The organism is Roseobacter sp. HKCC-CH-9351 (assembly GCF_037830295.1).
In the GTDB taxonomy this organism is placed as follows: domain Bacteria; phylum Pseudomonadota; class Alphaproteobacteria; order Rhodobacterales; family Rhodobacteraceae; genus M30B80.
This window is the reverse complement of the sequence record NZ_JBBLYM010000002.1, coordinates 113,129-203,183: the sequence shown is the minus strand read 5'-3', so window position 1 is coordinate 203,183 and position 90,055 is coordinate 113,129. Positions and strand designations below refer to the sequence as shown.

The 90,055-nt window shown below is 53.2% G+C and carries 93 protein-coding genes and 1 tRNA gene (1 of these 94 only partly in view); 52 read left to right on the top strand and 42 right to left on the bottom strand.

Going from position 1 to position 90,055, the window contains the following annotated elements; genetic code table 11:
- Positions 1 to 260: 260 nt before the first annotated feature.
- The gene (locus AAC632_RS11205; RefSeq protein ID WP_340298932.1) at positions 261 to 1,250 is read right to left on the bottom strand and encodes a nuclear transport factor 2 family protein; all 990 of its coding nucleotides are present in this window, start codon (positions 1,248 to 1,250) and stop codon (positions 261 to 263) included.
- Positions 1,251 to 1,410: 160 nt separating this feature from the next.
- Here AAC632_RS11205 and AAC632_RS11200 point away from each other — a divergent pair, with 160 nt between their 5' ends.
- The 13 genes from AAC632_RS11200 to AAC632_RS11140 all read left to right on the top strand — a co-directional run bounded on the left by AAC632_RS11200 (position 1,411) and on the right by AAC632_RS11140 (position 14,541).
- Positions 1,411 to 2,460 (top strand): ABC transporter ATP-binding protein, encoded by a 1,050-nt coding sequence (locus AAC632_RS11200; protein ID WP_340255150.1) that lies wholly within the window; start codon positions 1,411 to 1,413, stop codon positions 2,458 to 2,460.
- 89 nt (positions 2,461 to 2,549) lie between these two features.
- On the top strand, positions 2,550 to 3,791 hold the full coding sequence (locus AAC632_RS11195) for an ABC transporter substrate-binding protein (protein ID WP_340256458.1): 1,242 nt from the start codon (positions 2,550 to 2,552) through the stop codon (positions 3,789 to 3,791).
- A gap of 63 nt (positions 3,792 to 3,854) precedes the next feature.
- A complete protein-coding gene (locus AAC632_RS11190; protein WP_340298931.1) occupies positions 3,855 to 4,880 on the top strand; it encodes a carbohydrate ABC transporter permease in 1,026 nt (341 codons plus the stop codon).
- Positions 4,880 to 5,761: a carbohydrate ABC transporter permease gene (locus AAC632_RS11185; protein ID WP_340298930.1), complete on the top strand. Its 882-nt coding sequence runs from the start codon at positions 4,880 to 4,882 to the stop codon at positions 5,759 to 5,761. Before AAC632_RS11190 ends, AAC632_RS11185 begins: the two co-directional genes overlap by 1 nt.
- A gap of 58 nt (positions 5,762 to 5,819) precedes the next feature.
- A complete protein-coding gene (gene hisD, locus AAC632_RS11180) occupies positions 5,820 to 7,148 on the top strand; it encodes a histidinol dehydrogenase (protein ID WP_340298929.1) in 1,329 nt (442 codons plus the stop codon).
- A 39-nt stretch (positions 7,149 to 7,187) separates the two neighbouring features.
- Positions 7,188 to 8,231, top strand: a complete 1,044-nt coding sequence (locus AAC632_RS11175) for an ester cyclase (protein WP_445322676.1) — start codon at positions 7,188 to 7,190, stop codon at positions 8,229 to 8,231.
- The gene (locus AAC632_RS11170) at positions 8,228 to 8,992 is read left to right on the top strand and encodes an SDR family NAD(P)-dependent oxidoreductase (RefSeq protein WP_340298928.1); all 765 of its coding nucleotides are present in this window, start codon (positions 8,228 to 8,230) and stop codon (positions 8,990 to 8,992) included. Before AAC632_RS11175 ends, AAC632_RS11170 begins: the two co-directional genes overlap by 4 nt.
- The gene (locus AAC632_RS11165; RefSeq protein ID WP_340298927.1) at positions 8,992 to 10,011 is read left to right on the top strand and encodes a LacI family DNA-binding transcriptional regulator; all 1,020 of its coding nucleotides are present in this window, start codon (positions 8,992 to 8,994) and stop codon (positions 10,009 to 10,011) included. The genes AAC632_RS11170 and AAC632_RS11165 overlap by 1 nt, the downstream gene beginning before the upstream one ends.
- Entirely contained in the window at positions 10,008 to 10,985 is a 978-nt protein-coding gene (locus AAC632_RS11160) for a nuclear transport factor 2 family protein (RefSeq protein WP_340298926.1), read from the top strand. Before AAC632_RS11165 ends, AAC632_RS11160 begins: the two co-directional genes overlap by 4 nt.
- Before the next feature lie 48 nt (positions 10,986 to 11,033).
- Positions 11,034 to 11,999, top strand: a complete 966-nt coding sequence (locus AAC632_RS11155; protein ID WP_340298925.1) for a cupin domain-containing protein — start codon at positions 11,034 to 11,036, stop codon at positions 11,997 to 11,999.
- A gap of 27 nt (positions 12,000 to 12,026) precedes the next feature.
- Positions 12,027 to 13,157, top strand: coding sequence for a cobalamin-independent methionine synthase II family protein (locus AAC632_RS11150; RefSeq protein WP_340298924.1), 1,131 nt, complete (start codon positions 12,027 to 12,029; stop codon positions 13,155 to 13,157).
- Entirely contained in the window at positions 13,157 to 13,849 is a 693-nt protein-coding gene (locus tag AAC632_RS11145) for an alpha/beta fold hydrolase (RefSeq protein ID WP_340298923.1), read from the top strand. The genes AAC632_RS11150 and AAC632_RS11145 overlap by 1 nt, the downstream gene beginning before the upstream one ends.
- Entirely contained in the window at positions 13,849 to 14,541 is a 693-nt protein-coding gene (locus tag AAC632_RS11140) for an RraA family protein (RefSeq protein WP_340298922.1), read from the top strand. Before AAC632_RS11145 ends, AAC632_RS11140 begins: the two co-directional genes overlap by 1 nt.
- Before the next feature lie 349 nt (positions 14,542 to 14,890).
- On the opposite strand, the gene AAC632_RS11135 is transcribed toward AAC632_RS11140, so the two are convergent.
- A complete protein-coding gene (locus tag AAC632_RS11135; RefSeq protein WP_340243521.1) occupies positions 14,891 to 15,145 on the bottom strand; it encodes a DUF3303 domain-containing protein in 255 nt (84 codons plus the stop codon).
- Between the two features lie 103 nt (positions 15,146 to 15,248).
- The gene (locus AAC632_RS11130) at positions 15,249 to 15,878 is read right to left on the bottom strand and encodes a DUF6854 domain-containing protein (RefSeq protein ID WP_340298921.1); all 630 of its coding nucleotides are present in this window, start codon (positions 15,876 to 15,878) and stop codon (positions 15,249 to 15,251) included.
- A 111-nt stretch (positions 15,879 to 15,989) separates the two neighbouring features.
- Here AAC632_RS11130 and AAC632_RS11125 point away from each other — a divergent pair, with 111 nt between their 5' ends.
- A complete protein-coding gene (locus tag AAC632_RS11125; RefSeq protein ID WP_340252843.1) occupies positions 15,990 to 16,478 on the top strand; it encodes a winged helix-turn-helix transcriptional regulator in 489 nt (162 codons plus the stop codon).
- A 240-nt stretch (positions 16,479 to 16,718) separates the two neighbouring features.
- Here the strand turns inward: AAC632_RS11125 and AAC632_RS11120 are convergent, their stop codons facing one another.
- The 7 genes from AAC632_RS11120 to AAC632_RS11090 all read right to left on the bottom strand — a co-directional run bounded on the left by AAC632_RS11120 (position 16,719) and on the right by AAC632_RS11090 (position 19,757).
- The gene (locus AAC632_RS11120; RefSeq protein WP_340298920.1) at positions 16,719 to 17,288 is read right to left on the bottom strand and encodes a pyridoxamine 5'-phosphate oxidase family protein; all 570 of its coding nucleotides are present in this window, start codon (positions 17,286 to 17,288) and stop codon (positions 16,719 to 16,721) included.
- On the bottom strand, positions 17,285 to 17,497 hold the full coding sequence (locus tag AAC632_RS11115) for a DUF2805 domain-containing protein (RefSeq protein ID WP_340298919.1): 213 nt from the start codon (positions 17,495 to 17,497) through the stop codon (positions 17,285 to 17,287). Before AAC632_RS11115 ends, AAC632_RS11120 begins: the two co-directional genes overlap by 4 nt.
- Positions 17,498 to 17,725: 228 nt before the next feature.
- Positions 17,726 to 18,052, bottom strand: coding sequence for a hypothetical protein (locus tag AAC632_RS11110; protein ID WP_340298918.1), 327 nt, complete (start codon positions 18,050 to 18,052; stop codon positions 17,726 to 17,728).
- Positions 18,052 to 18,402, bottom strand: a complete 351-nt coding sequence (locus tag AAC632_RS11105) for a cupin domain-containing protein (RefSeq protein WP_340252837.1) — start codon at positions 18,400 to 18,402, stop codon at positions 18,052 to 18,054. Before AAC632_RS11105 ends, AAC632_RS11110 begins: the two co-directional genes overlap by 1 nt.
- A gap of 90 nt (positions 18,403 to 18,492) precedes the next feature.
- Positions 18,493 to 18,777: a hypothetical protein gene (locus AAC632_RS11100; RefSeq protein ID WP_340298917.1), complete on the bottom strand. Its 285-nt coding sequence runs from the start codon at positions 18,775 to 18,777 to the stop codon at positions 18,493 to 18,495.
- A 76-nt stretch (positions 18,778 to 18,853) separates the two neighbouring features.
- The gene (locus AAC632_RS11095) at positions 18,854 to 19,342 is read right to left on the bottom strand and encodes a hypothetical protein (RefSeq protein WP_340260091.1); all 489 of its coding nucleotides are present in this window, start codon (positions 19,340 to 19,342) and stop codon (positions 18,854 to 18,856) included.
- Between the two features lie 40 nt (positions 19,343 to 19,382).
- Complete coding sequence (locus tag AAC632_RS11090) at positions 19,383 to 19,757, bottom strand: hypothetical protein (RefSeq protein ID WP_340252831.1); 375 nt, start codon at positions 19,755 to 19,757, stop codon at positions 19,383 to 19,385.
- A 179-nt stretch (positions 19,758 to 19,936) separates the two neighbouring features.
- Here AAC632_RS11090 and AAC632_RS11085 point away from each other — a divergent pair, with 179 nt between their 5' ends.
- On the top strand, positions 19,937 to 20,410 hold the full coding sequence (locus tag AAC632_RS11085; protein ID WP_340252829.1) for a winged helix-turn-helix transcriptional regulator: 474 nt from the start codon (positions 19,937 to 19,939) through the stop codon (positions 20,408 to 20,410).
- Between the two features lie 449 nt (positions 20,411 to 20,859).
- Here the strand turns inward: AAC632_RS11085 and pobA are convergent, their stop codons facing one another.
- The 7 genes from pobA to pcaC are packed head-to-tail and all read right to left on the bottom strand — an operon-like array spanning position 20,860 to position 26,480.
- Positions 20,860 to 22,044 (bottom strand): 4-hydroxybenzoate 3-monooxygenase, encoded by a 1,185-nt coding sequence (gene pobA / locus AAC632_RS11080; RefSeq protein ID WP_340298943.1) that lies wholly within the window; start codon positions 22,042 to 22,044, stop codon positions 20,860 to 20,862.
- 54 nt (positions 22,045 to 22,098) lie between these two features.
- Entirely contained in the window at positions 22,099 to 23,154 is a 1,056-nt protein-coding gene (locus AAC632_RS11075) for a 3-carboxy-cis,cis-muconate cycloisomerase (protein WP_340298916.1), read from the bottom strand.
- On the bottom strand, positions 23,151 to 23,936 hold the full coding sequence (gene pcaD, locus AAC632_RS11070) for a 3-oxoadipate enol-lactonase (protein WP_340298915.1): 786 nt from the start codon (positions 23,934 to 23,936) through the stop codon (positions 23,151 to 23,153). The genes AAC632_RS11075 and pcaD overlap by 4 nt, the downstream gene beginning before the upstream one ends.
- Positions 23,929 to 24,780 carry a BKACE family enzyme gene (locus AAC632_RS11065; protein WP_317657379.1) on the bottom strand — a complete coding sequence of 284 codons (852 nt, stop codon included), beginning with the start codon at positions 24,778 to 24,780 and terminating at the stop codon, positions 23,929 to 23,931. The genes pcaD and AAC632_RS11065 overlap by 8 nt, the downstream gene beginning before the upstream one ends.
- Positions 24,773 to 25,327, bottom strand: coding sequence for a protocatechuate 3,4-dioxygenase subunit alpha (pcaG, locus tag AAC632_RS11060; protein WP_340298914.1), 555 nt, complete (start codon positions 25,325 to 25,327; stop codon positions 24,773 to 24,775). Before pcaG ends, AAC632_RS11065 begins: the two co-directional genes overlap by 8 nt.
- Positions 25,327 to 26,049 (bottom strand): protocatechuate 3,4-dioxygenase subunit beta, encoded by a 723-nt coding sequence (gene pcaH, locus AAC632_RS11055; protein ID WP_340298913.1) that lies wholly within the window; start codon positions 26,047 to 26,049, stop codon positions 25,327 to 25,329. The genes pcaG and pcaH overlap by 1 nt, the downstream gene beginning before the upstream one ends.
- Before the next feature lie 50 nt (positions 26,050 to 26,099).
- On the bottom strand, positions 26,100 to 26,480 hold the full coding sequence (gene pcaC, locus AAC632_RS11050) for a 4-carboxymuconolactone decarboxylase (RefSeq protein WP_445322559.1): 381 nt from the start codon (positions 26,478 to 26,480) through the stop codon (positions 26,100 to 26,102).
- 66 nt (positions 26,481 to 26,546) lie between these two features.
- Between pcaC and AAC632_RS11045 the strand changes: the two genes are divergently transcribed.
- Positions 26,547 to 27,488 (top strand): LysR substrate-binding domain-containing protein, encoded by a 942-nt coding sequence (locus AAC632_RS11045; RefSeq protein WP_340298912.1) that lies wholly within the window; start codon positions 26,547 to 26,549, stop codon positions 27,486 to 27,488.
- A 152-nt stretch (positions 27,489 to 27,640) separates the two neighbouring features.
- On the opposite strand, the gene AAC632_RS11040 is transcribed toward AAC632_RS11045, so the two are convergent.
- The 3 genes from AAC632_RS11040 to AAC632_RS11030 all read right to left on the bottom strand — a co-directional run bounded on the left by AAC632_RS11040 (position 27,641) and on the right by AAC632_RS11030 (position 30,798).
- Positions 27,641 to 29,530 (bottom strand): bifunctional sugar phosphate isomerase/epimerase/4-hydroxyphenylpyruvate dioxygenase family protein, encoded by a 1,890-nt coding sequence (locus AAC632_RS11040; RefSeq protein ID WP_340298911.1) that lies wholly within the window; start codon positions 29,528 to 29,530, stop codon positions 27,641 to 27,643.
- A complete protein-coding gene (locus AAC632_RS11035; RefSeq protein WP_340260085.1) occupies positions 29,527 to 29,757 on the bottom strand; it encodes a hypothetical protein in 231 nt (76 codons plus the stop codon). Before AAC632_RS11035 ends, AAC632_RS11040 begins: the two co-directional genes overlap by 4 nt.
- Positions 29,758 to 29,877: 120 nt before the next feature.
- Complete coding sequence (locus tag AAC632_RS11030) at positions 29,878 to 30,798, bottom strand: LysR family transcriptional regulator (RefSeq protein WP_340298910.1); 921 nt, start codon at positions 30,796 to 30,798, stop codon at positions 29,878 to 29,880.
- Positions 30,799 to 31,216: 418 nt separating this feature from the next.
- On the opposite strand from AAC632_RS11030, the gene AAC632_RS11025 reads away from it, so the two are divergent.
- The 6 genes from AAC632_RS11025 (at position 31,217) to AAC632_RS11000 (ending at position 37,408) form a co-directional block, all read left to right on the top strand.
- Complete coding sequence (locus AAC632_RS11025; RefSeq protein WP_340298942.1) at positions 31,217 to 32,782, top strand: ABC transporter substrate-binding protein; 1,566 nt, start codon at positions 31,217 to 31,219, stop codon at positions 32,780 to 32,782.
- A 72-nt stretch (positions 32,783 to 32,854) separates the two neighbouring features.
- Positions 32,855 to 33,838 carry an ABC transporter permease gene (locus tag AAC632_RS11020; RefSeq protein ID WP_340298909.1) on the top strand — a complete coding sequence of 328 codons (984 nt, stop codon included), beginning with the start codon at positions 32,855 to 32,857 and terminating at the stop codon, positions 33,836 to 33,838.
- A complete protein-coding gene (locus AAC632_RS11015; protein ID WP_445322677.1) occupies positions 33,834 to 34,772 on the top strand; it encodes an ABC transporter permease in 939 nt (312 codons plus the stop codon). Before AAC632_RS11020 ends, AAC632_RS11015 begins: the two co-directional genes overlap by 5 nt.
- Positions 34,772 to 35,761, top strand: coding sequence for an ABC transporter ATP-binding protein (locus AAC632_RS11010; RefSeq protein WP_340255186.1), 990 nt, complete (start codon positions 34,772 to 34,774; stop codon positions 35,759 to 35,761). The genes AAC632_RS11015 and AAC632_RS11010 overlap by 1 nt, the downstream gene beginning before the upstream one ends.
- The gene (locus tag AAC632_RS11005; RefSeq protein ID WP_340298907.1) at positions 35,758 to 36,720 is read left to right on the top strand and encodes an ABC transporter ATP-binding protein; all 963 of its coding nucleotides are present in this window, start codon (positions 35,758 to 35,760) and stop codon (positions 36,718 to 36,720) included. The genes AAC632_RS11010 and AAC632_RS11005 overlap by 4 nt, the downstream gene beginning before the upstream one ends.
- A gap of 265 nt (positions 36,721 to 36,985) precedes the next feature.
- A complete protein-coding gene (locus AAC632_RS11000; RefSeq protein ID WP_340255191.1) occupies positions 36,986 to 37,408 on the top strand; it encodes a CBS domain-containing protein in 423 nt (140 codons plus the stop codon).
- A gap of 10 nt (positions 37,409 to 37,418) precedes the next feature.
- Here AAC632_RS11000 and AAC632_RS10995 read toward each other — a convergent pair whose 3' ends face one another.
- Complete coding sequence (locus AAC632_RS10995) at positions 37,419 to 37,985, bottom strand: hypothetical protein (RefSeq protein WP_340298906.1); 567 nt, start codon at positions 37,983 to 37,985, stop codon at positions 37,419 to 37,421.
- 341 nt (positions 37,986 to 38,326) lie between these two features.
- Here AAC632_RS10995 and AAC632_RS10990 point away from each other — a divergent pair, with 341 nt between their 5' ends.
- The 4 genes from AAC632_RS10990 (at position 38,327) to AAC632_RS10975 (ending at position 42,454) form a co-directional block, all read left to right on the top strand.
- Positions 38,327 to 38,533 carry a hypothetical protein gene (locus AAC632_RS10990; RefSeq protein ID WP_340245311.1) on the top strand — a complete coding sequence of 69 codons (207 nt, stop codon included), beginning with the start codon at positions 38,327 to 38,329 and terminating at the stop codon, positions 38,531 to 38,533.
- A 133-nt stretch (positions 38,534 to 38,666) separates the two neighbouring features.
- The gene (locus AAC632_RS10985) at positions 38,667 to 40,178 is read left to right on the top strand and encodes an AMP-binding protein (protein WP_340298905.1); all 1,512 of its coding nucleotides are present in this window, start codon (positions 38,667 to 38,669) and stop codon (positions 40,176 to 40,178) included.
- Between the two features lie 10 nt (positions 40,179 to 40,188).
- Positions 40,189 to 41,166 carry a 2-dehydropantoate 2-reductase gene (locus AAC632_RS10980; RefSeq protein WP_340298904.1) on the top strand — a complete coding sequence of 326 codons (978 nt, stop codon included), beginning with the start codon at positions 40,189 to 40,191 and terminating at the stop codon, positions 41,164 to 41,166.
- 124 nt (positions 41,167 to 41,290) lie between these two features.
- Positions 41,291 to 42,454, top strand: a complete 1,164-nt coding sequence (locus AAC632_RS10975; protein WP_340298903.1) for an NADH:flavin oxidoreductase/NADH oxidase — start codon at positions 41,291 to 41,293, stop codon at positions 42,452 to 42,454.
- 2 nt (positions 42,455 to 42,456) lie between these two features.
- Here the strand turns inward: AAC632_RS10975 and AAC632_RS10970 are convergent, their stop codons facing one another.
- Positions 42,457 to 43,341 carry a DMT family transporter gene (locus tag AAC632_RS10970; RefSeq protein ID WP_340298902.1) on the bottom strand — a complete coding sequence of 295 codons (885 nt, stop codon included), beginning with the start codon at positions 43,339 to 43,341 and terminating at the stop codon, positions 42,457 to 42,459.
- Between the two features lie 371 nt (positions 43,342 to 43,712).
- On the opposite strand from AAC632_RS10970, the gene AAC632_RS10965 reads away from it, so the two are divergent.
- Positions 43,713 to 44,996 (top strand): DEAD/DEAH box helicase, encoded by a 1,284-nt coding sequence (locus AAC632_RS10965; protein WP_340298901.1) that lies wholly within the window; start codon positions 43,713 to 43,715, stop codon positions 44,994 to 44,996.
- A gap of 98 nt (positions 44,997 to 45,094) precedes the next feature.
- On the top strand, positions 45,095 to 46,099 hold the full coding sequence (locus tag AAC632_RS10960; RefSeq protein WP_340298900.1) for a Gfo/Idh/MocA family oxidoreductase: 1,005 nt from the start codon (positions 45,095 to 45,097) through the stop codon (positions 46,097 to 46,099).
- Here the strand turns inward: AAC632_RS10960 and AAC632_RS10955 are convergent.
- Complete coding sequence (locus AAC632_RS10955) at positions 46,096 to 47,472, bottom strand: 8-oxoguanine deaminase (protein ID WP_340298899.1); 1,377 nt, start codon at positions 47,470 to 47,472, stop codon at positions 46,096 to 46,098. The genes AAC632_RS10960 and AAC632_RS10955 overlap by 4 nt on opposite strands.
- Positions 47,473 to 47,690: 218 nt before the next feature.
- Between AAC632_RS10955 and xdhA the strand changes: the two genes are divergently transcribed.
- From xdhA to AAC632_RS10920, 7 genes are read left to right on the top strand one after another with little or no spacing between them, the layout of a single operon-like run.
- Positions 47,691 to 49,049, top strand: coding sequence for a xanthine dehydrogenase small subunit (gene xdhA / locus AAC632_RS10950; protein WP_340298941.1), 1,359 nt, complete (start codon positions 47,691 to 47,693; stop codon positions 49,047 to 49,049).
- Positions 49,046 to 51,328, top strand: a complete 2,283-nt coding sequence (gene xdhB / locus AAC632_RS10945) for a xanthine dehydrogenase molybdopterin binding subunit (RefSeq protein WP_340298898.1) — start codon at positions 49,046 to 49,048, stop codon at positions 51,326 to 51,328. The genes xdhA and xdhB overlap by 4 nt, the downstream gene beginning before the upstream one ends.
- Positions 51,325 to 52,248 carry a xanthine dehydrogenase accessory protein XdhC gene (gene xdhC, locus AAC632_RS10940; protein ID WP_340298897.1) on the top strand — a complete coding sequence of 308 codons (924 nt, stop codon included), beginning with the start codon at positions 51,325 to 51,327 and terminating at the stop codon, positions 52,246 to 52,248. Before xdhB ends, xdhC begins: the two co-directional genes overlap by 4 nt.
- Positions 52,245 to 53,756 (top strand): ABC transporter ATP-binding protein, encoded by a 1,512-nt coding sequence (locus AAC632_RS10935; protein WP_340298896.1) that lies wholly within the window; start codon positions 52,245 to 52,247, stop codon positions 53,754 to 53,756. Before xdhC ends, AAC632_RS10935 begins: the two co-directional genes overlap by 4 nt.
- Positions 53,749 to 54,834, top strand: coding sequence for an ABC transporter permease (locus AAC632_RS10930; RefSeq protein ID WP_340298895.1), 1,086 nt, complete (start codon positions 53,749 to 53,751; stop codon positions 54,832 to 54,834). Before AAC632_RS10935 ends, AAC632_RS10930 begins: the two co-directional genes overlap by 8 nt.
- The gene (locus AAC632_RS10925; RefSeq protein WP_317655310.1) at positions 54,834 to 55,739 is read left to right on the top strand and encodes an ABC transporter permease; all 906 of its coding nucleotides are present in this window, start codon (positions 54,834 to 54,836) and stop codon (positions 55,737 to 55,739) included. The genes AAC632_RS10930 and AAC632_RS10925 overlap by 1 nt, the downstream gene beginning before the upstream one ends.
- A gap of 51 nt (positions 55,740 to 55,790) precedes the next feature.
- Entirely contained in the window at positions 55,791 to 56,873 is a 1,083-nt protein-coding gene (locus tag AAC632_RS10920; RefSeq protein WP_340255257.1) for a BMP family ABC transporter substrate-binding protein, read from the top strand.
- A gap of 61 nt (positions 56,874 to 56,934) precedes the next feature.
- Here AAC632_RS10920 and AAC632_RS10915 read toward each other — a convergent pair whose 3' ends face one another.
- From AAC632_RS10915 to AAC632_RS10905, 3 genes are all read right to left on the bottom strand, one after another.
- Positions 56,935 to 57,858 (bottom strand): 3-hydroxyacyl-CoA dehydrogenase NAD-binding domain-containing protein, encoded by a 924-nt coding sequence (locus AAC632_RS10915; RefSeq protein ID WP_340260127.1) that lies wholly within the window; start codon positions 57,856 to 57,858, stop codon positions 56,935 to 56,937.
- A gap of 342 nt (positions 57,859 to 58,200) precedes the next feature.
- Positions 58,201 to 59,322 (bottom strand): Gfo/Idh/MocA family protein, encoded by a 1,122-nt coding sequence (locus AAC632_RS10910; RefSeq protein WP_340298894.1) that lies wholly within the window; start codon positions 59,320 to 59,322, stop codon positions 58,201 to 58,203.
- 9 nt (positions 59,323 to 59,331) lie between these two features.
- Positions 59,332 to 60,051: a GntR family transcriptional regulator gene (locus tag AAC632_RS10905; protein WP_340298893.1), complete on the bottom strand. Its 720-nt coding sequence runs from the start codon at positions 60,049 to 60,051 to the stop codon at positions 59,332 to 59,334.
- 125 nt (positions 60,052 to 60,176) lie between these two features.
- On the opposite strand from AAC632_RS10905, the gene AAC632_RS10900 reads away from it, so the two are divergent.
- The 8 genes from AAC632_RS10900 (at position 60,177) to AAC632_RS10865 (ending at position 68,708) form a co-directional block, all read left to right on the top strand.
- Positions 60,177 to 61,331: an LLM class flavin-dependent oxidoreductase gene (locus AAC632_RS10900; protein ID WP_340298892.1), complete on the top strand. Its 1,155-nt coding sequence runs from the start codon at positions 60,177 to 60,179 to the stop codon at positions 61,329 to 61,331.
- 17 nt (positions 61,332 to 61,348) lie between these two features.
- Positions 61,349 to 62,242, top strand: coding sequence for an aldo/keto reductase (locus tag AAC632_RS10895; protein WP_340298940.1), 894 nt, complete (start codon positions 61,349 to 61,351; stop codon positions 62,240 to 62,242).
- Positions 62,242 to 62,778 carry a flavin reductase family protein gene (locus AAC632_RS10890; RefSeq protein ID WP_340298891.1) on the top strand — a complete coding sequence of 179 codons (537 nt, stop codon included), beginning with the start codon at positions 62,242 to 62,244 and terminating at the stop codon, positions 62,776 to 62,778. The genes AAC632_RS10895 and AAC632_RS10890 overlap by 1 nt, the downstream gene beginning before the upstream one ends.
- Before the next feature lie 72 nt (positions 62,779 to 62,850).
- Entirely contained in the window at positions 62,851 to 64,116 is a 1,266-nt protein-coding gene (locus tag AAC632_RS10885; protein WP_340255274.1) for an ABC transporter substrate-binding protein, read from the top strand.
- A gap of 23 nt (positions 64,117 to 64,139) precedes the next feature.
- The gene (locus tag AAC632_RS10880) at positions 64,140 to 65,204 is read left to right on the top strand and encodes a carbohydrate ABC transporter permease (RefSeq protein ID WP_340298890.1); all 1,065 of its coding nucleotides are present in this window, start codon (positions 64,140 to 64,142) and stop codon (positions 65,202 to 65,204) included.
- Positions 65,201 to 66,637, top strand: coding sequence for a carbohydrate ABC transporter permease (locus AAC632_RS10875; protein WP_340298889.1), 1,437 nt, complete (start codon positions 65,201 to 65,203; stop codon positions 66,635 to 66,637). The genes AAC632_RS10880 and AAC632_RS10875 overlap by 4 nt, the downstream gene beginning before the upstream one ends.
- Positions 66,637 to 67,698: an ABC transporter ATP-binding protein gene (locus AAC632_RS10870; RefSeq protein WP_340298888.1), complete on the top strand. Its 1,062-nt coding sequence runs from the start codon at positions 66,637 to 66,639 to the stop codon at positions 67,696 to 67,698. The genes AAC632_RS10875 and AAC632_RS10870 overlap by 1 nt, the downstream gene beginning before the upstream one ends.
- Positions 67,695 to 68,708, top strand: a complete 1,014-nt coding sequence (locus tag AAC632_RS10865; RefSeq protein ID WP_340298887.1) for a YeiH family protein — start codon at positions 67,695 to 67,697, stop codon at positions 68,706 to 68,708. Before AAC632_RS10870 ends, AAC632_RS10865 begins: the two co-directional genes overlap by 4 nt.
- 81 nt (positions 68,709 to 68,789) lie before the next feature.
- On the opposite strand, the gene modC is transcribed toward AAC632_RS10865, so the two are convergent.
- Genes modC through modA form a run of 3 tightly spaced genes read right to left on the bottom strand, consistent with a single transcriptional unit; the run spans position 68,790 to position 71,336 of the window.
- On the bottom strand, positions 68,790 to 69,863 hold the full coding sequence (gene modC / locus AAC632_RS10860; RefSeq protein ID WP_340298886.1) for a molybdenum ABC transporter ATP-binding protein: 1,074 nt from the start codon (positions 69,861 to 69,863) through the stop codon (positions 68,790 to 68,792).
- On the bottom strand, positions 69,856 to 70,557 hold the full coding sequence (gene modB / locus AAC632_RS10855; protein WP_340298885.1) for a molybdate ABC transporter permease subunit: 702 nt from the start codon (positions 70,555 to 70,557) through the stop codon (positions 69,856 to 69,858). The genes modC and modB overlap by 8 nt, the downstream gene beginning before the upstream one ends.
- Positions 70,554 to 71,336 carry a molybdate ABC transporter substrate-binding protein gene (modA, locus tag AAC632_RS10850; protein WP_340298884.1) on the bottom strand — a complete coding sequence of 261 codons (783 nt, stop codon included), beginning with the start codon at positions 71,334 to 71,336 and terminating at the stop codon, positions 70,554 to 70,556. Before modA ends, modB begins: the two co-directional genes overlap by 4 nt.
- 328 nt (positions 71,337 to 71,664) lie before the next feature.
- Here modA and AAC632_RS10845 point away from each other — a divergent pair, with 328 nt between their 5' ends.
- Positions 71,665 to 73,818, top strand: a complete 2,154-nt coding sequence (locus tag AAC632_RS10845) for an esterase-like activity of phytase family protein (RefSeq protein ID WP_340298883.1) — start codon at positions 71,665 to 71,667, stop codon at positions 73,816 to 73,818.
- A 60-nt stretch (positions 73,819 to 73,878) separates the two neighbouring features.
- Here the strand turns inward: AAC632_RS10845 and AAC632_RS10840 are convergent, their stop codons facing one another.
- The 6 genes from AAC632_RS10840 to AAC632_RS10815 all read right to left on the bottom strand — a co-directional run bounded on the left by AAC632_RS10840 (position 73,879) and on the right by AAC632_RS10815 (position 79,406).
- Positions 73,879 to 74,562 (bottom strand): DUF1045 domain-containing protein, encoded by a 684-nt coding sequence (locus tag AAC632_RS10840; protein ID WP_340255300.1) that lies wholly within the window; start codon positions 74,560 to 74,562, stop codon positions 73,879 to 73,881.
- A 203-nt stretch (positions 74,563 to 74,765) separates the two neighbouring features.
- On the bottom strand, positions 74,766 to 76,058 hold the full coding sequence (locus tag AAC632_RS10835) for an NAD(P)/FAD-dependent oxidoreductase (protein WP_340298882.1): 1,293 nt from the start codon (positions 76,056 to 76,058) through the stop codon (positions 74,766 to 74,768).
- Positions 76,059 to 76,076: 18 nt separating this feature from the next.
- Complete coding sequence (locus AAC632_RS10830) at positions 76,077 to 77,291, bottom strand: acyl-CoA dehydrogenase (RefSeq protein ID WP_340298881.1); 1,215 nt, start codon at positions 77,289 to 77,291, stop codon at positions 76,077 to 76,079.
- A gap of 59 nt (positions 77,292 to 77,350) precedes the next feature.
- Positions 77,351 to 78,142, bottom strand: a complete 792-nt coding sequence (locus tag AAC632_RS10825; RefSeq protein WP_340260145.1) for a metal ABC transporter permease — start codon at positions 78,140 to 78,142, stop codon at positions 77,351 to 77,353.
- Positions 78,142 to 78,927, bottom strand: coding sequence for a metal ABC transporter ATP-binding protein (locus AAC632_RS10820; RefSeq protein ID WP_340298880.1), 786 nt, complete (start codon positions 78,925 to 78,927; stop codon positions 78,142 to 78,144). Before AAC632_RS10820 ends, AAC632_RS10825 begins: the two co-directional genes overlap by 1 nt.
- Positions 78,924 to 79,406: a Fur family transcriptional regulator gene (locus AAC632_RS10815; RefSeq protein ID WP_340255312.1), complete on the bottom strand. Its 483-nt coding sequence runs from the start codon at positions 79,404 to 79,406 to the stop codon at positions 78,924 to 78,926. Before AAC632_RS10815 ends, AAC632_RS10820 begins: the two co-directional genes overlap by 4 nt.
- A 96-nt stretch (positions 79,407 to 79,502) precedes the next feature.
- Here AAC632_RS10815 and AAC632_RS10810 point away from each other — a divergent pair, with 96 nt between their 5' ends.
- Complete coding sequence (locus tag AAC632_RS10810; RefSeq protein WP_340298879.1) at positions 79,503 to 80,525, top strand: zinc ABC transporter substrate-binding protein; 1,023 nt, start codon at positions 79,503 to 79,505, stop codon at positions 80,523 to 80,525.
- A gap of 4 nt (positions 80,526 to 80,529) precedes the next feature.
- Here AAC632_RS10810 and AAC632_RS10805 read toward each other — a convergent pair whose 3' ends face one another.
- Complete coding sequence (locus AAC632_RS10805; protein ID WP_340260148.1) at positions 80,530 to 81,186, bottom strand: class I SAM-dependent methyltransferase; 657 nt, start codon at positions 81,184 to 81,186, stop codon at positions 80,530 to 80,532.
- Between the two features lie 160 nt (positions 81,187 to 81,346).
- Here AAC632_RS10805 and AAC632_RS10800 point away from each other — a divergent pair, with 160 nt between their 5' ends.
- The 3 genes from AAC632_RS10800 (at position 81,347) to gph (ending at position 84,257) form a co-directional block, all read left to right on the top strand.
- Positions 81,347 to 81,979 (top strand): ATP-dependent Clp protease proteolytic subunit, encoded by a 633-nt coding sequence (locus AAC632_RS10800; protein WP_340260149.1) that lies wholly within the window; start codon positions 81,347 to 81,349, stop codon positions 81,977 to 81,979.
- Between the two features lie 147 nt (positions 81,980 to 82,126).
- A complete protein-coding gene (gene clpX / locus AAC632_RS10795) occupies positions 82,127 to 83,395 on the top strand; it encodes an ATP-dependent Clp protease ATP-binding subunit ClpX (RefSeq protein ID WP_317655252.1) in 1,269 nt (422 codons plus the stop codon).
- Positions 83,396 to 83,600: 205 nt separating this feature from the next.
- Positions 83,601 to 84,257: a phosphoglycolate phosphatase gene (gene gph / locus AAC632_RS10790; protein WP_340255324.1), complete on the top strand. Its 657-nt coding sequence runs from the start codon at positions 83,601 to 83,603 to the stop codon at positions 84,255 to 84,257.
- A gap of 30 nt (positions 84,258 to 84,287) precedes the next feature.
- Here the strand turns inward: gph and AAC632_RS10785 are convergent.
- Positions 84,288 to 84,371, bottom strand: a tRNA-Tyr gene (locus AAC632_RS10785).
- Between the two features lie 97 nt (positions 84,372 to 84,468).
- Between AAC632_RS10785 and rlmB the strand changes: the two genes are divergently transcribed.
- A complete protein-coding gene (gene rlmB, locus AAC632_RS10780) occupies positions 84,469 to 85,254 on the top strand; it encodes a 23S rRNA (guanosine(2251)-2'-O)-methyltransferase RlmB (RefSeq protein ID WP_340255327.1) in 786 nt (261 codons plus the stop codon).
- Between the two features lie 127 nt (positions 85,255 to 85,381).
- A complete protein-coding gene (locus AAC632_RS10775) occupies positions 85,382 to 85,561 on the top strand; it encodes a hypothetical protein (protein WP_340255330.1) in 180 nt (59 codons plus the stop codon).
- 153 nt (positions 85,562 to 85,714) lie between these two features.
- On the opposite strand, the gene AAC632_RS10770 is transcribed toward AAC632_RS10775, so the two are convergent.
- Genes AAC632_RS10770 through hisB form a run of 5 tightly spaced genes read right to left on the bottom strand, consistent with a single transcriptional unit; the run spans position 85,715 to position 88,767 of the window.
- Positions 85,715 to 86,026, bottom strand: coding sequence for a phosphoribosyl-ATP diphosphatase (locus AAC632_RS10770; protein ID WP_340255333.1), 312 nt, complete (start codon positions 86,024 to 86,026; stop codon positions 85,715 to 85,717).
- Entirely contained in the window at positions 86,023 to 86,784 is a 762-nt protein-coding gene (gene hisF, locus AAC632_RS10765; RefSeq protein WP_340255336.1) for an imidazole glycerol phosphate synthase subunit HisF, read from the bottom strand. The genes AAC632_RS10770 and hisF overlap by 4 nt, the downstream gene beginning before the upstream one ends.
- Positions 86,784 to 87,509: a 1-(5-phosphoribosyl)-5-[(5-phosphoribosylamino)methylideneamino]imidazole-4-carboxamide isomerase gene (gene hisA, locus AAC632_RS10760; RefSeq protein WP_340255339.1), complete on the bottom strand. Its 726-nt coding sequence runs from the start codon at positions 87,507 to 87,509 to the stop codon at positions 86,784 to 86,786. Before hisA ends, hisF begins: the two co-directional genes overlap by 1 nt.
- A 26-nt stretch (positions 87,510 to 87,535) precedes the next feature.
- Complete coding sequence (gene hisH, locus AAC632_RS10755; RefSeq protein ID WP_340255342.1) at positions 87,536 to 88,174, bottom strand: imidazole glycerol phosphate synthase subunit HisH; 639 nt, start codon at positions 88,172 to 88,174, stop codon at positions 87,536 to 87,538.
- Positions 88,175 to 88,179: 5 nt separating this feature from the next.
- Positions 88,180 to 88,767, bottom strand: a complete 588-nt coding sequence (hisB, locus tag AAC632_RS10750) for an imidazoleglycerol-phosphate dehydratase HisB (RefSeq protein WP_317655243.1) — start codon at positions 88,765 to 88,767, stop codon at positions 88,180 to 88,182.
- Between the two features lie 255 nt (positions 88,768 to 89,022).
- Here hisB and AAC632_RS10745 point away from each other — a divergent pair, with 255 nt between their 5' ends.
- Positions 89,023 to 89,982: a TAXI family TRAP transporter solute-binding subunit gene (locus tag AAC632_RS10745; RefSeq protein ID WP_340260155.1), complete on the top strand. Its 960-nt coding sequence runs from the start codon at positions 89,023 to 89,025 to the stop codon at positions 89,980 to 89,982.
- Positions 89,982 to 90,055, top strand: partial view of a DUF1850 domain-containing protein gene (locus tag AAC632_RS10740; RefSeq protein ID WP_340298877.1) — the 5' end (the start) only. Its footprint extends 424 nt past the window's final position; the window shows 74 of its 498 coding nt (coding positions 1-74); the start codon lies at positions 89,982 to 89,984; its stop codon lies beyond the right edge, outside the window. The genes AAC632_RS10745 and AAC632_RS10740 overlap by 1 nt, the downstream gene beginning before the upstream one ends.

Sequence of the window (90,055 nt, the reverse complement as noted above, 5' to 3'; positions counted from 1 at the left end):
GGGCTTTTACAGCACGCTTGGTTTTATCCTTAACTCCTTCCCCCCACCGCTGGATGAGGCGGTCGCGCGCGAGCTGCGCGAAACGCCGTTTTTACAGCTTAAGGTGTAATTTTATTGTTCGTATGAGTTTTTGTTTGCACAAATGCCAGCGTTATTCGAGAGCAATCGTGGCTCCGCGACTGCCTTTTGGCACTAGCAATGGTGATCAATAGCTCTCAGCTTTTGAGAGAGGTACAATAGTTAAACAAATTCTTTGATTTTTATGATTTTAGGCGCTGTAAAACGTCAAGCCCCTGAGTTTTAAGATAATGTAGAAGGTCGATGAACACCCAGTTCTCGATCAGTTTGTCATCCCGTCTGCGGTAAATATCGACGACCCGGAATTCTCCTGCTGTGTGTGATGCAGGCATTCCAAGAAAACCGCCGGTTGGTTTAGCAGTGAAATTTGGCCACCCGAAAAAGCCCCCGTAATGTCCCTCGGCAAAGCGGCAGATGTGGCCTGTACCGCTACGTTCGGTAAAGCTAGCACGAAATGGCCCAGAATGCTGTTTAGCGTAACGTTCAATCGTGTATGTGGCACCAATTCCAGCTGGCCCCCACCAAACCATGTCACTGTGCCACGATCTGGAAAGTTCTTCCTCCAGTGGTAGTCCTAATTTCCATTGGCCGAGATCCGAGATCATTCGGTTTATAGCTTCCAGTGTTTTTGCGCCTTCACTGGCAGGCTGTGACACCGTCATTATTCCGTCATGGGGAAGTGGGCCAGGTTGAACAAACTGCGCTGCTGTTTGGTCTGGGAAGGGCCGTAAGCCCACCTGCATCATCAGCGCGGGGATATCCAGAAACAAAGCGGTTTCTACAATTTTGCCTGCTTCTACCCGATGAAATTCTGCGTAGCGCAGCATAACTAATTTATGTGTCGGTTTGATGCCGAGCCAAGGGTTGTCAAAAAGGCCCATAAAATGGCCCATGCTTGTGACCCAGATTTCCTTAGTATCGGATAATGAATTTTTGCCTGCCATGAACACATCCATGCGACGCTGCAAGCTAGAGAATGCGTGTGTAAAACCTGACCAAAAAATGGTGTTAACTGCGTCAGGACCCGTTTGGACGTCAAAGGGATGCACGCCGCGCCAAAGCCAATTTGCAGAGCAATAGTTTTCGAACACTGCACTCGATTCGTTCTGAGCTGTGTTTTCGAGAGCTTTATAAAAGCCGAGTACGACTTCTTTCTCAGTTTGGAAATCCATTTAGAAATTGGCCCTTTATCAGCGTGTTAGCGTGTAAATGTTTGTTTCATGATGGCTTAAGAGCACAAGTATTGCATACGTTTGCAAAAAAACCTTGCCAAGTTGTCGCACTATTGTCTAGCCTTCGCAAACGTATGCAAAACGCGCCTTGGGAGGGGTCATGGCAGAAGTCCAGTTGCGCAACATCTCGAAGAGATGGGGCAGTTTCATCGGCGTCGATCAGTTTGATCTCACTATTGCTGATGAGGAGTTCTTGGTTCTGCTCGGTCCATCCGGCTGTGGTAAGACGACCACCATGCGGATGATTGCGGGTCTAGAAGACCCAACGGATGGAGAAATCTTAATCGGGGATAAAGTGGTAAACGGTCTAGAGCCGAAAGACCGTGACGTGGCTATGGTTTTTCAAAGCTATGGTCTGTACCCAAACATGAATGTTTATGAAAATATCCGGTTCCCCTTAAAAGTCCGTAAAATCGATCAAAAGCTCCATGATGAAAAAGTCATGAAGGCTGCGCGTATGGTAGAGTTGGAGCCCTTTTTGCACCGTAGACCTGCTGAGCTCTCGGGCGGGCAACGCCAACGCGTTGCACTGGCGCGGGCCATTGTGCGCGAACCAAATGTATTTCTGATGGACGAGCCCCTCTCGAACTTGGATGCGAAGTTGCGTGTTTCTACGCGAGCTCAGATCAAGAATTTATCTCATGAGCTGAAAGTTACGACTGTCTACGTGACACACGATCAAATTGAAGCCATGACGTTAGCTGACCGTGTGGTTGTGATGAACCATGGTGTTGTTCAACAAGTCGGCACGCCAACGGAGATCTATGACCGCCCGGCTAACACCTTTGTAGCCAGTTTCATCGGTAACCCTGCAATGAACCTTATAGAGGGCGAGTTGCAGAGTGGTGTGTTCACTGCACCCAATACAAAGATTTCTGGCCTAAAGGGCCCCAATGGCCCGGTTACCCTCGGTTTTAGAGCAGAGGACGCCTCTGTTGTTTCGCGTGGCGGGCAAATCAAAGGGCCAATCTACACACTCGAATTGTTGGGTGAGGCAACCATGGTCAGTCTCAAGATTGGCGGCGCACTGGTCAGCGCCAAAACAGACAAGAGTTTCCGTGCGAAAATTGGCGATGCGGTATCGATCAAGGTTTCAGCGGATCAATGCCATCTGTTTGATGCACAAACAGGTGCAAACACAGGGGAGTAATCCTCAATCATGCCCGTGGCAGAAGCGCGGGAGTATATGATGGGAATGGCATCTTGCTAGTTTTCATCATCACCAACGGGAGAAGCAAAATGTATCTCAAGACTCTATCCACTGCCGGGTCGTTGGCTGTACTGATGTCAACCGCGTCTTTTGCAGGCGGTCACGGCTGTTCAATCGAAGCACGTGTGTCGATTGTTGGGAACGAATTTCCTGCGATCCAGTCTGTTGGCGCGGGTGCACAAGAGTGTTCTGGAGCAGAAGTGACGACAAACCTCACGGCGGACCATCAGCAAATCAATGTTGCCGGCATGTCGGGAAATCCAGCAGAATATACATCTGCGATTATTGCCAATTCTTCAATTGTGGCATTGATGAACGAGGATGTGATCCGTCCTCTAGATGATCTTGTTGCTGAATATGGCGAAGGCTTGGCACCGAACCAGTTGGTAACCATCAACGGTCAGGTGATGGCAATTGCATTTATGGCAAATGCACAACATTTAGTTTACCGCTCTGATGTCTTGGAACAAGTGGGCCTAGATGTACCAGCGACCTACGAAGAGATGCTTGAAGCCGCTGAAGCTATTCGGGCTGCTGGCATCATGGAAAACCCAGTGGGCGGTGCCTACGCGGCAGGTTGGAACCTGGCACAAGAATTTAACAACATGTTCCTTGGTTACGGGGGACAATTCTTCGTGGAAGGTTCCGCTGAACCAACTGTGAACAGCGAAGCTGGTGTTAAAACGCTGGAAATGATGAAGGCGCTCTCCGAGTATATGAATCCGGATTTCCTGACACACGATAGCAATGCAACAAATGCCGAATATCGTGCAGGAAACGTAGCGCTGATGAACATGTGGGGTAGCCGAGCTGCCACCTTGGTTGAAGCAGATGGTGTACCACAAGAAGTTGTAGATGGTTTTGCGATTGCCGCGCCAATGACAGTCGGTGGTGGTGACATCCCTGCATCAACTCTTTGGTGGGACGGTTGGACCGTTGCTAAAAATATCTCTGACGCCGAAGCCGAAGCAACTTTCATTGCGATGATGAATGGCATCAGCCCTGCACGAATGGAAAATGAAGATATTCGGACCCTAGCCGTTTGGTTGATCCCTGGTTATGAGCCTACTCCTGCAGCCGTTGGCGTATTTGCTGCGGCAGAGATGGGCACAATCCCTTACCCAATGTTGCCATATATGGGCTTGATGCACACGGCCCTTGGCAACGAGTTGTCTGATTTCATGCAAGGCAACGAAAGCGCTGAGCAAGCTCTCGCTGACGTTGAAGCTGCTTACACCGCAGCTGCGCGTGAGCAGGGCTATTTGCAATAAATTTGTCAGTTTTCGTGGGGCGGTGATCGCCCCACGAAGCTTCTTTGTGCTTAGGCCTTTTAGATGAAACATCGCACTTTCTTTTGGTTCTTTTTGCCCACAGGCTTGGCGATGCTGCTTTTTATCGCAGCGCCGATTGTATCCGTCGTTTTGCAGTCAGTGTTTGCGCCGCATGAGCCCGTTTTAATTACTGCTCAGACATGCACGCCGTTCAGTTGCACTGAAGAAACAACGATTGATCAGGAAGCTACGCGTGCCCTGCGCGAGGCCAAACCGCTGGGGCGATTTGTTGGCTTGGACATCTACTTCAATCGCGGTCATTTTGCCACCGCAGAAGTAGCAGAAGCCTGGCGCACAAGTAATGGTCTAACTGCGTTCTTCCGCGAGTTAGGTGATTTGCCATTTTATCGCGCAATGGCTTTCACGTTGACCTACACATTCACTGTTACCCCATTGCTGATCATCCTTGGCATGGCGATTGCGTTGGCAGTCAACACCTTGGCGCAGACGCTGAAGGGCGTTGTTATATTTTTCTCCCTTTTGCCAATGATTGTGACTCCTTTGGTGGGTTCGTTGATCATGTTTTGGATGATCGACAATCGTGGCGTTTTAGGCAATTTTCTGAGCTGGTTGGTCAGTGACCCAGATTTATCTGTGAAAGCCTCCACCGGGCTAATGTGGATTTCTCTCATCGTATATGGCATTTGGCATTCTGCACCTTTTGCATTTGTAGTGTTTTACGCGGGCCTCCAGACGTTGCCCGAGGATCAAATCGAAGCTGCGCAAATCGATGGCGCTTCTCGATGGCAGCAGGTGCGTTACATTGTTGTTCCACATCTCATGCCATTAGCGACGTTTGTCGCCCTCATTCAATTGATGGATAATTTTAGAGTGTTTGAGCCGATTGTTGGGTTCAACGCCTCAGCTCATGCGACAAGTTTAAGCTGGATTATTTTTAATGATCTTGGAGGCGAAACGCGCCAACTTTCTGCGGCTGCGGCCACGTCTGTCATGACTATTCTTGGTGTTGCGATTTTGCTCTCTCCTGTTTTGGTTCGCACCTGGCGCGACTTTAAGGGGAAAATGTAATGGCCTCAAAAACGTTACGCGCACCATTTTCACTACGTTTGTTGACCAACGGGTTTATTGTGTTTTGGCTCATACTAGCCGCATTTCCGTTTGTTTGGACGCTATGGGGCTCATTTAAAGTTGAGCTTGATTTCTTTTCTATTGCTGATTGGACGAACGCGCTAACCGGTTACAACACCGGGCGGACATATGGATCACCGTTTACTGGCGTGGGTTATCATGGTGCTTGGGTGCAAGAAGAATTTTGGCGTGCCGTAATAAACACAGGTATTGTCTGCTTCTTTGTTGTTTGCACATCTCTCACGATCGGCACTTTAGGTGGATATGCACTTTCACGTTCAGCTTTCCGCTATACGTTTTGGCTTTTGATTATTGCGCTGATCTTTCGCGCAATGCCTCCGATTACACTTGTTTCTGGATATTTGCTTCCATTTTTTGAGTGGAACGTCTGGGGTATTCTGCCAACCACGATCATTGTTTTGGTTGCTATCAACCAGCCGTTTACGTTGTGGATGCTCCATTCATTTTTTCAAAATATCCCTAAAGAACTGGACGAAAGTGCCAAAGTTGATGGCTGCACGCAGTTTCAAGCTTTCCGTTGGGTGATCGTGCCTGTCATGTGGCCGGGAGTGATCACAACTGGGTTATTCAGCTTTTTGCTTGCATACAATGACTTTGCAGTAACCTCGATGTTGTTGAGTGAGAGCAATCGAACAATGGTTCCAGAAATTGCCGCTTTTTTGGGGACCACTTACACTGAGGGAAATGTAATGTTTGCGGTTGCTGCCGTGGTGTCAGCGACTGCCCCATTGTTCATTCTCGTGATGTTTTTCCAGCGTCAGATTGTGTCTGGTTTGACTGCTGGGGCGGTCAAAGGATGACCACAATATTGATTTTGCAACAAGAAAGTAGCCGCAGAAGCGAACAAAGGAAAAGAAGATGACGATTGAATATCTCAAATCAGGCAAGCCGGCCACTGAGCGTGCGGATGATGATGCAAAGACGCGCGCAGCTGTCGAAGCGATCCTCGCTGATATCGAGGCGCGCGGTGATGCAGCTGTCAGGGAACTGTCAGAAAAGTTTGATGGCTATTCGCCCGCAAGCTATCGTTTGTCTCTGGCCGAGATTGAGAGCTTAATCGCAGAGCTGTCTCCACGGGAACTAGCTGATATCAAATTCGCACAAGAGCAGGTTGTGAAATTTGCCGAGGCTCAGCGGGCCTCAATGCAAGATATCGAAGTTGAAACTCTGCCTGGTGTAATTCTCGGTCACAAGAATATTCCCGTTCAGTCAGTCGGTTGCTATGTGCCTGGCGGAAAATTCCCAATGGTGGCTTCCGCGCATATGTCGGTCGCAACCGCAAAAGTTGCAGGTGTGCCGCGGATTGTTGCTTGCACCCCACCATGGCAAGGAAAACCGAACCCCGCCGTTATTGCTGCAATGCATCTTGGGGGTGCCCATGAAATCTATGTTCTGGGAGGTATCCAGGCGGTTGGCGCAATGGCGCTTGGGACAGAGACAATTGAGCCTGTCCACATGTTGGTTGGCCCCGGCAATGCATATGTAGCAGAGGCGAAACGTCAGCTCTACGGTCGCGTGGGCATTGACCTGTTTGCGGGCCCCACAGAGACCATGGTGATTGCTGATAATACTGTAGATGGAGAACTATGCGCGACTGATTTGTTGGGGCAGGCCGAACATGGTTACAACTCGCCTGCAGTTCTTTTGACGAACTCACGTAAGCTCGCACAAGACACATTATCAGAAATTGATCGCCTTCTCTCTATCCTTCCTACCGCGGACACAGCCCGAACGAGTTGGGAGGATTACGGTGAGGTCATCCTTTGCGATACCTACGAGGAAATGCTCACTGTAGCGGATGACATTGCCTCAGAACATGTGCAGGTCATGACGGACAGGGATGACTGGTTTCTTGAAAACATGACATGCTATGGTGCCTTGTTTCTGGGCGCCCGCACTAATGTTGCAAATGGCGATAAGGTGATTGGCACTAACCACACATTGCCTACGAAGAAAGCGGGTCGTTATACGGGTGGCCTTTGGGTTGGAAAGTTTCTCAAAACGCACAGTTATCAACGGGTTTTGACGGACGAAGCGGCCACTATGATAGGTGAATATGGCTCACGTCTCTGTATGTTAGAGGGTTTTGTTGGTCATGCGGAGCAATGTAATGTGCGTGTGCGCCGTTATGGTGGCCTAAACGTACCTTATGGCGAAGGTGCGCCTCACCGCGAGGCTGCTGAGTGATATCCAACCGACATAAAGCCCGGCATGCGAGGCTAGGCTATGTCTGAGCGTGCGACCCAGATAAAGGAGGCATTTGCCCACTTTATTGCCGCGCAGCGGGATTGCTCGCGTGATGGGCTTAGAACCGCTTTGGTGGATTTTGCCCCCAAAGCACGATTCCTGATGTGCTATCCATTTGGTGAGATCCATGGCGGCACGGAGTTTTTTGATCAGGCCTATACCCCATTATTACGGGCTTTGCCCGACCTTGAGCGGCGAGACATGATTGTTATGGCGGGCACGACGCCCGAAGGCCAAAACTGGCTTGGCGCAATGGGTAATTATTCGGGCACTTTTTCAGCCCCTTTTTTGGACATTCCGCCAACAGGCCACATAGTCCACATGCGATATCATGAGTTTTATCGCTTTAGTGGCGATGAAATCATTGAAGTTCAGGCAATCTGGGACATTCCGGAGTTGATGATGCAAGCGCGGGCTTGGCCGATGGCACCACAATTGGGGTCACTCATCACAACACCTGCTCCTATGTCAGGCGATGGATTGACAATTTCTGGGGACGGGCAGGCGGCGTTAGATCACGTGATTGCAATGCTCACAGATCTTTGTCGCTACCCCAGTAATCCAGACCCTGCAATAATGCGGCTGCATGACTATTGGCACCCAAAAATGAATTGGTATGGCCCGGCAGGCATTGGCACTGCGCGTGGCATTGCAGGTTTCAGAAACTGGCACCAAGGGCCGTTTTTGCGCGGAATGCCTGATCGTAAGCTCGATGCTTTAGGTGATTTAATGTCTCACTGGATCGGTGAGGGTGAATATGTCTGCGAAACCGGGTGGCCCAACATGCGGTTGAGTGTAACTGGTGATGGATGGATGGGTATTGCTCCTACAGGTCAAGAAATTCTTCTGCGAAGTCTCGACTTTTGGCGTTTAGAGGAGGGATTGATCCGCGAAAACTGGGTACTGGTTGATTTGTTAGACGCCTATCAACAGCTTGGCGTCGATGTTCTCGCAAGAATGCGCGAATTCAACAAGACGAGAGCTTTGCAGAGGTTACCACAATTAGATTGGAGGCATGCATGATCTTACCTCAGACACCTTCGTTTCGGTTGGATGGTAAGCGTGCGCTGGTGACTGGGGCGTCATCCGGTATTGGTTTGGCGGCTGCGGTTGCTCTGGCTGAGGCGGGAGCAGAGGTGACCGTTGCAGCAAGAAGTGGTGACAAACTGCAAGTACTTGTTGAACAAATGGCGACGAAAGGCTGGGCTGCCAAAGCGATGGTGATGGATGTGGCAGATATCGAACGCACTGGGCGTGATATTGCATCCTCTGGTCCTTTTGAAATCTTAGTCAACTCTGCAGGCCTCGCGCGACATGGGGCTGCGTTGGAAACTACGGCGGCTGATTTCGACGCAGTGAGCTCATTGAATATCAAAGGCGCCTATTTTCTGACCCGCGCTGTGGCGCAAGGCTTGATTGACGCCGGCAAGCCAGGTTCACTTATGAACATTTCTAGCCAGATGGCGCATGTGGGTGGTGTGGATCGTGCGGCTTATTGTGCGACGAAACACGCAGTCGAAGGCTTTACGAAAGCAATGGCGATCGAATGGGGCCCAAAGCAAATTCGAGTTAATACAATTTGTCCGACATTTATTCTCACCCCACTTACGCAAAGCACATTCGACAACCCAGAACGTGCAGCTTGGATCAAAGAGAAGATAAAATTAGGCCGCCCGGGGCAAGTCGAGGATGTGATGGGAGCGGTTGTGTTTCTCGCATCTGAAGCAGCTGCTTTGATTACCGGAAGCTCGTTGATGGTAGATGGAGGTTGGACGGCTGACTGATGGTGGATAAAGTCACATCCCTTCAAGTTGCCGCGCGAGCTGGTGTGTCCCAAAGTGCGGTATCACGGGTGTTCACACCTGGAGCCTCCGTTTCTGAGAAAACGGCAGCTAAAGTCCGCAAGGCAGCGTCTGATTTGGGATATCGCCCAAACATTCTAGCACGTGCGATGATCACGGGGCGCTCGCGGATCATTGGCCTAGTGGTCGCTTATCTCGAAAATCAGTTTTATCCAGAAGCCTTGGAAAAACTCTCGAATGCCCTTCAGGCAAAAGGGTATCACGTTCTTATTTTTATGGCATCCAACAGTGCGGATAATATCAACAGCGTCATGGATGAGCTGCTTGATTACCAAGTTGATGGGATCATTCTGGCCTCAGTTGCAATGTCTTCAGACTTGACGGCGCGTTGCGAGGCCATCGGTGTGCCGGTGGTTTTGTTCAACCGTTTGCAGGACGATGAGATGTTATCGGGGGTCGCCTCTGACAATGCTGCAGGTGGTCGAAAGCTTGCAGAGTTCTTGGTCGCTGGGGGGCACAAGAAGATTGCGCATATTGCTGGATGGGATGGTGCGTCTACGCAGCGAGATCGTGAAGCAGGCTTTATGCAAGGATTGGCAGAAGCAAATATGACCCTGCATTCACGAGCTGCGGGTAACTTCCATGCCGACCAAGCTCAAGCGGCTGCGCGCTCTTTGTTTGACAAAGAAGACCGCCCGGATGCCGTATTCGTTGCCAATGATCATATGGCCTTTGCTGTGATGGACGTGCTTCGCTATGAATTGGGGCTTCGTATCCCTGATGATGTGTCTGTAGTGGGTTATGACGACGTCATGATTTCCGCTTGGCCCAGCTATAACCTGACGACTGTACGCCAACCTGCCAACCGAATGGTGGAAGAGACAGTCAAGATGATGCTGTCGCGTATAGAGCTTCCAACTACACCCGCGCGTAAAGTGGCCATTGATGGCCCGCTTGTTGTGCGGGGTTCTGCCCGCCTTCCTCTAGGAGATGAAAAATGAAGGGCTTTGATCCAAAGTTTGTAGATTTCCCCGACTATATCTTGGGAATAACCAAAGAAATTTGGGAAGACCGAGGTGTTGCTACCCTTCACGAATACTACGCTGAGGATATCGTTGTGCGTAGTCCTGCGTCAGTCGTGGTAGGCAATCAGGGTGTGATTGGGGCCACGATGGCCACTTTGGCAGAATTTCCAGATCGTCAATTGCTTGGCGAAGATGTCATTTGGTCTGGTGCACCAGAAACGGGAATGCTTTCTTCGCATCGCATTCTGTCGACCGCCACGCATCTTGGTAGTGGCATCTACGGCAAGGCATCTGGCACCAAGCTCACCTACCGCATCATTGCAGACTGTCATGCTATCAATAATAAAATTAACGATGAGTGGCTGATCCGCGATCAGGGCGCAATTGTTCGTCAAATGGGATGGGACCCTAGAGACTATGCCCGTGATCAAATTTCTCGCGAAGGCGGTGTGATAAAGGCTGCGTTGCCTTTTGTGCCGAAAATAGATGTCGCGGGCCCGTATCAAGGGCGGGGTAATGACAATGAATGGGGTGAGCGCTATGCAGATGTGCTCAATAAAATTATGTTCGCTGACATGGCGGTCATTCCACGAGAGTATGACCGGGCTGTTCAAACAGAGTATCCAGGTGGCGTAACAGGTCATTCCTATCCTGCCGTGGATGAGTTTTGGATGGGTCTTCGCGCTGCTTTTCCAAACGCTAAGTTTACGATCGAGCATCAAATCGGCCGCGATGATCCATTGATGCCACCGCGTGCTGCTATTCGTTGGAGCCTGCACGGAAAACATGACGGTTGGGGTGCATTCGGCGCACCAACTGGGACTGATGTCTATGTGATGGGGATCAGTCATGCGGAATTTGGGCCGCGCGGCATTCGCCGTGAATTTACTCTGTTCGATGAGACCGCGATTTGGAAACAGATTTTGATTGGAGCAGGTGCGGCTGAATAGCGTTGCAACTGGCATCAATCGTTAACGACCATGTGAAGGATAGTTTCTATGACACCCCAGGAAATGGAAAATCGGATTGTCCGTTACGGCGATCTAAAGCCCTGTAAAACAGCATTTATTGATGCGCATACGCCAGGCAGTGATCAAAAGGAAAACTTCACAATCATTGGGGGCGGTGTCTCTGAAAGTCCTGACCAACATGTCCATATTAGCCTTCCTCACGGATTTAATATTGGGGCGGCGGGGCAACCTCCGAAATGTCGCAATTCTTTACATGACCATCGCACTGCGGAAGCGTTTTTTGTGCTGTCTGGTCGCTGGCGGTTTTTTTGGGGCCGTTATGGCACGGCAGGCGAAGTAACTTTGGAGGAGGGGGATATTTTCAACATCCCAACAGGTATTTTTCGTGGATTTGAGAATATTGGCACTGATTATGGCATGATCATGGCTATCCTTGGGGGGGATGACGCTGGGGGCGGTGTCATGTGGGCACCACAGGTCATTGAAGATGCGGCTGCTCATGGGTTGATTTTAGCTGAAACTGGCAAGCTATATGACACCAAAAGAGGTGAGCAACTCCCCGAAGGTGTCAAAGCTATGCCGCTCATGAGTGCAGAGGAGCTTGCTAAACGTCCCGAACCCACAACGGCAGAAGTGCTGCCGAACCATGTGGCGCGATACTGGGATATGGTTGCCTACGCTGATCGCAAGCCATGCAAAGTAATTGGCCAGACTGGATTGTTAAAAGACAAACCCGGTTTTGAAGTAGATTTTGTGACACGTGCATCGGCGACCGCCAATAAACATACGCATGATCGTCCATCAGTTTTGATGCCGGTCAAAGGGCATTGGCGGGTGGATTGGGATGGTGGAAGCAGCGTTTTGGCACCTGGCGATACAATGTCGGTTCCCGAAAACCTTGCCCATAGTGCTGTGCCTTCCATGACGGGTGAAGCAGCCCTGTATCACATTGTAGCGACTGACGATCCCGCGGGGCTTACTTGGAAAGCTTGAAGTCTGATGACTGTGAAAGGATAGCAAATGGCACGTATTCTCACCACTCATGTTGGCAGTCTGCCACGCACTCAAGAAGTAGTTGATTTCATTTTCGCACGTGAACGAGAAGAAGCTTACGATGCGGAGGCTTTCGATGCCGCTATGAAAAAAGCGGTAGCTGAGACGGTTGCTAAGCAAAAAGCCGCGAGTGTTGATATTGTATCAGATGGCGAAACCTCAAAGATTTCTTATGCCACCTATGTGAAGGATCGTTACACGGGCTTCTCAGGTGATAGCCCTCGAAACGCTCCTGCTGATCTTAAGATGTTTCCTAGTTTCCTTGAGAGATTGGCCAACGAAGGTGGTACGCCAAAATACGCGCGCCCTATGTGTACCGGGGAAGTGCGTTCAAAAGGGCAGGGTGAGCTGGAAAAGGATATCGCCAATTTAAAAGCAGCAATGGCTGAGGCTGGCGTAGAGCGTGGTTTCATGAACGCAGCAAGCCCGGGGGTAATCTCGCTTTTTTTGCAAAATTCGTTTTACAAAAGCCGTGAAGCTTATTTGTCGGCTTTGGCAGATGCAATGAAAGCGGAATACGAGACAATTGTGGCTTCGGGTCTTGATCTGCAGCTTGATTGTCCCGATTTGGCCTTAAGCCGTCACATGTTGTTCAACGACCTCTCAGATGAGGAGTTTATAAAGATTGCCCATATGCACGTTGAAGCGTTGAACCATGCGCTTGCAGATATCCCGCAAGAGAAAGTGCGTGTTCATATTTGTTGGGGGAATTATGAAGGCCCGCATTGCTGTGACATACCAATGTCAAAGATGTTTGACATATTAATGAGCACCAAAGCGGGTTACGTTCTGTTTGAAACTTCAAACCCACGTCACGGCCATGAATGGGCTGTGTTCAAAGAGCGCAAGGCAGATATTCCTGATGATAAGATCCTAGTGCCAGGTGTCGTTGATACGACCACGAATTTTGTAGAGCATCCTGAACTCGTTGCGCAACGGATCCAGAAATTTGTTGATATCGTCGGTCACGACCGAGTGATTGCAGGAAGTGATTGTGGTTTCGGCACGTTTGCGGGGTTTGGCGCAGTTGATCCGGCAATTGCCTATGCCAAACTTGCCTCTCTTGCGGAAGGCGCGGCGCGCGTTGGAGGCGCTTAGTGACGCCCCTTTTGTTTCTGCCTGGCATGATGTGTGATGCGCGGCTATTTGCACCCCAAATTGCATCTCTCTCTGCGTATCTTCCCGTCATGGTCAGCCCGTTGATTGGGGCGGATACAATAGAAAAATTAGCGTCAAACGTCTTGTGCGCTGCTCCATCACGTTTTGCATTAGCCGGGCTCTCTATGGGTGGCATTGTCGCGATGGAGGTCGTTCGCCAAGCGCCAGAAAGGGTCACGCATTTAGCGCTGCTCGATACCAACCCATTCGCAGAGATCGAGAGCGTCAAATTGCGTCGGGCGCCACAAATGCAAAAGGCGCGTTCTGGTCACCTCGAGGCGGTCATGCGAAACGAGATGAAGCCGAATTACCTATATGATGCACCAGAAAAATCTGGGTTGATGGACCTTTGCATGGATATGGCATTGGCCTTAGGGCCTGATGTCTTTTGCGATCAATCTATCGCATTGCGTGACCGTATCGATCAGTCGTGGACATTAAGTCACTATAAAGGTCGGTCGCTTGTATTGTGCGGTCGACATGATGTGCTTTGTCCTCTGGAACGCCATCAGGCTATGCATGATATGTTGTCAAACAGTACGTTTTCGATAATCGAGCAGGCTGGGCATTTACCAAGTTTAGAAAAACCTGAGGAAACAACAGCCGCTTTGCGACGCTGGTTGGAGGTATAATGGATCAAGATCTTTTTACTCTTTTGCGCTCTGTCGACACCCCAACTGTATGCAACGCGATAGAAGTGGCGCAGGGGAGACGGGGCTTCAACGCATTTACCCGTGGCACAATGAGCGCAAGTGATCCTAAGGGCGTAATTGTTGGTTATGCGGTGACCGCTCAAATTGCGGCATTAGAGCCGCCAAAAGAAAGCCCCGAAATTATTCGCGCACGGCGCATGGCCTATTACAAAGCGATGTCAGAAGCCCCAAAGCCATCGATCGCGGTTGTGGAAGATTTAGACTATCCTCAATCGATCGGTGCGTACTGGGGAGAAGTTAACACGACTATTCACAAAGGCTTTGGCATGTCGGGGGCCTTGACGAATGGCGTGATTAGAGACTTGGGCGATTTAGCGCCTGATTTCCCCGTCATAGCGGGTAGCATTGGACCCAGCCATGGTTTCGTCCATGTCCGCAGTGTGAATGCGCCTGTATGCGTAATGGGCTTATCAGTGTCCCCTGGTGATCTGGTGCATGCTGATCGCCACGGTGCAGTGGTTATTCCAACCGATGTGATCAATTTACTCAGCGCTGCCATCAAAAAAATGCAGGAGACGGAACAATTAATATTAGGCCCAGCACGCGGTGAAAATTTTGACTTTGCTGCTTTTGAAGAAGCATGGGCAGCATTTGAAAAATCGCGCGTTTGAATGCGTCAAAGGTCTCGTGGGTGAATTTGAGTTCGACATAGGCTTAATCCTGCCCCCGCAACCACTTTGGTCGAACCAATAAACAAGGCTCATCCGTAACAGGGTGAGCCTGTTTTTTATCTGATAGGGCGACATTGAACAAAGTCACCAACTGACCGTGCAGTACGACTTTCCATCCCTTAGAGGTGTGGCCCAGATCAACTTGGCTATTTCAAAACGCTGTTGCCAGTTGGTGACTTGCGGTTTTAATAAAATCTCATGGCAGAGCCTTTTTGCGGTCAACGGTTAAAACTTTGATCGCTATCTTCAGCTGAAGGTTAATTTGACGGTGTTAACGCGTTCTGCTTCCTTATCTTTGGATAACCGGTGTAATCTCGAAATGGCCCATCTCAAGAATTGGATCAAATGCCGCATCAAGCTGTTCGAAAGTCTCGGCCTCAAGGATCATGTAGTTGGTATGTTCCAGACGATTTGAATAGTGACCGTGGACTTTGATCCCATGATCTTTCACGTTTGCTAGCGTATCTCGAAACAGTGGAAATTTTTCGGGGTGATGGGCCTGACACGTGGAGTAGTCGTGCGTTAGTTTTACAACAAATAGCATTGCGCGCTCCTTTATGCGTTGATTTTGATAAGGGAAATGTGTTCAAGGAAGCATTTTTTCCATTGCTTCCTCGCCACCCTATGTTGGTCTGTCTGATCGGCGCCTAAAGAATGCCAGCTATCTTCGTGATTGAACGCATGTCGACGTCGACGCCGCTGATTAACTGCGCATAATCCGTGTTGCCCGCTAGTGCATCATAGGTTCGCTCAATGGCAGACATGTCAGGATATGTCACGCCAAGCATATATGTCCCGAGATCAGATCCAGTGAGGACCTGGCCCATGCGCATAGTTTGAGCTCCTGATGCTTTGAAAACTGATGCTGTCTTATTTAGCAATCCAAGCATATCAGCCTCGTCCAAAGCTCCGAGACGAGCGCGGGTCAGCATCAAGTACTTGGGCATCGGCTCTAGCTTTGGTTCAAACTCAATCGGCTTTCCCCGGAACAAGTTTCGTGAAAACGGAGCCACCGCGTGGTTGTTAATCATTCGTGAGTATGCAGATGATTTTGGGATCATGTTCATAACCCCTTCAAACCCAGTGAGGTCATCAAAGAACTGGACGAACACTAACGCTCCGGGATGACGGCCTGAAATTACGCTGCCGTATGTGACACGCACTGCGCCATTTTCTCGGCACTCTTGAGCGAAGTGCGCCATTTCTTCTAGCGCGCCCTGCCTGCTAACAGTGGGGCAACTAGCAGCTGTGATGGCAATAAATTTGGGTATCGACATGATGGATCCTCCAGGTCTTGAAATGCGTTATATCGGCACGGCACAATTTCAAGTTGACCACAGACCGCCCAGCAATCTAGTCTTTAGGTTAAACTGGTTTGGGGGCTTGTAATGTTGGACATGAATATCGTTGAAAAAGAAATGTGTCCGATAGGGCTCGCCGGTCACCTACTCGTTGATAAATGGGTTCCCATCATACTCAGGGATATTGCTCTGTTTGATCGACGTGGCTTCAACGAAATATTAAAAAAAAATCGCGAAGGAATTTCGTCTGCATCTCTTGCAGCTCGACTTCAATACATGGTGCAGTTGGAGTTGCTACATGTGAAAAAATCAAAGGAGCATGCGCAGAAGAAACTTTACTTTCTGTCTGAAGCAGGGATCGCTTTCGTACCCATTCTATTCCACCTAGCCAGCTGGACATCCGAATTTCGTGATCCTGCGCCTGAGGTTGTAGAGCTAACCCACCCATTTCACAGCGGTCGAAAAGATTTACAGGAGAAATTGATCCAGAAATTGCGCAAAATTCATATTCACAAGAGTGTTGATCCTGACCCTATGTGGTGGTTAGCAGATGAGTTGGAAAAATTAGAAATTTAAGTTTTGTCAAAAATATGGCTCTCAGTAAACGTCTTGGAATTGTGTGTGGTTGACGTTTGATCTTACCCACATAGTCACTCTCGTGGTTTTAGCCCCGGCGATGATTAGTCTTCGGCTTTTTTGTAATAACTGGATCAATTGATAGTGGCACTCATTCAGAGTGCGGTGTGAGGCCGTTTTGCGAACTGCGTCCAGTGAGTAATCGGGACATCCTGAACTATCTCTTCAAATAGTCAAAGCTCAGGGTGCGACCCAAGTCCCTGACCAGTTGTCGCCACGGCTAAAGCGCGCTCGACGATGGTTTTGACCAAGATGCAACGCATCAATGCATGATAGTTCTAACCGCAACACGGCAAAAGATGCTGGGTCGGCATTTTTCAAATAATCCAGTGCTGTTGGAATAGGTTTGCCCGGTGGTGGGCTTATTCCGTATGATAAGCGTGATACTTCAGGGACCTTCTCCCATATCTCTTCTGCCTCATCGCCCGTCAGGACGTTTACTTTTGCCTCGAGCCGCATCTGCAAATGGGCTGATGGATCCCATATGTGGAGTGCCGCATACGGTGTGATGGTCAAGTCTGTGACCTTTCTGGATTGTAAATCGGTATGTATATCCAGAGTGGCCGAAAGTTGATCAGCTGCTCGTAACACGACCGTCCGCGCTTGTGGCTTTCCCTCGCTATTTACTGTTGCCAAGGTGGGGTGCCGCGCTGGGGCATGGCGGTCGTCGACACCGCGCATCAGGCGCCTCCAAGTTTCAGCGTATAACTGAGACAGATCATGCGCCCATGAATTGGGATCTGAGTTCATTTATAGATCTCGCGACGATCAGAAAATGTACGTACGCGTTTCCGCCAAGTAAGGTAACTGCCACGCTTCAAATGTTTACGCATCAATGCCTTTACCTGATCTGGTTCAAGTCCATGTAAGCTGCGGATCTGATCGAAGGTCGTATGATCACTCAGCGCCATTTCGATAATTTCGCTGACCAATTCAGGGTTAATATTTTTATTTTTCATAGGAGTGGAGGTGTTTTTCTTGAGCAGTAAGTCAAGTCACGAACAAAGTTCATTATAGCGCAGAAAGCATAGCGTAATGGGAGACTTCGGTAAGTTGGCGCCTAATTTTTTTCTTGTGGCTGATAAAATTGGGCCGCTTCATAAGTGCTAAAACGCCAATACTCAAAAGGCGAGGCTGCCTTGGCTGGGCCTCGCCTTCTTTTAATCATTGGTTGCATCATGCATTTATTAAAGAGGGGTCGCCCCTGTTTCCATGCGAATAATTTTTCCGTCTTTAAGCATGCAAACCAGCATAACCGCTTCTTTTGTGTCGTCGGGATACGAATTGAAATTATGTGAGACCATAATTTCATTATTTTCGTAAACACATCGAGACGAATTGGTTACGAAATTTGGGTTTTCCATCATCGTAGAAAACATCGGCCCCCATTCACTTTTGGTGAGTTTTCTACCCGTTTTGTGAAATACAATTTCTGCGTCTTCATGAATGAGCTCAATATAACCCTCGAAATCTCGGGCCTCGATGACTTTTTTTAGTTTTTGGTATAGAGACATTACTGTTCCCCCCACATTCCTGCGAATTCGTATACAACTGCACGCTTTCCACCGACACACCAAGCATCATGATTGGGTGAAATGGCATATGCGTCACCCGCAGTGTAGGTGGCTTCGGAGCCGTCGTCGCAAACACAATGAATAGTACCTTCAACTATGACACCAGTATGCGTGGCTTTGCAGCTAGGCGTACCAACAAGTGGCTTAATGTCCTTTGACCATTTCCACTCTGGTGCAAGCGTCAACTTCATCACTCGCTGACCGAGTACGTTCACGGCCTCCATACGCGCATTGGGCATGTCCTTGGCTTCGTCTGCCTGTGACGCAAAACTTTTCACTTCGATGGGCATATTTTTGGTCCTTATTTTGTAGTTAGGTGAGATATTTGGGATAAACTGAGGACAATCAGTACTGTCATATTTGCTTCAATTATCTCTGCGTCACTTAGTGAAAGACTCTCCACTCATGGGTGTCACCACGGTTGTTTCCAAGATAGCGCCTGCGGCGGCTCTTTTGGCTTTAAGTTCCTCGTGGCCGCCAAAAGCCTTCAGGGCTTCGGGGGAGTCAAAATCGATTATAACGGTTAACTTATTGTCGTTATCTTTTTCGGTGCCTGCGAAAACGAGCTTTCCCCCAAGGGCATTTAGTGTGGCCTCATTCTCATGAAACATGTCTTTCCATGGTTTAAAGCCACGAGCCAAATCCTGCGTAAGTTTTACTATCATAATGGGCTTCCTTGCTCTGGGAGTTATTCACCGTGACCTCTGTGGGGGCAGGGCGTTAATTTATTGAGGTAAGATTTTAGTCGGCCGGGACTACGTGGTACATTTGCTGCCCTGTGCTCAGCATACCGGTGACTGTCCCAATGAATTTTTGGCCAACATAAGGTTCATACTTCCCGCTGCCAGCAGTCAGTGACCCAATGTATTCCATATTCGGGGTGATCTCGCCAAAGTATATGGCTAAATCTCCGTCGGGATCCATCATGCTGCAAACGCCCACACCACCAACTGGCTGTCCATTGGTTGTGAGTGCAACAGATTGAGTGCACTCCGCAGTGACAAGTGATGGAAATCCCTCAGGTGCGGCAGACCAATCCCACAGGTCGGTAGAAGATGCCATCATGATTGAACCGGTGGTGCCTTCGATCATTGCCATCGTTGATGGCGTATTTGCAAGGCCAACCATGTTCCACAGACCTGCATGTCCGTCTGCTAACAAAGGGCTGGTGCTGCATGCCAAAAAAAGTGCCGTCCATTTTGATAAATTACGCATATTTTGAATTTCCATAATTGAAGGTTTAAGTCGACTTTCTGTTGATATGCCGAGGTCAGAGCGTCTCAATGACCTCACCATTGGCAATCAGAACACTCCCAAATTCAGTGATTGTGCCGACAAACGATTGGAAGTTTTTCCAGCTTTGTCCTGCGACAAGGTGCTGGTCTAAGCCTTCGTCCATTACGTAGACTTCGTTGATAGAATAGAGAACCTGATTGGTCGTGCCCTGACTGGGGTCAGCGATGTTTACAAGCTCATGTGCTTTTGACACGTAATAGTGAACGAGCTGTATTTTGCTATCGTCGTAGCTATGTGTTTCTCGCATCCAAGTGGCATGATCTGATATTGCGGTTTCAACTTTATCTGCCGCATCTAACGGTACTGACAGGGCGAAATTGAAAGTTCGTTGTTTCAGTTTCACGCTCATGTTTTCTCCTATCTTAGCTTGGCTATTCGTAGATATTATCCACTGGTGAAACCTTCACTTCAGCGGTTGAGCTTGCACTAGCAGGGTAGCTTTTCCCGATGATGCCCGATCAGGCTTGCACCCACTCACCCGGCAATCTAGTCTAAAGGTTGAAGTGGTTTTTGCAGGGGTACGTTGCAATGCTGGATTTAAGTGAAGAGGAAGATCTGTGTCCCATCGCTTTGGGATCGTACTTGTTTGGCGATAAATGGATCCCGGTAATTATAAGAGACATCGCTCTTTTTGACCGTCGGACATTTAATGATTTATTGAAAAATAATAATGAAAAAATATCATCAGGCGCCCTGTCTTCTCGTTTGCAGAGAATGTGTCAATTAGGAATGCTTGAGGTTTCTGATGATGCATCCCACGCCCAAAAAAAGCTCTATAGTTTGACCGAGGCCGGCATAGCTTTTGTGCCAATTATTTTCAAAATGGCAGCTTGGACAGCGCAATTTAGGAATCCGTCAAAACAGGTTGTCGCGATGACGCGGCCATATATTGATAATGACCAGGTCGCCATCAACTCGGTTTTGGAAAATCTTGAGAAAATACATATCTCGAAAACAGTAAAACCAGAGCCGTTTTGGTGGGCGTCAAAAGTTAAAATTTGAATAGGTTTGGTCTATAGCTTCGAAACTCTAGGGCGGGGACTGCTCCCGTTTACACGGCACTTATACCGTGGACAAAGCTTCGCGACCTTGGGTTGGAGGGCTATTCAGGTGGGTAATCCTGTTGGTCAGCAGTGGGATACAAGTTTAATAGACGCAAGGGTGGCGCCCGTCCCAAACCCCGCACACCAGCCGCCAGAATATCTCTCGTAACCGCGCATAAAGACGCAACAATTAATATTAGGCCCCGCGCGCGGTGAAAATTTTGACTTTAATGCCTTTGAAGAAGCATGGGCAGCATTTGAAAAATCGCGCGTGTGAAAGCGTCAAACTTCTTGTCCTTGCCCCATCAAAACCTCAACTTGCCGTAACTTCGAGACAATCTCTTCCGGCTTCGGTCGCTTGTCCATAATCCTTAGTCCTCCAATTCCTAAACATAGTGATGGACCAGTTCAGATGGGGAAGCTCAAGAAGGGCAGCCCGACATAGTTCTCCGCAAGATCTTTCCGAGCTGTGTCTGATTGCGCCAGATGTAACATCGTTGCTTTGCGCATCTGGCCCGCAAAACTGTCTTCACCATTGAATTGGTGCAGCATTGTGGTAAGTTGCCATGAGAACCGCATTGACCTCCAAATGCGGGTCAGTGCGCGATCGGAGTAGGCGTCGATGCCGCTGTCGTCGCCTTTTTTAACAGCATCTATCAAAGCTTGATATAGGTAGAAAACGTCGGATACTGCAAGGTTCAGACCCTTTGCGCCTGTCGGAGGTACGATATGTGCTGCATCACCTACAAGGAATAGACGTCCCCATCGCAGTGGCTCAGAAACAAATGATCTTAGAGGGGCTATTGATTTTTCGATTGAGGGACCAGTTTCCATCGTTTTCACAACATCACTGGGCAGGCATGTAGACAAGCGTGTCCAAAAAGCATCATCGCTCCAATCCTCGACCTTGTCGGTCAAAGGCACCTGAACATAATAGCGACTGAGGTTCTCGTTTCGCATTGAGGCTAGTGCAAAACCGGAGGATGAGTTTGCGTAGATCAGTTCCTCGTGGGCAGGGCGAGTTCGAGACAGTATACCAAGCCAGCCAAAGGGGTATACACGCTCAAACTCTTTACGTTTGGCATCGGGGATTGTACGGCGGCTGACGCCATGGAAACCATCACAGCCGGCGATATAACCGCAAGAAAGCTGCTTAGTCTGGCCATCATGCATGAATGTGATTTTGGGCGCAGCGCTGTCAGCATTATTAATCACAACGTCTGACACCTCATGCAGGATTGTAGTGCCCATCACGTGCTGTGCGTCATACAGATCACGGGTGACCTCGGTCTGACCGTATACGGTCACCGTCTTGCCTGTCAGCTCGGCAAAATTGATCCGCACCATCAAGTCATCATCGCTGAACCAGCATCCTTCATGGGGATGGCCTTCGCAGTGTAGGCGGTCGGCAACGCCGGCTTCTTCCAACATTGTCACAGTGCCGCTTTCCAGCACACCTGCGCGGATGCGAGCCAGTACCCGTTCGCGGCTGGTGCGTTCAAGAATGATGGTGTCTACACCTGAGCGGTTCAGCAACTGCGACAACAAAAGACCCGATGGCCCGCCGCCAATGATCGCAACTTGAGTTTTCAGCGATAAAGTTTCCATATTTTGCCCTCTTAGTTTCAGGCTTCTTAAATGTGGTCTCTAACCATCGTCGCCTATTTGTCTGATCTTTTTACATAAGTCTTTGGCTGCCAAAGTCGCGCTTCCAGCTGCCGTCGCCATCTGCGGTAACACCATCCATTCTAGCATCCATGCAGCGCCGGATCGTTCCTGTTCATGGACAAGGCTATGATGCATGGCGGAAAGCTGTGTAGCGTTGAAACGTGCAAGGGTGATAAGCAATTCGGCGAGCACTGGATTTGATTTGTGTGGCATCGCAGATGATCCACCACCGCCAGACAATGCGATCGCGTCTACGCCTTGCTGCGCCATCAGCGCGATGTCCTGTCCCATCTTGCCCAGTGCACCAGTAATCTGCGAAAGAAGAGATGCAAAACCGGCAATTTGGCTACGGTCACTGTGCCAAACTCCATTTTCAGTGAGCTTGAGCGCTTTGGCCACTTCTTTAGCAATGGCGTCCCCTTTGCCCTCAAAGGCATCGCGAGTGCCCACCGCGCCACCAAGTTGCAGGCGGGCAATCTGCAAACTTGTATGATTGAGATTGGCTAGCGCCGACTGAAGGGGAGAACGCCAAGTAGCAATTCGTTCAGCTGCTGTTACGGGCAATGCCGCCTGCATTCGTGTCCGAGCTACCAGTCGATTGCAGCCATAATCTTCTACAAGTCTGTCGAGCTGGTTAAGCAACTTGCTGATGCGGTCCGTCAAAAGGTTAGTTGTCGCAGCAAGGGTAATAGATAGGGCTGTGTCCAGCACGTCCTGCGATGTGGCTCCTGCGTGGATCGCCTCTGCACAGTCTGGGGCAGCCGCATGCATTTGTTTTACGAAGTTGGGGATTGGTAGCCCGTCAATAGCGGTCGCTTGGGCCAATTGTGGGATATCGAGCGGTGCTTGCTCGATGCGAATGGCGGCTTTTTGGCCTAAACCGGCTGCTACCAACCCATGTGCTTCGAGCGCATGCGCCAAAGCTATTTCGAACTTACGGTAATGCATGATCTGAACTTCGGCCGACCAGAGCGCTTGAAGATCTGGGTCAGAAAAGAGGCCGCCAAGCCAGGGATGGTCAAAGATTGATGTCATTCCAAGAGAGCCATCTGCTCACTTATAAGCCGCGCGACGGTGTCAGGTGCTTCGATCGCCGGGATGTGCCCAACACCATCGATTACATGGTAAATTGCTCCTGTAATCTTGTCGGCTAAGGCTGCGACAACCTCTGGCGTTGTTGCCTTATCTTCGGATCCTGCAAGGCAAACCGTCCTACAACTGATAGACGCAGCTTCGGGCGCTAGATCGGCATCCCGAATTGCAGCGCAGACACATGCATAGCCCTGCACAGGCGTGCGCGACAGCATCATCCTATAACCAGCAATCTGAACCGTTTCCTTTTGCCGGAACTTACTGGAGAACCACCGATCAAGCACACCATCAGCCATTGCATCAAGTCCTAGTTCGTTAACCGCACTGATCCTGTCGGTCCACATTTCTGATGTACCAATTTTGTATCCTGTGTTGCTAAGCAGAAGTCCTGCAGTCAAGTCAGGGCGGGCGGCGGACAGTGCCATCGCAATCATTCCACCCACTGACACACCACAGACCAATGCTGGTGTCAGACCCAAGGAATCCATCAAAGTGGAAAGGTCCGCAGCATGGTCAAAAATTGTGACTGCACCCTTTTCACTCAGGCCGTGGCCGGATTTGTCATATTGCAAGGTTGATGTGCCTTCCGGAAGGCGCGCAATAACATCATCCCAAATGCGGAAGTCGGTCCCAAGTGAATTTGCGAAAACGACGGGTATGCCGCCATTGCCGGATCTAAAACGAAAGTGTAACACGCGTCCGTTTACGTTAGTGAACTTAGCCATTGGCTTGCGCGACCTCCTTTTTTAGTCCAAGAATTGCCCGAGCTTGCTGCCAAGTGGCGACTGGACGTTCGTAGGTCTGGCAAAGATCAACAACGCGTTTCACCAATGCTGCATTTGACGGGGCAAGTTTTTCGCGATCGAGGCGGACGTTGTCCTCCAAGCCTGTTCGCGCATGACCACCTGATGAGACGGCCCATTCGTTCAGGGTAAGCTGATGTGCACCAATTCCCGCAGCACACCATGGAGCGTCGTCACCAAACAACCGCTTTACTGTCTTCACATAGTAATCAAAGACATCGCGGTCCACCGGCATAGCATTCTTAACGCCCATCACGAATTGCACATAGGGTGTGTCTATGATCTGGCCCTCAGCGTGCATCATAGCCGCTTGATGGATGTGGCTAAGGTCAAAGGCTTCAACCTCAGGCTTGATGCCGTAAGTTCGCATTTCCGACGCCAGCCAATCGACTAGATCGGGAGGGTTCTCGTACACTCGAGTGGGAAAGTTGTTTGATCCTACCGACAGTGAGGCCATGTCAGGTGACAGTGGGAGCATTCCACCGCGTGTTTTGCCGGCGCCAGATCTTCCACCAGTAGACAGCTGGATGATCATACCGGGGCAGTGTTTCTCAACCCCTTCTTTTAGAGCCGCAAATTTCTCGGGGTCTGAAGAAGGGGTTTGGTCATCATTACGTACATGGGCATGCATAATCGCTGCACCTGCCTCGAAGGCTTCATGCGTACTTTCAATTTGCTCTGCCACTGTAATCGGCACAGCGGGGTTGTTTGCTTTAGTCGGTAGAGACCCGGTGATTGCGACACAGATAATGCAAGGTTTAGACATCGAAAAACACCGTTTCATGATCACCCTGTAGGTGGATTGAATGAACATAACCGTTGTCGGTTTTTTCGGCTACAAGTGTTGCAGCACGCTCCCCGGCAATAGCAAACACTGGATCAGCCGCGTTGTCGTTTTCAGGAAAGTAAACTCGCGTAATCAGCGCCATATTTATTCCGCGAGCAGCAATCCAGAGAAGAATATGTGGTGTTTGGCCGGTAGGTGCGCCTGGCATAAGCGTTTTGAAGATTGCCTCACCGGTTTCGGCATGGGTCGGCTGGCGCCCCCAATGGTTAAAGCCTTCGGTCGGGCCGAATGAGCCTTCTGGACCGGGCTGCCAGGCTTCGATCATCGCATCAGTCATTGGTTCTCCAGCAGCGTCAATGACACGCAGACATAGGGTGATCCGCTCGCCGGCGGGGTTGCCGGCAATCATCGTGTTGCCGAGGTCTTTGCCGCCATACATGCCTTCAAGTCCAGCAAAAGTGGGCACGCAGCCTATATGCACGTAAGGTCCAGCGGTCTGCGACGGAGATTCTTTGAAGTTTGCCATCACGATCCCTCCATCTTGTTTTCAAAGAGTGTCTGATTGCGGCCACGAAGCACTATGTCAAAACGGTAAGCTCGAATGTCCATCGGGATCGTGTTCGACATATCCAATCGTGCAATCAGTGTGTTGATGGCTTGGGTTGAAGGTATCGACTGAACAATTGGACAGAGCGCGATGTGAGGGTCGCCTTCGAAATACATTTGGGTGATCAAGCGCTGTGCAAATCCATCGCCGAAAACCGAAAAATGGATGTGCGCTGGACGCCAGTCATTGCCACCATTGGGCCAGGGGTAGGGGCCTGGCTGAATGGTTTGGAAGCTATAGCTCCCATCCTCCCCAGAGATGCAACGCCCACAGCCCCCAAAGTTTGGATCAAGCGGCGCAGTGTAGCCATCTTTTTTGTGCCGATAGCGACCGCCTGCGTTAGCTTGCCAGACTTCGATCAATTTTCCAGGTAACGGGCGGCGATCTTCGTCTATCAGCTTGCCATGCACGATGATGCGCGGGCCGATGGCAGCTTCGCCAGGATTTGCGTAGTTCAGGATCAAATTGTCATCCAACGCTCCCAGCATGTTATGGCCAAATGTCGGTCCAGTCATCTCAGTTTCAGTCGGATCATAGTGGAGACGCGCATGGGCTGGCGAACGCAAGATTGAGCTACGATAGTCGGGTGCTAGTGGTGGGGGGTGCCAGTCCAAATCACGAGCAGAAATTAGTCCTGTCATATCACTTCCCCTTTAATGCGGATGATCTTTGTCGCAGTGGCATCTGGTGGTCATGGATGCTCTTCCATTTCGCTGAAGGTCTGTTTTGCGAGTTTGATGGCATGGTTTGCCTTCGGCACTCCTGCATAGATCGCCACATGCAGAAATGCTTGCATTATATCTTCTTTGGAAGCGCCAGTGCGCGCCGTAGCGCGGATATGCATTGGTATTTCCTCGAAGTTGCCGGTTGCAGCCAGAAGGGCAAGCGTTAGCAACGAGCGCTCACGGTAGCTGATTGTGTTATCAGCCCAGACTGTGCCCCATGCACTTTCGGTGATTAACGTTTGAAATGGTTCGTCAAAGGCTGTTTTTGCCGCTTCGGCACGGTCGACATGAGCGTCGCCCAGAACTGAGCGACGTACCTGCATGCCTTTTTGGTGACGCTCGGACAACATTATTCTCCATAATTAGGCTAAGCTTGCCCCATTATATATCATTATTTCGCTTTTTATATTGATTTGATCGGCAAATTATATACCAAATATGTTATGAATTGGTATCAGCATCTAAATCTTCGGCACGTTCGAACCTTCCTAGAAATTGCGCGTGCGGAAAGCGTGTCGCTTGCAGCGGACAGGTTAGGGATCACTCAGCCAGCGGTGTCACGCAGTCTGAAAGAGTTGGAGCAGATGCTCGGTGTGCGACTATTCGATCGCGTCGGCCGGCGGCTTAGACTAAATGAGGCCGGGCGTGTATTTCAGGGGCACGCAAGCTCGTCGCTCACCGAGCTCATACGAGGAGCAGAACGCCTTACAGCTGATGGCGAACTAACGACACGTTTATCAATTGGGGTTTTACCGACGGCTGCGACGGATCTGCTTCCTCGAGCAGCTCTGGCATTCCGAAAGGAAATGCCGCATGTCCGCTTGCAAATTCAATCTGGGCCAAACTGGCTTCTTTTCAATCAGTTGCGAGACGGGCAAGTTGATCTGGTGGTTGGAAGAATGCCAGAGCGAGACACTCGAACGGGTGTTACCTTCCAGCAACTTTACATAGAGGATGTGGTCCTCGTCTGCCGTCCTGGCCATCCCATATTACTTGAGCCAGTACCGGAGCAGAAGGTCGAGGGCTATACGTTAATTTTACCTCCGCAGGGTGCGGTCATTTCTCAAACGGTCGAGCGCTACCTCTCCAGTATTGGTTTGCCGGAGATACGTGCAGCCTATGAGACGGTTGCACTTCCAGTGGGGCGTAAGCTTGTGCGTCTCTCGGATGCGCTGTGGTTCATCTCACATGGAGTGGTTGCCGACGAATTGAAAGAAGGAACGCTGGTTGCTGTTGCACTGTCTTCGCCTTTGCTTTCCGGCCCTGTTGGCTTCAGCGTAGCAAGAGGAGCGCCAATCAATGTTGAGCGCAGTGTCTTTGCTGAATGCCTGCAATTTGCGGCATCTAAGCAATAGTCAACAAGTGCCCACAATTAGCTGTGCGCTAAAAAAGTGATCAATCTTCTCGGTTGGAACAAAGCGTACGACACATGGCGTCTCAGACATTAATATTTGGAGTGGTTCCCGAGAGCTCTAAGATAAATTGTGGAAGTAACCTATTTTAGCAGTCATTTGCTTGGCATTCCCTTTGGCCGCATGAGCCGTTTTTGCGCAACAATTCTAAAGGGTGCATTTGCTGCGCCATAGCCGTCGTATTGATCGATACGTTGAACAATTTCAAAGAATAAAGCACCCGCAAAAGGCTTGCCATAAAGCTGGTAGAATGCGCCATCTTGATCCTCGTCGTAAAGAATGTTGAGCGCTTTCATTCGCGTTAAATTTTCATCGTTAATTGAAAAACGAGCCTGTAGATCGTGATAGTAATTCTCGGTCATTTCTAGCGGTTCAAAGCCACGCTCTTGCATGCCTACTGCAGTTTTAAAAATGTCTTCTGTTCTGAAGGCCACATGTTGCACAGCACCTGTAAAGCGCTCTGCCAAAAATCTACCCGCGACAGTTCTATGAGTCTCTGCACCATTAAGAGTTATTCTAATCGAGCCATTTTTTGCTTTAATTGCTTGGCTCCTGACAAGTCCGTCAGGATCGATAACATCCACCATGGGCGTGCGATCCATGTCAAAAATTGAAGTGTAGAACAATGACCAGCTGAGCATTTCATCATAGCTCATAGTTTCTGCCAAGTGATCAATTTGGGTCAGCCCGACCTGATTTTCGATGTTGTTTTCAACTGGGACAAATTCTACATCCCACACATTTGATAATCCGCTATCTTTATCAATGAAATGCATGACGCTGCCCGCAACATTATGAATTGCAGGGATGTCCAGCTCACCCGAAGCGACCTGTTGTGTGAAAGGTTTTGCCGCCAGCGCTTGAGCTCGTTTTACAGTGTCGGATGCGTTGTTCACCAATACGCCAATGTCGCAAATGCTCGTACCATTTGCTACGAAAGATGAATGGCTAAAGCCGGTTTTTTCAGTATTTAACAGAATGCGGATTTCACCTTGCTGCCAGAGCTTAAGTTTTTTTGAAACGTGGTTTCCTACATGTAAAAAGCCCATTGACTTTAATTGTTGGCCTAGCGCCTCAGCTTCATTTTCATCAGTTCCGAATTCAATGAATGCGACCCCTTGTACCTCTATCCTCGGCGGTAAATTGGGCATTGGAACAGTGATGTCGGGTTCGCTTTTGCGAACATCATCCATGAGTGCCACTAAAGAACGGTAGCCATCTCTTGCTAATCCTTTCGGTAGCCCTCCGCGGAATTGGTCATTAAATATTTCCAAACTTATGGGTCCGGTATACCCAGTTGCCATGACGGCTCGCATGAAGTCAGTTACAGCAAGGTCTCCTTCGCCTGGCATGTTTCTAAAATGCCGAGACCAATAAAAAAGGTCCATTTCAATTGAAGGCGCATCTGCTAATTGAACAAAAAATATTTTATCGCCGGGAATACTGCGGATCGTATTAGGGTCGATTTTTCTTGCCAAGGAATGAAAGCTGTCAAGGATCACGCCGATATTAGGATGGTCTGCGCGTCTCACAATCTCCCAAGCATCACGATGATCGTAAACGTGCCTACCCCATGCCAAGGCTTCATAACCCACGCGAATGTTGTACGTTGCAGCTATTTCCCCAAGATCTTGGAAATCTGCGGCGGCGCGGTCAATTCCACCTAGCCCATCTGGGCGGGTTGAGGAGCAGAACAAAATCAAATCCGTGCCTAATTCTTGCATCGTGTCGAATTTGTACCGCGCTCTATCAAACGCTTTTTGGCGTGCTACTCCAGTCAGTCCCTCAAAATCTCTAAATGGCTGAAAGAGCGTTATTTCAAGACCATGATCACGGATCATGTCCCCAATCTCGCGGGGCGTCCCACTATCTGCAATAAAATCTTGTTCGAAAATCTCTATGCCCTTGAAGCCTGCTGAGGCGATAGCTTCAAGCTTTTCTCTTAGGTTTCCAGATATAGAAACTGTCGCGATAGAAGTCTTCATGCCACGTCTCCATTGGATATGAGGTCTGATCGCACGCGATTTTCAGCAGGGGGAAGATTAACAAAGTGTGCCCACGCATGTACTCCTTGATAGAAGAACAATTCATATCCAGAAATAACGTCCAATCCCTTCGTTTCTGCATTTTGAAGGAACTCAGTATTTATAGGGGTGTAATGAGCGATATTGTCACCAATAAGGCCAAGATGAAGATTGCTTTTGTTGACCATGAACACTTCCCCAGTGAGCTGTGAGCCGCACTTGGTACCTCCCGCTTTGTGTTCATTGTTTATATTCCATCACTTAACGTCAAATATTTATATGATCATATCATTAACATGATGTTACTTTTATGAGCGGTACCAAGGCCCGTCTTTTACTGCACGTTCCAACTGTCGTTGAAAATGACCTATTGTGTCTTCTGCGAAACGCGAGAGCACCCGGCCTTTTTTGCGAGCGACATATGATTTGATAGGGATATCGTGCACCAGTGGCCGTCGCACCAATCCGGGCATATACACTTCAGCTACCGAAAACTCATCAATAACCGCCACCCCCAAACCGTGTCTGACCAGGCTAACAACGGTTTGAGCAAAGCGTCCACGCATTGCATGATTAATCTCAATACCAGCCTGTAGAAAAGGTTTAGCCAATAGCGCTCCATAAGGATCATTGGGATCGACGCCGATCACAGGCTCCTTAGCAAGATCCAAGGCTGAAATATTCTTATTCTTGGACAGCCTGTGGCCTTCGGGCATAATGGCGACTAACCGCCCCTCTGCGATCTCTTCATTATCAATTGCTGCATTTTCTACAGGGGAGCTCATAATGACAAATTCACCTCTTTCAAGAAGAAGGTAATCAACTGTCTCCTCAATTTTTAGAACATTCATGTCTACAAATAAGTCGCCATACACGCCCCTAATGTTCTGCAAAACTCGTGCAGCGATAAATTGTGCGATTGAAGGTGCAGTAGCGAACGATAGCCTTACATCTTCGCCACACTTAAGTGAGCTGACTGCAGCATTTAAGCTTTCAACTTGCCGGTATACTTCTCGCACCTGATCAAATACGCGACTTGCTTCAACTGATGGTATGAACACGCCAGCTTTTCGCTCAAATAATCGTATTCCAAGCGTTTCTTCAGTATGCTTTACAAGCCGACTAATCCCTGGGGCGGAAACATTTAAGAGCCCTGCTGCTCCTGAAATCGTGCCCGTTAGCATAACAGCACGTATCACTTCAATTTGTCGTAAGGTCATGTCGTGCATTCGCAAAAGCTCCCTACCTTTACGACCACTATAAGATCTTTGTTAAACGGAAGTCAGCATAGTTTCACCATTCAAAATGTATAAGAATTTCGGGATCAAAGTGGGAGGGTTGGATCTTTAAAAACAACACGGAATATAAAAATTTTTATAAAAAACCATGTCTCGGCACAGGCTTAATCCTGCCCCTGCAGCCACTTTTTCCGAATGTCTAAAACTACAGCTTCACTCATGTCTTCTGCTCTTTACCTTAGCTGTAAGTTTGAATGAGGAAAAACAAATTGGCAGATGAGGTTTCTGATGAAATCCTTTGAGCGAAATCTCTTTTCATTGCATGTTGTCGTCCTAAAATCCTCTACGAGTGCTTTATAACAGGGAGAACAAAATGAAACTTACCCACTCTAAGAAAACGTTGCGAACTATGCTTCTTACTGCTGCAGTGTCAGCAGTAGCCATTTCGTCAGTCAGCGCGGAAACATTGCGTTGGGCGCGGGCAGGGGATTCATTGACGTTGGATCCGCATGCACAAAACGAGGGCCCGACTCATACTCTCGCCCATCAAATTTACGAACCACTTATAATACGCGATATGTCGGGGCAGTTTCAGGCTGCATTGGCTACTGACTGGGCGCCGTCCCCCGATGATCCAAATGTATGGGTGTTCAATTTGCGTGAAGGTGTAACTTATCACGATGGCGCTGCATTTACCGCTGAAGATGTTGTGTTCTCAATTGGACGAGCGCAGTCAGAAAATTCCAATATGAAAGAACTATTGAACTCAATTGTTGAAGTTCGTGCGGTTGACGACTTAACTGTTGAGATGGTTACGGATGGTCCAAATCCAATCCTACCATCGAACCTTACAAATCTTTTTATGATGGATAGTGGTTGGGCTGAATCAAATGGCGTTGTAGAAGTGCAGGACGTCGAAGGTGGAGAGACGACTTTTGCGGCTACGAACGCAAATGGCACTGGGGCTTACAAGCTTGTTAGCCGTGAACCCGATGTACGGACAGTTCTAACCCAAAACGAAAACTATTGGGGTATTGGGCAGTTCCCACTTGAAGTTACGGAAATCATTTACACACCTATTCAGAATGCTGCGACACGAGTAGCAGCGCTGTTGTCTGGGGAAGTCGATTTCATCCAAGATGTCCCAGTGCAAGACTTGGACCGTGTTGCAAACACGGATGGTCTTATCGTTAAGACAGCCCCACAAAACCGCGTAATTTTCTTTGGAATGAATATGGGGGCAGCGGACATTGCAAATGACAATGTTGATGGTGCCAACCCTCTTGCGGATATCCGTGTTAGACGCGCAATGAATATGGCGATTAACCGTGATGCAATTCAACAAGTAGTTATGCGGGGTCAGTCGCAACCCGCTGGTATGATTGCTCCGCCATTTGTAAACGGCTGGACAGCAGAGATGGATGGTTCTGTCTCAACTGATATTGATGCTGCACGCGCTTTGATGGCCGAAGCGGGTTATGGCGACGGGTTTTCCATCCAGTTGGACTGCCCAAATGATCGCTACATCAATGATGAAGCGATTTGCCAAGCAGCCGTCGGCATGATGGCACAAATTGGCATCACCGTTAACTTGGACGCTAAGCCAAAGGCACAACACTTCCCACTCATTACAAATGGTGAAACCGATTTCTACATGTTGGGTTGGGGCGTTCCTACATATGACTCCGAGTATATCTTTAACTTCTTGACGCACACTCGTGGAGAAGACCGAGGCAGCTGGAACGGGACTGGCTATTCAAACCCTGAGATGGATGCCATGATCCAGAGCTTAGCGTCTGAAACTGACCTAAGCGCCCGAAATGCTACGATCCAAGCGATTTGGGACGATGTTCAAGAACAGCAGTTGTACCTACCAATACATCACCAGGTTCTTAACTGGGGTATGAGTGATGCAGTTGGTATTGACGTTAGCCCTGAAGATGATCCGAAGTTCAAATTCTTCACGATGAACTGATTGTGAATTACTGCCCCTCAATTAGAGGGGCAGTAACCCTTTTATCAATTTGTTCCATTGGGAAATTTTTTCATGCTGGCATACATCCTACGCCGGATATTTCAGTCTTTAATAGTGTTACTCGCTGTTGGCTTTGTTGCTTTTGCGATGTTCAGTTTCGTGGGAGACCCCGTGGATAACATGTTGGGTCAAGAACGCACGCAGGCTGATATTGAGCGCTTGCGCGAACAGCTTGGACTAGATCAGCCATTTATAGTGCAATATTGGCGCTTTTTGGAGCAAGCTGCTCAAGGAAATTTTGGCTTAAGTTATCGCCAAGGGCGGCCTGTTTCAGAAATTATCGCTGAAAGATTGCCTGCTACAGTGGAATTGGCGCTCGTGTCAGGCTTATTAGCCTTTATTGGTGGGGTTGGATTGGGAGTGTTCACTGCAATACGGAGACACGGTGTACTGCCGAGTTTTATTATGACAGCGTCGCTTGTCGGAGTGTCACTACCAACGTTCCTGATTGGAATTTTATTGATTTATATATTTTCTGTTGAGCTTGGTTGGCTTCCAAGTTTTGGCCGTGGTGAGGTCGTTGACCTCGGGGGATGGACCACAGGTTTCCTAACAGCCAGTGGTTTAAAAGCATTAATTCTTCCTGCCATTACGCTTGGTCTCTATCAAATGACGTTAATCATGCGTCTAGTTCGCACTGAGATGTTAGAAGTATTGCGCATGGACTATATACGCTTTGCACGAGCGCGTGGGTTGACCGAAAAAACAATTAATTTTCGGCACGCTCTGAAAAATACACTTGTGCCAGTCATCACAATAACTGGTCTCCAGCTAGGTAGTATCATCGCTTTTGCGATCATCACGGAAACTGTTTTTCAATGGCCGGGCGTGGGGCTGCTGTTCATCAACGCTGTTCAGTTTGTCGATATTCCTGTCATGGCTGCTTATTTGATGATGATTTCCGTAATGTTTGTGGGAATTAATCTGATAGTCGATGTCCTTTATTTTGCTATTGATCCTCGTTTGCGGATTGAACGAAGCGTAGGGGGGCATTGAGTTGAGGCGCACCAGGATTTTTGTAAAATTTTCTCAGGCTTTAAACAGTGATTTAGGTTGGTCATTCAGAAAAAATCCGGTGGCGATCATGTCATTTTTTGTGGTTGTGTCTTTAATAATGGGAGCGATATTTGCCCCATTATTAGCGCCTTACGATCCTTTTGACCCAGCCACCCTAAACTTGATGAATGGGTTTACGGGACCACTGACGCCTAACCAATTCACACAAGATGTTTTTGTTTTGGGGACTGATGATCAGGGTCGTGATGTCTTGTCCACCATTCTCTTTGGGATGCGAATATCTCTGTTTGTTGGGTTCTCGGCTGTTTTTCTGGCGATGATTTTGGGTGTAATTCTTGGTCTTTTAGCGGGTTACATCGGCGGATGGCTGGATGCTGTTATCATGCGGGTTGCTGACGTGCAGCTCACCTTTCCGTCTATTTTGGTTGCGATGTTGATTTTTGGTATCGCGAAAGGCGTGACGCCGGCGGAATTCCGTGATCAGGTAGCTATTTGGGTCCTCATTCTTGCCATTGGTCTGAGCGACTGGGTTCAATTTGCACGCGTGGTCCGCGGTGCTACTTTGGTTGAAAGGCAGAAGGAGTACGTTCAAGCGGCACAGCTCATCGGGCGAGCTAACTTAGCGGTGATGCTCAAACATATCCTGCCCAATGTTCTCAACCCCGTTTTGGTAATTGCCACAATTAGTTTGGCTTTGGCTATCATTGCCGAAGCTACTTTGAGTTTTTTGGGTGTGGGTGCTCCGCCTACTAAGCCGAGTTTGGGAACACTAATTCGTATCGGGCAAGAATATATGTTCTCTGGAGAATGGTGGATCTTGTTTTTCCCTGCGATCACTCTTTTGGCTCTCGCGCTATCGATAAATCTAATCGGTGATTGGTTGCGTGACGCTTTGAATCCGAGGCTACGCTGATGGTGCAACCTGTCCTCTCAATAAAGAGCCTGGTTGTGGAAATTCCCACTCGGAAAGGTATCCTCAGGCCAGTAGATCGAGTGAGTTATGACATTTTCCCAGGTGAAATTCTTGGTATCGTTGGCGAGTCCGGTGCAGGAAAGTCAATGACAGGGAACGCTGTAATTGGGTTGTTAGAGCGGCCGGCGCGAATTGTGTCAGGTGATGTGCTATTATCAGGGAACCCGATCCACAACTTATCAGCCTCTGAATTCCGTAAAATCAGGGGTAAAAAAATTGGTATGATCTTTCAGGATCCTTTGACTTCGTTAAACCCACTTTTAACTGTCCGAGAGCAACTGGTCGAAACCATCATTGAACATCTTGCGGTTTCGAAGAAAGAAGCGCAGGAGCGCGCCATCGCAGCCCTGGAAGAAGTCGGTATCCCTGCAGCGCGAGAGCGGATAGGTAGCTATCCCCACGAGTTCTCCGGCGGTATGAGGCAACGAGTGGTGATAGCTTTAGCATTATGCGCTGAGCCTGACTTAGTAATCGCAGATGAGCCGACTACGGCACTTGACGTGTCAGTTCAGGCTCAGATCATCGCACTTTTAAAGCGGTTGTGCCGAGAGCGTGGCGTCGGGGTTATGTTGGTTACTCATGACATGGGCGTAATTGCTGAGGCGGCAGATCGTGTAGCTGTCATGTATGCTGGAAGGTTGGCCGAGCTTGGCGCGGTGCAAGATGTGCTCACTGAGCCAAAGCATCCTTATACGTATGGGCTTATGGGCTCTACTCCGTTGGCAAGTAGAGGATTGAAACGATTGAAGCAGATCCCTGGTTCAATGCCGCGGTTAGGAGCTTTACCAGAAGGCTGTGCCTTTTCACCAAGATGCGATTTTGCTCAGGAAGTTTGTAAAACCGGATCTTCGCCATTTATCGCAGACGAGGATGCTCAAGCCGCATGTTGGTTCCCATTGCAGCACACTAAATTACGGTCGTCAAAATGAGTGTGATTGTCCGAGCAAAAGCGTTAAGACGCCTCTTTGATGTCTCTAAGCCCTGGTTGAACCGTGTTGTCGAAAGGGAGCCAAAGGCTTTTTTGACGGCTGTTGCAGATGTAGATTTTGAAATTGAGGAAGGCTCAGTTTACGCGTTAGTTGGTGAGAGTGGTTCTGGGAAATCAACTATCGGCAAAATGGTTGTAGGGTTAACTAGTGCAACTGATGGGACCATTGAAATTGATGGCATCGCGATAACTGGCAATGATCAGAAAGCAAAAATTTCTGAGGCTCGACAAAAACTGCAGATGATTTTTCAAGATCCATACGCATCCTTGAATCCGCGTTGGAAAGTACGTGACATTATAGCAGAGCCTGCAAAATTGAGAGGCTTTGAGACTAAAGGTTTGCCCGAAAGGTTGCTGCAACAAGTCGGTTTATCACCAGAGGATGCAGATAAGTATCCACATGAGTTTTCGGGTGGACAGCGGCAACGCATTTGCATTGCACGTGCTCTTTCGTCTGAGCCTAAGGTGATCGTGTGTGATGAGCCTACTTCTGCGCTGGATGTATCAGTGCAAAGCCAAGTTTTGAACTTGATGTCGGATTTGCAAGAGCAACTGGGTCTTACATATTTATTTATTAGCCATGATCTTACTGTTGTGGAGCACATGGCCGATAAGATTGGTGTGTTATATTTGGGAGCTTTGGTTGAAGAGGCCCCAAAGGAAACGCTTTTCGCTTCACCTTTGCATCCTTACACGCGTATGCTGTTTGATGCTGCGCCAAGATTGGATGGGTTTGGGCGAGAAATTGATGTGCCCAAAGGCGAAATACCTGACCCGATTAATCCTCCGCCTGGCTGCTCCTTTCATCCACGGTGTCCACTTGCTACAAGCTTGTGTAAAACGGTTCGCCCTCAGATGCGTTTGATTGGAGATACGCGCGTTTCTTGCCATCATGTTTAGACTATGCTTACACCCACTTTATTCCAGGTGTTTGGTGCTTAACTGTGGTTCGACATAGGCTTAATCCCGCCCCCGCAACCACTTTTTCCGAATGTCTCAAATCTAAGCTTAGCTGAGGTTTCTTACTTCATAATTACTGCCTTCATGGTGGGTGAGAGGCAACTATGGAGCTACTGCTGGAATGGTTTAGTCATGACTATTGCGTTCCTACGCGCCCAAGATACAATTTTAAGGCGAGTCGATTGTAATTCTTGGGAGGGATGACATGACGCCGTTTATGAAAAGCCTTATCGCACGCCCATGCTATACAGTGGGCCCTAAGGCTACACTGTCGGAAATCATCACGTTATTGGCAGAGCATAATATTGGTGCCGTTGTCGTCGAAAATGGCTCTGGTAAAGTGCAGGGCATCATTTCCGAGCGTGACATTGTGAGACACCTTGCAACTGAGCAAGACCTTAGTGGTTGGATTGCGCAGGACATCATGACCAAAAAAGTCGCTACGGTGACCACAAAGGCTCTGTCATCAGAGATGATGCAAGTGATGGCAGATCATAATTGCCGCCACCTGCCAATTCTAGACGACGGGAAGCTGGTGGGTGTAGTCTCAAATAAAGATGTGATGAACCGTACGCTTGAGAAGTATCAGGATGAGGCTGAAGCTATGAGGGCGTTCATCAATTCTTGATCATAGCAGATCAATTCATCATCCGTTCATGCACAGCTTGCATCCCACGATCCACCATGTCGCTTACCTCAGCGGCATGGCGATGTAACGCCGATACCAGCTCTGGATCGTTTGATGTTTGGGTCACTGCAACGCCGTTTTCGATGACTTCAATTTCAGTATCTATGTGCTCACCGCGCATGAAGAAAACATCCAGCGTTGGGCTTTGAATAATGACTTGTGGGTCATCCTTCGCTTCAACACGTGCAATCATGCCCGTCACATGGCTCACCAGAGCGTTGAATGTATCAGGGTCACGGGTTGTTGTTACCGTATATATGCCGTTTTCCAGATTGCTCACCTCACGCTCAATTAATGTGAAGTTACGAAATAAGGTTTGCATTTCGGCAGTCTCACCCGCTGTCGTATTAGCCCCTCGAAGTCCTGGCATGGTATGTTCGTCATGCCCCATGCCATGGCCACCGTGCTGCGCATGAAGCCGCTCATGCCGGGTCATCATCTGTGCTTCAACGATATACGCACCTGCCGTGAGTGTGTTGAGAACTGCTATGCCTGCGAAAAGGTAACGTTTATTCATGGGATAGGTCTTTCTATAATTATCAAGCACTAAATCAGCGGGGCATACTGCGTACAAGTCCACGGATTGCCGCATGAGAACTAGCTATTCCAGTGTTGAGGGGTCAAATTATGCAATGAGAATTTCATTCAGTATCAGGCAACCCACACATTGCGCTTGTCGCCTTTAAGGCGATTGAGCTAGCCATGGGTATATATAATTTTCTGCTTTATCACTGATCAGATTTGACCCACTTCATGGCGCATTATTTTAAGCCCTACAGTATACAAAAGTATATGAAAGTATTCATTTTACCAAATTAAAACAATGCAATACATTCTCAGTACGGGGAGGTATTTCGCATGTTTTCTAATGATGAAGCAGCTTTAGTTTTGCAGTTCTGTAGTCAGCTCACATCTGGAAAAGAAATGGATCCAGAGGTCTTTGGTATAAGTAAGCAGTGGCTTGAGCGACAGGGTAATCAGATCAGTGTGACCGAAACTGGTCGGGCACTGTATGCATCTTTGAAAGGTCAATCTTTGACGCGTTCTGCATGGAATGGTTTCTAATGTAGTTCTTAAACTTTATCATCAATGATGGTGCCATATCCCAGACCCATTGGCTCTATCCTAAGGCTTTGTCTTCACAGCTTTCGACAATCGTCGCAGCATGGGCATAAGTATCAAGCAAGGGAAGAGTAATATGAAGACGTTATCGGATCTGATATCGGGTCATTCTGGAACCTCACGCGCAATAGGTGCGCCAGGCCGTGGATGGATGACATATGACGGTCTCAGAAAATTATCACGAGATGTGAATAGTTCGCTGAGAAAAGCGGGCATCGGAGCGTCTGATCGTGTGGCTATTGTGCTTCCTAATGGGCCAGAAATGGCAGCGGCGTTTGTGACCATAGCTCAATCCGCTACTACAGCTCCTTTGAACCCTGCGTATCGCGAGGAAGAATTTGCGTTCTATCTCGAAGATTTAAAAGCGCGCGCGCTTGTTGTTGCAGCTGGATATGATGGTCCCGTGCTTGCCGTGGCAGAACGGTTTGGCATGATCGTTTTTGAGTTAACATCATTAGAACCTGCGGGTAATTTCACGCTCTCAGCGAATTTGACGGGCGAAGCCACAGCGGCCGTTCCAGGCGCTGATGACATTGCTCTCATACTTCACACATCCGGAACGACATCACGACCTAAAATTGTGCCGTTACTTCAATCAAATGTTGTCGCATCTGCTCAAAACATCATGAAGTCTTTGGCGCTGACCGAAGATGACTGCTGTCTAAATGTTATGCCGCTATTTCACATTCACGGCCTGGTCGCTGCTGTTAGCGCGTCTCTCGCCGCTGGATCGTCAATAAGCTGTTCGCCAGGGTTTGATGCATTAAAATTTTATGGTTGGCTCGAAGAGGTCGACCCGTCTTGGTACACGGCGGTGCCAACGATGCACCAAGCAATTCTAGCACGAGCTCCCCGCAACCAGGCCATTATTGAGAAGTCTCGCCTGCGTTTCTTGCGTTCCTCGTCGTCATCGTTGCCAGGTCCAGTAATGATACAGCTTGCGGAAACGTTTGGTGCGCCAGTTGTAGAGGCTTACGGCATGACCGAGGCTGCTCACCAAATGTGCTGTAACCCGATTGAACCAGGTCGACAAAAGCCAGGCGCTGTCGGGTTGCCGGCTGGGCCAGAGGTCCGCATTGCACACGAAACAGAAAATCGTTTGATTGATGGTCTTGGTGAAGTGAGCATATCGGGGCAAAATGTAACGCCTGGTTACGAGGCAAACCCAGAAGCTAATGAAAAGAACTTTTTTGAAGCAGAAGGAAAGCGTTGGTTTCGTACAGGTGATCAAGGCATGTTCGATGAAGACGGTTATTTGAGCCTCACTGGCCGTTTGAAGGAAATCATCAACCGAGGTGGCGAGAAAATCAGTCCATTAGAAGTAGACGGCATATTGTCGGATCATCCCAGCGTAGCCCAATGCGTTACATTTGCTATCCCGCACGAAAAGTTGGGTGAGGAGGTTGGCGCAGCTGTCGTGTTGAAGGAAGGGCAAGTTGCCACCGATGCTGAGATCCGTGAGTTTTTAGCTGCGCGCTTAGCAGCATTTAAGGTCCCGCGCACAGTTCTTATCTTGGATGAAATCCCAAAAGGTGCCACCGGTAAACTTCAACGTATCGGGTTGGCTGAAAAACTGGGTCTTGCATAGAGGTATTTCTTTGAAAATTTGTATTTTTGGTGCAGGCGCAATTGGTGGCTATATGGCGGTAAAGTTAGCTCGAGTTGGAGCTAACGTCAGCCTGGTAGCGCGTGGTCCACATTTGAAAGCCATGCAACAGAACGGGCTAACTCTGATCGAGGAGAGCGGCAAAACAACCGTAGAGGTTAACGCGTCTGAAAACCCCGAGGAGCTAGGGGTCCAAGATTATGTTGTTGTCACGCTTAAAGCACATTCTGTACCTCCAGTCGTATCCAAGATGGCCCCGCTTATTGGGGATGGAACTACGGTTGTATCAGGCGTTAATGGTGTGCCGTGGTGGTACTTTCACAAGATTGGTGGGCCTCTAGAAGGCACGCGGCTTGCGTCCGTGGATCCTGGAGATGCCCAATGGGATGCGTTTGGGCCAGATAGCGTGTTGGGGTGCGTTGTTTACCCTGCCGCTGAAGTTGTTGAGCCAGGTGTGATTAAACACATTGAGGGTAACCGATTTTCCTTAGGAGAACCTGACGGGTCTAAGTCAGAGCGCGCCATGGCATTATCGGCTGCTTTGTCCGAGGCGGGGTTAAAGGCTCCGGTACGCCCAAAGTTGCGAGACGAGATTTGGGTTAAGCTTTGGGGTAATCTGTCATTTAACCCCATTTCAGCGCTCACTCATGCTACTTTGGATGTGTTATGCACGGACGCAGGGACTAGAGAGGTTGCCCGAAACATGATGCTCGAGGCGCAACAAATCGCAGAGGCGCTTGGTGTAAAGTTTCCAATTGATGTTGATCGTCGTATCGATGGCGGCGCCGCAGTAGGCGCACACAGGACCTCCATGTTGCAAGACTTAGACCTGGGCCGTCCTATGGAAATCGATGCCTTAGTTTCATCGGTGCAAGAACTGGGAAAGGTTACCGGTATACCCACCCCAACCATCGATACGGTGCTGGCTCTGATCCGACTAAGAGCCCGCAGTGCTGGGCTTTACAACTGACCTTTCAGTCGGGCGCAGATTTTCTTTTAATTTCGATTGTTGGATATCCAACGAGTAGGTAGATACGATAGAAGTTCGTTTTAGTGCTGACAATTTCATTCATTTTTATCATAGGCGGTCTGCTATGCCCTTTGAGAGCAAATTATTTTCACCCGTGACTGTGCGCGGCCTCACCTTGCGCAATCGTATTGTGCTCTCGCCGCTGTGTATGTACTCCGCAAAGAAAGGCTTGGCCTCTGATTTTCACGCGTCCCACCTGTCTGCGTTTGCGCGTGGCGGGGTGGGATTGGTCTTTACTGAGGCGACCGCGGTCGAGCCGCGCGGACGGATCACGGCCAAATGTTTAGGAATTTGGAACGATGCGCAGGTGGAGGCGTTCAAACCTATCACTCGGTTCATCACTGAGATGGGCGCGGTGCCTGCGATCCAGTTGGCCCATGCAGGGCGAAAAGCCAGTAGTACCCCTCCATGGGGCGGCGGTAAGCCTGTTGCCCCTGATGACACAATATGGGGCGAGGGGGGGTGGCAAACTGTTGCGCCTTCTGGGCTGCCTTTGGCTGATGGGTGGCCAAGCCCCAAAGCGTTGAGTGTGGATGAGATCGTGGGCCTGATCGCGGCCTTTGCCGATGCCGCAAAACGCGCGCTTGCCGCAGGGTTCAAGGTGATCGAAATTCATGGCGCACATGGGTATTTGATCCATAGCTTTTTGTCGCCCACCACCAATCAGCGCAATGATGCCTATGGTGGGGATCTTGAGGGGCGGATGCGCTTTGCCTTGGAGGTCAGCCGCGCGGTGCGCGCGGTTTGGCCTGAGGATCTTCCCCTGTTTTTCCGTATCTCCGCAGTGGATACAGGGGGGTGGTCGCTTGAGGATTCCGTCACGCTGGCCAAGGCGCTTAAGGCGATTGGGGTTGATGTGATTGATTGCTCATCAGGTGGGATTGCGGGCGCGCCTGCCTTCCGCGCCAGTGATGATGGGCGGCCTTTACCTGCAGGCGGACAGCGACCTTTGGGATTTCAGGTGCCCTATGCCGAGGCGATGGAGCGCGAAGCAGGTATTGCTGCCATGGCGGTTGGACGGATTGTGGATGGGCAGCAGGCCGAGGATATCCTGCAAGAGGGGCGCGCCAGTTTCATCGCCTTGGGGCGGGAATTGATGCATGATCCGTTTTGGCCCCTTCACGCCGCCGAGGCACTTGGCGAGGCGGATACGTTTTCGCTCTGGCCTGAGCAATATCGGTGGGCCATTGTGCGCCGTGCCGAGCTTGGACAGTATCAGGCGGGGTGACCTCAAGCCCTGCGGTCAAACAGGCCCGATGCCAACACCACGCCCGCAGCCACCAAGATCACACCGATCAATTTGATCAGGGTAACAGTCTCGCCCAGAAACAGCGCACCCCCGATCAAGGCGAGAACGGGCGTCAATGCGCCAAAGGCAGCGGTTTGCGCAGCCCCCAATTGGCGCACGGCGATAGAGTAGAGAACCAATGCCAAAACAGCAATCAAAACACCCTGAAGTACAGCCATGACGAGAAAGTCCTGCAGACTTACTCCCGCAAAACTGACATTCCCTGAGAGGGCCAGGAATGGCGCCACGGCGAGGGTTCCCCAGAATAGTCCAATCACCAAACCATGCAGAGGCGTGAACCCGCTTTGTTTGAAATAGACTGCATAAATTGCCCACAGAAAAGAGCCAGATAAAAATAGGATATGTCCGCGCCATGCGCCATCTACGCTGCTATGCATGACTTGCCAAAGTCCCACCATTAAAGCGCCGATAAAGATTACAATTAAGCCGATATAACGCGGCCTTGAAGGACGCTCTCCCGTCATAAACACCATGACGATAGCCGTCCAAAATGGTAGCATTCCTGGTGCCAAGACCCCCGCATCCGAGGCTGGCGCAAAGAACAAACCCATTGAGATTATGTAGGGAAAGAGCGCACTAGCCCCAAGTCCCAGCATGATTGCGCCTGTCACGCTTTGGCCGTACGGGACCACACCTAATTTCAGCATAAGTGGGATCGTGATCAAAAATCCTGTGCCAAGGCGTAGAAGCAAGACCTCCTCTACTGTAAAATTCGTGCTGACGGCAAACCGCGTGCCGACCAGAAACAGGGCCCATATCGTGACAGTCGCTAGAGCGGCGAAAAGACCTTTGAGGGGAAGGGTCATTGGCGGGTGTCATCCATCATTGCAAAGGGGTTTTGCGCGCGGAAGCTGCGCAGCCCGACCATCGCGCGGATTGTGGCCCAAATGCAAGGGGTGGGTTGCATAGCGGCTATGCACCAATCACCGCTTGACTTCTCATCTAAGATACACGAGGTGCAAGGCCTGCACCCGCGTGATCGCGTGAGAGAGTTGTGCCCGACAGACGGGCCGAGCGGGGCATCACCACTCAGTATCCCAACACGCAGGGTTCCTGATACAGCGATAGGGTGGCGGGAAGGCCAATGTCGTTGTGAACCCGAAACGGCTGCCTATCATTTGGCGGCCAAACGGCTTTGTGCGCGCTTTGCATAGGGCTTTGTGAAAAGGATATCTCTTTGTTTGATTTTGATATGCTGGGACTTGAGCCCACATTGAACGCGGCGTTGAAAGCCGCAAACTTGTCCGAACCCACCCCGATCCAGAACCAAGCCATTCCTTTGGCCTTGGAAGGGCATGATATTATGGGTCTGGCGCAAACAGGCACAGGCAAGACGCTGGCCTTCGGTTTGCCGCTGATCAACCATTTGTTGGGCAAGCAGGGCAAGCCTGAACCAAAAACCGTCAAGGCATTGGTGCTTGCGCCAACGCGTGAATTGGTGAACCAAATCGCAGATAGCCTCAAGCCTCTGACGGCAGGGTCCAAGTTGCGGGTTCATTCTGTGGTGGGGGGGCAATCGATCCCCAAGCAGATCAACCTTCTTGCGCGCGGCACTGATATTTTGGTGGCCACACCCGGTCGCTTGATTGACCTGCTCAATCGCCGCGCGGTTGATCTCAGCCAAACGCGCCATCTGGTTTTGGACGAGGCCGATCAAATGCTTGATCTGGGCTTTATCCATGCGCTGCGTCAAATCGCGCCGCATTTGGCAACCCCGCGTCAAACCATGCTGTTCTCGGCCACCATGCCTAAGCAGATGGAAGAATTGTCGAGCGCCTATTTGAACAACCCCCGCCGTGTTCAAGTTTCGCCTCCAGGAAAAGCGGCAGATAAGATCACGCAGTCGGTGCATTTTGTCTCTAAGGGTGATAAACCTGCCAAACTGCGCGAAATCCTGAGCCGCGATTTGGACGCGCTGACGCTTGTTTTTGCGCGCACAAAACATGGTGCGGAAAAGCTGATGAAAGGCTTGGTTGAGGATGGCTATAAGGCCGCATCGATCCACGGCAACAAAAGCCAAGGTCAGCGCGATCGTGCCATCAAACAATTCCGCGCGGGTGAGATCACTGTGTTGGTCGCAACCGATGTTGCGGCCCGTGGCATCGATATCCCAGGTGTGGCTTATGTGGTCAATTATGATTTGCCAGATGTGCCTGAGAATTACGTCCATCGTATTGGCCGCACGGCCCGCGCAGGGCGCGAGGGAGAGGCAATTGCCTTTTGCGCCGCTGATGAAATGGATTTGCTGCGCCAAGTGCAAAAGCTGATGAAACTCGAAATCCCCGTGGCCAGCGGCAGCGCGCCTGAGGGGGCCGAGCAAGGTGGCGGTCGCTCGCATCGCGGCGGCCCTCGCCGTGGCTTTAAGTCAAAGGCCAATGCAGGGCATGGCGCGGCGGATGGCAAACCGCGTCATCGCCGCCGTGGCAAACCCGCCCGCGGGCCACGCCAAAAGGCAGCATAATCTTTAAAAAAAGGGGGCCATGCGCCCCCTTTTTTCTTTGCACCACCGTCCTTCGGGGTTTAGCAAAGGCACCACGGTGTTTCGTGGGAGCGGGTAAGATGGTGGTGCGTGTGGCGGTCATTGGCGCAGGCGTGATGGGGGCGGATCATGCAAAGATCATCGCCCAAGATGTGCCGCATGCCTGTTTGCAACTTGTCTGCGACATGGATGGCGCGCGGGCGCGCGCCGTGGCCGATGCGACAAGTGCGGTTGATTGCACAGATGACCCCGAAGCCGCGCTGTTGCGCGAAGATATTGATGCGGTGATTATCGCCTCGCCCGATTTTACCCATGCACCTTATACCAAGACGCTGATTGCACGCGGCAAGCGGGTTTTGTGTGAAAAGCCCCTAAGCCAAAAGATTGACGAATGTTTGGATGTGATGGCCGCCGAACAGGCGACAGGGGCGCACCATATCATGGTTGGCTTCATGCGCCGCTATGATCGTGCCTATTTGGATATGCGCGAAGCCCTTGCCAAAGGTGTGTTGGGGCGGGCTTTGATGATGCATAACTTTCACCGCAACCTCGCCACGCCTTATCCCAGTTTCACGGGGGCCATGGCGATTACCAATTCCGCACCGCATGAGTTTGACATCGCGCGGTATCTTTTGGGGGTGGAGGTGACCACGATCACCGCCTATCAGCCTAAGCGCAGCGATGATGTTGTGGCGCCCGTGGTGATGGTTCTGGAAACCGATGATGATCAATTGATCACAGTCGAGGTCAACAACAACGCCGCCTACGGATATGATGTGCGCGCAGAATTGGTCGGCGAGCTTGGCAGTATCTCAACCAACAAAGTGGCGCATTCCCGCCTTGATACGCGACTGAGTTCGGCGATCCGCTATGACAAGGATTGGCGCGGACATTACCATGATGCCTATGCCGCCCAAAATCGAGATTTCATGGGATTTGTGCAAACGGGTATTTTGCCAGAAGCGGCTGCCAGCACATGGGATGGCTATGCCGCCGCCCTTGTTGCGGATACAGGTGTGCGTGCCTTGCACTCAGGCGTCAAAGAGCGGGTTGAAATGATCAAAAAACCCGCCTTTTACGCTTAGGTCCGTTGCATCAAATCGCGGGTCATGGCCGCGTGATTTGCCAAGAGTTTGGTCATATCCATGCTGACCAACTGCCCCTCTTCAACAATGACCTTGCCATTGATGATGGTGTGATTGGCCTTGCCCGAGCCGCAGAACAACAGACCTGCAAGGAGATCCCATTGCGCGCCTGCAAAATCGATGCCGCGTGTATCAAAGGCAGCAAGATCGGCGGCATAGCCCTTGGCAAGCACCCCAATATCATCGCGGCCTAGAACAGACGCGCCGCCACGGGTTGCCACCGCCAAAGCCTCGCGCGCGGTCATCGCATCGCCCCCTTTCATAACGCGCTGCAGCAGCATGGCTTGGCGCGCCTCATTGAGCATGTGGCCGCTGTCATTGGAGGCCGAGCCATCAACCCCAAGCCCCACCTTAACCCCTGCATCCAGACAGTGACGGACGGGTGCAATGCCACTGGCCAACCGCATATTCGAGCAGGGGCAATGCGCAATGCCCGTGCCTGTTCGTGCAAAGAGGTTGATCTCGCCCTCATCCAATTGAACGCAATGGGCGTGCCAAACATCGTGGCCTGTCCAACCAACCGCCTCGATATATTCACCGGGGCGCATCCCAAAGGTCGCAAGGCTATAGTCGATATCCTCGACATTCTCAGCCAGATGCGTGTGCATCCCGACCCCGTAGCTGCGCGCCATAGTGGCGGTTTCGCGCATCAAATCCATGCTGACGGAGAAAGGCGAACACGGGGCCAAAGCCACCCGCCGCATCGCATAGCGGCTGGCGTCATGATGGGATTCGATAAGGCGTTGGCAATCGGCCAGAATGGCGGGTTCGGCTTCGGTTAGATGATCTGGGGGAAGCCCCCCTTTGCTTTCGCCAATGCTCATCGAGCCGCGTGTGCCGTGAAAGCGTAAACCAATATCTTCGGCAGCGGCAAAGCTATCTTCAAGCCGCGCGCCATTGGGATAGAGATACAGATGGTCGGAGGAGGTTGTGCAGCCCGTCATCGCCAATTCCGCCATGGCCAAGGCCCCTGACCAATAAATATGATCTGGCCCAATATTGCACCAGATGGGGTAAAGGGTCTGCAACCAACCAAAAAGCGGTGCGTTTTGCGCCGCAGGCACGGCGCGGGTGAGGTTTTGGAACATATGGTGATGGGTGTTCACCATCCCGGGGATCACCACATGACCGCGCATATCAATCACGCGATCTGCGCTTTGCGGCAAATCCGCGGTTTTTCCAACCGTCTCGATCACCCCGCCGCGTGCGAACAGCGCACCATCGGTTATCTCATCGCCATAGAGCGCATCAGGGCGCGCCTCCATCGTGCACAGAAGATCTGCGTGTTTGATCAAAAGCGTCTCTTGCGCCATGGGAGCCGTCCTGTTGGTTATCCTGCAAGTCGGCATCATATACGGGCATTTGCGTGCAAGTTAAGCGTTTTGGCTGCGGGCGGCGCGACAAAATTCTTGCCAAACGCGAAAACCCTCGCTTTCATTGTTGTTAACACAGCCGCTCAGGTCTCTACGCCGCATCGACGCCTGAGGATGTGACGGCACATGACGGGGTAAAGCGGCAGGTTAAATTCTCGATGGAGGTTTCGTTTCTTCTGAATGGAGAGGCCGTTCAGGTCTCGACCCATCCCACTGCGACATTGCTCGATTGGCTGCGCGAAGCGCGGGGTATGACCGGCACAAAGGAAGGGTGCAACGAGGGCGATTGTGGGGCTTGCAGCGTGGTGGTTCAGGATGTTGACGGGGTTTGCGCCGTTAATGCCTGCATTCTATTTTTGCCCCAAATTGATGGTAAAGCCATTCGCACCGTTGAGGGCATTGGTTCTGACACGCTGCACCCGGTCCAAGAGGCCATGATCACGCATCACGGGTCGCAATGCGGCTTTTGCACGCCCGGCTTTATTGCTTCGATGGTCGCAGGCCATGCCAATGGGCGCCGTGATCACGACACGGTTTTGGCGGGCAATTTGTGCCGTTGCACAGGCTATGCCCCGATCATCCGCGCGGCACAAGCGGCTGAAGATGGTGCACAACCCGCATGGCTTGCGCGCGATGCAGCATGGGTGGCCACAGCACAAAAAAGCATCCATGCCCCGCAAAACAGCGATGAATTGGCAACGCTTTATGCTGCAAAACCTGACGCGTTATTGATTGCGGGGGCTACCGATATCGGCCTTTGGGTCAACAAACAGTTGCGCGATTTTGACGAGGTGATTTTTCTCAACCAATGCACTGATCTTGCTGATGTGCAGCTGGACGAAGATGAAATTCGCTTGGGCGCAATGGTTAGCATGGCGCGGGTGCATCAGGCGATGGCGCAGTATCACCCCAGCTATGCCGAGATGATCCGCCGATATGGGTCAGAGCAGGTCAGAAACGCCGCCACAATCGGCGGGAATATCGCGAACGGCTCGCCCATTGGGGATAACCCGCCCGCATTGATTGCGCTTGGCGCACGGCTGCATTTGCGCAAGGGCGATGCGCGGCGAGCGATTGCGATTGAAGATTTCTATATCGACTATGGCCACCAAGACCGCGCAAGCGGGGAATTTGTCGAAGCCGTCACTTTGCCGAAATCCGCGCCTGATTTGTGGTGTTATAAACTGTCAAAACGCTTTGATCAGGATATTTCCGCCGTTTGCGGTGCGTTCAATGTCGTCGTCAAAAATGGCATTATTCAAGACGCGCGTCTGGCCTTTGGCGGTATGGCAGGAACGCCCAAACTGGCCCGCGCGGCAATGGCCGCGTTGATCAACCAACCTTGGGGCGAGGCCACAATCGCGGCTGCCGCCGCAGCCTTAGTTGATGATTTCACGCCGCTCTCTGATATGCGGGCATCAGCCGCCTATCGGATGGCAGCGGCGCAAGGCATGATGTGGCGCTATTACGCCGAACGCCAAGGCACACCTGTATCCGTGCTGGAGGTGACCCCATGAGCGTTCACGCCCCCATGGCCCATGACAGCGCGCGCCTGCACGTTACGGGCGCCGCGCGATATGTGGATGATATTCCAACCCCGCAGGGCTGCTTGCATCTGGCCTTTGCCCTGTCGCCCGTGGCGCGTGGGGTGATCCGCGGGCTGGATATTGCCGCTATGAAGGCTGCACCAGGCGTGGTCGCGGTGCTTGTTGCGGCTGATCTGCCCTTTGCCAATGATGTCAGCCCTTCGGTGCATGACGAACCTTTATTGGCGACAGATCGGGTGCATTACATGGGGCAGCCCGTGGCCTTGGTTGTGGCAGATACTCACCTTGCGGCGCGCAAAGCAGCGCGGCTTTTACAGATTGAGATTGAGGCAGAGCCACCGATCCTCAGCATTGAGGATGCATTGGCCGCGGAGAGTTATTTTGAGGATGGCCCGCGTGTTTGGGCCAAGGGGAACACAACAGCTGCCCTCGATCAGTCAAAGCGCCGACTGCAAGGTGAAATCACCATGGGCGGGCAAGAGCATTTCTATCTCGAAGGTCAAGCCGCCTTGGCCCTGCCACAAGAGGGCGGGGATATGGTGATCCATAGCTCGACCCAACACCCGACTGAGATACAGGACAAAGTGGCCGATGCTTTGGGCCTGCCCATGCATGGGGTGCGGGTGGAGTGTCGGCGTATGGGGGGTGGCTTTGGCGGCAAGGAAAGCCAAGGCAACGCATTGGCCGTGGCCTGTGCCGTGGCCGCGCGTCAGACAGGGCGCGCCTGCAAAATGCGCTATGATCGCGATGATGACATGATCATCACGGGCAAACGTCATGATTTTCGAATTGCCTATGATGCGGGCTTTGATGATCAAGGCCAGATCGAAGCGGTGCGATTCACGCAGATCACGCGGGGCGGTTGGGCGCAGGATTTAACCGCACCCGTGGCAGATCGCGCGATGTTGCACGCGGATAACGCCTATCTTTTGCCCCATGCGGAGATCACTTCGCTGCGGTTAAAGACCAATATGCAATCGGCCACGGCCTTTCGCGGGTTTGGGGGGCCTCAGGGCGTTTTGGGGATTGAACGGGTGATGGATCATATCGCCCATGATTTGGGCCTTGATCCCGCCCTTGTGCGGCGCAGAAATTACTACGCTGCCCCAAAGAGCGCCGCGCGTGCGGGGCTTGCGAACACCACCCCCTATGGGATGGAGGTGCGCGATTTTCTGCTGCATGAGATGACAGATCAATTGCTGTCTGATTGCGATTACGCGGCGCGGCGTGCAGAAATTGCCGCGTGGAATGAAACCTCGCCCATCCTGAAACGCGGCATTGCGTTTTCCCCCGTGAAATTCGGAATTTCCTTCACCCTCACCCATCTCAATCAGGCGGGTGCGCTGGTTCATGTGTATCAAGATGGGTCAATTATGATGAACCATGGCGGCACGGAAATGGGGCAGGGCTTATTCCAAAAATTGGCCCAAGTGGCGGCAAGCCGTTTTGGGGTCGGGGTGGATCAGGTAAAGATCACCGCGACCGACACGGCAAAGGTTCCTAATACCTCGGCCACTGCGGCCTCATCAGGCAGTGATCTGAACGGGATGGCAGTTCTGGCCGCTTGTGATGCCATTCGCACCCGCATTGCCGAGTTTCTAGGCCAAGGGGCAGGGGTGCGGTTTGCCGGTGGCCGTGTCATGTGGGGCGACCAAAATATCAGCTTCGCCGAGGCTGTGGCGGCCTGTTATCAGGCGCGTGTTGGGCTTTCGGCCACGGGATTTTACAAAACCCCCGATCTGTCATGGGATCGCGCCGCAGGGCAGGGCAGGCCTTTCTTTTACTTTGCGCATGGTGCCGCCGTGAGTGAGGTGGTCATTGATAGATTGACGGGCGAGAACCGTATTTTGCGCGCCGATATTTTGCATGATGTGGGCGCATCGCTGAACCCCGCTCTTGATCGCGGGCAGGTTGAGGGCGGCTATGTCCAAGGGGCGGGATGGCTTATGACCGAGGAATTGGTCTGGGATGATCGGGGGCATTTGCGCACCCATGCGCCATCCACCTATAAAATTCCTGCCTGCTCAGATCGGCCCGCCATTTTTAACGTGGCGCTTGTGGATGGTGAAAACCCCGAAGCCACGATTTATCGCTCAAAGGCGGTTGGTGAGCCGCCCTTTATGCTGGGCATATCCGCCTTTCTTGCTGTGTCAGACGCGATTTCGGCCTGTGGTGGGGGCTATCCAAATCTGGATGCACCTGCAACGCCCGAGCGTATTTTGCGCGCCATCCAAGGCTTACAACCATGAGCCTTGATTTGGCATATTTGCGCGCTTGTGCTGCACGGGGGCCGTTTGTGCGGATTTTGATCACGCGCACGGCGGGGTCTGTCCCACGCGAGGCGGGCACATCCATGATCGTTTGGGCCGAAGGTCAAGAGGGCACAATCGGCGGGGGGCGTCTTGAATGGGAGGCTGTGGCAGAGGCCCGCACGATGCTGCCGCAGGGCGGGATCGCGGTGCGGAACTATCCGCTTGGGCCACATTTGGGTCAATGCTGCGGCGGGTTTGTCAGCGTGGTGTTCGAGGTCTTTGCGAAAGATATTCCAGACAGTTTGCCCTATGCGCGGCCGCTTGGGCCAAATGCGCGTTGGGACGCAAAAATCGCGCGCGCGGTCGAGCGTCTGCACCCATCCCATAGCCCCGCCGTTGTTGGGGATTGGCTGATCGAAACGGGGCTTGCCGCCCCGCATCAGATTTGGATCTGGGGGGCGGGTCATATAGGGCGGGCTTTGGTGAGTGTGCTTGCGCCTTTGCCTGATCTGGCCCTGACTTGGGTGGATATCGCGCAGTCTAGATTTCCCGAGGTCATCCCCCCCAATGTCCCGCCATTGATCGCGCAGACCCCGCAAGGGGTGGTGCGCCATGCGCCAAAGGCGGCTGATCATATCATCGTGACCCATAGCCATTCCCTCGATCTCGAACTGTGCCATGCCCTGCTTGGTCATGAGTTTGGCAGCGCAGGATTAATCGGGTCGGCCACAAAATGGGCGCGGTTTAAGGGCAGATTATCGGCGCTTGGCCATAACAGCGCACAAATTTCGCGCATATCCTGCCCAATAGGGGATATATCCTTGGGCAAACACCCGCAGGCCATTGCCTTGGGGGTTGCCACAGCCTTGCTGTCTCGGGCAGAAGAGGCAGCACATAAAAACACGGGGGCAATGTGAAGCTTCTTGAATTGCAGGGACTGACCAAAGCCTATCCGGGCGTCATCGCGAATAGCGATGTCAGCTTTGATATCGACAAGGGCCAGATCCACGCCGTGCTTGGCGAAAATGGTGCAGGCAAGTCGACTTTGGTCAAGACCATCTATGGTCTTGTGCGCCCCGATGAGGGGCAGATGCTGCTTGAGGGAGCGCCCTTTGCACCCAGTGACCCGCGCGCTGCGCGCGCCGCAGGTGTGGCGATGGTGTTTCAGCATTTCTCGCTGTTTGACGCGATGAGCGTGGCAGAGAATATTGCGCTTGGTATGGAAAACCCACCCAAGACGCAGGACCTTGCCGCGCAAATTCGGGCTGCATCTGAAAATTATGGGCTGCCTTTATCGCCTGATCGGATTGTGGGCGATCTATCTGCGGGCGAGCGGCAGCGGGTCGAGATCATTCGCTGTTTGCTGCAGAATCCCAAGCTTTTGATCATGGATGAGCCAACCAGCGTCCTGACCCCGCAAGAGGTCGATATCCTGTTTGGCACATTGCGTCTCTTGGCGTCTGAAGGGACATCAATCCTTTATATCTCGCACAAACTTGAAGAAATCCGCGCTTTGTGTGAGCATGCCACTGTTTTGCGCCAAGGTAAGGTTGTGGGCACGTTTGACCCACGCGAAATGAGCAACCGTGACATGGCCGAGATGATGGTGGGCAAGACCCTTACCACGCCAAAGCGGGCGGCTGTTACGACTGGACAGCCCTTGCTACAAGTATCGGGCCTGAGCGCGCCTGCGCCGCACCAATTCGGAACAAGCCTGAAAGAGATCAGCTTTACCCTACACGCGGGCGAGGTTTTGGGGATCGGCGGTGTCGCGGGCAATGGTCAAGATGAATTGGTCGCGGCCCTGTCAGGCGAGATGCGCACACATGCTGATATGATCCAATTAGAGGGTCAGGGCATTGGCGCCGATGGGCCAAATGCCCGCCGCGCCCTCGGCTTTTGTGCCGCGCCAGAGGAACGCAATGGCCACGCCGCCGCCCCCGATATGAACCTTGTAGAAAACGCATTGATGACCGCGAAAACGCGGCTTTCTTTGTTGAAAAACGGGTTTATTGATTGGCCGCGCAGTCGTGCCTTCGCCCAAGAGGTGATCGCGCGTTTCGATGTGCGCACCCCAAGCCCCGAAACCGCCGCGCGTGCGCTGTCGGGCGGGAATTTGCAGAAATTCGTAATCGGGCGCGAGATCAGCCAAAACCCGCGCGTTTTGGTGATCAACCAACCCACATGGGGCGTTGATGCAGCGGCCGCAGCTGCGATACGTCAGGCCTTGCTGGATTTGGCCAGTGCAGGATCAGCGGTGCTTGTGATCTCGCAAGACCTTGAGGAGGTGTTGGAAATCACTGACCGCTTCGCGGCATTGAACGAAGGCACCTTATCACAAGCGGTGCCAACATCGGGGCTGACCATGGAGAAAATCGGGTTGATGCTCGGTGGTGCGCATGATCTGGAGGTGGCCCATGCTTAGGCTTGAGAAACGGCCACAGCCTTCGCGCGGGTGGACATATGGCGCGCCCGTCTTGGCGGTGATTTTGACCATCATTCTTGGCATGGGTCTGTTTGCGATTTTGGGCAAAGACCCATTGATCGCGATCAAGACGATTTTCTGGGATCCAATCTTTGGTCCCTTTGCGCATTTTTACCGCCCCGAGATTGTCAAGAAAGCTGCCCCTTTGGTGCTGATCGCCGTGGGGCTGTCCTTTGGGTTTCGGGCGGGAATTTGGAATATCGGTGCCGAAGGTCAGTATATCATCGGCGCCATTTGTGGGGCAGGGGTGGCCCTGGCCTTTTACCCGATGGAGGCGCGCTGGTTGATCTTTCCGCTGATGATCGTTGCGGGGCTCTTGGGGGGGCTTCTTTGGGCGATGATCCCTGCGATTTTGCGGGTGGTGTTCAAGACCAACGAAATCCTTGTATCGCTGATGCTGGTCTATGTGGCCGAGGTGTTGATCAAGGCCTTTTCCATTGGCCTTTTGCGCAACCCCGAGGGGTTTGGCATGCCTGGTAGCCGCAATTTGCGGCAATACCCATCGGCCGCCAATTTGGATTTGATCCCCAACACAGGCTTTCATTGGGGGGCTTTAGCGGCGCTGATGGCCGTGGTGGGGGCCTATATCCTATTCACCCGACATCAGTTTGGCTTCAACGTGCGCCTTGCAGGGCAAAGCCCGCGGGCGGCGGGATTTGCAGGGGTCAATGCTAATCACCTTGTGATCTTATGTGTGGGTATATCGGGCGCGCTTGCGGGACTTGCAGGATTGTTTGAGGTGGCAGGGCCATCGGGGCAGATCCTTGGTTCTTTCCCCGCCTTTTACGGGTTTACCGCAATTATCGTGGCCTTTTTGGGGCGCTTGCATCCTGTGGGCATTCTTTTTGCTGGGCTGATCATGGCGCTGACCTATATCGGTGGACAGGCGGCCGAGGCACAGTTGAACCTGCCTGCAGCGGCAATTTTGACCTTTCAGGGCATGTTGCTCTTTTGCCTTTTGGCTGTGGATGTGCTGACCAATTATCGTTTCAAATTTGGCCAAGGGGAGGCGCGCTGATGGATATCAATCCAATCCTGCTTTTGGCCGCGCTAATGGTAGCTTCAACGCCGATCTTGCTTGCGGCAATCGGTGAATTGGTGGTCGAGCGCGCGGGCGTCCTGAACCTTGGGGTTGAGGGGATGATGATTGTCGGCGCGGTTTGCGGCTATATTGCGGGCCATTCAAGCGGCAACCCTTATTTCGGCTTTGTGGGGGCGGCCTGTGCGGGAGCAGTCGTTTCCTTAGTCTTTGCCGTCTTGACCCAATTTCTTTTGACCAATCAGGTCGCCACAGGTTTGGGCTTGACGATGTTCGGCTTGGGCCTGTCATCGCTGATCGGGCAAGATGCGGTTGGATCACCTGATTTGACGGTGGCGAAGCTGTCTTTCCCCATTTTGTCCGATATTCCTGTTTTGGGGCCGATCCTGTTTCGCCATGATCTGATGGTCTATCTGAGCATTGCCATCGTGGCGGGGGTTTGGGCGTTTTTGAAATATAGCCGTGCGGGTCTGATCCTGCGCGCTGTTGGTGAGAATCACGAAGCCGCGCATGCGCTAGGGTATAATGTGCGCCGTGTGCGCGTTCTTGCGATTGTATTTGGTGGGGCCTGTGCAGGGCTTGCAGGGGCCTATATCAGCCTTGTCCGGGTGCCCCAATGGATTGACGGGATCACAGCAGGCGCAGGCTGGATTGCTTTGGCCATTGTGGTTTTCGCCTCTTGGAAGCCATGGCGCTTGATCGCAGGTGCCTATCTTTTTGGCGGTGTTACTGTTCTTCAGCTTAATTTGCAGGCAGAAGGCTTGAAAATTCCTGTCGAATATCTGTCAATGGCCCCATACCTTGCGACCATCATCGTCCTTGTGATGATACGCGCAGGACGGGCGCCTGCCTCACTGGGCAAACCCTTTCACCCCTCGTCTTGAGGGTTTCAGCAACGACCAGAGCCTGATCTCTGGTAAACCGGGAGAGTAATTATGAAACGCAGAACACTACTTGCGACTGGTGCAGGTGCCGCCCTCGCCGCAGCAATGGGCATGCCCGCGCGCGCGCAGGACAAGACCAAAGTCGGCTTTATCTATGTTGGCCCGATCAATGATGGCGGCTGGACACAGCACCACCATCATTCCGCAATGGAAATGGTCGAGCATTTTGGCGATGCGGTTGAATTTGTCTATCAAGAGAGCGTCCCAGAAGGCCCCGATGCCGAGCGTGCGATCACCCAAATGGCTTTGGGTGGTGCGGATATTATCTTTACCACATCCTTCGGCTTCATGGATCCAACCGTGAATGTGGCGGCGAATTTCCCTGATGTGAAGTTCGAACACGCAACAGGCTATAAGCAGGCGGATAACGTGTCTGTCTATTCCGCGCGCTTCTATGAAGGTCGCGCGATCCAAGGCACATTGGCGGGTCGTGTCACCACCACCAACAAGATTGGCTATATCGCGTCTGTGCCAATTCCTGAAGTGATCCGTGGCATCAACTCGGCCTATATCCACGCCAAAAAGGTCAACCCTGATGTGGAATTCAAGATCATCTGGATCTTTGAATGGCTGAACCCCGCGAAAGAAGCAGATGCGGCCAAGGCATTGATTGAACAGGGCTGTGACGTTGTTCTGCAGCATACAGACTCGACCGCGCCGCATCAGGCCGCCCGTGAGGCAGGGGGCGTTTATACATTTGGTCAGGCGGCAGATATGGCGGAATATGGCCCGATGCCCCGTATTTCTTCGATCATCGACAACTGGGCGCCCTATTACATCGACCGCGTCCAGGCGGTGATCGATGGCACGTGGTCATCCGTGAACACGTGGGATGGCATCAGCGCAGGAATGGTTGGCATTGGCGAGATTTCCAATGTTGTGCCCGCAGACGTGAAGGCCGAGGCCGAAGCGCTGCGCGATGCAATCGCGGCGGGTGAATATCATCCGTTCACAGGGCCGATCAACAAGCAAGATGGCAGCCCATGGTTGGCTGAGGGCGAAACCGCGTCCGATGGCGACCTTGCGGGTATGTTCTTCTATGTCGAAGGGGTCGAGGGCGATATCCCGTCCTGATCCCAACCCTTATTGGGCGTGAAAGTGGGCGCATTTGCGCCCACTTTTTCTTTGCGGTGGGTTATAGTGCCTGATCTCCCTTTAGGCGTAGAAGCGCCACCAATGCAGCATCGCGGCGCGCGCGCAAATCTGCGCCGCCCATGCTCGCCAATTCCGCTTCGACACCTGCAACCAATTCCGCCTTGAGTGCCTCGGTCAGTTCGGGATGACCAAGGTCTTTCCATCGCGCCTCTTGCGTGGGGCCAAGATGGTCAAGATAAGCGCGATAGCCGCCCGCGCCACCGCCCAAGTGGTAGGTGAGATGTGGCCCCATCAAGGCCCATCTCAGACCTGGCCCATTGGCAATGGCGCGATCAATATCGGCGACATCCGCAATTCCTTCGGCCACAAGATTGACCGCTTCGCGATAGAGTGCTGCGGTCAGTCGGTTGGCGATGTGGCCTTGCACCTCGCGCTTTGCGCGAATGGGCACGCGGTGCAGAGCATGATAATGCGCTTCGGCTTGACCCATTGCCTCTGGTGAGGTGAGGCGGCCTGCAACCAGTTCAACCATCGGGATCAGATGCGGCGGGTTCATTGGATGCGCCACCAAGATGCGCTCAGGGTGTTTGGCGCCCTGCTGTAAATCACTAGCCATGAGTGATGAGGTGCTTGATGCAATCACGACCTCGGGCCCGACCTGCGCCTCGATTTGGCGGATGACCTCGTGCTTGACTTCTATACGCTCTGGCGCATTTTCTTGGACAAAGCTGGCCCCTTTGAGAGCCGCATAATCTGGGCTGACATCAGGCGCAGACGGCTGATGGGCCAACCCCAATTCTGCCAGGTTTGGCCATGCATGGGCCAAAAAGGCTGAAAGATTCTCGCTGCATTCAGGGTCGGGGTCGATAATGACCACTTTATGACCCAATGATGACGCTAAAGCGGCCCAACTCAGACCGATCAAACCACCTCCAACAATCCCAATTTGGTCTAAATTCGACATATATAATAACTTTTAGATATTTTTATTGTGTGTTAACAATTTCAAATACATGAATTACATCCTCGCAATATGAAATAATGATAACTTAACCCTCCACGACATCTAGTAGTCATTGACTGTTGCGCGTGGATTTGATTCCATACCACTGCCCATAAGGAGTAATTAATCATGAAAAAACTATCTGTTGCAGTTTGCATCACAGCGCTTGTTGCTCTGTCGGCGTGCTCTTCGCAGCCCGTTGCAGCGCCAATCGAAGCGCCTGCGGCAAACAAAGTTCCAGGCTGAGGCTTGCCTCGGATTTCCCCATCACCTTCCACGAGCAGGTGATGGGGCATCTTTCAGTTACCGATGCATCGCGCGGGTAAGTTCTGAAATCTCTACAGCGCGATGTTCCTTCATCGAAATTTGTGCAGCCATTCCCATAATGACGGCCATGTAGCCATCGTTGAGGCTGACTTCGGGTGCTTGGCTTTTACCGCGCACCAAATCTAAGAATTTCTGATGCTGATAAAAGGTTGATCCATTATGGTCGCCTGCGGCCAATAGGGTCGGGTCGACAGGGATGTCGCGGGCGATAGGTCCTTTGGGGTCTCGTGGGCTTTCAATCAATTGCGGGATTGGGGCCTCGCCCAAATGATCGGGCCAGAACCGACCGGGGCCGGGCACATAGGCCTCAATCTTGCCCTTAGGGCCAGTGGCGCAGACCTCTTCTTGATAGCGGCTGCCTTCAGCGAACATGCACAGTTCGAGCAGCGCCCGCGCGCCATTGGCGAAATCCACGATGACAAACCCATTGTCGAGGATATCTGGCGTCTCGCCGTCATAGGCCTCGTCTCGGTGGTTCACATCCATCCCACCCGAGGCCAACACCCGCACGGGTTCCGATTTCAGGGCGAGGCGCATCAGGTCAAAGAAATGGCAGCATTTCTCAACAAATGTCCCGCCAGTATAGCGGTTAAAGCGGTTCCAATCGCCAACCTTTTCAAGGAAAGGAAAGCGATGCTCGCGCAAAGACAGCATCTTGATCCCGCCTGTGGCCCCTTCGGCGGCCTCAAGGAAGGCGGTGATTGGCGGCATATAACGATATTCCATCGCGACCCAAATAGGCGCGGGATAGCTGTCACGGATCTCGCGCAGGCTGTCTTGTTGCGCGGGATCCGTAAAGAGCGGCTTTTCCACGAGGACGGGCAGGGGGCGATGTTTTGCGAGATATGTTAACTGCTCGACATGGCGGAAATTCGGGCTGGCGATCAGGTAACAGTCGAGATCGGGATGGGCCACCAGTGCCTCAAGGCTATCGTAAAGCGTGGCCTTCGGTGCAAGGGCCAGTGATTTCGCAGCCATACCTGCATCGGGCTCGAAAATCGCGGCCACCTCCGCCCCGTCTAGCAGGGCGATATTTTGCAGATGTTCTTGGCCCATCATACCGCAACCGATGATGCCGTAGCGTGTGATTTGAGACATTTGTCCTCTCTACTTTAGACGCTGCACATAATGTGCGCGCGTGTGGTCAATCCAATTTCGGGAATATTCAATGATGCCCCGACCATCTGCATGGCTGTAACGCTCAACAAAGGGGGCGGGGCTTGTGGTTGGGCGCGCGAAATCGGGCGGCACCCAATCGGGAATGGGGGCGATGCTGACATAATCCTCAGCTTGAAGGATCCGCAGGCCTAATTGCACACGATAGGTAAGATACAACGAATCAGACAGCTTTTCGGCCTCCAATCGGCCCGCAGCCCCGTCTAGCCAGATCTCCTCCACCGCCACTGGCAGAGAATTGAGGAACCTCAAACGGCGGATTCGCGTGGCATGCGAGGCCGTGCCAAAACTGGGCAGATCGGCGGGTTTCGCGAGATAGTCCAACGCCAAAACTTGCGCGCTTGGCAGCCCGCCGCCTGTGCGAAGTTCGAGGCGAAACATCGAGTAAATCGAACTGATCTGTGCGCTTGATTGCACATAATTTCCAGAACCCTGCACGCGGCGCAAAAGACCTTTTTCTTCAAGAATATCGAGGGATTTTCGCAATGTGCGCACCGTGGTTTGATACTGCGCAGCCAGCGTGCGTTCGGGCGGCAGGCGGCTGCCATCGGGCAGGCGTCCCGCTGCGATTTCACGGATCAAGACCTCGCTTAATTGTATGTAAAGCGGCAGCGCCGATGAGGCGGGTCTGCGGTCGATTTGATCGCGCATCGAAGCGGCCTTTCGAAAAAATTGATACACTATTGATCCAGATCAAGGACACGGCTAATTTCGGGGAAAGTCAAGCGGCAGCGATGACGATTAGATCAACGCGCCGCAGGGAGGGGAGAAGAGATTTGAGCGTGGTTCCAATCACATCTGCCGATCTAGATGCCGCCGAAGTGTCGTGGTTTGCTGCGCTTTGCTCGGACGACTATCAATTCTTGGGCGTGCCAGATGGGGCCTTGCGCTCATCTTTTGCGCATTGCTCGGATATTGTGAAAACCGCTGAAAACCACGGCTTTCGCAATGTGCTGTGCCCCTCGTCCTATCAGGTGGGACAAGACACGCTCAGCTTCGTTGCGGGCTGTGCGCCGATCACCTCCAAGATTAACCTGCTGGCGGCTGTGCGCTGTGGCGAGATGCAGCCGATTATGTTGGCGCGCACCATCGCGACACTCGATCACATGCTGGAAGGCCGCCTGACTGTTAACATCATCTCTTCGGATTTTCCTGGTGAGGTGGCCGACAGTTCATTTCGCTATCAGCGTTCGCGCGAGGTTGTGGAAATCCTGAAACAGGCATGGACGCAGGACGAGATCCATTACAAAGGCGAAGTTTATAACTTTGAAGGCCTGAGCACTGACCCCGCGCGCCCCTATCAAAAGGGCGGGCCGCTTTTGTATTTCGGGGGCTACTCCCCTGATGCGCTTGAGCTTTGCGGTCAGCATTGTGATGTCTATCTCATGTGGCCTGAGCGCGAGGACGAGTTGCGCGGACGGATGCAGGCCGTGAATGCCGTGGCCGAGCGTTATAACCGCACGCTTGATTACGGTCTGCGCGTCCATGTGATTGTGCGCGACACCGAGGCCGAAGCGCGCGAATATGCCGAATATATCGTTTCGAAACTTGACAAGGATCAGGGGGACGCGATCCGCAATCGCGCGCTTGATGCCAAATCCCTTGGGGTGAGCCACCAGTCGAAAAACCGCGAGATTGCGGATGATGCCGGCTATATCGAACCCCATCTTTGGACGGGTGTTGGCCGCGCGCGGTCTGGCTGTGGGGCGGCGCTTGTTGGCTCTACAGATCAGGTTTTGTCACGGCTTGAGGAATACCAGAAAATGGGCATTCGCGCCTTTATTCTTTCGGGGTATCCGCACAAAGACGAGGCAGAGCATTTTGGCAGCCGCGTGTTGCCGCAGATGAAAACTTGCTCTTTGCCCCATGAATATGGCCGCGTGCCCGCTACATTGCCAAATACACCCCTAGGCGGAGGCGTTCGCGAATGACCAAAACACCCCCCACCATGCCCCGCGTCCAAATCGCCGAGGGCCTGAGTTTTAGCCGTCTTGTCTACGGGATGTGGCGGCTTGGCGATGACACGGATACCTCCACCGATCATGTCATCGCAAAAATCGAAGCCTGCCTTGCCCAAGGGATCACAACCTTTGATCAGGCCGATATTTATGGCGCTTATACCGCTGAGGGCATTTTGGGTGCCGCGTTGCGCGTGCGGCCCGATCTGCGGGCCAAAATGGAAATCGTCACAAAATGCGATATCGTGGCCCCGATTGGCCGCTATTCTGACGCGCCTGTAAAATATTACGACACATCCGCAGCTCATATCACGCAATCTGTCGACACCTCTTTGCGCGAGATGGGGATTGATCAGATTGATCTGCTACTCATTCACCGCCCCGATCCGCTGATGGATCACCACGAGACGGGGGCCTGCCTTGATGGATTGATCAAAGCGGGCAAGATCCGCGCAGCGGGCGTGTCGAATTTCCGCCCTTGGGATTGGGAGTTGCTTCAATCCGCGATGAGCGCGAAATTGGTGACCAACCAAATTGAGCTGTCGCTGTCTCATATCGCGCCCTTCACAAATGGGGATTTGAGTTTCCATCAACGCCATGCACAGCCCGTCATGGCGTGGTCACCTTTGGGGGGTGGTGCGCTGATGACGACACGCGAGGGGTTGTTGGCCACGCGTCTTGACGCGATTGCGGCAGAGCAGGGCGTGGATCGTGCGGCTGTTGCTGTGGCCTTTCTCTTGGCCCATCCTTCGACAATCTTGCCTGTGCTTGGCACGAATGCGTTGCCGCGTATTGCCACTATTTCAGACGCGCTGCGCGTGCGTCTTGATCGGCGCGATTGGTTCTCGCTTTACGAGGCCGCGCTTGGCCACGAGGTCGCCTGATGGATCAGACGATGCGCCGCCACCCCCTCAGCAGCTTTGTGCCCGACCCGGCAAACCCGCGCGCCTTTCGCACGGCGCTTGGGTGTTTTGCAACGGGTGTCACCATTGTTACGGTGGCAAGCGATGAGGGGCCCGTGGCCATCACGGCGAATAGTTTTACATCCGTGTCTCTCGATCCTGCATTAGTCTTGTGGTCGATTGATCGCGCTTCGCGCCGCTACCCCTTTTTCGGTGAGGCCCCTGCCTATGCCATTCATGTTTTGGGGGTGGATCAAGAAGATCTTTGCTGGCGCATTGCGCGAGATGCAAAGGGGCTTGGGCCCGATGATTTTGATATGAATGCCGAAGGTGTGCCCGTGCTGCATGACTGTCTTGCGCGGTTTGAATGTACAGCTTGGGCCAATTACGCGGGCGGTGACCATGACATCATGGTCGGCCAAGTGCAGCGGGCGGGCTATCGCGACTTGGGTGGGTCGCTGGGATTTTTCCGCGGCAAGCTTGGCCATTTCACCGTGAGGGAGACTGAGCCCGCATAACCAAGTTACCCCGATGAAAAGGGGGAAAGTGAGACGACCAAAACCAACGGTAATGTTTAAGGGAGGAATTACATGACCGCTAAGTTTACCAGCACTGCAATTGCAGCACTTATGGTTGCAAGCGCAGCCCCCGCTTTCGCGGATGAAATTACGTTTTTGTGCTACCAGGACGGCAATGAATGCGATGTGATCGGCGAAATGCTGCCCGAATTCACCGCTGCCACAGGCCATACTGTTAACATGGAAACCGTTGCCTATGACGTGATCCGTGATCAGTTGGAAAACCAGTTGCAAACGGATGCGGCCCCTGATGTCGCGCGCGTGACCAATTTGGGCGGCTTGAACCAGTATTACCTTGATCTCGCGCCCTATGTCGATCGTGGCCCATGGGAAGCGGCCTATGGCGCAACCCTGCCGTGGTTCCGCGCACCAGGTGCGGGGGATGATGGCATTTACGGGTGGATGACCCAGCTGACTGTGACAGGTCCCTATGTCAACGTCTCGCTCTTTGAAGATGCGGGCGTGGATATGCCAGGTGATGGCGCCACATGGGACGATTGGGCAACGGCCTTGGCCGAAGTTCAGGCCGCAACAGGCGTGACCGCAGGCTTGGCTATGGATCGCACGGCGCATCGTATGGCGGGCCCCGCGTTTTCCTATGGCGCGAAGTTCTTTGATGATGCGGGCAACCCGATCCTTGTGGATGAAGGGTTCCGTAACTTTGCAGAAACATTTGTGGGTTGGCACGCCTCGGGCTTGATGCCCGCAGAAGGGTGGCCTGCAGGTGAGGGTACGCAATATCGCAACGCTGCACCGCTGTTCCAATCAGGCGAAGCTGTAATGCATATGTCGGGCTCATGGATGATCAATTCCTACTCGGAAAACATCACCGATTTCGAATGGCGCGCGGTTCCAGCGCCATGTGGCGTAGGTGGCTGTGGCGCAATGCCAGGGGGTGCCGCGATCACGGCGTTCAAATCGACCGATGCACCTGAAGCAGCTGCGGCCTTTATTGATTTCCTCGCCTCTGAGGAAAATGCGGCCCGCTTTGCATCTGCAACCCGCAACATCACTGCGCATCAGGGCCTTCAGGCTTCGGGTGTTGATTATGGTGATGCATCCCCTGCCGTTGCGGCGGCGCTGTCTGTCTTTGCGGCAAATGCTGGCAAGGCAGCAGAAACCACACCGCAGGCTTACACCTTCCAAGGTTACGCCAAGAATTTCGTAATCTATGGTGTTGTGCCTGACTACCTGACCAAAGCAATCACTGGCGAAATGAGCCTTGATGATGCTTTGGCCGCGATTGATGCGGATGTTGCCGCACAAATCGCCCAGTAAGTGAACCAAAGGACGACCCTGCAATGATTGACGCCTTCATCGCCGCATTTGCAGGGTCACCTTGGCCACTTTATCTGGTTCTATACTTGGCCGTGGGGTGGGTGTTGATCCGCCCCACTGGCCCAATCACGGGGCAATTAGCCTCGATCATGGGATGGCCGATTGAGATGACACAGCGCCTCGCAGGCGCGACTGGTCTGCCCTATTTGTTCCTTTTGCCCAATATGTTGGTCTTTGGCCTGTTCACCTTTGCCCCGATGTTTATCAATTTGGGGTTCGCGGTGACCGAAGGCCAATCCATTCTCTTTGATGAGCGTGCCTTCGCAGGTCTTGATAACCTGCGCCGTCTTGTGGCCGAAACACAGATTGACACGGGCGCCGCCAATCTTGAGGACGACAAGTTTTTCTCGGCCGTCTACGACACGGCGATCTTCGTGATTTTCCAAGTGCCCGTTATGATCCTCGTGGCGCTTTTATCTGCGCTTGCTCTGAACCGCCAAATCATCGCGCGCGGCTTTTGGCGGGCGGTGTTTTTCTACCCTGTGATGCTGTCGCCCGTGGTGGTTGGATTTTTGTGGAGTTTGATCCTCAAGCGGCAAGGCGTCTTGAGCCAAAGCCTGATCATGTGGGGCTGGATTGAGGAGCCGATCCAATGGCTCACCGATCCGTCATGGACAATGTTTTGGTCTGTCTTCGTCTACACTTGGGCGCATCTTGGTTTCTATATGCTGATCCTGCTTGCAGGGTTGCAGGCAATCCCGCGCGATGTGTATGAGGCTGCTGAAATGGATGGCACATCCGCCTTTCGGCAATTGACCCGCATCACCATCCCGCTGCTTGCGCCGACCCTGTTGGTGGTCACGGTTTTGTCGCTGATCAAAGCCTTTCAAGCATTTGAGGAACTCTATGCCATGTCGGTGCGGTGGTCTTCGCTTGTGGCGTATATTTTTGAAACATCAGGTCTGCGGGGGCAGGCCACAGCCAATGGTCTGGGGGTTGCGGCGATGGCATCGTTGATTGTGGCTGCGGTTTTGATCGTGCTGTCGTTGTTGCAGGTTTGGCTCTCATCGCGGGGGGCGCGGCAATGAGCTGGGCATGGGCATTTCTGACCCGCAAGGCAGGCGGGCCACGCGCCAACTGGTTGGATTACCTCACCTATGCCTATCTCTTGCTGGGTGTGGTTGTGATCCTCGTGCCTGTGCTGTGGCTGGGGTTGAATTCGCTGAAATCTTCGGCCCAGTTGGAGCGCCAAGACCTATCGCTTTTGCCTGCCCGCTATGAACAGGTGGCGCGCGCCACAGTCACAGGGCCGGAGGGCAAGCGCATTTTCTACATCAGTGATCTGCCCTATTGGGTTTTGGATTGGTCGGATCTGCCAGATGCGCAAAAGGCACGACACGATTTATCCGCCTTTTTGGCAGGGTATGAGGGGGATGCGCTTTATGCCTTGCGGGCGCATTTGGGCCTTTTGCCTGAGATGACGCGTGACTTGGTTGCACGGGAAAACCTGCCTGATTGGATTTTGCGCTATGTGTCCATGTCGGCGCAGGCCCGCAGTGAATACGATGTTGCGGCCATCATCGCGGGGCTTGGCCCCGAAGATCAGCGACTTTTGTCGGAATTTCTATCGCTTGATCCTTACGAGCCATCGGCCATTTCTGTTCAGATTTTGGCCCGCGCCCCTGATCCAGTTACAGGTATTGAGACACTGTTTGGGGTGTCGCGCATCAACCCCACGCGCGAAACAACGCCCGCGCGCTATGTTGATAACCGCAGCGCGGAGGTGGTGCAGCTTGCCACGGCCACCATTCGTACAGAGCGCAGCTTTGCCCCCAGTTGGGAAAACTACACCGATCCCCTTTTGGGGCGTGCCTTTGGCGTAAACGTGAATTTTGCGACCTGCTTTACCAATTCGGTTTTGGTTACAGCCATAGCCACGGCCCTGACCTTGCTCATCAATTCGATGGCGGCCTTTGCGCTGGCGAAATATAAATTCCGCGGCCAAGTTTTGTTCTTTGTGATCATCTTGGCCACGCTGATGGTGCCCCCCACCATCACGCTTGTGGGCTTGTTCAAGGCAATCAATGCCACGGGCCTGTCAGGGTCGATCTGGGGCGTTATCATTCCAGGGGCGGCCACCCCAACGGGGGTGTTTTTGCTCCGCCAATATATGCTGTCGATCCCCGATGAGTTGATCGAGGCAGCGCGCATGGATGCGGCGAGCGAATGGAAGGTCTATTGGCGCATCATTTTGCCTTTGGCCTTGCCCGCGATTGCGGCCTTGGCAATCCTATCGGTGATCTGGCGTTGGAATGATCTGATCTTGCCGATGGTGGCCATCGCGACCACCAAAGAGGCCTATACAATTCAACTTTGTCTGCTTGAATTCCGTGGCGAGCATCTCAGCCAAGAGCATTTCCGCCTCGCTATGACCATGGTCAGCCTCGTGCCTGCGACCTTGGTCTTTGTGTTCTTGCAGAAATACATCACCACGGGCATTGCCAATACGGGATTGAAATAGTGAGTGACCTACAGCTGAAATCAGTGATCAAGCGCTACGGCTCGGTCGAAGTGATCCATGGCATTGATCTTGAGATAAAGTCAGGCGAGTTTTGCGTCTTTGTTGGCCCATCTGGCTGCGGAAAATCCACGCTTCTGCGGATGATTTCGGGGCTTGAGGGGATCACGGGCGGCGATGTCGTGATCGATGGGGCTGTGGTCAACCACGTGCCCGCGGCACAGCGTGAATTGGCGATGGTGTTTCAATCCTATGCGCTTTATCCACATATGTCGGTGCGCGGAAACCTGTCTTTTGGGCTTGAGAACCTCAAAATGCCGAAAGCCGAAATTTCCCGCCGTGTGGAGGAAGCCGCGCGTATGCTCCGCATTGGGGCGTATCTGAACCGCCGTCCTGGTCAATTGTCAGGCGGTCAGCGTCAGCGGGTTGCCATCGGCCGCGCGGTTGTGCGCGAGCCAAAGATTTTCCTTTTTGACGAGCCGCTGTCCAATCTTGACGCTGAGCTGCGCGTGACGATGCGCCGTGAGATTGGCAACCTCCATCGCCGCCTTGGGAACACGATGATCTATGTGACCCATGATCAGGTCGAGGCGATGACAATGGCCGATAAAATCGCGGTTTTGCGCGATGGCAGGCTGGAACAATTCGGAACCCCGTTAGAGCTGTTCAATAATCCAGATAACCGCTTTGTTGCGGGCTTTATCGGGTCGCCTGCAATGAATTTCCTGAAGGGCGAAATCGCCGCAGGTGGGGTGGCTTTGGCCGCCGGGGGGCATATTCCCCTTGGGCCGCGCAGCGGTGTCGGTCAAGGCGATGCAATCGAATTGGGCATCCGCCCACGCGACATTAGCATTGTCAAAACAGGCGGCGTGAAGGGCGATGTGACCGAAGTCGAACAATTGGGCAGCGAAAGCTATATCTTTGTCACCCTGCCGTCAGGGGAGCCGCTGGTGATCCACCAAGCGGGTCAGACTGATATCGCCATTGGCCAAACAGTTGCCGTCAAGCTTGCCCCTGAGGCCGTTCACATCTTCCGTGCCGATACAGGGCGCGTGTGTCGGTGACCCTGCGCAACGCTGACATCCTCTCTGGCCTTCAGCGCATTGGGCCAGGGTTGCTGATGGCGCTTTTGGTGGCGATGGCTGCGCAATTCCTGTCGGATCATTACGGCGCGCCCGTGATGCTGATGGCGATTTTGCTCGGCATCCCATTTCATTTCCTCTCGCAAGAGCCGCGTATGGCCGCAGGCATCCAATTTGCGGGCCGCACCGTTCTGCGCATTGGGGTGGCGCTGCTTGGCCTTCGCATTAGCGCGCAATTGTTAGAAGGCATTGGCGTGGCCGAAGCGGTCATGCTGGCGATGGCGGTCGTCACCACGATTGGCGCGGGAATTTGGCTGGCCCCGCGTTTTGGCAGATCGGGCTATTTTGGGTTTCTCGCGGGTGGCTCTGTTGCCATTTGTGGTGCCTCTGCGGCGCTTGCCATTTCAGCGTTACTGCCAAAACGGCATGTGGCCGAAGATGATGTCACCTTCACTGTGGTGGGGGTAACGGTTCTCTCAAGTGTCGCGATGATCATCTATCCGATGATCGCCACCTCGCTTGGTCTGTCGACCCATACGGCAGGGATATTCTTGGGCGGCACCATTCACGATGTGGCCCAAGTTGTGGGGGCGGGCTATTCCATTTCGGATGAAACGGGGGATCTTTCCACCTTGGTCAAATTGTTTCGCGTGATGATGTTGGCCCCCGTGATTTTGGTGGCGTCTTTGATCCTGCGCAAAGCCCATCTTGAGGCGGGCGGGGGCGGGAAAGCCCCGCCGCTCATCCCTGCTTTCGTGGCAGGGTTCATTACATTGGCCATTCTCGGCACGATGCAGCTTGTGCCGCCGATGATCACAGAGGGCGTTAACCTTGTCTCGCGAAGCTGCCTTGTGGTGGCCGTTGCTGCCGTTGGGATGAAAACCTCGTTGCAGGCATTTGCATCAGTTGGGCGCAGCGCCTTGGCGTTGTTGATCACCCTGACGCTGCTGATTGCGGCTTTGGTGGCCATTGGCCTCGCGGTCTTAGTCTAGGCCTTCTTGTTTTGCGGGGCTGATTTGCAGACCCGTATTTTGGCGCGCACCTTGTTCATGCCGATCTCAAAGGCGGCATGATCAGCCAATATCTTCGCGCGCGACCGATAGGGTTTTAAGGATGGCATAGACCGCCCGCCCTTCGTTCAGGCCCAATAGATGGGCCGAGCGGCGGGTCACACGGGCCAAGATCCGCCCCAATTTCGTGTCGACTGCGACCAAAACGGCGGGGCCATCGCCGCTGCGTATACTGTGAATTGTGCCTTCGATGACATTGAGCGCGGATAGTCCTTGTGGTTTTTGGGTGGCTAAAATCACTTCATGCGCGGCAATACGCAGTTGTAATTTTCGCCCCAAATCGCCACTCAGACGCGGCACAAAAAGTGCCACATCGGCGTTGCGTAATTCGCTGACTCCATCCGCGTGATGCGCCGTCAGCGTGGCCTCAATAACGGCCCCCGCTTCGCGTGACCCTGCAGGCAGGCTATGTGGGTCAGAAAAGACCTCGCTTGGGCGCCCTTGCGCCTGTATCCGCCCCGCCTCAATCGTGATTACTTCTGTCGCTAAGCGCGCAACCTCGGTGGGGGCGTGACTTACATAAAGAATGGGAATGTCCATTTCATCGCGCAGACGTTCAAAATAGGGCAGGATTTCTTGCTTGCGCGCCTCATCAAGGGCTGCCAGTGGCTCATCTGCCAGAAGGATACGGGGGGCCGCTAACAACGCGCGCCCGATTGCCACGCGTTGCTTCTCGCCGCCTGATAGCATCGCGGGTCGCCGCTGCAAGAGGTGCCCGATCCCCAACATCTCGACAATATCTGCGAAATTCGGGGCAGGGCGCGCGCCGCGATAGCGCATCCCATAACGAAGATTTTTCGCAACGCTCAGATGCGGAAAGAGGCGCGCCTCTTGAAAAATATACCCGGCTTGGCGCTCGTGCGCGGCAAGGTTTATCCCGCGCGCAGGGTCAAACAGATCCATATCCCCCACGCGGATATAGCCTTCATCAGGCGTGATAAGACCCGCGACTGCATTGATCACGGTGGTTTTGCCCGCGCCCGAGCGGCCAAAAAGGGCAGTGATCCCGCGGGCGGCTTGGAAGTTAAGATCAAGTGAAAACGCACCGATCTGGTGACGAAGCCTCAGATCAAGCATCACGTCCCCCGATACGTTTGGACAAAGCCCGCGCCAGAATTTCTGACAAAACGAGGGCAAGAATAGCGATAAAGATCGACACGGCAACTAAGATCAGTGCGCCCTGTTCCCCGCCTGGTTGCTGTAAAAATGTGTAAATCGCTGAAGGGATTGTGCGGGTTTGATTTGGAATATTCGAAACGAAGGTGATGGTGGCGCCAAATTCCCCCATGGCCTTTGCAAACCCCAAAATCGCGCCAGCCAGAACCCCGGGCAGGCTCAGAGGCAAGGTGAGGGTGGCAAAGACTGCCCAAGGCGGCGCGCCTAGGCTGCGGGCTGCATCCTCAAGTTTGGGGTCAACCGCCTCAAGGGATAGGCGCATCGCGCGCACCATCAGCGGAAAGGCCATGACCGCCGCGGCAAGGGCTGCACCCGTCCAATGAAAGGCAAAGCCCAGACCTAGTGCAGCCAAGGCTTGCCCCACGGGGGCCTGCGCGCCAAAGGCCAAAAGCAGCACATATCCCGTCACCACAGGAGGCAAGATCAGGGGCAGATGAACCGCTGCATTCAAGATTTGCTTTCCAAAAAAGTTACAGCGCGCCAAAAGATAGGCAACCCAAAGTGCGACAGGCAGGCTGGCCAAGGTGGCCCAAAAACTGACCTTGAGGGATAGCGCGATTGCGGCCCATTCTGCGGGGCCGAGAAGATCACTCATTTCTCAGCCTCCGCCAGTGTCTCAAATCCATTCGCCGTGAAAATCATCGCCGCGTCATCCCCGCGCAGATAGGCGAGAAAAGCCGCGGCCGCAGGTTTCATCTCCGCACCAAGCGCGGCGGCAGGGTAGCGGATTGGGTCGTGACTGTCTGCTGGGAAGGTGCCAATGATATGCACCTGCGTGCTGATCATAGCATCGCTGCGATAGACCACTCCAAGGGGGGTTGCCCCCGCTGCAACTTGGGCAAGGGCGCTGCGCACATTGTCGAATTGCGCGACCCGATCCGCGACCGTGTCCCAAAGGTCGAGATGGCTGAGCGCGGCGCGACCATAAATCCCTGCAGGCACGGCATCAACAAGGGCCATGGCCAGATAACCGCCGTCCAGAAAATCGGCCAAATTGATCTCGGGCGTGATATTCTGATCCGATTGATCTAGACCTTCCCCATGCGCCACAAGAACCAATTGATTGCCCAAGAGATCAAACCGAGCATCGGGCGCAATCAATCCCGCTCGGGCGATGCGATCCATCCAGTCGGTATTGGCTGAGATAAAAATATCGGCAGGCGCGCCCTGTTCAATCTGACGGGCCAGCGTAGAGGACCCTGCATAAACCATGCTGACCTCGAAATCGCTTGCTGCCTCAAATTTCTGTTCGATTTCATCTAGGGAAGTCGCAAGGCTAGAGGCCGCGAACACTAATATCTCTTCAGCCCGTGTCAAAGTCGGGCTAAGGCACAGCATAAGGGCCAAAAACATAAGACGGATCGGGGCGTTCATAGGGGCAGAGTTTCCGCGACCAATGCCGCTTGTGCAAGGGTCTTATGCGCTATTGATAACCTCTGCTGGATAGCCATGCCACCGTGGGCGCGCATCGCCAACGCGGCGCGGTGTTATGACCAAAAGTCCCGCGGGGGGATATCTTTATGTGCATGATGCTGCCTCGGGCCACTTCCCTTTAACTGTATCTCGACGCGCGCCCCCTGACAAGAAACCCCAACTTTAGCCCCCTTGTTGTTTCATGGCTTTGTCACCTTTCTGTTGCGCGGTCGTAACTTAGATAGGGCAATGGCGTGGGGTACTCTGTTTTACCCAAGGGGGATACCTGATGAACCTGCGCATGCTTTTGGCCACAACAGGCCTTGCTTTGTTTGCAGGGCCTGCATTGGCCCAAGATATGAACTTTAACCGTATCGCGTCTTTTCCAGTTGCCGCGAATACGCCCGATGCCGAAGAAACCTCAGCCGAGATTATCGCGGCCACGGGCGATGGCATGACATTGGTCTATTCCGACAGCCCTGCAGGTGTGATCGGTTTTATCGACATCACTGATCCCGCGAACCCTGTTGCCGCAGGCGTATTTGCGCTGCCAAATGGCGAGCCAACAGCCGTATCCGCGCTTGGAAACACGGTGTTTGTCGCGGAAAACACATCGGAAAGCTTCACCAACCCGTCAGGCGTTTTGCATGCGATTGATGCAGGGAGCCGTGACGTTCTCGCCTCTTGTGATCTGGGTGGACAGCCCGACAGCACGGCTGTTGCCCCCGATGGCAGCTTCATCACTGTTGCGATTGAGAACGAGCGAGACGAGGATCTGGGCGATGGCCGCGTGCCGCAAATGCCTGCGGGTCATTTGGTGATCCAACCTTTGGGTGAAAATGGCGCGATGGATTGCGCGGCGCAGATCCGTGTTGATCTGACAGGGCTTGCTGATATCGCCCCAGAAGACCCTGAACCAGAATTCGTTGACGTGAACGCCAATGGCGACATCGTTGTGACGATGCAGGAAAACAACCACATGGTTGTCGTTTCTGCTACAGGTGAGGTGCTCAGCCATTTCTCGGCGGGTGAGGTGACGCTTAACGGCGTGGACACCGAGGAAGAAGGCGCGCTGATCTTTGACCAGACCATCACAGTCCCGCGCGAGCCTGATGGGGTGCAGTGGATCGATACAGACCATTTCGCGATTGCAAATGAAGGCGATATGGATGGTGGCAGCCGCGGCTTTACCGTGTTCAACCGCGATGGCACCGAAGTTTTTGAGGCAGGCACGGCTTTTGAATACGCGATTGTGGAAATCGGCCATTACCCCGAAAAGCGCTCTGGCAACAAAGGTGTCGAGCCTGAAGGGATGGAATTTGCAACATTTGGCGGCGTGCCAATGATGTTCCTATTGGCCGAACGCTCCTCTATCGTGGGCGTCTATGATATGTCGAACCCTGCTCAGCCTGTATTGGCACAACTTCTGCCCTCTGGCATTTCCCCTGAGGGTGCGATTGCGATCCCCTCGCGGAATATTTTGGCCACGGCCAATGAATATGACGCGCGGGGCGATGGCGGCGCGCCTGCCCATGTGATGATCTATGAATATCAAAACGCCCCTGCCGTATATCCGCATCTGACGAGCGCAGGTATGGATGAGTTGACAGGCTGGGGTGCGATCTCGGGGCAGGTTATGGCTGAAGATGGAACACTCTATGCAGTGGCTGACAGCTTCTATGCCATGCAGCCAACCATCTTCCACATCGATGTTAGCCAAACCCCTGCGCGTATTGTTGATGCAATTCGCGTCACCCGCGAAGGTCAGCCCGCGCAGTTGATGGATATGGAAGGCATCGCGCTTGATGGTGAGGGCGGTTTCTGGGTCGCCTCAGAAGGGCGCAGTGACCGCTTGGTGCCGCACGCGATCTATCACATTGGGGCCGATGGCGCGATTGAGGATTACATCGCCCTGCCAAATGAATTGCTGGCCGTGGAGCAGCGTTTCGCGTTTGAGGGGATCACCCGTGTTGACGATATGCTGTATATGGCCGTGCAGCGTGAATGGCGCGATGATCCTGAAAACCATGTGAAGGTTCTGGGCTATAACCTAGAAACCGAAGCGTGGAGCGTGGCACATTACCCGCTGACCGAAGCATCTACGGGTTGGGTTGGTCTTTCGGAAATCGTTGCGCATGGTGATGACCTCTACTTCCTCGAGCGTGACAATCAACTGGGTGACGCAGCAATGACCAAGCTGATCACCCGCGTCTCAATGGATCAGATGGCGGGGATGGTCGCGCTGGGCGAAACGCCACCCGTTCTGACCAAAGAGATTGTTGTCGATCTGCTGCCTTATCTGACCTCGACAGGCGGCTTTGTCTTGGACAAGATCGAAGGCCTGGCAATCGCCGAAGATGGCACAATGTGGGTGTCCACCGACAATGATGGTGTGGACGACCATTCTGGCGAAACGATGCTGTTCGCGATCTCGGCGCAGTAACCATCGGTAGTTTGACTGAGCGAAAAACGCCCCTCGCAAAGCGATTTGCGGGGGGTTTTCTTATGCCAAATGTTGGCTTTCGATATGATGAAACCGCCCCGTCTCATCCTCGCCCATAAGGGCCAATGAGGCGACCTCAAAGGGCTGCGGGATCACAGGCGCGAAATGCGCATGCAGACGGGACACCAGATCATTAGCCTCGGATTGTGGCAGGCGGCCTGACAAGGTCAGATGAAAGCGGAATTCTTCCATCACATAGGGATAGCCCCATGCGACCAACATCTCCTCCTGACGGGGGGTGAGGTTGGCTGATCTGCGCTTGGCCAATTCCGCCTCGGATGCCGGCGCGCGAAACGGATCCAACCCTTTGACCATCGTTGCGGCCAGCTCTTGGAGCGCGGGATTATGACTTGCGGGGACAGCGGCGACAAAGCCCCCCAAACGGCGGATTTCCAAAACGGGGATTTCAACCCGCGATGTTGCTTTGCACAATTCCCGGAACCTTGCCGCAAGGTCATGGGCGCTTTGACCTTTGGCCAGTTTGAAAGGTGGCTTGATCGTTGCGTGAAACCCATATTTGCGGGGGGTGTCGGTGATTTGTGCGATGGGCCGCGATAGGCCCGCAAGCTCGGGATGCGTGCGCGCAGCGCCTTGGCGGCTGCACCAGCCCAACCAATCCGCCCCAAGGCGATAAAACCCGCCATCGGGCAGAAAATATACCGCATATCGGCTATAGTCGGACATTCCGCGTTCCCCCTTTTGGCTTGGGGTCGGCCTAGGTTCTGCGTCCTGATTTGGCAATGATTAATTAACCAATAAGGTCTATCCTCTGGTTGTGGCAGATGGTGGACACCCCCCCTTTGGGGGTGCTGTCCCAAACACCGCTGCCCTTGGCCGAGTTTCACTTACCCGAACGGGGGATCGGTCGCACATATCATGGTTTAATCCTAATTCCGCTGCAAGGCATGCGCTATGGTCGCCCCTAATTCGTAATAGACCGCGCGCAATTGACCAAATCCCGTTACCGATTTTTGCAATGGTGGCATCGGCCAGAGGTTGCGGTTTTGTTGTAAAAGGGCCTGCGCGGCCGCTGTGCCAAATACGGTTCCAGGGCCTATCCCGCGCCCTGAATATCCAAACACCGCCGCACCATTTGACCTGATCTCCAAGACTTTGGGAATATGGTCGCCCGTCATGGCGATACGCCCTTGCCAGATATGGCTAAAGCCTTGACCTGCCAATTGCGGGAAGGTTTGCGCCAATTTGCGCGCTGCCCACGCGTGATGCGTGCCGCCCCCAAGCCGCCCTTCAACATTGCCAATCGCGCCCAAAATCAGGCGCCCTGCCGCATCCATGCGGAAGGAACTCATGACCATTGCCGTATCCCATGCCCCTTCACCGCCCGCTAGAATTTCGGCGCGCAAGCTCTGCGGCAGGGGTGTCGTGGCAAATTGGCTATAATAAACGGGGATGAAGTTGGGCCTGTAACTGGAAAATCCGGCCGTGTGATAGGCATTGGTGGCAATCAATGCGGATTGCGCGGTGATCTCGCGCCCTGCCGCGCGCGCCACCCAAGCACGGCCCTGATGGGTTAAATCTTCAACTGTGAGGGGGGCAAAGATCTGTGCCCCTGCCGCTTGGGCCGCGCGGGCAAGCCCGCGTGCGTAAGCCAGAGGTTGAATCGTGCCAGCACGCGGATCAAACAGCGCGCCTGCAAAGTTAGGGCTGCCCGTGCGCGCGGCGGTTTCCTCGACATCAAGCAGCTGCAAGGGCGCGCCATATTGGTTGCCTTGGCGATGGCGGGTTGTCAGATCATTGAACCCCGCCGCGTTATGGGCAAGGTGCAAGGTGCCGTTACGCGTGGCTTCGCAGGCGATATTCTCGCGCGCAATCAGATCAAAGACACGGGCAGGGGCCGCGCCAAGCGTATCAATCAGCGCTTCACCCGTTTTGACGCCGAGGGTTTTAATTATCTCCTTCGGCGGCAACCACAGGCCTGCGTTCACAAGGCCCACATTGCGCCCCGATCCGCCATGGCCGATCTCTTGCGCCTCTAGAAGCGCGACCTTGGCGCCCATGCGTGCGGCCTCTAATGCCGCAGAAAGGCCAGTGAAGCCGCCCCCGATGATCAAGAGATCAACCGCGCTTGGTAAAGCGTCTGCGCTGTCGGCTGTCACCTGCTCGCACGCGGTGCTATGCCACAGATTGCCCTTTGATCCAAAAGCCCCAGACGCCTGCATCGGCGCGCCCCTTTGTAATTAGAAAAACGCCTGAAGCCCTGTTTGCGCGCGCCCCAAAATCAGGGCATGCACGTCATGTGTGCCTTCGTAGGTGTTGACCGTCTCAAGGTTTTGCGCGTGCCGCATCACATGATACTCAGCCATGATCCCATTGCCGCCATGCATATCCCGTGCATCGCGCGCAACGGCCAAGGCTTTGCCGCAATTGTTGCGTTTGATCAGGCTGATCAATTCGGGCGCACAGCTACCCTCATCCATCATGCGGCCTGCACGCAAAGCCCCTTGCAGGCCAAGCGCGATTTCCGTCTGCATATCGGCCAGCTTTTTCTGAAACAGCTGTGTTTGCGCAAGAGAGCGGTCGAATTGGCGGCGGTCGAGCCCATATTGGCGGGCGCGATGCCAGCAATCTTCGGCGGCACCCATCACCCCCCACGCAATGCCATAGCGCGCGCGGTTGAGGCAGCCAAACGGCCCCTTCAGTCCCTCGACATTTGGCAAAAGCGCATCTTCTGGCACGGCAACCTGATCCATCACGATCTCTCCCGTGACCGAAGCCCGCAAGGAAAGTTTGCCCTCAATCTTGGGCGCAGACAGGCCCTTCATTCCTTTCTCAAGGATGAAGCCGCGGATCTTGCCGCCATGGGCCTCCGATTTTGCCCAAACGATAAAGACATCCGCGATAGGTGCGTTGGAAATCCACATCTTTGCGCCGTTCAACACATAGCCATCTGCGGTTTTCGTGGCCGTGGTTTTCATCCCTGCGGGGTCAGAGCCCGCTTCGGGTTCGGTCAAACCAAAGCAGCCAATAAGCGCGCCGCTGATCAGTTTGGGCAAATATTTTTGTTTTTGTGCCTCTGACCCGTAAGCATGGATCGGGTAGATCACGAGGCTTGATTGCACGGACATCATCGAACGATATCCAGAATCGACCCGCTCGACAGCGCGGGCGATTAAGCCATAGCTGACATAGCTTGCGCCAATGCCGCCATAGGTTTCGGGCACAGTTGCGCCCAAAAGGCCCATTTCTCCCATCATGGGAAATAGTTCAGGCGCAGTGGTTTCGTTCAAATAAGCTTCGGTGACGCGGGGGGCGAGGTGGTCTTGGGCAAAGGCCTCGGCGCTTTCGGAAATCATCACTTCCTCAGGCGCAAGCTGCGCTGCCAGATGAAAGGGATCTGCCCACTCAAAAGCCGCGAGAGCAGGGCCTGATTTTGCGCTGTGACCATCTGGCATCGTTACGTCCTCCAAAGCAAAAAACATATGGCCGACATTGCCGCGAAGCGCGGCAAGGTTCAACCCATGCGCACCCGCCCAATAAGGGCAGAAAGCGCAAAGAACAGGGCGGCTGCACAGACAATGCTTGGCCCTGTGGGGGTGTCATAGGCGAATGATCCCCAAAGTCCAAGCGCCACCGATACCACCCCAATCAGCGAGGCCAAAATGGCCATCCCTTCTGGGTTGCGGGCCAAGGGCCGTGCCGCTGAAGCGGGGATGAGCATCAATGCAATGATCAACAGCGCCCCCACCACCTTGATAGCCACAGCCACGCTGATGGCAAGTGCAAGGGTCAGCAGCATATTCTCACGCCGTGGCGCAATGCCACTGGCATGGGCCAATTCAGGCGACAGCGTCACAGTCAACAGCGCCTGCCAACGGCTGAGGATCAGCACCAAAACCACCGCCGCACCAAGCCAGATCACTGCCAAATCAGCACGACTAACCGCCAGAATGTCACCAAAAAGATAGGCCGATAAATCAGCACGCACCCCTTTGGTTAGGCTTACGGCTACAAGGCCAATGGCAAGCGCCGCATGGGCAAAGGTGCCAAGCAAGCTGTCAAGACCGAGTGAGCGTTCCGATAGGCTTGTCACCATCAAGGCCACGATCAGGCAGATCAACAGAACCCCTGTGAAAATCGACAGGTTCAACGCAAGCGAGATGGCAACCCCCAACAGCGCGGCATGGGCCGTGGCATCGCCAAAATAGGCCATGCGCCGCCAAACCAGAAAACAGCCCAAAACACCCGCAACCACAGCGACACCGACTCCCGCAAGGGCGGCGCGGATCATGAAATCATCCAGCATCATTGCACCTTTTCGGGGCTATGTTCGCGGCTGTGAGCATGGCCATGATCGTGATCGTGATCATGGCTGTGGCTATGTTCATGCCGATACAGGGCCAATGCCCCATGCGTGCCCGTTCCAAAAAGCGCGCGATATTCAGGCGCGCTTGCAACTGTTTCGGGGCGGCCTTCGCAGCAGATATGCCCGTTGAGGCAAATCACCCGATCCGAGGCACTCATCACAACGTGCAATTCATGGCTGACCATCAAAACCGCACAGCCTACCTCGCGCCGCAGATCTTCGATTTGGGTGTAGAAGGCGGCAGAACCCGGTTGATCCAGCCCTTGTGTGGCTTCGTCCAAAATCAACAAGGTCGGGCTGTCAAGAATGGCGCGGGCCAACAGGACACGCTGAAATTGCCCCCCTGACAATTCGGTCATCTGCCGCGCGCCCAAATCGGGCAAACCCGCTTGATGCAAGGCGGTTGCAATTTCTGCGGGGCTGTGACGGCGCGGCATCGACAAAAACCGCGCCACAGTCACAGGCAGGCTGCGGTCAATATGCAGCTTTTGCGGCACATAGCCTATGCGCAAATTTTCGGCCCGTGTGATTATGCCCCGCTCAGGCTGCAACGCCCCAATCAAGGCGCGCAAAAGCGAGGTTTTCCCCGATCCGTTCGGCCCCACGATTGTAACGATTTCACCAAGGGCAATCTCAAAATTCACATGATCCAACACCACGCGCCCCGCTTGGCTCAGGCGCAGATTTTGGGTTTTGATCAGGGGCCGTTTTATAGGTGTGTTCATGGCCGTGCCTCGCGGCAGGCGGGGCAGAGCCCTTCCAATTCGACCGAACTGCGTTCAACCGCGAAGCCCAAATTTTTTGCCTCGCTCACCAGCCCCAATTCTGCCTCAGGCCCGCCCGTTTCTGCAACCATATCGCAGTTGCGACAAATCATGAAGGCAGGCATATGCGCCCCCTCATCGGGCAGGGTGCAGGCGATATAGGCGTTTAGGCGCTCAATGCGATGCGCAAAGCCATGGCTGACCAGGAAATCAAGCGCGCGATAGGCCACAGGGGGTTGGGCATTCTGCCCCTCGGCCGAAAGTCGCGCCAGAATATCATAGGCCCCAAGGGCGCGATGCTCCTCAAGCAGGATTTCCAAGACACGTTTACGCTGCGCTGTCAGGCGCAGGCCTTCTGTGGCGCATCGTGCTTCGGCGGCGGCAAGCGCCGAGGCGATGCAGCCTTGATGGTCGTGGTCGTGGAATTGGTTTTGCGACATTGGCGCGCATAACCTTTCATGTTGCCGATTTTCAGTATTGATATGTTATAACATATCTACTAACTCTCACCCCGTTCTAATCATGAGGGTGCGCTGATGTCTATGAGATTCTTACTTGGCACAGGTGTGATTTGCGCCTTTTCAGCGGCAACGCCGTCTGCGGCGGTCGCAGAGGTGCCGAGGGTTGTAACAGATATCGCCCCCGTGCATTCGCTTGTGGCACAGGTCATGGCGGGGGTTGGTGTGCCTGATTTGTTGATTGACCAAGCCACCAGTCCGCATCACTTTTCCTTGCGCCCTTCGCAGGCGCGCGCGCTGCAAGAGGCTGATTTGGTGGTCTGGATTGGGGCCGGCCTTTCACCCGCCTTGTCGGGGGTGATTGCTGATCTTGCGGGGGCGGGGAAAGAGATGGCGCTTTTGTCGGTGCCGCAGACGGATCTCTTGCCCATTCGCGAAGATGCGCGTTTTGAGGCGCATCGCCACAATGATCATGATGATCACGGCCATGATGACCAAGGTCACGATGATCATGACGACCACGGGCATGACGACCACGGGCATGATGATCACCAAGATGGGGGTCACGAAGACCATGCGCATGATGGCGCGATTGATCCTCATGCGTGGCTTGATCCTGACAATGCCGTTCTGTGGCTGACCGCGATTGCCGAGGAATTGGCGGCGGCAGACCCCGACCATGCACAGACCTATCGCAGAAATGCGACAAATGCCGCGCGGCAGGTCGAACAGCTCGCGGATCAAATCGAGGCGGATTTTGCGGCAACGCCGCCGCCCGCTTTCATCGTGTTCCACGACGCTTATCAATATTTTGAAGATGCGTTTGATATTTCCGCGCAAGGGGCCATTAGCCTGTCAGATGCAAGCGCCCCTTCGGCGGCGCGCCTGTCTGAAATTCGCACGATTGTGGCCGAGCAGGGGGTTGAATGCCTGTTTGCAGAGCCACAATTCGACCCAGATATCCTGAGCGCCGTGGCCGATGCGGCCCCTGTCTCAATCGCGGTGATTGACCCATATGGCGGGCATATCCCCGCGGGTGTCGATTTCTACCCCGCGCTTTTGCAGGATTTGGCGACAGGTATTTCGGGCTGCAAGGGCTAATGGCCTAGCGTAGGCCAAGCCGCTTTTTGAGGCTGCGCTTCCAGCGGAACATCAGATGGACGCGCCGCGCATGGCGCAAATCCGCTGCGGTGACGGCGGGGCGCTTGGTGACCGCAATGCGGCGCAAGATCGTCAGGCTGCCTGCGCGTGCCTCAATTTTGAAATCGGAATTATGGGCGAGGAATGTGTCAATCGCCCATCCTACGCCGGGGAATGCCGCGCCGTGATCATGCAGGGCAATAACGCCACCTTTGGTGACGCAATCTGCCCATTGCAAATCAACAGTGACGTAATAGTGACGATGGTCGCCATCAATGAAAACGAAATCAAACATCTGCCCTGACGCGCGGGCAGGATCGATGAAATCTTGGGTCACACCTTTCCAAAAGGTGACCAGATTGGGGTCAATCCCCGCCGATATCAGGTTGCGGGTGATGATATTTTCTTGATCGGGGTAATAGGTCAGCGGATCAATCACAAAAAAATCTGGGCGCGCATCGGGCGCGTATTGCCCCATCATCTCTTTCAACGTGCCGCCCGCCGCGGTGCCAATTTCCAAATGCGCCCCTGAAAATGCAGAATTTTTCAAGGTTTCCATCAAAAGTGCGCGCTCTTCTGCGGTGCATTCGGATTCGAGCGTGGTCGCGCTAGGTCTGGCCATTGTGATATTTCCCCGTAAATCTTGTCTGCGGCATTGCGCGAATATGGCAACAAGTCAAGCGTGCCACCCTTGCAGCCCCTGTCCTGCAAGACTAAGACTCTTGGTAACACTTCGATGATACAGCGCCAAATCAGCAATTAACCCCAGTTGAGGATGCACCATGAAAGATCCGATTGATACCTACATGAACACGCTTGTGCCTATGGTGGTCGAGCAAACCTCGCGCGGGGAGCGGGCCTATGACATTTTCTCGCGCCTTCTGAAAGAACGGATCATTTTCATCTCTGGCCCCATCCATGACGGAATGTCGAGCCTGATCGTGGCGCAGCTTTTGCACCTTGAGGCCGAAAACCCCTCAAAAGAGATTTCGATGTATATCAACAGCCCCGGCGGCGTGGTGACATCTGGCCTGTCGATCTATGACACCATGCAATATATCAAACCGAAGGTCTCGACTTTGGTGGTGGGGCAGGCTGCCTCGATGGGGTCGCTTTTGCTAACCGCAGGCGAGGCGGGCATGCGCTTTTCCCTGCCCAATAGCCGCATCATGGTGCACCAGCCCTCAGGCGGGTATCAGGGTCAGGCGACCGATATCATGATCCATGCACAAGAGACGCAAAAGCTGAAAGATCGCTTGAACCAGATCTATGTGAAACATACGGGCCAGAAATTCGAAAAAGTGGTCGAGGCGCTTGAGCGCGACAATTTCATGGATGCCGAACAAGCCAAGGCTTGGGGCCTGATTGACCAGATCGTGGAAAGCCGCGCAGCCTTGGAAGAGAAATCAGAATAGCACGGGCGGGGCAGATATGACCTCGCCTGATGCAATTTGGCGTTGTGGTGGCGGTTTTGCTGTTCTACGCTAAGAGCCAAAGATGAAACAGGCTCAGATAGTTTGCGGCAGGGGCCGTTCCTGCCGAACCGTTCGAAGGTGATTGAGATGGCAGATTCCGCCAGTGGCGACTCGAAAAATACGCTTTACTGCTCGTTTTGCGGCAAAAGCCAACACGAGGTTCGCAAACTTATTGCAGGCCCGACAGTGTTCATTTGCGATGAATGCGTTGAGCTTTGTATGGATATCATTCGTGAGGAGACGAAATCCTCAAGCTTGAAATCCACTGACGGCGTGCCAAGCCCGCGCGACATTTGCGCGGTTCTCGATGACTATGTGATCGGCCAAGAGCATGCAAAGCGCGTGCTGTCTGTTGCGGTTCACAATCACTACAAACGCCTCAATCATTCGGATAAATCCGAGATTGAATTGGCGAAGTCCAATATCTTGCTGATCGGCCCGACTGGCTGCGGCAAGACCCTCCTTGCGCAAACCTTGGCGCGGATCTTGGACGTGCCGTTCACGATGGCTGATGCGACCACCCTGACCGAAGCGGGTTATGTGGGTGAGGATGTCGAAAACATCATTCTCAAGCTATTGCAGGCCTCTGAATATAACGTGGATCGTGCGCAGCGCGGCATCGTCTATATTGACGAGGTTGATAAGATCACGCGTAAATCTGACAATCCCTCCATCACCCGTGATGTGTCGGGCGAGGGGGTGCAGCAAGCCCTTCTGAAAATCATGGAAGGCACGGTTGCAAGCGTTCCGCCCCAAGGGGGCCGCAAACACCCGCAGCAGGAATTTTTGCAGGTCGACACGACCAATATCTTGTTCATCTGCGGCGGCGCTTTTGCGGGTCTTGAAAAAATCATCGCGCAGCGTGGCAAAGGGTCGGCCATCGGTTTTGGCGCCGATGTCAAAGACAATGACAGCCGCGGTGTCGGTGAAATGTTCAAGGAACTTGAGCCAGAAGATCTGTTGAAATTCGGCCTGATCCCCGAATTTGTGGGCCGTTTGCCCGTGATCGCAACGCTGACCGATCTTGATGAGGCGGCTTTGGTCACGATTTTGACCGAACCGAAAAACGCGCTTGTGAAACAGTATCAGCGTCTTTTTGAACTGGAAGATGTGAAGCTGAAATTCACCGATGACGCCCTGAGTGCGATTGCCAAGCGTGCGATTGAGCGTAAGACGGGTGCACGCGGCCTGCGGTCAATCATGGAAGATATCCTGCTTGATACCATGTTTGAATTGCCAGGCGCGGAAGGCGTGTTGGAGGTTGTGGTCAATGATGAGGCCGTGACGTCAGACGTTCAGCCCCTGATGATCTACGCGGATCGCAAAAAGGATGAGGCCGCCTCCTCGGCAGGTTAAGGTTCAGCGCATCCAATAGCCTGCATTGCGCAGTCTGTTTCGAATAACCTGCTCCTTTCGGGGCAGGTTTTTTTGATCGAACAAGGCCCGCGCCTCACGCCCCTTTCTCTGCGCTGTCACGGGGCAAATCACCATGCTGCCCTTGGCAAGGCCGTTTCGCGCTGCGATAGAGGGGGCAGATAGCAAGGGAATAGGACAGGGGCAAATGGCGGCGATCATTTTCGACCTAGACGGCACGCTGATTGATGCGGCGCCTGATATTTGCGCCACCGCCAATACCGTCTTGGCCGAGGAGGGGGCCGCCCCCATCAGCCTTGATGAGACAAAGTCATTTATAGGCAATGGCGCGCGCGTCTTTGTCGAGCGGATGTCAAAGCTGCGCAACCTGCCTGAGGCGGGGTTTGAGGCGCGCCACCGCCGATTTCAACAGGTCTATGTCGAGGCGCATGATCACACCGTAATTTACGAGGGCGCAGTGGCCGCGCTTGATGATTTGCGCGCCGCCGGGCATCGTTTGGGCCTGTGCACCAATAAACCGCTGCTGCCCACGCAATCGGTTTTGGCGCATTTCGATCTGGACGGCTATTTCGATCATGTCATCGCAGGCGATAGCCTGCCGCAGCGCAAACCAGATCCCGCCCCTTTGCAGGCCGTGATTGCGGCGCTTGGGGTTTCGCCTATGATCTATGTGGGCGATAGCATGACCGATGCCCTGACCGCCAAATCGGCAGGCGTGCCGTTTTTGCTCTACACGGAGGGCTATAATCATGGCCGCTTGGCCGAGATGGAGCGCGCTGCAACCTTCAGCCATCACCGCGATATGGCCGCGCAAATTCAGGCAATTTTGGCCTGTGAGGCCTAAGCCAAACCACCAATTCCATGAGGGGGAAAATGGTGGGCGACCCTGGAATCGAACCAGGCATGGGTCTCCCCGGCGGAGTTACAGTCCGCTGCCGCACCTTGCAGCACGTCGCCCGACGCGAGAGGCGGGATAGCCGCCACAGGCCTCAGGGTCAAGGGCAAATGCGCGCTTTTGGCTTGCAGTTTTTCGCGCAGAGTGATCAAGGTCAGCCATGGCAAAAAAACCAATATGGGTGGTGGAAAAGGAACGCGGCGCAAAGGCGGCTGCGGCCGCTACGATTTGGCTGTTTGGACTGCACGCGGTGCGAGATGCGCTGATGAATCCTGCGCGGCAGAAATTGCGCCTGATTGTTACCAAAAACGCACATGACAAACTGGCCGATGCGATTGCAATGGCCGCGATTGAGCCAGAATTAGTGGATCCGCGCAAATTCAACGCGCCGCTTGATCCGCAATCTGTCCATCAAGGGGCAGCCCTCGAGGTTAAGGCGCTCGATTGGGGCAGTCTGGCTGATCTGGCGTTGTCGGATGGTCACGGGCCCGCGCGGCTGTTGCTGCTGGATCGGGTCACAGACCCGCATAATGTCGGTGCAATCCTACGCTCGGCCGAAGTTTTCGGCGCGCGTGCGGTGATCGCCCCCGCCCGCCATGCCGCGCCCGAAACAGGCGCGCTTGCCAAAACGGCCTCGGGCGCGTTGGAGCGGCAACCCTATCTGCGGGTCAAAAACCTTGGCGATGCGATAGAAGAACTTAAGGCGATGGGGTATATCTGCCTCGGCCTTGCAGGCGAGGCTGAGGATGAGATTGACAGCATCGCAGATCAATATCGGGATCGCCCCCTTGCCTTGGTTCTCGGGGCCGAGGGGCCAGGATTACGGGAACGCACCCGCGAGTTGTGCGACCATTTGGTCAAAATCCCCTTTTTGGGCGAGTTTGGATCGCTCAATGTCTCAAATGCGGCGGCAGTCTCCCTATATGCGGTAAGAGCAAAACCGTAATGAGGAGGGGGTGCCAATGCCCCATGATCGCAAAATTGCCACCTGCTGCTATTGCGGGCGGCGCACGGTTCTGGAACTAACCGCCCGAGGTGGGCATTAACTGGCCTGTGGATCATGTGGCGCGCCTTTGCATGAAATGAAGGCGCTGAAACCCCCAAGCGGGTCAGCGAAATATGCGCTGCCAAAACCGCGCCCCGCTACAGAATTTGGCCAAGGACGCAAGAAATCCGCTCAGAAGAAAAAGAAGAAGCTTTGGAAAAAGGCCTTTGGCGAGATTTTTGATCTGGTCGAAGACATCCTCGACTGATCTCACAAATTCGTGGGCGGGTCTTTTTCGCGCGCTGTGCATTCATATCTTTAACACATGCCAACGTGGCTTCGGAACGCCATGTTGGCCAATGTTACTGTCCCTCGTTCCGTACCTTATCGCCTGCGCGCCTTTGGCCCGCAGGCGTTTTTTTCAGCGGTTGGCTTTCTCGGAAATCCCGCTTTGGCTTGTGCGGCGCTCAAGCTCTGTAAGGACGTCTGAGAGCGCAACATCGCGCGCGGCAAGCATGACCATCAAGTGATAAATCACATCGGCGGCCTCCCGTGTCAGCGCCGCCTTGTCGCCCTTTACGGCCTCGATAATGGCTTCAACCGCCTCTTCGCCGAATTTCTCGGCGGCTTTTTCGGGACCTTTAGACAGGAGTTTTGCTGTCCAACTGCTTTCGGGATCGGCGCCTTTGCGGGCTTCAATCGTTTTCGCCAATTGGATCAGAATATCACTCATGTCAGCCTCATTGGGATGCCTGCCTTGGCCATATGCGCCTTGGCTTCGGCAATCGTATAGGTTCCGAAATGAAAAATCGAGGCGGCTAAAACCGCACTTGCCTTGCCGATGGTCACCCCTTCGACCAAGTGATCCAAATTCCCCACCCCGCCTGAGGCGATCACGGGCACATTCACCGCGTCAGAAACCGCGCGGGTGAGGGGCAGGTTAAAGCCCGATTTAGTGCCGTCCCGATCCATCGAGGTCAGCAAAATCTCGCCTGCGCCTTTTTGGGTGACCAGTTTTGCGAATTCCACCGCATCAATCCCCGTGGGTTTGCGCCCACCATGGGTAAAAATCTCCCATTTGCCTGGGCTGACGGTTTTGGCGTCAATGGCCACGACAATACATTGGCTGCCGAATTTATCTGCCGCGCGGGCCACCACATCGGGGTCTGCTACAGCCGCGGAATTAAAGCTGACCTTATCGGCGCCTGCCAGAAGCAGATTGCGGACATCTTCCACTGTGCGCACCCCACCACCTATGGTCAGTGGCATGAAACATTGCTCCGCGGTGCGGGTGGCCAGATCATACATGGTGCCGCGGTTTTCATGCGTGGCATGGATGTCTAGGAAACACAGCTCATCCGCGCCTGCCTCATCATAGGCGCGGGCTTGTTCGACAGGGTCGCCTGCATCAATCAAATCCACGAAATTCACACCCTTCACCACGCGGCCATCGGCCACGTCCAAGCAGGGGATGATCCGTGTCTTGAGCATTACGCGCCCTCACGCAACGCGGCCAAGGCCGCTGCTAGATCAATCGCGCCATCATAGAGCGCGCGGCCCGAAATCGCGCCTGCAATTACGCCTGTGTCGCGCAATGCGATGAGATCAGCCAATGATGACACACCGCCCGAGGCAATCACAGGCAGTGTGGTTGCGCGCGCCAAGGCCTCGGTCGCCTCGATATTTGGGCCAGCCATTGCGCCATCGCGATTAATGTCGGTGTAGATAATCGCGGCCACGCCTGCATCCTCAAAGGATTTGGCCAGATCGGTCACCATGATATCGGTTTCTTCGGCCCAACCACGGGTGGCCACACGGCCCTCGCGTGCGTCCAAACCCACAGCGATTTGATTGGGGAAGTGGCGCGCGGCTTCGCGCACCAAATCGGGGTTTTCCACGGCCACGGTGCCAAGAATGACCCGCGATATGCCGCGCGTAAGCCACATCTCTATCGTGGCCATGTCGCGGATACCCCCGCCAAGCTGCGTTGGCACATCGACATCCGCCAAAATTGCCTCAACCGCAGCGCCATTAATGGGCGTGCCTGCAAAAGCCCCATTAAGATCAACCAAATGCAGATATTCGCACCCCGCGTCCACAAAGGCGCGCGCTTGCGCGGCAGGGTTGTCGTTGAACACGGTCGCTTGTTCCATTTCGCCTTTGTAAAGGCGCACGGCCTGTCCATCTTTAAGGTCAATTGCGGGATAAAGGATCATCTTATTTTTGGTCTTTCTAAGCGAGATTACGGCGCCCAATTGAGGAAATTTGCAATCAGGCGCAACCCCGCCTCTTGGCTTTTTTCCGGGTGAAACTGCGTGCCGATCACATTGGCATGGCCCACAATTGCGGTGACATCGCCGCCATAGTCACAATGGGCCAAACGATGGGCGGGGTCGCGCATCTCCATGTGATAGGAATGCACGAAATAGGCATGCGCGCCTGTGGCGATACCCTCTAAAACGGGGTGATGTTGGTCGATGACCAGATCATTCCACCCCATATGTGGCACTTTGAGGGCGAGATCATTAGGTGCGATCTTGCGCACATTGCCCGCGACCCAGCCAAAGCCTGTGACGGTTTCATATTCATGGCCCTCATTGGCCAACATTTGCATCCCCACGCAAATGCCCAAAAAGGGAATAGCGCGTTTGGTCACCGCTTCGACGATCGCCTCCTCCAGCCCGTCAATCGCGGCGAGGCCGCGGCGGCAGGCGGGAAACGCCCCATCGCCTGGCAAGACGATACGGCTGGCTGTTGCCACATCCTCGGGGCGGTTGCTGACCCGCACCATGCCTTGGCCCGTTTCGCGCGCCATGCGTTGAAAGGCTTTTTCCGCCGAATGCAGATTGCCGCTGTCGTAATCAATCAGAATGGTGGTCACGGCGATTACAGCTTGCCCTTGGTGGAGGGGATTGCGCCCGCACGGCGGGGGTCTTCTTCCACCGCTTCGCGCAGCGCACGGGCAACGGCCTTAAAGGCCGCCTCTGCAATGTGGTGGCTATTGACCCCGTCAAGCTGTGCAATATTCAGGGTGATCCCCCCATGGGTGGATAGCGCCTGAAAGAATTCGCGCAGAAGTTCGGTGTCGAATGTGCCGATTTTGGGGGCTGTCATGGCCACATTCCATACCAGATAGGGTCGCCCCGACAGATCAAGGGCCGCCCGCACCAAGGCATCATCCATCGGCAAAAGGCAGGCACCGTAGCGGCGAATCCCAGCCTTGTCGCCAACAGCCTCGGCAATTGCCTGACCAAGCGCGATCCCGCTATCCTCGACTGTGTGGTGGTCATCAATGTGCAAATCGCCCTGCGCGCGCAAAGTGATATCGATCATCGAATGGCGAGCCAGTTGTTCGACCATGTGATCAAAAAAGCCGACCCCTGTTTTCACATCATAGGCACCAGTGCCATCGAGATTGATCTCAACCTCAATGGATGTCTCGGTCGTGCTGCGGCTGATCTTTGCGCGGCGCATGGGGCGTATCCTTATCGTGTGCTGTGTCACAGGGGGCTTATAGGCGGATGTGGCTTTCGTGCCAAGCCCGCCAATGCGCGGGACAAATTTACGCGATGTGTCGGTTCTGACACGCAAATCTCGGGCAGATGCGTCCTTTTCCGCCCATTGGTTCGGGGCTCTCGGAAAACCAGAGCGAAATTAATATTTGATCACTTGCCCCATCACCTTAAATTACCCTCCATCACACCGTTAATTGTCTAGGGAGGAAATCGGATGAAACACACGCACAAACTGGCCTTTGCCTTGGCCCTGCTCGCAAGCCCCGTTGCGGCGCAAGAGCAGCTTTCCATCGCCACAGGCGGCACGGGCGGCGTTTACTATCCCATGGGGGGTGGTTTGGCTGAGGTGATCAACAATTACGTTGATGGGTATTCTGCAACAGCCGAAGTGACCGGCGCATCAGTCGAAAATATGGGCCTTGTGGCCACAGGGGACGCGGATCTCGCGATTGGCTTGGCCGATACTGTGTTTCAGGCGCAATCAGGCACAGGTCGCTTTGAAGGTCAGCAGCTTGAGATGATCCGCGGCGTTGCGGTTCTTTACGCAAACCTCGTTCAGATCGTGACCTTGGCCGATAGCGGCATCACCACGCTTGATGATCTGGTGGGCAAGCGCGTGTCAGTCGGCGCGCCCGGTTCGGGCACCGAAGTTAACGCAGAGGCTATTTTGACCGCCAATGGCATTTCCTATGATGACATTGACGAGCAGCGCCTGAACTTTAACGAAACCGCAGATGCATTGGCTAATGGCGATATTGATGCAGGTTTCTTCTCGGTCGGTGCACCAACATCGTCAATTCTGAACCTTTCCACTACCAATTCGATCCGCATGATTGCCCTCAGCGAAGAAGAGATTGCTGCGGCACAAGCGGCTAATCCGATTTTCGCCAGCGCCGCACTGGCGAGCGGCATTTATGAGGGTGTTGATGAACCGGTACCCGGTCTGGGTATTCCCAACGTCTTGGTTGCTTCCTCTGAGATGAGTGATGACACTGTTTATGAGATCACCAAGGCGATGTTTGAAAACGTCGCAGATCTACGCGCCGTGCATCCTGCTGCAAATCAGACTGAGATCAGCTTCACATTGTCGGCCTCTCCGATCCCGCTGCATCCTGGTGCAATTCGGTATTACGAAGAAACAGGCGCAACAATTCCTGACCGTATGCGCCCCTAATGTTAGGGCGTAATGCAAAGGGGTGGCGCATCTGCGCTGCCCCTTTTTTCTCTTTGATCGCAGGGGTGGCGCT

Excerpts from the sequence above, each read along its gene's own strand:
- AAC632_RS10800 (WP_340260149.1), top strand. The coding sequence starts at position 81,347 with ATGAAAGATCCGATTGATACCTACATGAACACGCTTGTGCCTATGGTG.
- AAC632_RS10920 (WP_340255257.1), top strand. The coding sequence starts at position 55,791 with ATGAAACGCAGAACACTACTTGCGACTGGTGCAGGTGCCGCCCTCGCC.
- AAC632_RS10825 (WP_340260145.1), bottom strand. The coding sequence starts at position 78,142 with ATGCTGGATGATTTCATGATCCGCGCCGCCCTTGCGGGAGTCGGTGTC.
- AAC632_RS10845 (WP_340298883.1), top strand. The coding sequence starts at position 71,665 with ATGAACCTGCGCATGCTTTTGGCCACAACAGGCCTTGCTTTGTTTGCA.
- AAC632_RS11185 (WP_340298930.1), top strand. The coding sequence starts at position 4,880 with ATGGCCTCAAAAACGTTACGCGCACCATTTTCACTACGTTTGTTGACC.
- AAC632_RS10970 (WP_340298902.1), bottom strand. The coding sequence starts at position 43,341 with ATGACCCTTCCCCTCAAAGGTCTTTTCGCCGCTCTAGCGACTGTCACG.
- AAC632_RS11130 (WP_340298921.1), bottom strand. The coding sequence starts at position 15,878 with ATGTCGATACCCAAATTTATTGCCATCACAGCTGCTAGTTGCCCCACT.
- AAC632_RS11115 (WP_340298919.1), bottom strand. The coding sequence starts at position 17,497 with ATGAAAAATAAAAATATTAACCCTGAATTGGTCAGCGAAATTATCGAA.
- AAC632_RS11030 (WP_340298910.1), bottom strand. The coding sequence starts at position 30,798 with ATGCACGACATGACCTTACGACAAATTGAAGTGATACGTGCTGTTATG.
- AAC632_RS10975 (WP_340298903.1), top strand. The coding sequence starts at position 41,291 with ATGCCCTTTGAGAGCAAATTATTTTCACCCGTGACTGTGCGCGGCCTC.
- AAC632_RS10745 (WP_340260155.1), top strand. The coding sequence starts at position 89,023 with ATGAAACACACGCACAAACTGGCCTTTGCCTTGGCCCTGCTCGCAAGC.
- AAC632_RS11200 (WP_340255150.1), top strand. The coding sequence starts at position 1,411 with ATGGCAGAAGTCCAGTTGCGCAACATCTCGAAGAGATGGGGCAGTTTC.
- AAC632_RS11120 (WP_340298920.1), bottom strand. The coding sequence starts at position 17,288 with ATGAACTCAGATCCCAATTCATGGGCGCATGATCTGTCTCAGTTATAC.
- AAC632_RS11195 (WP_340256458.1), top strand. The coding sequence starts at position 2,550 with ATGTATCTCAAGACTCTATCCACTGCCGGGTCGTTGGCTGTACTGATG.
- AAC632_RS10885 (WP_340255274.1), top strand. The coding sequence starts at position 62,851 with ATGACCGCTAAGTTTACCAGCACTGCAATTGCAGCACTTATGGTTGCA.
- AAC632_RS11155 (WP_340298925.1), top strand. The coding sequence starts at position 11,034 with ATGACACCCCAGGAAATGGAAAATCGGATTGTCCGTTACGGCGATCTA.
- AAC632_RS11190 (WP_340298931.1), top strand. The coding sequence starts at position 3,855 with ATGAAACATCGCACTTTCTTTTGGTTCTTTTTGCCCACAGGCTTGGCG.
- AAC632_RS11160 (WP_340298926.1), top strand. The coding sequence starts at position 10,008 with ATGAAGGGCTTTGATCCAAAGTTTGTAGATTTCCCCGACTATATCTTG.
- gph (WP_340255324.1), top strand. The coding sequence starts at position 83,601 with ATGGCGGCGATCATTTTCGACCTAGACGGCACGCTGATTGATGCGGCG.
- AAC632_RS11035 (WP_340260085.1), bottom strand. The coding sequence starts at position 29,757 with ATGGTCAACAAAAGCAATCTTCATCTTGGCCTTATTGGTGACAATATC.
- AAC632_RS10995 (WP_340298906.1), bottom strand. The coding sequence starts at position 37,985 with ATGAATAAACGTTACCTTTTCGCAGGCATAGCAGTTCTCAACACACTC.
- hisF (WP_340255336.1), bottom strand. The coding sequence starts at position 86,784 with ATGCTCAAGACACGGATCATCCCCTGCTTGGACGTGGCCGATGGCCGC.
- AAC632_RS10960 (WP_340298900.1), top strand. The coding sequence starts at position 45,095 with ATGGTGGTGCGTGTGGCGGTCATTGGCGCAGGCGTGATGGGGGCGGAT.
- AAC632_RS10835 (WP_340298882.1), bottom strand. The coding sequence starts at position 76,058 with ATGCAGGCGTCTGGGGCTTTTGGATCAAAGGGCAATCTGTGGCATAGC.
- AAC632_RS11125 (WP_340252843.1), top strand. The coding sequence starts at position 15,990 with ATGTTGGACATGAATATCGTTGAAAAAGAAATGTGTCCGATAGGGCTC.
- AAC632_RS10990 (WP_340245311.1), top strand. The coding sequence starts at position 38,327 with ATGTTTTCTAATGATGAAGCAGCTTTAGTTTTGCAGTTCTGTAGTCAG.
- AAC632_RS11095 (WP_340260091.1), bottom strand. The coding sequence starts at position 19,342 with ATGGAAATTCAAAATATGCGTAATTTATCAAAATGGACGGCACTTTTT.
- AAC632_RS10810 (WP_340298879.1), top strand. The coding sequence starts at position 79,503 with ATGTCTATGAGATTCTTACTTGGCACAGGTGTGATTTGCGCCTTTTCA.
- AAC632_RS11170 (WP_340298928.1), top strand. The coding sequence starts at position 8,228 with ATGATCTTACCTCAGACACCTTCGTTTCGGTTGGATGGTAAGCGTGCG.
- AAC632_RS10770 (WP_340255333.1), bottom strand. The coding sequence starts at position 86,026 with ATGAGTGATATTCTGATCCAATTGGCGAAAACGATTGAAGCCCGCAAA.
- modB (WP_340298885.1), bottom strand. The coding sequence starts at position 70,557 with ATGAGTGATCTTCTCGGCCCCGCAGAATGGGCCGCAATCGCGCTATCC.
- AAC632_RS11005 (WP_340298907.1), top strand. The coding sequence starts at position 35,758 with ATGAGTGTGATTGTCCGAGCAAAAGCGTTAAGACGCCTCTTTGATGTC.
- AAC632_RS10815 (WP_340255312.1), bottom strand. The coding sequence starts at position 79,406 with ATGTCGCAAAACCAATTCCACGACCACGACCATCAAGGCTGCATCGCC.
- AAC632_RS11075 (WP_340298916.1), bottom strand. The coding sequence starts at position 23,154 with ATGACATCAATCTTTGACCATCCCTGGCTTGGCGGCCTCTTTTCTGAC.
- AAC632_RS10895 (WP_340298940.1), top strand. The coding sequence starts at position 61,349 with ATGCCCCGCGTCCAAATCGCCGAGGGCCTGAGTTTTAGCCGTCTTGTC.
- clpX (WP_317655252.1), top strand. The coding sequence starts at position 82,127 with ATGGCAGATTCCGCCAGTGGCGACTCGAAAAATACGCTTTACTGCTCG.
- AAC632_RS10805 (WP_340260148.1), bottom strand. The coding sequence starts at position 81,186 with ATGGCCAGACCTAGCGCGACCACGCTCGAATCCGAATGCACCGCAGAA.
- AAC632_RS11165 (WP_340298927.1), top strand. The coding sequence starts at position 8,992 with ATGGTGGATAAAGTCACATCCCTTCAAGTTGCCGCGCGAGCTGGTGTG.
- rlmB (WP_340255327.1), top strand. The coding sequence starts at position 84,469 with ATGGCAAAAAAACCAATATGGGTGGTGGAAAAGGAACGCGGCGCAAAG.
- AAC632_RS11100 (WP_340298917.1), bottom strand. The coding sequence starts at position 18,777 with ATGATAGTAAAACTTACGCAGGATTTGGCTCGTGGCTTTAAACCATGG.
- AAC632_RS11205 (WP_340298932.1), bottom strand. The coding sequence starts at position 1,250 with ATGGATTTCCAAACTGAGAAAGAAGTCGTACTCGGCTTTTATAAAGCT.
- AAC632_RS11085 (WP_340252829.1), top strand. The coding sequence starts at position 19,937 with ATGCTGGATTTAAGTGAAGAGGAAGATCTGTGTCCCATCGCTTTGGGA.
- xdhC (WP_340298897.1), top strand. The coding sequence starts at position 51,325 with ATGAGCCTTGATTTGGCATATTTGCGCGCTTGTGCTGCACGGGGGCCG.
- AAC632_RS11020 (WP_340298909.1), top strand. The coding sequence starts at position 32,855 with ATGCTGGCATACATCCTACGCCGGATATTTCAGTCTTTAATAGTGTTA.
- AAC632_RS11150 (WP_340298924.1), top strand. The coding sequence starts at position 12,027 with ATGGCACGTATTCTCACCACTCATGTTGGCAGTCTGCCACGCACTCAA.
- AAC632_RS10830 (WP_340298881.1), bottom strand. The coding sequence starts at position 77,291 with ATGCCAGATGGTCACAGCGCAAAATCAGGCCCTGCTCTCGCGGCTTTT.
- AAC632_RS11065 (WP_317657379.1), bottom strand. The coding sequence starts at position 24,780 with ATGTCTAAACCTTGCATTATCTGTGTCGCAATCACCGGGTCTCTACCG.
- AAC632_RS10880 (WP_340298890.1), top strand. The coding sequence starts at position 64,140 with ATGATTGACGCCTTCATCGCCGCATTTGCAGGGTCACCTTGGCCACTT.
- AAC632_RS10955 (WP_340298899.1), bottom strand. The coding sequence starts at position 47,472 with ATGGCGCAAGAGACGCTTTTGATCAAACACGCAGATCTTCTGTGCACG.
- AAC632_RS11110 (WP_340298918.1), bottom strand. The coding sequence starts at position 18,052 with ATGTCTCTATACCAAAAACTAAAAAAAGTCATCGAGGCCCGAGATTTC.
- AAC632_RS11090 (WP_340252831.1), bottom strand. The coding sequence starts at position 19,757 with ATGAGCGTGAAACTGAAACAACGAACTTTCAATTTCGCCCTGTCAGTA.
- AAC632_RS10840 (WP_340255300.1), bottom strand. The coding sequence starts at position 74,562 with ATGTCCGACTATAGCCGATATGCGGTATATTTTCTGCCCGATGGCGGG.
- AAC632_RS10925 (WP_317655310.1), top strand. The coding sequence starts at position 54,834 with ATGGATATCAATCCAATCCTGCTTTTGGCCGCGCTAATGGTAGCTTCA.
- AAC632_RS10820 (WP_340298880.1), bottom strand. The coding sequence starts at position 78,927 with ATGAACACACCTATAAAACGGCCCCTGATCAAAACCCAAAATCTGCGC.
- pcaG (WP_340298914.1), bottom strand. The coding sequence starts at position 25,327 with ATGGCAAACTTCAAAGAATCTCCGTCGCAGACCGCTGGACCTTACGTG.
- AAC632_RS10930 (WP_340298895.1), top strand. The coding sequence starts at position 53,749 with ATGCTTAGGCTTGAGAAACGGCCACAGCCTTCGCGCGGGTGGACATAT.
- hisB (WP_317655243.1), bottom strand. The coding sequence starts at position 88,767 with ATGCGCCGCGCAAAGATCAGCCGCAGCACGACCGAGACATCCATTGAG.
- pcaH (WP_340298913.1), bottom strand. The coding sequence starts at position 26,049 with ATGACAGGACTAATTTCTGCTCGTGATTTGGACTGGCACCCCCCACCA.
- pcaD (WP_340298915.1), bottom strand. The coding sequence starts at position 23,936 with ATGGCTAAGTTCACTAACGTAAACGGACGCGTGTTACACTTTCGTTTT.
- xdhB (WP_340298898.1), top strand. The coding sequence starts at position 49,046 with ATGAGCGTTCACGCCCCCATGGCCCATGACAGCGCGCGCCTGCACGTT.
- AAC632_RS11135 (WP_340243521.1), bottom strand. The coding sequence starts at position 15,145 with ATGCTATTTGTTGTAAAACTAACGCACGACTACTCCACGTGTCAGGCC.
- modC (WP_340298886.1), bottom strand. The coding sequence starts at position 69,863 with ATGCTTGATCTGAGGCTTCGTCACCAGATCGGTGCGTTTTCACTTGAT.
- AAC632_RS10985 (WP_340298905.1), top strand. The coding sequence starts at position 38,667 with ATGAAGACGTTATCGGATCTGATATCGGGTCATTCTGGAACCTCACGC.
- xdhA (WP_340298941.1), top strand. The coding sequence starts at position 47,691 with ATGGAGGTTTCGTTTCTTCTGAATGGAGAGGCCGTTCAGGTCTCGACC.
- hisA (WP_340255339.1), bottom strand. The coding sequence starts at position 87,509 with ATGATCCTTTATCCCGCAATTGACCTTAAAGATGGACAGGCCGTGCGC.
- AAC632_RS10890 (WP_340298891.1), top strand. The coding sequence starts at position 62,242 with ATGGATCAGACGATGCGCCGCCACCCCCTCAGCAGCTTTGTGCCCGAC.
- AAC632_RS11025 (WP_340298942.1), top strand. The coding sequence starts at position 31,217 with ATGCTTCTTACTGCTGCAGTGTCAGCAGTAGCCATTTCGTCAGTCAGC.
- AAC632_RS11010 (WP_340255186.1), top strand. The coding sequence starts at position 34,772 with ATGGTGCAACCTGTCCTCTCAATAAAGAGCCTGGTTGTGGAAATTCCC.
- AAC632_RS11175 (WP_445322676.1), top strand. The coding sequence starts at position 7,188 with ATGTCTGAGCGTGCGACCCAGATAAAGGAGGCATTTGCCCACTTTATT.
- AAC632_RS10875 (WP_340298889.1), top strand. The coding sequence starts at position 65,201 with ATGAGCTGGGCATGGGCATTTCTGACCCGCAAGGCAGGCGGGCCACGC.
- AAC632_RS11105 (WP_340252837.1), bottom strand. The coding sequence starts at position 18,402 with ATGCCCATCGAAGTGAAAAGTTTTGCGTCACAGGCAGACGAAGCCAAG.
- AAC632_RS10905 (WP_340298893.1), bottom strand. The coding sequence starts at position 60,051 with ATGCGCGATCAAATCGACCGCAGACCCGCCTCATCGGCGCTGCCGCTT.
- modA (WP_340298884.1), bottom strand. The coding sequence starts at position 71,336 with ATGAACGCCCCGATCCGTCTTATGTTTTTGGCCCTTATGCTGTGCCTT.
- AAC632_RS11140 (WP_340298922.1), top strand. The coding sequence starts at position 13,849 with ATGGATCAAGATCTTTTTACTCTTTTGCGCTCTGTCGACACCCCAACT.
- AAC632_RS11000 (WP_340255191.1), top strand. The coding sequence starts at position 36,986 with ATGACGCCGTTTATGAAAAGCCTTATCGCACGCCCATGCTATACAGTG.
- AAC632_RS10910 (WP_340298894.1), bottom strand. The coding sequence starts at position 59,322 with ATGTCTCAAATCACACGCTACGGCATCATCGGTTGCGGTATGATGGGC.
- hisD (WP_340298929.1), top strand. The coding sequence starts at position 5,820 with ATGACGATTGAATATCTCAAATCAGGCAAGCCGGCCACTGAGCGTGCG.
- AAC632_RS10915 (WP_340260127.1), bottom strand. The coding sequence starts at position 57,858 with ATGTCGAATTTAGACCAAATTGGGATTGTTGGAGGTGGTTTGATCGGT.
- AAC632_RS11040 (WP_340298911.1), bottom strand. The coding sequence starts at position 29,530 with ATGAAGACTTCTATCGCGACAGTTTCTATATCTGGAAACCTAAGAGAA.